Source organism: Mycoplasma procyoni (assembly GCF_017052595.1).
Taxonomy (GTDB): Bacteria; Bacillota_I; Bacilli_A; order Mycoplasmatales; family Metamycoplasmataceae; genus Mesomycoplasma_A; species Mesomycoplasma_A procyoni.
This window is the reverse complement of record NZ_JAFIDB010000003.1, coordinates 1-112,459: the sequence shown is the minus strand read 5'-3', so window position 1 is coordinate 112,459 and position 112,459 is coordinate 1. Positions and strand designations below refer to the sequence as shown.

The following is a 112,459-nucleotide window of genomic DNA, read 5'->3' as shown; positions in this document are numbered from 1 at the left end:
ACCATCTTTGTCTAAGTCAGATGTGCTAAAATGATCTTTTTTTATTCCGACAAACACTGAAGAACAGTCCAAAATTTCACTTATGCTGCAACACATCGATACAGTCATATCTCTTCGCGAGCGTGAGTTGAAATTTTGCTTACTTTTTACTAAAATCACACATTTTCCCTGTAAAAAGATCATCTTTAAACCGCCTTAGAATCCTTTAGAAGAGAGTTAGTATAAAGTTTTGTTAATTTTAAAAAATACCACTAATTTTGTGGCATTTTAGTATTTATTGATTTCTTTTTTAAATCAATAATTAATATTAAAAATATTAGGAATAAAAGTGAGATAAAAAATGCTGTTCATAATATTGATAAAGAATCGTTGCCTGCTCTTTGTGTGGAAGTTGCTAGAATTGTAATGAAAGCTAATGTGAAAGGAAGTTACTTTAATTTAAATTATTCCGATTCATAATTTGGTGTTTGTTTTAAGTCTTCAATAGGATCAAAAGTATCATCAATCATTTCTTGAGTTGTTATTTCTCTTTTTTCCTTTTCTGCATTTTTTCAACTTTGGTGTTTATGAGAAATTTCTGTAAGACTATAAGGGCGAAATTTAAAACATAAATCAGCAATTTTAGTAAAGTGATCTCATCTTTCTTGATCATTGTTGAATTCCTTTAAAAATTCCTCTTTTAATTCTTCTATTAACTTAATTGAGGATTTCTTATAATAGACATTCATGTTTTGTTGAGGGTCTCAAAATACATAGTTTCATGCATTTTCTTTGGTTGTGTATCAGACTTTATTGTCATTTAGGTATTGAAAATTTAAAATATCAAATTCAATTGGACCAAAGAAATAAGCTAAAAAGCTTGAGTCAAAAAATCTAGTTTTATTTTGTTTTAAAAATGTATAATCACTGAATCATAAAACTTTTTGTTGTCATGTTTTATAAGTTCAATAATTATAATTTTTATCTTTTATTTTTGAGTATAACAATAAATACTTCATAAAATAAAACACATCAATTGGTCTTTTCATTTTACCTCCTCATAAAAATTATACTACTTTTTAATATGGTGGTTATTTCAATGGAAAAATTTAGGAAAAGGATCAGAAATTTTCTCAATTTTTTCCTGTGGAGGCTATTTTTGGCAAAAAAATTCTATTATAGATGGAAATATAGTCGCCAGAAAAGTAAAAAACTAAATAGAATGAGATGAAATATTACAACAATCAATGGATAAAAAATAAGGCTATAATTTCTTTAAGTCATTTTGCAAAACAAATGAAAACCAAGATCATATTTACAAAACTGATTTAGCTTTATTAGTTATTATGGGACTTATGTATTTATTATAAAAATTTAAAAAACTCACAATAATGTGAGTTTCCACTGTCCCGCATATTCGTCATTTAAGTCGAAGATATCCGGAATCGCCGTCCAGAGCGACCATTTTCCGATAACTAAATTCTATCACACTTTTTATTAAATGCAAAGTAATAATTTTCTCTTATTTTAAGACGTTAATTACTATTCTTAAAAAGTAATTTAAAAAGTTCGCCTTTATGAGCGAACTCCCTTTGTTCCGGATATTTACATTTAAGTAAAAGATAGCCAAGAGCCGCTATCAGGAGCGACAGTGCTTAATATAAATACATTATAGCATAAAATTTTTTAGAGATAATTTATAATTAAGTCACAAACAAAAAAACACTTAGAATTAAGTGTTTTTTGTGTTATTTTTATGCTTTGTTGTCTGGTTCTGGAATATCTTTTCCTTTAGCTTCTGCTGGAATTGTGATACTTTGTTTTGCAATAGTTTCAGGTTTTAGATAATCTGCAAGTTTTTTAGAAAATGCTTTATCTGTTGTTGCATCTGCTTTTGTGTATTCTTTTGCAAATTCTGTTAGAACTTTAATGTATTCTTCACCTTCATAAGCTAATTCAATTTCTTTAGATGTAATTGTATTTAGCATTTTGTAATCATCACCACCAGCTAAAATGTAATCATTTGTAACAAGGTAGTAATCTTTGTTTAGTTCAATTGCTTTGTCGTTGATTTTAATTGAAGATTCATCTAATTTTCATAGTCAACCTTCTTTGTTTGTTCTTGGATCTGTTCCTTTTTCAACATTAACATGGTAAGCAACGTTTGAAGATAGTTGAGCAAATCCTCCAGATCTTGCTTTAGTTGATAATCCGTGTTTTAGAGCTTCTAGTAATGTAGAACCTTTTAGTTTAACAGCAGAAATTCTGTTTCCAAATGGACTAATTCCTAAAATATCTCCTTTTGTTACTTCTCCTTCTTTAAGATCTGTCCTTAATCCTCCACCATTCATTAATCCAATAACATTATCAATTGTTCCTGCTTCTCATTTAGAAGTTTCTGTTGATTGGTGTGTTGTTCAAGGACTTTCTTTAACAAATCCTCAAGCAAGCGAATCAGCGGCCATCACTCCAAGAGAAGTAGGTTGAATTCTTCCGATTCAGTAAGGTGTATTTCCGATTGTTTGGCTTTCTGTGTGTTTGAATACTCCAGGAGAACTAAAGGCAACAACTTGATTTTCTTTGTTAAATCCTTCTTCAAGTTTTTTAATTAATAGTTGAGCATTATCGCTTGTTGCTACTGTAATTTGGTTTATATCTCTTAATTGTTGGTGTACTTCTTTGATTTTTCCTGTTTTAGAGTCAAATTCAATTTCAATATCTCCTAAATATTTTGTGTAAGCTTCTGTTTGAGTTACATATGTATCAGGAGCTGCATTTTCAGCTGGTTTTTTAATTTGAACATAAGTGTGGCTGTGTCCATCTAAAATTAAATCAATTTCAGGAACTTTTTCAGCTAGATATTCTGAAGTTCACTCAACTTGACTTCTTCCTGTTCCGAGGTGAGTTGATGCGATGATAAAGTTAACTTCTGGGTGGTCTTTTTTGATTTCAGCAATAGTTTCTTTCGCTGATTCTACAGGTTGTTTAAATTCAACTAGTTTTGAGTTTTTTGGGTGCGATGTATAAGCTGTATCAGGAGTTGTAATTCCCATAATAGCAACTTTAATTCCGTTTTCTAGTTCTTTAATAATGTAAGGTTTAAATACTCTTTTACCTACTTTTGCTTGATCATAACCTTCTGGTTTGTCTGTTTGATCTTTATAGTCTTTATAGAAAATATTTGCTGAAATAAATGGTAATGTTCTTCCGAATTCTTCTTTTTGAAGTTTTGTGTCTAGATCTAAAACGTGTTTTAGACCATAATCAAATTCGTGGTTACCAACTGTAATTGAGTCATAACCTGTATATTTAGCAATTTGAGTGATTGTATCTCCTTTATCTGAATCTGATAAAGGAAGACCTTGAATCATATCTCCTGCTGAAATTAATAAATCGTAGTTTTTATCTCTAATGTATTGACTTGTTCTATCCATTCCTGAATAGTTATTGTATTTGTAAGCATCATATTTAAGTCTTCCGTGTTCGTCGTTTGTGTGGAAGATTTTAATTGTTTTGATATCTGAATCTTTTTCTAATTCTTTTAGTTGTTTAAATAAATAATTTGATTTAGCTAATAAAGGTCTTAAACTAAATTTAGCTTCAAAATTAAGCTTTTCTATTGATTCTCTAGCTGCTTTTTTCTCTTCATCTGTTTTTGCAGAAGATAATTTAGTTGCTAATTCTTTGTATTTTTTAGCAAAGTCATCTAATTTTTGGTTGTATTGCTTGTAAGTTTCCTTGTATTGAACTCTTGCACCTTCTGTTTGTTTATTTTTTAATTCTTTTAATTTTTCTTCAAAACTTTTTTCTTGTTTTATTGGGTCTTTTGTTTCTTGTTGTTTTGAGTTGCAACTTGTTAAAACAGCAGCAACAGGAACAATTGTGCTTAGTGTTAATAAGGGACTAAATTTTAATAAGTTCTTTTTAAATGTTTTCTTCATAAATACTCCTTTAAGTGTGTATTTTAATTATAATATGTTGTTCTTATTTTTTTAAGAAAAATCACTAAAAAAGGACTAATTAATTAATAAAAGTTCAAAAATAAGACCTTTTTTGACTTTTTTTTAGAAAAAACAAAAATCAGCCAAAGGCTGAAAATTGCTTATTTTTTGTCTCCCATGTAACCATTTACAAAAGACTCAAAAAGAACTTGTTGTCTTGTTTTGGTTTTTTGGAATTTGTCTTTTGTATCCAATTGAGATAAATCATAAAGATAGAAAATTGTGTTGTCGTTTTTGAAATTACTTTCGCTAACTCCTCCCCATCCAAAGAAACCTCTTCTATCTTCTCCTCCAAAGTATTCAACATTGAAATTTCAGTTTCTATTAATTCCAATTTTTCCTTTTGTTGTGTCATTGAAGTTAGAATTACTTTTATCTGCACTACTAATTGCACCGTCTTGAATTGCTTTATTAATTCCTCGGTTTATTATCGCTACAACATCATACCCAGCAAATCCTGTTGTCGATGATCAATAAAGTGTTTGTGTTATTTCTTTTTGATGTCTAATTAATCAATGAATCAGTGTAAATAGTCTATATCCTGCTTTGTAAGTTTCAGTATCTTTATAGATTGTTGAATTATTTATTTCTCCTGATTTTACTTTATTTGCAAAGTCTTTATAAATGGGAGTATATAGATAAGAAATCACTTCTCCAAGCTTGTTAGCAAGACTAATTGCATTAACGTCTTTGCTATAGTGAACGTTTCCAAAAAGAACTCCGCTTTCTTGGTTAGAAGTCTTTAAAGCTGCATAAATCCCTGTTTTTTGGTCTATATCAGATGCTTCGAAGAATCTGTTAATTAATTTTACATAATCATTTGGATTGAGTGAGTCAATAATTCTTTTGAATAATGGTAATTTTCCAAAAGCTTTTGAAAATAGAACTTCTAGTTTGTCTTGAGGGTTTGGTTTTTGATTTAATAAATTAAATAATAACCCTTTAGTTAATGATTTTTTAAGAGCATCAAACATTGTAGAGAAGTTTGTGTAACTATTTTCTTGTTTTTCCATTTCTTTGAGTGTTTCATTGAATGCTGTATTAAAATCATCACCTTCTAAAACAACTCCTAAGACAGAATCAAAGACTCTTTTAAAGATTTCTTTGTCTGTTTCTTGGTTGAATTTAAGACCACTTTGGTTCAGTTTTGCAACTGCAAAGTTTGCTAAAACCTGCGTATTTTCTTTAAAAACGGAAACTAGTAAGTTTTTAATTTGAGTTTTAAGAGTTTGTTGATTTTGTGAATTTAGCTCTTTAATTAAGTATTTAGAAATCTTTGTAATAAAGTCTTCTAAAGAAGTAGCATTTTGAAGATTATTGATGTTATCAATATAAAGTTTAGTGATTAGATCAATAAAAATTGAAGAGTTTTCTTGAGCTAATAACTTTTCAATAATTTTAGAAAAATCAAGCTGACTTAATAAAGGATTATTGAGTTCACTAATTTTATTTCTAGCAACTTGTGCTAATTTTTCTTTTAGATTAATTGTAAGAGTTCTTGCGATTGATTTGAACGCGTCTTTGATTTTTGTTTTTTGATCATCATTTTGAGCATTATTTAAGGCATCTTTAAGATCTTTTGAGGCTGCGTTAATAAGACTTAATAATAAATCAGCTGAAAGACTTAAAGAAGAGTTGTTGCTTTGAGCTAAAAATTTAGTTGCTAAAGTATTTAAATCTGCAACTCCCACAGCATCAATTACTCTTTGTGCTAAAGGAAGTTTGTTAAACATTTTAGAAACAACAGCCTTGATAATCTCACTTTGTTGATCTGAATTTGAGTTGCCTAAGAAATAAGACTTAAGCAGATTTAGAAGATCACTAAAGGAATTTAGTGATTGAGAATTTGTTGCAATATGATTAATTATTGCATCAAATTCACTTGAGAAATCATTTGAGTCTGAAATTACTGAAATCACTCTGTCAAGCACGTTTTTGATTAATTGTTTGTCTTCTGTAGCACTAAAATTAAAGCCATATTTTGCTAATTGTTTAATTAATGCATTTGCAATTGCTTGTGTGTTTTCTGTAATAATTTCTTTTAAGATTGCTTTGATTTTGTCTTTTGTTCGTTGGTTTGATTCATTCTTTAAATTCTTAATTGCTTCTTTAAAGAATCTGATTCCAAATTCTTCAATTGTATTAAGATTTTGGAATTGATCAATTTGTTCAAAGACAATATCACTAAATAAATCGATAAATAATTCGCTATTTTCTTGTTTTAAGAATTTTTCTAAAACAGTTGCAAAATTAATATCTTCAATTGCAAGGCTATTAAGTTTATTAATTGCAAAATTAGAAATTCTCTCTTTGTATCTTGAAACAAAAGTATTTAAAATTTCTTTAAAGCTTTGTTTTAGAGCAGTTTTTTGCTCTTCTGTTTTGTTTTCAAAAGCAATTTTAATTCCTTTTGTAACTATGTTTAGACCCTTAATTAATAAATCATTTGAAAGTAGTTGTTGTGTATTTTGTGAGTTACTAAAGGCTAATAATTTATCAATTACTACATTAAGATCTTCTTGATTGATTGAGTTAATAATTGTGTTTAATAAAGGAAGATTTGAAAAGGCTTTTGAAACAAAAATAGCGATTATTTCTGTATTTTCGACATTTTCAGAAGCTAATTTATCTGATATTGCAGCTACAAAAGAAGTTTTTAGAGCTACTAATAATTGCTCGAAGTTTTCATAAGAATCTTTTTTGTTTTCAAGTTGTGCTAAAACATTGTTAAATGATTCTGAAAACTCTCGAGAATCAAGGACTGTATTGATAATTGAACTTAAAACATTATTAAATGCAGAACTTTGTTGTTCTGTTTCAAAAGAAATTTGAACTTCAGCAAGCTTTGTTTTGGCAAAATCAGCTAAAACAGAAATATTTTGTTTGATTGATTGTTTAACAAGATTAATAAGTTTTGCTTTTAGTTCACTATTTTCTTGTTTATTAATAGTTTTGATTGCGTTTTTAATTAAGTTAGTAGCAAATTGTTCTAGAGAAGTTTGATTTTGATAATCATCAATGTTATCAAAATAGCTTGCTGAAACTAAAGAAAGTGCTGTTTGTGTATTTTGTTGTTCTAAAAGATTATTGATCAGTTGTGTTGTATTAATTTGTTTTAGAATTTCAATATTTAAACTTTGGATTTTAGTTGATGCAAATTGTGAAATTTTTGTTTTAAATTTCTCTATAAAGGGAATAACTAAAGAGCTAAAGGCTTCTTTGATTTCTGTTTTTTGCTCTTGTGTTGAGTTGTCTAAAGTTGTTTTAATTGCTTTAGAAATTAAGTTTAAATATTTTAAAATTGCTGAATTATCAACAGAAATTGAAGAAAGATTTGCATCAAATAATGCTAATGTTTTATCAACTAAAGCAGAAAGATCTTCTTGTCCAATTGCTTCAATTATTGTTTTAAATAAAGGAAGTTTTGAAAAAGCTTTTGAAATAATAGATTCTAATAAATCACTATTTTGATTGTTTGTTAAATTGCCTAAAATGGATTCTTTTAAAATGGCTAATAGATCATTTAGAGAATTAATTCTGTCTTTATTTTGAGCTAAAGTATTAATAATTGAATCAAATTCTTGATCAAAGTCTTTAGAGTCCACTAAAGCAATTGTTGCTTTAGAAACAACTCTTTTAAGTAGTTCGCTATCTTCTTGTGAAGATAAAGGGATCTGAAGTTCTTTTGATTTAGATAAAACTAATAAAGAAATGGTGTTTGCATTTTGCTTAATTGTTTCTTTTATAAAGGATTTTAGGGTATTTTTGGTTTCTGAATGCTCATTAATTTCTTTTAGAGCAACCTTAATAAATCTAAACACAAAATCCTCAAGTGAACTTATGTTTTGTAGTGAATCAATGTTTTCTACATAACTTTTAGTAACTAAATTAATGATAAAATCGGCGTTTTGATCAGCGACTAAATTATCTATAATTTGAGAAATATTAATACTATTAATAATTTCATTATCTAAATTATTTACTTTAGACTCAACATATTCTTTAATTTTATCTTTGTAGTTTGAAACTAAAGTTTTTGCAAGTGAGCTAAAAGTATCTTTGATTTGAGCAACTAGTTGCGCTTTTGATTCTGGTGTTGTTTCTTGTTCTAAAACATCTTTGATTGTTTTAGATAAAATGTTTAATACAGAAACAATAGTTTGTTTTGTAACTAATTCTTCTTTTAGTTTTTTGTAGATATTTTCAAAAGTTAGCTCGTTATTTTGCTCAAGCTCGCTTAATAAAACTTCTAAATTAGAATAAGTTCTATAAACTAAATCTGATTTAACTAAATTAAACTGTAGTCTCTTTACAAATTCAGAATTATTGTGTTGTAATAATGCTTTAAGTTTTCCAGAAGGATCAATTACTTCCAGAAATTCATTAGAGAAAATTCCATTAATTACATTATCAACAATTCCTTCGTTCATGTTTGTAAGACCAATAATTCTTTTACCATAGTTATCTTTGGTTCTGATTTGGTCTTTTTGAGTTTCGAAGGCACTTTTGTTATCTAAATAACTTTGAGTTGAGTCACCTAAAACAGCTTCAATGTTTGAAACTTCAATTTGGTATTTATAGTTGTTTACATCTGTGGTTGCATAATTTTGATCAAAGTCATATTTGTTGTATGAATCATCAAAATCAGCATATTTATTTGTTAATTTTAAATAAATATCCATTGCCATCTTTTTATAAGCACTTGTGTTTGGGTGAATATCTAAAAACAGTGAAATCAGCTCTTTTTTGTGTGAAATTCAATAAGGCTCATTAAAGGCTTGAATGTAATTTACATCAAGTCCTTGAGTTTGATTTTTGATTGCATTATTAATTGTAGATAAAACAAAATCACTGAATTTTGTTTGAGCTACAAAAGGTAAATTAAGATATTGAGGAACTAGTTGATCGATTAAATCTCTAACTTTTAATAAAGGCATTGGATAAGAAATAAAGTTTATATTTGCCTTTGGAGCAAGCTTTTTAAGATTTGTAATAAATAACTTAATTCTCTCATTGATTCTTTGTTGAGCTGTAACTAAAATCTTACTAAAAGCTTCCGAAACTTCCAGTGACGCAGCACTTTTAGGATTTTTGAAAGCTTCTAATAAAGAAGAAACTTTTAGCTCTTTTAGAGACTCAAAGACTGTGTGGAAAAAGTCATTAGCTCCTAAAGTTACAGTTACTAAATTTGCTTCTTTTAGTCTTTGTTTGATCTCGTTTGCAACTTCTTTGAAATTAGTTCCAAAGAATGTTTCTAAGTGTCTTTTTTCTTTTTGAACTTCTTGTTCATCTAAGAAACCTAATAAAAGGTTAAAGTCTAATATAGTAGCACCAGAAACAGCATAGTTTTTAAAGTTATCTACTCTGTTATTTTGATCTAGAATTCTTGCAAGAAAAGAAGGAAAAGAAAGACCATCAATTCCGTTTTGATCTTTTTGTCCTTGGTAATCTTGATCTAAAGTACCATCAAAACCAGCACTAATTGAATCACCTAAAGCAACATAGTTAATGTGTTGATCTAGAGCGATAAAGTTGCTTGATTTTTGCTTTAGTTCTCTTGTTTGAGTGTTGTTTGTGTTTTGATCTTGTTTATTTTCTGTTTGAGAATCGTGAGCAGGGTTTTGATCTTCTTTTGTTTCTGGTGGTGTTTGTGGTTCTAAAACATCCTCTTTTGGTTTTGTTGTATCTTCGGGTGGTGTTTGTTGTTTTTCAGGTTGTGAAACTAAATCTGGGTTTTTAGTTTCATTTCCTGGTTGGTTACACGCAACAAATGTTGCAATAGGTAAGCTACCTAATAATGAAAGTAGGAGCAATTTTGCTCTGTTAGTCTTTTTCATTGTATCTCCTTACTTAAGCACACACTTCTGTATATACTTATTAAAAATGTTTGACTTATTATACACATTTTTTGATTAACAAAGAAATTTTTTTGTTTTTTCAAAGGGATTTTGAAATAGTTTTGGAGTTTATTATCAAAAATATTTCAAAAACGCTATTTTCAAGCTTTTTTATCTTTATAAAGTCGATTTTTGTATTTTATAAGGTTAGTTTTGGTAAAATAATAATGTATGATAAATGATAAAAGGAGATGAAAATGGATAAAAAACAAGTTAGAAAACACGAATTTCTTGATTTTGTAGTTTACAAGATTTTCAGTTCGGAATATAATGAAAACTTCGTTTTAGAAGGTTCTGAAGGGATATTTATTAAGTCTTTAAATAGAAGGTTAATATATTATAAATTGCCGAAGGATTTGGACTTAAATATAATTAGTTTAAAGGGAACTGCGGAAAAAATTGAAAAAACATTAAAAGGGATTTTTCAGGAAGAAAAAGATATTGAAATTAAATTAGATCAAAAACTCTATGAGGAAAGAGAAAGAATTCGTTTTAAAATAAAACAGATAAATAACGAAGGGGATAGCGTTTCAAATTTAGGTGTAGACGTCGTTTTAGAAAACCAAAATTTTACTATAGAATGAGAAGAATTTAATTTTAATGAACACAAAATCAATATTCAAACATATAATATTGAAAAGTACATTGCAAACAAAATTATTAGCTTGAGAAAAGTTCATAACAAAAATCGAAATTATTTAAGTGGAAAAATTGATTTAAATAAATTTATTTCAAAAAATGAATTTCAAAACATAACAGAAATTTGCTGACTATTTAATAATTACAGTTCCGAACTAAAAGAGATATTAAGAAATCTAAAATTAATGTATGATCCAAAAATATTTAATGTTTCTTTACTGGAATACATAGAATATTTAGCTAAATATTTCAGAAACAGCATAACTAATGATGACATAATTGCTTTTATACATTATAAAAAATGAAGCCTAGAGTATTTTGATTTTATGGCTTATTTACGTTCTAACTTTGATAATCTAGTTAGATTACTTAAAAGAGAGGTAAATGATGAAAATAGAACCGATAATTTATAAACAAAGAAACTATAAACCTAATTACGAAAATGTAACGCCAAGAAAAAACATTCATGTCAAATTAGGAGAAAAAGATATTTTATATTTTGTGCCTAACGAAGACGAAGACAGGGTTATTTATATTACAAACAACCCAAATAAACACAGACTTGTAGATCAATGAAATTACCCTGAAGATATTATTTTTGTTCCTGGACTAAAAGAAAATCTAAAGAGATTAGATATTATTGATAAAACTTATATCCATGCTTATTTATTAAGATTTTATGCTTTTAATGATAACCAAAGTGCGTTTGATTGATATGAAAGCATTTGCTTCATTTTTGAGCAAAACTCAAGCCCAGATTGACCAAGAATACTGAGAATTCTTAAAAAAAGATACAAGGATTTTGCACCTGAATTTACAAAACAAAATGTTTTAGAGTGAATTTCTTGAATTTCGGGATATGATTGAAAAGCACCTAATAATCACTCTGTTTGATAGAATTTTCTAAATTATTTCAAAAACGCTATTTTTAAACTTTTTTATCTTTATAAAGTCGATTTTTGTATTTTATAAGCTTAGTTTTGGTAAAATAATAATGTATGATAAATGATAAAAGGAGATAAAAATGGATAAAAAACAAGTTAGAAAACACAAATTTCTTGATTTTGTAGTTTACAAGATTTTCAGTTCAGAATATAATGAAAACTTCGTTTTGGAAGGGTCTGAATCTATATTTATTAAATCTCTAAATAGAAGATTGATATATTATAAACTTCCAAAGGATTTGGACTTAAATATAATAAGTTTAAAAGGAACTTCAGAAAAAATTAAAAAAACATTAAAAGAGATCTTTCAAGAAGAAAAAGATATTGTAATTAAATTAGATGAAAGACTTTTAAATACAAGTGGAAGAATTCAGTTTAAAATAAAACATATAAATGATGAAGAAAATAATGTCTCAAACTTAAGTGTTGATATTGTTATAGAGAATCAAAACTTTAACATTGAATTGGAAGAATTTAATTTTGATAATAAAAAAATCAATATTCAAACTTACAATATAGAAAAATACATTGCAAATAAAATTGTTGCAATGAGAAAAATTAACAAGGAGAATGAGCATTTTCTAAGTCAAAAAAATAATTTAGACAATTTTATTTCTAAAGACGAATATAAAAATATAACAGAAATTTGCTGATTGTTTAAATATTATGACTTTGAAGTAAATGAATTAATAAGAAACATAAAATTGATGTATAAACCTGAAATATTCGGCATTTCTTTATTTGAATATATTAAATATTTAACAAACTATTTTACAAAAAATGTAAACAATAAAAAAATAGAACTTTTCATAAATAATCAAAACTGAAAACTAGAACACTTTAATTTCATAACCTATTTATTATATAACTTCGAAAATCTACGAGACATACTGGAAAGGGAAGAAAGAAATGAAAATAGAACCAATAATTTATAAACAAAGAAACTATAGACCAAACTATGAAAACGTAACGCCAAGAAGAAATATTCATGTCAAATTAGGAGAAAAAGATATTTTATATTTTGTTCCTAATGAAGATGAAAATAGAGTTATTTACATTACAAACAACCCAAATAAACACAGACTTGTAAATCAGTGAAATTATTCAGAAGATATTATTTTTGTTCCTGGATTAAAAGAAAATTTAAAGAGATTAGATATTATTGATAAAACTTACATACATGCATATTTACTAAAATTTTATGCTTTTACTAAAAATCAAAGCAATTTTGATTGATATGAAAGTCTTTGCTTCATTTTTGAGCAAAACTCAAGTCCAGATTGACCAAGAAGACTAAGAATTCTCAAAAAAAGATACAAAGCTTTTGCACCTGAATTTACAAAACAAAATGTTTTAGAATGAATTTCTTGAATTTCAGGCGAAGATTGAGACGCACCCGATAATCACTCAGTTTGATAAAAATTTATTTTTAATTAAAACAAAAATAAAGGATTTTAAGGAGTGATATATGAAAATAGAGCCAATAATTTATAAACAAAGAAACTATAAACCAAACTATAAAAAAGTAACTAAAAGAAAAAACATTCATGTTAAACTGGGTGATACAGATATTTTATACTTTGCACATAATAGAGCAGAAAATAGAGCTATTTACATCACTAACAATGAAAAAAATCATAGACTTGTAGATCAATGAAATTACTCTGAAGACATCATCTTCGTGCCTAATTTAAAAAAGAATCTCAAAAGACTTGATATCATTGATAAAATATACATTCACGCTTATTTATTAAGATTTTATGCTCTTAATAAAAATCAAAGTGATTTTGATTGAAGAAACAGCTATTTCTTTATTGAAGATTATAATTCCGGACCTGATTGAGAAAGAAAGTGAAGAATTTTTCAAAAAAGATTTAAAGATTTTGCCCCTGAATTTAACGCTGATAATTTAGCCGATTGAGCCTGCTGAATAAATGAATAATAATTTGTTTATCAAAGTAAACATCGCCAGAAAACTGGCGATTTTGTTTTTTAATGAAAAAGTTGTAAAATTATTATATTTAATTAAGGAGTTAATAATGTCAGAAAAATACAAAAATATACTCAAATATACAGGAATATTCATGATTCCTGTAGCAATTGGAGCTACAGTCGCAATAACTTATGCTGTAGTAAAAAACAGAAATTCAAACAACGATTCAGTTCTATTACCGCAAACACAAAAGTCATCATTTTCTGTTTCTAAAAACGAAAATGAATGAGCATTTAAAATCCAAATTGCAAAAAGCAATCTTAAAACTACTCAATTAAGCTTTAAAAATGCTTCTAATGAGCAATTTAGCATCGATGCTACTATTTCTAAAGAAGACGAAAAATACTTTATTAATGCTTTGGCAAATGAATCAAAATTCAAAAATTCAAAATACACAATCAACCTCGATTCTTCACTAAAAGCAACTTCAGATAAACTTGAGTTTAATTGACCACTTTATGAATTTAAAAATTCTCAAAACAACACTTTTGAATTAAGTATCGATCCAATATTTAAACAAGAAAGCTTTAGTTTAGTCTTCTTAAATCAACAAAAACAAGAAACAACTATTGCAGCTAAAGTTCAAAACAACAAATTAGTTATTTCAGAAGAAAATATCAAAACATTTGCAAAAGGAACATATAGCTTACAAGCCATTAAAACAAATGCAAATACATTCTTAATTAACAAAGAATACTTTGATCAAAATCCTGTTGTTTTCTCAAACAAAAACATTGGAAAAATTGAAAACAATGTAATTATTTTAGATAAAAACAACTTTGAAGATTTAGATGTAAGCAAATTAAAAATGATTTTTGGTGATAAAAACAATAATATCAAAATGTTTAATTCAGAAATTGAGAATAACAATGTTAAATTCTCAATTTCAAGCATTGATAAAACAAAAGATTGAACACTACAAAGTGTTTCTTTAGATCAAAACGGAATTTTAATTCCTGTTTTAGAAACAAATGAAATAAATAGCTCAATTAAAGAAATTAAAGCTGATAAATTAGTTAATAAAGCAATTGATTACAGAATCGAAGACTCCAAAAACATTGTTGTTATTTTTGAAAACAATGAATTTGGTTCAAAAAACATCTCTGACCTTAAAATGGTAATTGGTGATAAAGAATCTACTTCAACAAACTTATTTGAAAATGAAAAAACAATGCTTAAATTTAGTTTTAGTTCTGATTTAGATTTAGCAAGCTTAACAAACAAAAAACCTTCATTTAAATCATCAAACAGCAAATTAGAAATTACTTTTGAAAAATCTTTAGATACAATCAATAGCGACACAAACAGAAAAATAACTTTTGATATCAAAGATCAAACAATCACATTTGAACTAAATTCTGATATTACTAAAGCAGACTCTGATGAACTTAAAATCTTCTACTACCAAATTACAAATGGTGTATTTGAGCAAAAAGAAATTGCCTTCACAGATACAACAGATAACCAAGATGGATCAAAACAATTTGCCAAATCATTTAGCAAATCATTCAATGATTTATCTATAAATCCAAATAGTTATTATGTATTAGCTAAAGCAGTGCTAGTTCAAGGTGCTAAAAAAGATGAAATAAGCCTTGTAAACAAACAACAAGGACAAGGAATTCTCCAAAGTCCTAAAACATCAATTACAGAACTTCAAAACGCTGTTTTTGAAGGTGATTCAATTACAGAACACTCTCTGAAAACAACTATTTCTCTAAATTCTTTGGCTGCTAAAGAAATAGCTCAATATGAAATTGAGATTCAATCAGGACAAGAAACATTTAAAACTAAAGCGTATGCAATTAATGGTGATTTAGGACTTGAGTTATTAAACCTTAAATCAAAAACACAATACACAATTAACTCCATTAAAGAAATTAACTCTAATCCATACCAAAACCCTCAAGAATACAGTCTTAAAAATAAAACCTTTACAACAAAATAGAATCAAAATTAACTCCCAAAACAAGGAGTTAATTTTATTTTCTTTAGCGTCTAAATGGAATCATTAAGTGATTATATCACTTCTTGAAATCTTCAAAATTTAGAGAATCATCATTGAATCTCTTTTTGAGAACTTCAACATCTTCTTCTTTAAAGAAGTCATCGAAGACAACAAACTCAAGATCGGAAGGATCAAAAACAAAATCAACTAGTTTATCCATTTCTTTAAGCATATAATAGAAAATATATTTTTTATCATAAATATCTAAATTATCATATGTTGTAATATTAGGAACATAGATTACATTATGAGGTTCAACTTTATAATATCAATCCTTGTGGATTGTTTTGAGTTTTTGAAGTTTAGATTTATTAGTAATGTAGTATTTCTTGTATTCATTTTGATAAAAAAGAAAGCCATCTTCTTTATCGATTGAATATGGTTTAATTCTTTCTCTTCACAAGAAAGCTCTCATTCTTTCTCTGTTTTCTTTTGTCATTCTATTCCTTTAGTAATCTTTTAGTTATTAAAATCTCAATAGTTTATCTTTTTGAGATAGTTCTAAAACTATATTTTCTGGGTTTTCTTTGATTTCTTCTGGTAATTTATCTTTTAGGATTGAAAATACTAACTGAATTTGATTATTATTTAAATAATCATTTATTGCTAATGAGTGCAATTGATTAGAGTGCATTAGTTCTTTTTTATCATTTAAAATGAAGTTTAAATGATTGATTTTTTGTTCTTTTGCAAATAGAATGTATGCAAGATCAAAAGAAAGGATTTCGCCTTGTTTTTTACCACTGCTTGAAATGTGTTGGAAAGTATAGAAAACATAGTTTAAAAGATCTGTTTTTGTATTGTTTTTCTTTTTGTATGTTAAACCGTATTTTTCTCCATATAGCATTGAAGAAACATAAGAAAAGTGACTATTTAATTTATTGATTTTTAATTGCAATTCATTTTCAAATTCTTCTTGATAAATATAATTAAATTGTTGCATTTGCTTTTTATATTCTTCAATCTTTTGTTCTGAGTTAGTGATTAGTTCTAAAAGAGTAGAATATTTAGTTCTAGATTCATTTAGTTTTGTTATTTCTTCCAATATTTCTTGAAGTGCATCAACATATTCTTCTTCACCTAATCTTAATTTTTGCATTTGTTCTTGTTTGTATAGTTCAGAAAGCTGATTTTGTTTCTTTGCTATTTTGTTTTTGATATTAGGTAAATCACTTGAAATAAAATCAATTTTGTTTTCAAGCATATTATTGTTAAAACTAATTAAATCTTGAAATGTTTTTTGTAATTGAGGAACAAATTGTTTTGTTTGTTTATAAACATACTCAAGAGTTTGATAATCAAAACTCTGATGATCGCCTTTAAGTTCAAGAAGTGATTCCTCAATTGTATTTTTCTTGATATCTAAAGACATAATATCAATTGTTAAATCATTTATTTCTTTTCTGATTTTTAATAATTCATTTAAATCTAGTTCAATATCACGATCAATTTTTAAAAAATCCTTTTTAGAATTAAGAGCTTCAAGCGAGTTATTAAGATCATCTAAAATAACTTTTAGTTCATTTTTATCTTTATTTTCTTTTTGGAGTTTTTGAAGATAAGCTTTTTCTTTTTCCGTTTCATTTTGAATTTTAATTTTTAGTTCTAGATCTTGTGGTTTAAAACCTAAAAGATAAAGATATAGTATTTCATAATCTAATGCTTTTGTACCATAAGGAAGAGTTAGAAGAGCATTATTAATTCTATAATCTTCATATCTGATGTTGTGAGAAATTATTTGTCTAAAAGAAGGTTTAAATTTATCTTGATTATCAAAAATTAAAAAGTTTAATTGATTAATAAAATCTTCTTCTTTTTCAAAGTTAATATCATTAATAGATAAAACTTTATTTTTAGAAGAAAAGTTTCTTCTAATTAATATTTGATCGCTTTGAGAATTAAAATCTTTAGCTAAAAGCAATTCAATTAAAAACTCTTTTTCAAAGAAAATGTTTTTCATAACTTTATCTTCTTCTTTTGATTCATTTGATTTAAAAAAGATGTTTTGTTTAGCTCCTAAACAAAAATCAATTAATTTTAAAACAGTTGTTTTACCAACATTGTTTCCTGTTTCTGTTTTTTTAGAAGAGTCAACATTGTCTACTATTAAATTAAGACCAATTTTAAAATTGATTTCTCTTATCAAATTGTTATGAGAAAAAATCTTTAGACTTTTTAAAAACATTTTTTGATCACTCCTTTCTTGAAGTCTATGTCTATAATTGACATTAAATAAAGTCAATTAAGGCATAAGCAATAAAAGTTAAAAGACATATTTTCTTTTATTGCTGTATCAATATATAAATCAATCCACTTGATTTCATAATCTATTTTTAATAATTCCTCTATTATTTTAGAGGATTGGTAATAAATTGTGTCTTTTCCTTTAATTCCATCTGGTAAAAGCATTATTTAACCTCCTCTTCTGGTTTTTTAAAGATGTTGCACTTTATAAAGGAGTGGGTTATTATTGCTCTTAAACAAAATTCAAACATTTCATCATCAATAAAAGAAATTTCTTTTTTGTTTAAAAGGTAATTTTTTAATTTTTCAAATATTTTTGAATAGACCTCATCAGAGCTGAGGTTTTGATTTGAATACACTCTATACGAATTTACTATTTTAGAAATTGCTGCAATTTGTGAACCTGGTTTTTCTTTGTCTTTTTTTGAATATAAGTTTTCTATTGTTTTAAAATATACAGAAAATTCTTTAATTTGGTCTTTGTATTTTTGAAGTTGATTGAAATCAATTTTTTGTTCAATTTTAAATTTCTTTAAATCAAAAGGCTCTGGATCATTGATTTTTCCAGAAGAAAGAGAAAAAATTAATTGAGCTAAAATAGACTTTTTTTGTAAAGGTTCTAGGATGGTTATTTCTCATTCTAATAAGAAACAAACTTTTTGAATTGTCTCTATTTTTGTTTCTTTGAGAGATAATAGCTTTTCAATTAAAGTAGCAAAGTTTCAAATATTTTTTGAATCAAAAATTATTCCTTCTGGAACTTCATTGCTAAAATCCTTTTTAATTTTGTTTGAATCGCTTGTTAAAAATAGGAATATAAATTTATATCCTTGATAATTCTTTAATATACTTTTTTCAAGAGAGTTTTTTATTTTATCAGTCTTTATTTTAGAAGAAACTTGAATTAATATTTTATTTTGGTCATCTATCAAATCAAAAGAGGAGTTATTTTTTGTTATTTCGTTTGCATTTATTAATTTTCAATCAAAAATTTGATTAAGAATATCTCTAAAGAGATTTTCACATCTTTTGTTTAAATCAAAAAATGAATTTTGATTATTTATCTTTATTAAACTATCTAATATTGAAAAACTTAAATTAAGTTCTTTTAATAACTCTTCCATATATTTCTCCTCAAAATTCTCTATATTTAAATTATACTAAAATTCAATAATAAAATTAACCCCAAAAGGAGTTAATTTTGAATCTATATTAGTTGTAGTTGTATCTAAATTGATAGTTTTGTTTTGATTTATTAATTGTAGAGTGAACTTTACTATATGCATCCAGAAATTGGTTTGCTGTTTGTTCACTGTAAACATTTCCTAAATCTCTTAAGATGTTAAATCTTTCTTCTCTTGAAATATTAGCTAATTCACCTTCTGGTTGTAGAACACGAGAAAGAATTGAATCTGTGATTTCAGGTTGGTATAGAGCATTTCATCATGAAAGTCTATCACTAGAGAATATTCCTAAAAATCCTTCTCTTAGTCTTTCTGGTTGCATTTGCTCAATTTCATCCATTGTTGCTACTTTTCCTAAATCATATAATCCATCGTAAAGAACCAAGAATGTTTGAACTCTCTTTTTCTCTGGATTTGATAAGTTTCTATCTTCTGCTTGAAGTTTTGCCTTAATTTTTGGATAAATTGATCTGAATTTTCTAATTCCAAATGTAACTTTTTCTAATCAAACTCTTTCCGCTAATTTAAGACCATCTTTATTATTTAAATGGAATGGTTCTGCAGGTTGTTTGTATGTTCCATCTAGGAATGTGTTGAATAATGATTCATTTAGTCAATCTCTTTTTAGTGCTTCATTTCATTTTGTTTTATCAATCAATAAATCATCACGCATGTTACCTGCTAATTGTGTTCTGTCATATGTAGCAGTTTGTAATCATTCTGAATATTTAGAGAAATCTCTAAGTAGTTTTGTGTATTTTTCTTTTTGTGATGTTTTATTGCTATCACTCATTGAAATAGCATCAATTTTGGAAGATTCGTTTATTAACGCTCCTGCTGTTTCTTCGTTTCCTGCATCTTTTATTCTTAATTTTTCTCTAAAGTATAGGTATAACTTGTGTTTTAGTTGTGAAGGATTATCAGCAATACCATTGTTTCCACTCTTTAAGAAAGGCTTTTTAAGATCTTCGAATTCTGCAAGCGCTTGCTCATCGATTTTACTTAAAATTTCTTTGTAAGCATCTTGATCAGTTTTTACTGAACTCTTTGGACCTTGTCAGAATTTAGATTTTAGATTATCTAATGAAAGTGTAACTTGACTATTTGGATCGTCGTAGTTTATCGCGTTTCCACCTTCTATTACAAGATTTCTTTTAAAATCAGCAGTCGGAACAAAACCATCGAAAGGAATAAGTATTAATTTTTCAAGTTTTGCTTGGTAAAGTAATCTGTTAGCATAATCTAATTCTCTTACATAATCTGCACGTTTGATAATACTATCTCTGATAAATTTATCATTAATTCCTGCTGCTTCTTCTTTAATTTTAGTAACAATTGCTGGAATTTGTTCTAATTCGGTTTTATCTTTTTCCATTTGTGCTATAAATCCTTCAAGATCAGATTGACTTTGAAGTGCATTAGCAATAAGGAAATCTGCATTTTCTTTTTTCTTGTGATCTTCAGCGTTTGAATAAATAGTTTCAGCTAATTGTTTGGCTTTGTTTTGTGTGTCAACAAGTTTTCTTAATTCTTCTAGTTTAGAATTTAGTGCTTCTAGTTTTTCATAAGTATCAGCTTTGTTTATTTCAGCTATTAAACTTGTTTTTTGTGATGCTGAAGTTCCTGAAGTTGCATTTAGTTGTTCTACTTCTCTTACTTTTTCTTGTTTTTTAGCATCTAAAGTATTAGTAATAGTTCTATCTAAACTTTCTAATTCAGCTAAAGTATTAGCTTTTTCAATTTTAGCTTTAAGAGCTTCATATCCGTTTGTTGCATCAGTGTAACCTTTAAGAATTTCAACTTTGTTTTTCACTTCTTGTTTTTTATCTAATAATTCTTGGTTTGATTGATTTTCTGCTTCAGATTTAATTGCTCTTAATTTTTCGATATTATCTCTGTCTGAAGATTGTGATTCAGCATTAAGTTTATTATTAAGTTCTGTGTATTTGTCTGGATGGTTTGTTTTAATTGCATCAACTGCTTTTTGTGCTCGACGTTTTTCATCATCGTATTTACCTTGAACAAGGTTTTTGATAGTATCGTATTGAGCTTCAGTTAATTTTTGAGATGCTTCAGCTTTTTTAGCATCATAATCTTCGTGACCTTTTAGTTTTTCAACTTCTCTTAATGTTGCTTGTTGAATTTCATCAAGAGCAGCTTGTGCTTTAGTTCCTACAGTTTTTGCTTGTTCGTTTGTTGTAGCGTTATCAAGTTCTTGTAGAAGTTGTGTTTTCTTGTCACCATCTTTTAGTTTGTTAATGATTGCTCTAGCTGCATCTTTTTCAGTAATTAAAGCGTTAACTTTTTTGTTAATTTCTCTTAATTTTTCTACTGTATCTGCAGATTGTTTTTGTTGTTTAAATACTTCTTGAGCAGATGTGCTTCCAACAAGAGCAATTCTTGAATCTGTGTGTTCTGATTCTTTTGTAAATTCTTCTTTCGCTCTATCAATAACTCTCTTGTAGTTATCTTCTGTTGTTGCAGAGTTAAATTCTGATTGTAGTTGTGAGTGGTTTGAAATTGGAGTTCTGTCTTGAGAACCGGCTGCTGGTGAAACAAGACCAACTGTTTTGTTTAATCAATTTTGTGCTTCTGTTCTTTTGGCATTAAGAGTATTTTCAGCACTTTGTTTTTCTTGATTAATTCTAGCTTCATCACTTGAGCTTAAAACAGCACTAATTGCATTGTTTTTAGCTGTTCCATCTGATAATTTATCAATAGCAGATAAAGCGCTTTCCATTAAAGGTTTTAGCTTTTGAGCTTGTTCTTTAATTTGGTTTGCTCTTTCTGTTGTAATATTAGCAGAATCTAGTTCTTTTAATAAACGAGATTCTAGTGTTTCTGTTGTTGAACCAGAAACAGCTTTATCAGGAAGTGATCTTACAGCTTCTTTAGCATCAGCAATTGCTTTTTCTTTATTTTTTTGTTGTTTTGCTTGCTGTGCTTGTTCTAAGATAGCTCTTAGTTCTGTAACTGTATCTCTTTCGGTTGATTTATTTACATCTGTAAGTTTAGAATTTAATTCATTGTATTTTTCTGGATTTACACTTCTTAATTCTTCTACAGCAGCTTTTGCTTTATTGAATTCTTCTGTGTATTTTTGAGCAGCTTCATTTTTAACATCAACAAGTTGTTGTTGAGTTTGAGCATTAGATAATTTTGTATCTAATGCTGATTTATCTGCATGTCCATCAAGTTTATTAACTTCTGTTTGAGCTTCAGTTCTTGCTTGAGTTAAGATTGCTTCTGCTTCTGTTTTAATTCTTGTAATTTCATCAGCATTTGTTGAGTTGTTTACTGTAGAAATCTTTGTAGCACGATCATTGTTATCAATTAATTTGTTTAAAACATCTAGTGCTTCTTGTTTCTTATTAGCTAACTCAACTTTTTTCTCTAATTCTTTTAGATCGCCAATTGTTAGAGTTTCGGCAGCATCTTTAGTAGTTAATTCTTTTTTAAGTTCTGCTTTAAATGTGTTTGTATCAGCAAGACCATTAATCAATCCTTCAACTCTTGATTTTTCAGGGTTGAATTTATTATTTACTTCTGTAACAATAGCATTTAGTTCAGCTTCTGTGTAAGGTTTTTTAGCTAACTCTTCTAATTTTGTTTTTAGTTCATTTTGTTTTTGTTGGATTTCTCCATCTGAACCATTTAGTTTTGCAACAGCTTTTTCTGCTGTTGTTTTTGCATTCGAAAGAGTTTCTAATGCTTTATTTTTAACTTCTTCAACAGCTTCTTTTGTAGCTGCGTTTTTTAGTTGAGTTAATAGATCGTTTTTATCATTTAAACGTTCAATAACAGCAAGCGCATCTTTTTTAGCTGCTGCTAACTCTTCAACTGCTCTAATTTCTTCAAGTGTGTCTGTATCAGCAGAAGTTAGTTTTGATTTTAAGTCATCTGCAATAGAACTTACTAATCCAGAAACAGCACTATCTGTAGAACTAATACCTTCGATTTGTTTGAATGCTTCTGCTATTCTGTCTTTTTTGTCTGATAATTCTTTTCTTAATTCAGCTGCTTTTTCTTTAGTATCTAAAGCTTCAACTTTGGCAATAAGATCATTTTTTACGCTTTCTGCCATTGTTGATGGTTGTTTTGAAGAATAGAAATCATTAATTTGTTGTTTTAGTTCATTTTTAATAGTTTCTAGATCTTTATTTTCATCAAGTTTAGCTTGAATTTTAGCAATAACATTTTGAATTTCTTGAGGAGTTTTTGCAGCTTGAATTTCTGTAGCAAATCCTTGTTTTGTTGTTTGATCTGTTATTTTGTTGTTTTCTGCAACAGCTGCATTTTTTCTTTCTTTAAGAACGTCTAAATCTCTTGCTAAAGTATTTAACTCTTCTGTTGTACCTTTTTCTTTTAGAGTTTCTTTAATTGAGTTTTTAGCTTCATCTGAAGTGTTTTCTAAAGCATCGATTTGTGCAGAAATAGCATCTGATAATCTCTTGATTTCAGCAATTTTTTGTTCTAATTTTTGAATTGCATCTGGATTTTGAGAAGAAATTGCTGATGATAATTCATCTTTTAGTTGAGTTTTTACCTCTTCTTTTTTATCTAATGAATTAATTGCATCTTCAAGTGATTTGTATTTTTCAGCTTTGGCTAAAATTGCATCTACTTCTTCTTTTGTTTTTGCATTTTGAAGATCATTTGTAAGGGCTGATTTTTGTGCATCATTTGTAATTTGATCAATTTTCTCTTTTGTTGTTTGTTTTTGATCTTTAATGGCACTTCATTTCTCTTCACGTTTTTTGATTTCGTTAACATCTGTTAAACCATAAATTTCAGATTTTTCTTGTTCAATTACAGAATCTGTTGTATTTCCGTTAGCAGAAACTTTTTGTTCATTTAACAAGTTAATTAATTTCTGATTTTCAGCAACAAATTCATCGAATTTAGTTGCAATTGAGTTTAAATCATTTTCAACGTTAGATGGATCTTTTTCTACTAATGTTGCATCTTTAATTTGATCTAAAAAGTGTTGTTTTTGCGCTGAAGAAATTTTGTTTCCTGTAGCTGCTTCAGTTACTTTAGCATTTAGCTCTGTTTTCTTATCTTCAAGTGCTGTAATTTGATCTTGAACTTCTTTTAGTTTAGCTGAAGATGTAGAGTTTTCAGCTTTAGCAATTAAAATCTTTTTAGCTTCTTCTGAATGTAAATCACTAACTTTAATTTTGTCAACTAAAGCTTTAGTATCTGCATCTAGTGTAGAGTTAGGGTTTTTGATTTTATCAATAATTTTTTCAACTTCAACTACTGTAGCTGCATTATTGATTTCTTTTTGTAACTCTGTTTTTCTTTCTTCACTTAAATCAGCAGCTGTATCAAGTATGTTTTTAGCTTCTTGTTTTTTGTCTTCTAAAGCTTTTAGATCATCTAAGAATTTATTTACTTCTTCTAGGTTTGAAACTTTATCAGAGTTTAAATCATTAATTAAAGTAGATTTAGCATTTTCTTCAAATGTGTCTAATTTAGCTTTTGCTTCATCATATTTTTCTTTATATTGCTCAATTTCTTCTTTTATTTTGTTTAACTCTTCTGGAGTATTTGCTGTAGAAATTCTGTCCTTGTATTCTTGTTTTGCTGAATTGTTTTCTAATTTATCTTTTTCTGCAACTGCTTTTTCTTTTGCTTCTTTGTAGTCTTTGATGTCTTCTTTGATTCTCTCAAAAGTTGTGTTATCTGTTGTTGAATTCAAGCTTTCAATGTCTTTTATTAGCTCATTTAATTTTTCAGAAGTCGAAGGGTTGTTTGTGTCATTTTTGATTTCATTAACTTTGTTTGTTAATTCTTCTTTAGCTTTAGTTGTAACCTCTTCAAGAAGCTCTTTAAGTTGCTCTTCTGTTGTTTTTTCAGAGATTTTGTTGTTTAAGCTTTCATCTTTGAAATCTGTGTTTTCAAGAATTGATGCTTTATCTTTAATGCTATCAACAACTTTTTTGATCTCTTCGATTTTCTTAACATCTTCTTCAACATTGTTTCCATCAAGGATGTCTTTTTTGATTTGATCCTTAATTTCGTTTGAAACACCAGCTAGATCTTGATCAACTTTCTTAATTGCGTCTGCTTTTTCTTTGATTTCGTTTGCTTTATTGATGATTTCTTGGATTTTAGCAATAGATAAATCATCAATGTTAGTAATTTCATTTTCTAATGTGCTAACTTCACCAGGTAAAGGATTTTCACCAGTAATGTTTAATCCTTCAATTGCTTTTTTAGCTTCCTCTACAGATTTTTTGGCTTCTTCAGTTTTCTTTTTGAATTCTTCATTTGCTTTAGTTTCAATGTCATTGAAGTGTTTTTCTGTAAATGAATTATCTTTCATTTGCTCTAATGAGCTAATGATTCTGTTTAATTCTTCATCACCTGAATCTCTTAATCTACTGATTGCATCTTCTGCTTTTTTAGCAGCATCAGCAATAACTTGAGCAGCTTCTTTTTGAATCTCTTCAAGTTTTTCTATTTTTTGAGCTTCTGTTAGACTTTGATCATTTTTAAGATCTACGATTTTTTTATCTAATTCTGTCTTTTTGTCAGAATCGTTTAGTTTATTAACTTCATCTTGAGCATCTTTTAGTGCATCATTGAACTTGATTGTGTTATCGATTTTTGTGTCGATATTTTTGATTTCATCTGTTGTATCAGCATTTTTAAGTTCTTCATTCAGAGAATCTTTAGTTGCTTGCTCTAAATTAGAATTATTGATTTTTTCAGCCAAAGCTTCTTTTTTAGCATCATTGATTTCTTTTTCTGAAAGACCTTGCTCTTTTAGTTTTTCTGTAATTTGATCAACTATTTTTGAGATCTCTTCAGCTGTTTTAGCTTCTTCGATTTGTTTTGCAAAGTCTTCTTTAGTTTTTTGATCGCTAATTTTTTCGTTTAGTTTATTAGCTTCTGCTTTTTCAGGATTTAGTTTTTGATTTTCGATCTCTTTTTCAATTTGAGCTCTAATTTCATCAACTTGTTTTTGATCAACAGCAGCATCAAGTTGTTTTTTGAACTCTTCTGCTTTTGTTTTGTCTTCGATGAAATCAGTTCTTTCTTTAGCTTTTTCTCTAGAATCAGCTAAAACTTCGTTTTCTCTGTCTAGTTGTTTAATAACATCAGCTAATACTTTTTGTAGATCTTCTACTGATTTTGTAGCTTCTGCACTATAAGAGTCTACTAAAGATTTTTTAGCATCCTCTGTATTAACTTTAGCTAAAGCTTCCTCGATTTGTTTAGCTACTTCAACTTTTTTAGACAGATCTTCTAAATCAGCTAAAGATTTAAGATCATTTAGCTCTTTTTGTAGTTGCTCTTTTTTAGCAAAATTAGAATCAAGAGCATTGATTTTTTTTGTTAGTTCGTTTTTAGCTTCATTTTCTTTAGCAAGATTTTGGTTAATTTTGCTAATTAAATCAGCTAATTTAGCAGCATTTTGCTCAGAGTAGTCTTTTAGTTTCTCTAATTCTTTTAGTAGTTCTTGTTTTGTTTGTGAATCTAAAGAAGAATCAAGAGTTTCCTGAGCTTCTTTCCTCAGTTTTTCATAGTCACCAGCAGGATTTTTAGAGTTTTGTAACAGGATGATAATTGCTGTTACAACTGAAACTCCAAAAACTCCAGCTGCAAGACCTAATAATAATTTTTTAGACATTTAAACTCCTTATAAACCGTATTTTACAGCTAGAACGATTACTAGGATTAATAGAATTAATCACGCCCCACCATAAAGAACGATTGTTCAGAATGTTGTTCATCAAGAAGATTGAGTCGCTTCTTGTTTTACAACTTCTACATTTTTTTGTGAATCAAATACTAAGAAATATGATTTATTTCTTGTTTTATTGTCATAGATAGCAAATGGATAGTTGTTTTTGTCACCAAATACAACGTGTTTGTTGTCGTAAGAAACAAATGATAATACTTCAGCTAATCTAACAAATTTTTGTTGTTTGTTTTGGTAGTAAACAACTGTTTTATCACTGTATTCTACTTCTGAAGAAATAATAAATTTGTTTTGTAGTTCTTGTTTTGATTTTTCAAGAGATTCTTTAGCTCTTTGAACTAAGTATCTTGAAGATTCTTCTAAGTCTTTGTTTTCAAGTAGTTTATTTGTTGCAATTTGTGCTCTTGAAAGTTCTTGTGAGATTTCATCAAAGTCTTGTTTTGATGTGTGTCTTGGTTCTGCTTCTGAGAATTGTTTTAGAACTTTTTCTGCTTTGTTTGAATAAACTAATAAAGCTTCTGTTTGTTTTCTTAAAGGTAGTTCAGAAATGCTTTCAAGTGAAACAGCTTCTTCATTTGAGTTTATGAATACTTCTTTTACAACTTCCACTTCTTTGATTACTTCTACTGGAACTTCTTTAATAACTTCCACTTCTTTTACAATTTCAACTGGAACTTCTTTAATAACTTCCACTTCTTTGATTACTTCTACTTCTTTAACAACTTCAACTGGTACTTCTTTTAGAACTTCTACTTGTTTGATTACTTCAACTTCTTCAACAACTTTTTGCGGTTCTTTTGAAATTGTTTCTTCAAAAATTCTTTTCTTAAGAGCTTCAACTTCTCTCATTAATGCTTCTTTGTCAGCATTTGAGTCTTTAAGTTTTTCCATTAGCTCTTGGATTTCTTTTTCATATTTACCATTTGAGTCTTTTAGTAATAGATCTAATTCATTTAACTCATTTGTAAGTTTTTCAATTTGTAATTCTTTTGTTGATTTTCTTCTTTCAGGAATAAAATCGTCATCCACAGGGAAATATGTGTTGTGATCTCTGATTATTTTGTAATCAGTAATTGTTTTGTTAAAAGCTTTTGCTGCATTTTCATCTCTGAATAGAGTATTTTTAGAAACAAAGATTTCTTCAAATACATCAGCTGCTTTTAGTCCTCCATCATATTTGTCTGTTTGAACATCATGCTCCATAACTCCGTCAGCATTTTTAAGAGATGCAATATCTCCACCAAAAACTTTCTTATCTGTTTTGAAGTATGTGTAGCATTCATAACCTAATGATAAGAATCAGTTTAGAGCTTCCTTTCTTGTTTTGAATAGTGCTAAAGGTGAATTTACCTTTGGGTGTTTTAAAACTCATGGTAAATTTTTATCTACCAATGGTTTGTATTCGCATAATAGACGTTTCATTTTGTCTCCTTTTAATTTTCATTCGCAATATTATACACAAAAAAAAAAAAAAATAACCAAAAATACAAATAATTGAACTTCGTTATCAAAATTTCGTGTTTTTTGAACTTTTTAGAAATGGTTGATATTAATAATTTTTGATTGCTCTTGCAAAATTAATTTTTTAATTTTCAATTTTTTGATAATTTAATATAATTTAAATACTATGAAAAATAAAAAGAAAATGATAATTTTAGCAGCTTCAATAGGTGCTGTTGCGATCGCCGGAATCACAACAGGAGTTGTTGTTGCTTTAAGCAAAAACAAAGCAAATCAAAGTAATTCTGGAAATAACGACAACAAACCAGAACCAAAACCAGATCCAATCACAAAAACAGAAATCAAATCATTAACAATTAAAGATGTAGAAACAAAATATGCCACTGTTGTGGTTGTTTTAAACAGAATTTTAGAGCAAAAAACAAAAACATACTCAATTACTGTAAATAAAGTAACTCACTCTGATTTTACAAAAAACAAAGAAACAAACACTCTTACATTTAGATTAGGAATTCTAGAACCTAACACAGACTACAATATCGAAAGTTTTAATGAAGGTTCTGATTCAATTGATATTCCTCAAGGAACACAAACAAACTTCAAAACTTTAGAAGAAGAATCTCAAATTAGTGAACCAAGAATTTCTTCTATTAACTTCTCTGATCTTACAAAAAATTCAGTCAAAATTTCTGTTGCAACACAAAATACACAAGCAGATCAAACATTTGCTTTAATCATCAACTCACAAGTATATAAAAATTACAAAAAAGAGGGAGACAGTGTTATTTTTGAACTAAATAACCTTCAAGCTAACACAGAATATAAATTAAAATCTTTTGAAATAAACGATCAAAAAAATAACAAAAAAATAATTGAAATTAAAGACAAAAAATTTACAACACAACAAGACCAATTATCAGCTACATTAGCTTCTATTACTAAAAATAACAACGGAACAGATTCACTAGAACTTACTTTTAAATTTTCAATTTGAAATTTAGTAAACGAAAATTCTAAAATTAAGTTTAATCTAAACAATGAACAAAAAGAGTTTAGTGGTTTTGATCTAAACAACAAAAAAATCGATCTAACAATCAGTTCTTTAAGCCCAAATACAACATATACAATTAGTGATCTGCAAATTGATGATGTAGCAATTGCGATTCCTGACGGAGTTGAAAAAAGCTTCACTACAGCAAATGCAGAAACTCCTTTAGCATTAAACTCATTAGAAACTTCTAACATCAAATATAACACAGCTGATCTTTCTTTTGTTTTCAACAAAGATCTGCCTACACAAAACAACAATTTTAGTTTAGTTTTAAGCTACACAGAAAACTCACAACCACAAACAAAAGAGTTTAGCAATGATAGTTTTGCTTTAGAAAACAATAAATTAATTCTTCAAGCAACAGGACTAAAACAAAACACACAATATACAATAACATCTCTAAAAAATAATGATCAAAATTTTAGTTTAGATCCAATCCAAAACAAAACATTCACAACTCAACAAAAAGTTGATAGTGATAATTTTACAATTACAGATTTAGCCTTTAGCGAAATCACAAAAGACAGTGCAAAAGTAACTTTAACTTTTGGACAACACCAACTTAGAGATATAGATCAAAAAGACTTTGAGATTTTCTTTAACACAAAGCAAATCAGTGTTTTTACAACAAAATATGACCCTTCCAGTGATAAATTAGAAGTAGTTCTTAGAAACTTAGATTTTGAAGAAAACTACCTATTAGATTCTGTATTTTTAAACAACAAAGAAATTGCTTTACCTTCAGAAAAAACAGATGAGCAAAAATCATTCAGAACACTTACATACAATCTAGATATGAAAATAGAGGAAGTTGTTGCAGAAACTAAATCCGAAGGTTCTCAAGATTATGTTTATTTAGATTTAGATATTACAAATCCATTCCAATTAACGAAACCGCAATATGAAATATTATTAGTTGCAGAAGATCTGACAGAAAATAATCAAGAAGAAAGATACTTTTTAGGTTCAATTGAAAAAGATAAAAATGAAAATTTCAAAAAAATATCTCTAGAATTAAGTGATAGTTACAGCGAAGATTTTGACGCAACTTCAGAAGATACAGCTTCTTATTCATTATTAAAATCTCATAATTACAAAATCAAAAAAATAAAATTAAGACCTCAATCAGCAACAAGTTGATACTCCTTCGAAATCACTCCAAAAGACAGCTATAACCCTACATTTACAACAACTGTAAACACTCTTAAATTCAATAATGTGCAAATCCAAAAAACAGCAGAAAACAACATTGAAACAAATTTAGGATTTGCAAACTTAACAGACCAAACAAAAACAGTAAATCTCTGAATTAACACAGATTTTGGAGCTAAATGAAAACTACAAGCAACAAAAAGAGATAGCGATAATAAATACACTGCAACAATCCAAAATTCAGAACTACAAAACGGAAAATACTTCTTAGAACGTGTTTATGTGGGTGATGATTACATTTTTGGAGATAATGTTAGCGAAGACCAAAAAACATTAGATTATAAAAAACAAACTTCTGAAAACTATACTTTTGAATCAACAAGAGAAACAATTAAAAATGGTTTAGGTTCTAAAATCACTATTAATCTAAACAGCTATCCAGATAACTTTGGTCCTTTAATGTACCAAAAACCTGACTTAGAACTTACAGAATCCGGAACAAACAAACAATTTGTAATCAAACTCAAATCAAAAGATGTTAATGCTAAAACTTTAGTTTATGAAACATTTGATTTAGATGAATCTAAAAATTATGAAATCAATAAGATTCTCTGACATGATCACCAAACATCACTAACTCCTTTATTAAAAGCGACATCAGCTTCAACACAAACAAAAACAGCACTTACAAAAGAACAAATGGACTCAATTATAAATTCTATTTCTTCAATTAGTCTTAACAAAAGATGATGAGCAACAGGAATCAAATCAAAACTAAAAACAATTAAAGACTTTGTTGCTCTAACCAACTTAACTTTTGATAATTTAGATCTTAAAACAACAGATTTAGAAGTTGCAATAACAGAAAATGATTTTAGTGATCTAAACGAATTAAACGGAACTTTAGCTCTTAATCTAAAATTAAGAAGCAACAATGTTGAATCTGTTTCTAAAAAAGTTTTCTTTAACAACCTTTATTCAAGAAGTTGAATCCAGTCAAATAAAGGTGATCTAAAACACTTCTATGACTTAATTTCTATTTCAAAAACAGGAATTACAAAATCAACAAAAGACTTTGATACAGCCTTCCCAGAAGAAAACAACTCAGATGACTTAGATTCATCATTAGGTGGAAAACCTTCTGTAACTATCGATATTTTTGATCCAAAACTCAAAGACTTTGTTGATGTTGATGAAAGCTTAAGTCTCTTTGATCACTCAAAAATGAAAGTTCTATTTACAAAATACAGAGATGAAGAATCTGGATTTGGAAACTCCAAAACTTCTCAATATGCAATGTTAGGTTATGCTCAATACAAAATTCTTTATTGATTTGATCTGAATCAACCAGAAGCTAAATTTACAAACCAAGTTACTCCAATGTGATTAGGCGGATTTAATAACTACAGCGAAAAAGCATCTAAAGACCTTTACAACGTTATTAAAAATAACCTTGAAAATTCTCTTAAAAAATATGAATTATTTAACTCTGAATATGGTATTTTAGACTCAAATACAAAATCAAACGATGTGTTATTAAGCGAGCTAAACGCTTTAGACTCAAAACAAAAATGAGCTAAAATAATGGAAATAACTAAACTTCAAAGATATTTCAATCAACAAATTAATATTCTTAAATCAGCATTTAATCCAAACATTACAAAAAACAGTGAACTCAATTATGAAGTTATCAAACTTCAAACAGAAACAAAGGGAATTAATAAGTTTTTAGTGGTTGATTTTATTATCAAACCAACCTACACAACAACAGATCCTTCTAAACAAGATCAAGACTCAGTTGTTGGTCAAAACTACTTAAGACTCTACCTTCTAAACAACAAATAACTCAAACGAGCATTGCTCGTTTTTTTGTTTTTCTTTGTGGTAAAATTTAAATATAGAGAATAAAGAAAATTTGAATTAATTTAAGAATAACAAACAAAGATATTTTAATAAAGGAGAAAAATGGACAAAAAAACACTTAAAAAACAGAACTTCTTAGACTTTGTAGTTTACAGAATTTTTAGTTCAAAATATAATAAAGATTTTGTTTTAGAAGGTTCTAAATCAATAGATATCAAAACTAAAAATAAATTAGCAAACAAAGGAGTTATTTATTACAGACTTCCCAAAGATTTAGACTTAAATCTTAAATTTAGAGAATCTAAAATTAAAGATATTGAAAATATATTAAAAGACATTTTTAAAAATGATCTTGATATTAAGGTAGAAACAAGCATTGTTGAAAATATTGAGACAAATAAATTTTTCTTTAAGGTTAAAAGAATTCAAGATGAGCAAACAGCTTCAAATCTTGAAGTTGATATTATTCTTGACACAGATCAATATACAATTGAAGAAGAAAATTTCTTTTATAACAAAGAAGTTATAAAGGTTCAAACATACAATATTGAAAAATATGTAGCTAATAAAATAATAAGTTTAAGAAAGGTTTACAAAGAAAATAAACACTTTCTTCTGCATGAAAAAATAAATTTAGATAATTTTAAAACAAAGGATGAAATAAGCGTTTTCATCGATCTTTTTTGGTTTGTTTCCCACTTTTTGATCGATAAAAAAGAGTTGCTAAGAAATCTAGAACTTATGTATGATGAAACAATTTTTAATATTAAACTCGAGAACTACATAAGTTATTTAAACGATTTACTGAATGACGATGAGTTTGTAATAAATATTTCATTAATAATGGATAATATGAAAATTTTAAGAAGAGAAATGTTTAAAACATTTTTAAGAGGTACTTTCAAAGGAATATTAAAGGAGAAAAATGGCCAAAGCAGTTAATTTATTTATAAAAGAGCGCGGTTTTAGAGAAAACTATGTCAATGTAACAAGACGCAGAAACATTCATGTTAAATTAGGAGATAAAGATATTCTGTTTTTCATTCAAGACAGAGATCAATTCAGAACTTTCTACATTACAACAGACCCAAAGCAACAAAGAATCGTTCAAGATATGTACTATCCTGAAGATATTATTTATGTACCAAATTTATTTCATGACTTAAAGAAATTAGACAAAATAGATAAAGTTTATATTCATGCATTTTTACTAAAATTCTTTGCAGAAAACGAAAATAAAAGCGGATACAATTGGTATGAAAGCAATGATTACATCATGACTCTTTACCAAAGTCCTGATTGACAACGAATCTCAAGAATTCTTAAAAAGAGATATCCTGAATTTTCTGAATTTATAACTCAAGAAAATATTTTAGAGTGATTATTTAAGATTTCAGGAAGAAGATGAAGATGACCAGAACCAACTAATGATTAAAATTTAAACAAGGAGTAAAATGGACAAAAAAACACAGAAAAAACAGTACTTTTTAGACTTTGTCGTTTATAGAATCTTTAGTTCAAAATATCACAAAGATTTTGTTTTAGAAGGTTCTAAATCAATAGATATCAAAGCAAGAAATCAAGGTATTGTTTATTATATATTACCTAAAGATTTAGATCTTAATCTAAAATTTATTGAATCTAAAACAAAAGAAATAGAGCAAATATTACATGATATTTTTGCAAAAGACAAAGAAATATTAATCGAATTAAATGAAGATAATTTTGAAACAGAAAATAAATTCTTTTTCAAAATCAAAAAGTTAAATGATAGAAAAGTGATTTCAAACCTCGAAGTTGATATCATTATTGATTTTGATAAATACAAAATTGAAGATGAAAACTTTGAATTTGAGGGAGAAAACATCAAAATCCAAACATACAATATTGAAAAATACATTGCTAATAAAATATTGAGTTTAAGAAAAGTTACTAAAGTAAACAAACATTTAATAACAGAAAACTCAAATTTAGATCTCTTTAGATCTGATGATGAAATAAAAATATTAATAGATATCATCTGATTTACAAAAACCTTTCAATATAACGATAAAGAAGTCTTAAGAAATTTAGAATTAATGTTTGATCAATCGCTTTTTAATAAAAACTTAAAACAGTATTTAAGTTATTTTGTTGAATATTTTTATTCTAAAGATATACACTCAAGCATAGAAAGAAAAATTGAAAAATCGCAATTAAACATAAATTCTTTTGATTATAATAAATATTTATCATCTGTATTTGAAGGCATCTTAAAGGAGCAAAATGAAAAAACCACCTAGCTTATGATTTAAAGAAAGAGGATTTGTTCCTAATTATTGAAATGTAACAAGAAGAAAAAACATTCATGTCAAAATGGGTGATAAAGATATCTTGTTCTTTATTCAAAACAGAGATGAAGATAGAACAGTTTATATCACAAACAATCCCGATCAACACTATTTAGTTGTGCAATGAGACTATCCTGAAGACATCATTTACATTCCTAATCTATTTCATGATTTAAAGAAATTAGACAAAATCGATAAGTTTTATATTCATGGATATTTACTCAAATTCTTTGCAGAAAACGAAAACAAAAGTGGCTATAACTGATCAGAAAGTGGCTGATATATTTATGATCGAAACATGGAAGAAGATTGAGAAAAAACCTTAAGAATCTTCAAAAAAAGATATCCGGAATTTGCCAAGATATATACAAAAGAAAATATGTTAGACTGAATCGAGAAAATCTCTGGTTCAAGAAAAACTTGACCAAAAAATCAAACAGTATGATAATCGAGAAAATTGAGGAGCGAAATGGAATTGATAGAAATAATAGGAGAAACTAATTTTTACGAGAAAAAAGAAAGAGTTGAAAGAAAAAAAGTAGATCATTGACTTAAAACAATTTCCGCATTTGCAAATAAAGGTGGAGGGATTTTAATTTTCGGAATTTCAGACAATGATGAAATCCTCGGTTTATCTAATGCTAAAGAAGATTTGGATTTTATTTCCAGAAGTATTAAAGATTATATTGAACCTCTTGTTGATTATAAACTTGAAATAAAAGAATATAAAGGATTAAAATATATAGTTGTTTCTGTCGAAGAAGGTTCTTCAACTCCTTATTTTCTTGTAAAAGACGGAAAAAGAAAAACCTTTATAAGAACAGGAAATGAAACAATAGAAGCAAAAAATAGTATATATAATTATCTAACCTTAAAAGGAATTAACCAAACTTACGATTCTTTAAAATCTGATGTTAAGATTACAGAAACTACCTTCATAGGCCTTAAACACGCTTTTAAATCAAAGACTTTCACTGAAATTACAGATAAAGATCTAAAATCTTTAGGGTTGGTTTTGAATGATGGCTATTTAACTAATGCAGGATTACTTCTATGTGATGAATCCTTTTTGATGCAAGCAAAAATAATTTGTACACGTTGGAATGGGTTGGATAAAAGTAACGGCCTAATTGAAGCTATAGATGATATTGAACTCGAAGGAAATTTAGTTAAACAACTAAAAGATGCAATTCACTTTATTAAACTAAATACATCTAAAAAGTGACGAATAGGAGAAATATTTAGATTCGAATATCCTGATTATCCAGAAAGAGCAATTCAAGAAGCTATGTTAATGCATTGATACATAGAGATTACTTAATAAAAGGTTCTGAAATATTTGTTTATATCTTTGACAATAGGATTGAAATCGTTTCTCCAGGTGGGATGTTTGATAGATTAAAAATTCAGGATCTAAATATTCAAAACATCCACTCTTCATTAAGAAATCCAATAATAGCAAATGTTTTTTCAGAACTTGACTTAATGAAAAGAAGGGGAATGGATTTTGATAAAATCATAAATTCATACAAAAAAGAAGAAAATTTTAGTGAAGATAAAATGCCTACTTTCTACTCTGATGAGTATTTCTTTAAAACTACACTGTGAAACTTAAATTACCAAAAAAATAATTCCAATAACATAACAATAAATACTGATACCGCACCAAAAAAGACACCAAATTTAAATTTCAATCACAGTTGAAACAAAAAGAAAAAAGACATTTTTTGAATGGGAATCGAGAATTTTTTAAACCAAAAAGAAACCATTACTTCAAAGGAAGCTCAAGAAATTTTAGGAACAAAATCATCAAGAACAAGAGAAGTTCTTGCAAATTTCACAAAAGAGGGATTGTTAATTTCATTTGGTGCTAATAAAAACAGATTTTACAAACTAAACAAAGAAAACAAAAAGCATTAATTTTGACTAATGCTTTTTCTTTATCGCTTTACAAAACAGTAAAAAAACTAACCACGAATGATTAGTTTTGTTTATTAAAGTTCTTCACCTTTATTAGAGCTAATTTCATTGTTAAGTGCTTCTGCTTCAACCCCGATGATTGCTTGGAATGAATTGTCAGAAATTTTTACAACTCCAAAAGCTCCTGCCTTTTTAATGGCTTCTTCATTTACTTTTGAACCATCTTTAACAATGTATCTTAATCTAGTTGAACAGTTATTGTATTCTTCGATGTTATCTCATCCACCAAATCCTTTAACTATTTCTCTAGCTTTTTTAGATAAAGAACCACTTTGTTTTGTTTCTGTAGCTGAAGAATCATCTTCACTAACTTGAATAATTCCCGTTCCTCTTCCTGGTGTATTTAAGTTGAATTTTTTGATCATAAATGTACCAATAAAGAAGTATGATGCAGCTGCGGCTGCTCCAATTGCAAGAATTCATCCTGGATTTGCAAATACTTTTGCAGCACCTTTAAATCCTGATTCATTAATGATAGCTAATGATTTAGGAATACTAATTAAATAGTCCATTAATCCAGCGGAGAATCCAAATCCAATTTGAATTCCAAATGCTCCAGTAATAAATGCAAATACCCCTGTTAGCACAGCGTGGATTACATATAATAGTGGGGAAACATATAGAAAAGCAAATTCAATTGGTTCTGTAATTCCTGATAAGAAACTAACAATAGCAGCTGAACCAAATAAAGCTACAACTCTTGTTCTTTGCACTTTGTTTTCTGCTGTGAAAACAAAAGCTCCTACTAATGCTGGTAAACCAAACATCATCATTGGGAAGAATCCTGCTTGGAATAATCCTCCTGGATTATTTTTAGCAGCACCTTGTAAGAAAATGAAGATGTCTCCGTTTACTGTTTTAGTAGCATCGCTTGCAGAAACATGTTCTCCTAATTGGAATCAGAAGATATTATTTGGAATGTGGTGTAATCCAAAAGGAATTAATAATCTGTTTAGAAAACCATAAACTCCCATAATTGAAGCTCTTGTAAATCTCACCGAAGCTGTTGCTTCTTCTCCTGGTGCAGTTGCATCAGAAAGTGCTTTTGAAAGCTTAAAGATTACAAAAGCCACTCAAGGGAAAATGATTGCATAGAAAATTGAAAAAATTGCCGCAAAGATAATTGCAAGCGCAGGAATTAGTCTTTTTCCAGAGAAAAATCCTAATACTTTAGGTAATTCAACATTGCTTGTTCTATTGTAAATTCAAGCAACAAATGAACCAACAATAATTCCTGTAAGCACGTTTTTACCTAAAACATCTTCGAATTTTCCTCTAAATAAAGCCTCAAATCCAAGAACAACTGTTTTATCTTTGACTCAAGTTTCACCTAAATTAACTCCACCATAAATTGATTTTGCTAAAAAAGGAACTAAATTAGCAACTAAAAGCATTGCTATAAAACCTGCAAAGGCTGCTTCACCCCTTCTTTCTTTGGTGAAACCAAATGCTAAAGCCACAGCAAATAGCATATATAAATTTGAAAAGACTAAATCACCAAGTGTGATTGTTATTTTTTGTACAACTGAAGAAAAAGTTGTATCTGTAGGTATTTCTGCTCCAATTCTTAAAAGGATCGCAGCAAGTGGTAGAATGGCGATCGGGAACATTAAAGTAGAACCAATTTTACCGAGTTTTTGCATTGTTGATTTAAAGAAACTTTGCTTTGGAGAACTTTTTGTTAAAGACATTATTTATTACCTCCTGTTTGTTTAGCTTTTGCTTTCTTTAAAACAAAACCGTGAATAACTGTTGTAGAAATAATTGCACCAAACAACACAATTACAAATACTAAAGCAATACCAGCAACTAAATTAGCTTTAAATTCTTTTGCTTGTTTTAACATTTCCCGTTGTAGTGTTTCATCAACTCTATAAAGAGTGGATAAAAGAACTATAATTAGAAGAAAAATTAAAAATAATGCTCATAAAACAATGTAAATATATTGACTTGGGTGTAATTTTGACAAATTAAACTTACTATTTTTAAACATTTTAACCTTTCACTCTGAGCAGAACTTGTGCTCAACTAAATTTTCTATTAAAATAAAAACATTTTTTAAAAATGAATAAAATATGCACCGAGACTCAAAAACAGATTATTTAAGGATCAAAAAAGCCCTTGTTTTTGGTTTTATTTGCATAATTTATTCATATTTAATTCTTATTAATTGAATATTTTAAAATTTATTTGCTTATTTCTAATTGGAGAAAAAATGAGAGATTTAGATAAACTTAGTACACAAAAATTAATTGAACTATTTAATGAAACTACAAATGAAATTCACAAAGAAATCAAGAATAAAAAAAGCACTATTTATAAGATTTGTAGTTTAGCAATTAAAGTAATAAAAAGAGCTAATACAGTTTTTTATGTAGGAGCTGGAACAAGTGGGAGAATTGGATTGGTTGATGCACTTGATTTTTGACCTACATTTAATGAAAAAAACTGATTTAAATACTCAATTGCGGGCGGTGATGAAGCAGTTTTGAGTTCTTTAGAACAAAATGAAGATAACTTTGAATTAGGAATTTCTGATGTTTTCAGAAACGAAGTTAAAGAAGGTGATTTGATTATTGGACTTTCTGCTTCAGCAAACACAAAATATGTAAATGGTTTTCTTTCTCAAGCAAAAAGACAAGGTTGCCACACTGTTTTAATTACTAACAAAGCTAAAGGTGATTGTTATGAAAACAGTGATATTGTGTTATTTTTGGATTTAGGAGATGAATTAATTGAGGGTTCAACAAGACTTAAAGCAGCTACAGCACAGAAAATTGTTTTAAACACAATTTCTTCTATTACAGCAATTAAACACAACAAAGTTTATGAAAACATGATGGTTGAAGTTAATCCAATCAATGAAAAACTTGTTAAAAGAAGTATTGAAATTATCAAAAAAATTACAGCTTGTGAAGAAGAAGTTGCTAAAAAAACTTACTTTGAATCTGAAAAAAATATCAAACTTTCTTGTATCATTATTAAAAAAGAAGTTGATTTAGAAACAGCTAAAAAAATACTTAGAAAAAATGAAAATAATTTAAGAAAGGCACTTGAAGATGATAATTAAAAATGTCACAATAATCAACCCAGAAAGAACTATTAATAATGCTGATATTTTTGTCGAAAATAACACAATAATGGACATAAAAGAAAAAGAAGGACAAGGTGATTTCTATTTAGTTCCAGGCTTTATAGACACACACATTCACGGAATTTATAATATGGATGTAATGGATGGAACAGCAGAATTATCAAAAATTTCTAAAAAACTTGCTAAACTTGGAACTACATCTTTTATGCCTACGGCAATGACAAATGACTGAGAAATACTAAAAAATTCTCTTTCTAAAATGGCTAAAAATAAAAAATGATACTCAAGAAATTTAGGTTTTCACCTTGAAGGGCCTTTTATTTCAACAGAGAAAAAAGGCGCTCACAAAACTGAATTTCTAAAGCAAGCTAACAAAACAAACTTAAATCAATTAATTAAAGCTTCAGAAAGCAATCTTAAAAAACTTTCTTTTGATCCTAAAATGGTTTCTTTAAAGATGCTAAAAGAAATTCAAGATAAAGAGATAATTGCTTCAATTGGACACAGTGCTGTTGATCTCAAAACTGCACAAAAATACTTTGCAAATGGTTGTTATTCTATTTGTCATTTATGAAATGCAATGTCTGGAATAGACTCAAGAAATCCGGGGCTTCTTCAAGCTGCATTAATGGATCAAAACTCCTATGTAGAAATGATTTTTGATTTAGTTCATATTTCAGAACAAACAATTAAATTTACAACACAAATTAAAGATATTAATAAAATTATTGCTGTTTCAGATGCTATAAAACCTGCCTATTACAAAGATGGAGATAGCGTTTCTGGTGGTTTAGAAATTACTAAAAAAGCTAAGTTAATTACTCTAAAAAACACCAAAACAATTGCTGGTTCTGGAATTGTAATTCACGATGCTTTTATTAATTTAGTAAAAATCGGTTATAGTCTCAACGATGCTATAAAAATCTGTTCCACAAACTCTGCTAAGTATTTAAAACTTGATAATTTAGGCCAAATTGAAAAAGGATTTTTAGCTGATTTTGTTATTTTAGATAAAAATAATTTAAAAATAAAAGAAGTTTATATAGATGGAAAGAAAGTGAAATAATGAATATAAAAATTACCAAAAATACAGATGAACAAGCACTTTTAGCTGCAAATATCATCAAAGAACAAATTAAAAATAAAGCAGATTCTGTTATCTGTTTTGCAACAGGAAGCTCACCTATAAAAACATACAAACAACTAATTAAAATGTATGAAAATAAAGAAATATCCTTTTCTAAAGTTACATCTTTTAACTTAGATGAATACATAGGAATTTCTAAAGAAAACGAGTGTTCTTATTACTATTTTATGCATGATACTCTCTTTAATCACATAGATATCAAAAAAGAAAATATAAATCTTCCAAACGGAAATGGTGATATAGAAAAAAATGCACTAGAATATGAAAATTTAATTAAACAAAAAGGTGGAATTGATCTAATGATTCTTGGAATCGGTGTTAATGGACACATCGCCTTCAATGAACCGGGTTCAAAAGACAGTGATCGCACAAGAGAAGTAGAACTCACCCAAGAAACAATTGAATCAAATAAAATTTATTTTGAATCAGAAGATCAAATGCCAAAAACAGCTATTTCAATGGGAATCGGAACGATTCTTGAAGCTAAAAAAATCATTTTAATTGCTTCAGGAAAATCTAAATCAAAAGCAATTTATCAAACAATAAAACAAAAAATAACACCAGATGTTCCAGCTAGCTTCCTCCAAAAACACAAAGATGTTACAATAATTTTAGACCAAGAAGCAGCAGAATTATTAGACTAAAAACAACAACCAAAAATAGGTTGTTGTTTATTTTTTGATTAAATTATTTCACTCTTGGATTGGTTTTTCAATGTCTTTGAAAATGATTTTCTCTTTATCAATTTTGTTTGTTAAATAAGAAAAAGCAATATCAGCAACTAAAAAGAAAGAAATTTTAGATCCCATTGCTGAAATTCTGTAATTTTGCTCAATACTCTCAATTAAAATCTTGTTTTTGGCTTTTGTATTTTTAAAATTTTCATTTTTAGTTCAGATTGAATAAGCAACTTCATTTTGTTCTAAATATCTTAAAATTGCTTTAATTTCTAAAGTATCCATTGTTTTAGAAATTAAAGTTACATGCATTTTTGTTTTGAGCAAGTTGCTAAAAGAGAAAAAAGTATGGATTTCATTGATAAAAATAGCATTAAATCCTAATTTTCTGATATTGTTTGCAAAGTAGTTTGCAACCAAAGCAGATTCTCCGATTCCAAAAATAATGTTTAGTCCTCTGTATTCAAAAAGCGTGCTAATGTAGTTATTCAGTTCTTCTTGGGAATTTAGTTTTTCAATTGTTTTTTCAATCGCACTAACATAGTGACTCTTAATGTTATTCATTGTCGCTTTGAGAGACATTTTTTTAGTTTCTTTAATTTCAAAAGTTTTATCTTTTAGATATTGTATTCTTTTTGAAACATAAATTTGCAGCTGTGTAAAGTTGTTAAAATGAAAGTTTTTAGCAAATCTGGAGATTGTAGATTGTGAGATATTCAACACTTTTGCAAGTTCGGTTGTTGTCATATTTATAAAGGTTTCAGGGTTGTTTTCAATTTCTCAAAATATTTTTCGATGTGAGCTAGAAAGATCGTAAAAATCGAGATTTTCCAGTAGTTTTGGTTCAAAAATTTTAGACTCTATTTTCATAATTTAATTATAAAACAGAAATTATCTAAAGTAAAAAAAAGAAAAACAAATTTTTTGATTTTTAAAAAAAGGCACAAAAAAAGCAACTAAATAAAGGGTTTTTCCTTTATGTTAGTTTGCCTCTTTTTCTAAATTTTCTTAAAGAACCTACAAATTCTTGCTGTATTTCTTTGTTTATTTTTGTTTTATTGGTTTTCTTGAGGGATTCTTGATTTCTGGTTTTATTTGCTTTGTTGTTTTAGTTAAAGTATAGAAAACTAAAATTAATGAAGCAAGATCTAATCAAAATCCAACATATGGAATAAAGTCTAAAATTATTGCAACAAAAACTAAAACAACTGATAAAAATCAAATGGTTTTTAGTTTTGCAAATGATTCACTTTGTTTAAAATATGGATCATTTAGTTTTAAGCCTTTATATTTTTTGTAAGCAACTATTGTTGTTGAAATAACACCAAAAGCACTTAATAATAATAAAATAATTAGAGCGATGGAAATTCAGAAAATCCCGCTTGATAATTTGTCTGTAATGTTAAATAAATTTTGTGCTGGTCATTTTACTATTTTTATAACTCATAAAGCAAAAGAGATTGCTAATTGAATTAGAAGTAAAGTAAATAATGAACGCATTTTTGAATTTACTCTTTTTAAATCTTTTTTGTAATACATTTTGTCTCCTTTATATTAATTTGTTTCTTTTTCTAAATTTTCTTGAACTACTTTATAAATTAAACTAGCACACTCAAGGCGATTTAGATGTGTTTTTACGTCTTTGTAAATTACAAGATCGCCAAATATTTCTTCGTTTATCTCTGTTTGATTTTGCTCAATTAAGTTTTTGTAATTAGTAATAATATCTTTGATTTGATCAAAAGTTTTATTTTTGATTATGTTGCTAAAAATATCGCAAGAAGATAAGAAAACAGCACATCCTACAGCACTAAATTTTACATCTTCTACTTTATTATCGCTTTTTTTGATAGCAATTGTAATTTCATCAACACAGTTTGAACTGTGTAAATAACTTTGTGATCAATCTGGTAAATCAGCAACGCTTGCAACTTTATTATCAGGAGTTGAGTAGTGCTTCATGATAATAGCACGCTTTTGATTATTGTCGTATTTGTTAGATGAATCCAAGGAAATCACCTCCTTCTTTAAGTGCTTCAATTAGTTTATCAATATCTTCTTTATTATTATAAAAAGCGATTGAAACACGCACAAAATCACTTTCTTTTTCCACAAAAGGAGTTAATTTAGAACAGAAATTTCCACTTCTAACATAAATATCTTTATGTCCTAAATAAGAAGCAACATCCTGAGGAGCGTAGTTTTTGATTCTAAATAAAGTAATGAAATCTCCTCTTTTTGAGTGAATGTACATTCCTTCAATTTCTTGTAGTCGATCGTATAAATACACAGAAATTTCTGTATTTTGTGCTTGGATTTTTTCAATTGTTATTTCATTAATTAGATCTAAAGTTTTTTCAAATTGTCAAATGGCTGCAATGTTGGGAGTTCCTGGTTCGAAAGCTGAAATACCTTTTTTTGAAATTCATTGCATATCATCGGTCATTTTCTCAATTGAACCTCCTCCAAAAACAACGGGTTTAAGAGTGTCTAAAATTTCTTTTTTAATTGCTAGAACTCCAAGTCCTGTAGGTCCAAATAATTTGTTTGTACTAAAAGCAATAACATCAGAGTTTGCAAAAGAAACTTTTTCATGAGAAATAGCTTGAGCAGCATCATTTACAACAATTGCTCCAACTTCTTTAGCTTTTTTATAAATTAAATCATTATCATAGTTTTGATTTAAGTTGTTTGTTACTTGTGAATAAGCAACTATTTTAGTTTTTGAATTAATATCAGAAACTAAATCTAAAGAATAAACAACTTCAACACCTATTTCTTTAGCAATTTCAATTCAAGGAACAACATTAGATGAGTGATTGTGGTAAGCTATTATAATTTGATCACCTTGTTTCAAAAATTGCTTTGCCATTTTTGAAAACAAATTAAGTGAATCAGTTGTTCCTGCACTAAAAATAATTTCATTTTTATCAGCACCTAAAAGTCTTGCAGTTTTCTCTCTTACAAGATCAATTTTTTCTAAAACAGCTATTCCAAGCCTGGAATCGGAAGTTCTAGTGCTTATTGCAAAGTCGCTATAAAACTCTTCTCCAGCCTTAATTACTGAAAGTGGTTTTTGTGCTAAGGCTGCATTGTCTAAATAAACAACTTTATTTAGCATTGGGAACATTTGACGATATTTTTCCATTTTAGCTCCTGTATTTGTATAGTGAAATATATTCTACATTTTTAGATTTATTACCTTGGATTGGCGATTCTTGATAATCAATCATTTCAAAATTATATTCATTAGCATACTCTTTTACTCTGTTGATCAAAAAGTCGTGATATTTAAGTTGCACAAAACCGCCTGTTTCAACATATTTGCTGCTTGCTTCAAATTGTGGCTTGATCAACAGCATTATTTGTGTGTTTTGATCTACAACAGAACCCAAAACCTTAAACACTTCTTTTAAACTTATAAAAGAAACATCACAAACAACAACATCCATTTTTACTAAAAAATCTTCATATTTAATATTTTTAAGATTGTATTTTTCTTTAGAAACAATTTTTGGATTGATTCTTAAGTTGTAGTCTAACTGATTTGTTCCAACATCAATTGCGAAAACTTGTTTAGCTCCGTACTCAAGAGCAACTTGACTAAAACCACCTGTAGAAGAACCGATATCTAAAACAACTTTGTCTTTGAAGTCTAAATTGAAAACTTCAATTGCTTTAAGTAATTTATAAGCACCTCTTGAAACTCATTCTTTCTGTTTTTTTTGCTTGATTTCAATTTTATCTGTTTGTAGAACTTTTGAGTGTGGCAGATTATTAACTTGACCATTAACAAGTACTTGTCCCATTCTTATAATGTTTTCAGCATGCTCAATATTCATTTCTAAAACTATATCTAAAAGTTTTCTTTTCATTAAGAAACCACCTTTAAAATTTTGAGAATAAAGAGGTTAAAATCAGGTCTGCAATGTTTTAGTTCAAGAGTAAATTTATTGAAGATTTTTTTGGATTGGTAATCTAAATAAAGGGAATTTTCTTTATTTTCGTTTTTAAGACGCTCGATTTCCAGATATAAAAACTCTGAAAGCATTGAAGCAAATTGTTCTTTGTTGTGGCATAAACCTTGATTTTCAAGTGCTTTTGTTGTTAGTTCTAAAAAGGAGTCTTTGTTGAGTGTTTTGATTAAATTATTCTCAAAGTTTTTAATAAAGGATAAACTTAAGTCTAATTTGAAAATCGAATTGAGCTTTAAAGATAAAAAGTACATTTTTTTGTTTACAAAAATGTACTTATATTTTTCTCAATTATTCTTTTGCTTTAAGAAGTGTTTAATTTTAACTTTGTTTATTAAGTTTTTCATATTCTAAATTGACTTTGTCTAAAATAGCATTTACAAATTTATATTCAACATCTGTGTCTAAAGTATAACTTTTAGTTAGCTCAACCATTTCATTGATTACTATTTGTTGTTTTAAATAACCTAATTCAAAAGCCCCTAATAAAAGAATTGCTCTAATTAAAGGTTTAACAAATTTTCATCCTCTGTTTGAACTAAAGAATTGAGAAATGAATTTTTGGAAAAATTCGTATTTTGATTTAATGAATTCTAAAGTATTAAGTTGTTGTTTATCTAAGTTGTATTGCTCAAAAGCTCACTTAGTATCTATTTCTGTTTCTGTTAGTTCAAAATAATAAAGAACTGCAACTAATTCTTGTCTATATAAAAGTCTGTTTTTATTGTTTGTCATTATTCTTCATCTTCATTAGGAAGAACAGAAAGATCCATGTTGTGGAAAACTTCTTGAACATCCTCGTCATCTTCAAATTTTTCAATGTGTTCTAATAATTTCTTTGTTTTTTCTTCATCAAGTGCAACTTCTTGGTTTGGAATGTAAGTAACTTCAGCTGTTTTGTATTCAAAGTTGTATTGTTTATCAAGTTCTGCTTTAACTTTTAAGAAATCTCCAGGTTCTGTGTAAATTTCGTAGTATTCATTTTCTGAAACAAAGTCACTAGCTCCTGCTTCAAGCGCAAACATCATTAGTTCTTCTTCATTTGCTAAATTCTTTTCAATCTCAAGAACTCCTTTTTGATCAAAAACATAAGGAATTGCACCTTGTTTACCAACTTGGCCTCCAGCTTTTCTAAATAATGCTTGGATGTTTGAAGTCACTCTGTTCATGTTGTCTGAAAGACAGATAACTAAAAATGTTACTCCACCTGCTAAAGTTCCTGAATAAATAATTTCTTTAAAGTCAACACCTTCTCTTGAAGCGCCCGTAGCTTTTGCAATTGCTTTTTCAATGTTTGCTTTTGGCATTGATTTTGCTCTTGCTTTAGAAACAACTAATCTTAATGCTGGGTTTGTTTCAATATCCCCTCCACCTTTAGCTGCTGCTACCATGATTTCTTTCGAAAACTTAGCGAAGATTTTTCCTCTAATTGCGTCTTGAGCTCCTTTTCTGTGTTTAATATTTGCTCATTTTGAATGTCCTGCCATTTTAACCTCTTTCTCTGTAAAATCTTTGCTAATTATACTAAAAAATCCACTTAAAAGCAAGTGTTTTAAAGCATTTAAAGAATAAATTGTAAAATTTTGCATTTTTATTAAGGTTTTATTTTTGTGCTTTGTTTTTAGTTTTTAATAGGAGTATAATTTAATTGATGAAAGAAGGTAAAAATGTATCAATATAAAGCTATTTTAAAATCTACAAAAGAAGTGATTGCTCAAAATCACACATTAGAAGATCTTGAAAAAGATATTAAACACTTTATAAGAGAACAAAAAAGAGGTATTCATACAAACAGTAACGTGCCAATTGAAATTTACCACGTCCAAAGAGATAAAACTAGTGGTGTAGAAAACTCAAAAGAGAAACTAGTTAAAGTATTATAAATAAAACTGAATAGAAAAACACAGGAAATCCCTGTGTTTTAGATTAATCTAAAATTTCTGAAATGGAATCTAAATCATCTTGATCGAGGTTGTCTTTTTCTTTAACCATTTCAATAATTTCATCAATTTTATCAATGTTTTGTTTTAGTTTGTTTTTTCTGTTTGTAATTCCTAAAAAAGCTTGTAAAGATAAAAAGAAAGTGGTTGAAGCAGACATGATGGCAATATCTACAAAGTAGTCCATTGTTTCAACTGGTCTTTCATTTCATCTAATAGCATAAAGGTTTAAAACAACAACTAATGAAGAAATAATAATCGCTAAAACATTCAGTGTTATAAAGATAGTTCTGCTTGAAAAAACTTTTCTTTTAATAACTTTTTGAGTATCTCTAAATTTTTTATTTTCCATTTTGATCACCTGTAAGTTCGTTTTCTCTAAAGAAGCTTGATTTGTATCTATTAATTTCTAAAATTGCTAATCCACGCTTATAAAGTCTAAAATCGTTTTCACTTGAAGACTCATTAGCGTAGTGTCCTTTTTTAGTTTTATAAAGTAAATATTCAAAATCTAAAACATTGCATTTTACTTTATAAAAACGATATTTTGTGTTAATTACAAAGAAAGAAATAAAGCTTGAGATCATACTTGTTAGTGCATTGATGATTGTTGTACTTAAAATGTAGTTTGAGCTATCTGTTCAAAAGTCTATTTTATAAGGATTTATTTGATCTTTTGGATAATATTTATTGTTTCCAGCCAGATAATAAACAGCAATTGCAGCAACGAAAAAAGCAGAAACAAAAGTAGTAATATTTAATAAATAATAAAGAACTGAATAAACATATTTTCTGATTCTAGTTTTGTTTTTTAGTTCTAAAAATCTTTTATGAAAGGCTTCTTTTGTGTATTTACTCATTATTTACCTACTTTGTTTTGATTTGATGTTTTTAGTTCGTTGCTTAAAACTTTTTTAATTACTATTTTTCTTTTTGTTGTTGCTTTTTCTCAAAGTACATCAATGATTTTTGCAAACTCTTCATCACTTAATTTTCTTGCTTCATATTTTTGTTTTATGTAGTTTAGCGTGTTAAGAATCTTTTCATATTCTTCTTTGTTGCTGTTGTATCTGTAAATTGATAAACTAAGCGTTAAAATAAAAGAAGCAATTAATAAAACAACAAATGTAACTAAGAAAATAAAAGAAATACTTGTGTTTGCTGCTTTGTCTTCAGAAAGAATAACACTTAAGTGTACAAGAGCAATAATCGCTGTAATGATTGAGCTGAGGTTTGTTCCGATAATTAAAAAACTGACTATTCCATCCATGATTGAATAGAGCTTCAATTTTCTTCTATCATTGTTTTGTTTTTCCCTTAATTTTTTTACTATAATATGCATAAAAATGATTATATCATTTTTTAGTTAAGTTTTGTGAAAATGGGGAAAAGTCATAAAAAATGAGTTGCAATTTTGCAACTCAAGTATGTTATTTTAAGTCGAATGTAAGGGAATTTTCGTTTGTATTTTCGTCTTGAACAGTTTTAATTATTATGACATTAGAAGCATTATTTGCTTTATTTGTTTGAATTGTAGTTCAGTTTTCGAAAACAAATTGGGCAAGCGGATCTATTAGTTTTGTTTCAAATGTAGAAATAAGACCTCTAGCACCATATTTTGGTTTAAAGTAGTTAATAATTACGTTGTAATACTGTTTTCTATCTTCATCGCTATCAAACTGAATAGAAATTCTTTTTTCTTCTGAAAAATATCTTTGTAAATTAACAAATTTAGAGTCTAAAATTGCAAAGAGAATTTCTTTATCTTCTTTTGTATCTTTTGTTATGAAGTTAAATGGAACTATATTTTTTTCACCAATTCTATTTAGAATTTCAGGTCTTTTTAGTTCTCTTGTAAAGAATTTTCTCACTTCGTCTTTAAATGTTTTTCTTACTAAATCCTTATCTTTAATGTCTTTTAATTCATTAACTTCTGAAACACCGATATTGGAAGTAAAAATAATAAAAGTTTCACTAAAATCAATGATTTCACCTTTTGAAGAAGTTAATCTACCATCTTCAAGAATTTGCAAGAATTTATCTAACACCTTTCCATGTGCTTTTTCTATTTCGTCAAACAACACAATTGAAAAAGGTTTTTCTTTAATTGCATTTGTAAGCTGACCACCAGATTCATGACCTACATATCCAGGAGGAGAACCAATTAATTTTTCATCAGAATGTTCTAAATTATACTCAGACATATCAAATCTTATCATTGAACTTTCATCACCAAATACAAATTCTGTAAGTGCTTTAACGGTTTCTGTTTTTCCTGTTCCTGTTGGTCCTGCAAAAAACATTATTCCTTTTGGTTTTTTACTTAATTTAAAAGAAGAACCTATATCATTTAATCCAATATAACTTCTTATTAATGCTTGGTGAAGTTGATCTATTGCAAAATCTTGACCTTTAATTCTTTGTTTCATAGTTTCTTTGAAAGATTTCATCTTATTAGAATCTATTTTTTCTCACTCAGATTCTTTTTTCTGTCTGAAGACTATTCTGTGTAATTCTTCAAAGTTTTTAAATTTTTGAATCCTTGAAACTTTAGATAATTGAATAATTTCTCTAAAAGAAAAATCATTTAAAATTGAAACCATATTGTTTAAATCACTTGAGTTTTCAATGATTTTTTCTTCAAGATTGGAATTTAGATCTGAAAGAATATTTTCGATTATAAAGTTTTTTCTTTCCTGCGAACTTGGAGTTTTTATAACTAAGTTCGTCATTTCAACATTTTTAGTTCCTAATAATTCTGATACAAGTTCTTTATTGTCACAAAGAAGAATTAGCTTAAATTTAGAATTAAATACTTTATTTCTTGATAAATTACCTAAATCATTAAAAGCAGAAATTAAATTTGCTGCTTGAACTTTAGGAAAGTCTTTGAAAACAAAATCACTCAAATTAATGATAAAAGCGTATGATTTTGGTTTATTTATACTTGTATCATCTAAAGTTTTCTTAAGCTTATTTATAGTTTCAATTAATCGTTGAATAAAGGCATCCGGATGTGAATTATTTGCTGTATTCGAGTCTCCAAAATCATCGTCATCATCGTCATCTTGTTCTTCAAGAAGAAGTTGTTGATCTAGATTTTTTGTTAAATCAAAAGAATTAAAACCAGGAGATAAATAAGTTATATTATCATACTTTTCTGCTTTTAAATAAAGCGATAATAACTGAACTACTGAAATAATATTTCTAGGAGCTACTGTATCTATTTCATCTTTGAAAATATCATTTTCAGTTAAGTAAGGATCTTCTAGATATTTTTTGATATCTTTAATATATAAATAATCATTTATATTACCTGAAATAATTAAAATATTTTTATGATTTATTTTGTATTTAAATTGCTCTATAGAATGATAAAAAGCCACTATCTACTCCTTGAATTCATTGCTTTATATAAAGGTTTGTTTGCATCTATATCTCTTTTGATTCTTATTGAATTTGGATCAATAAAATAACCTTTATTTTTTAGATCTGATAATAATCTATCACTTGTTTCTATGCAAGCATGACCTATGTAATTTCCAAGTTTGTATTTAATATCTAAATTTGAATCGATTTGAATTTTAATTTCATTTCCCTTTTGATTTTTTAAAACATAGATTTTTGATAAATCGAACATTCCACTAATTTCATCTTCGTGTTTTTTAATTGTTGGTTCTTTTGCTAAAGAAAATCCTTCACTTTTATTTAGAGAATCGATGATGTCTTTTGCAAGATTATCAATTCTATCTAAAGAATTTTTTACACCTTTAATAAAACCTGGAAAATCAGATTGTTCTTGTAGATTTTGAATTTTGTTTGCAACATCAAAAAATTCAAATTCAATTTGTTTATCACTTAAATTCAGTGTTGAAATTTGTGTTTTAGCAAATTCAAGAAACTGTTTTTTATCTTCAGTTTTAAGTTTATTTTGTCTTATTTGATCAATTTTTTCAATTAATTCTTCTTCGCTAAAGTTTGTATTTTCAAGCTCTTTTTGTGCTTCAATTACTAAAGAACCATATTTTGATATATAGCTGTAAATATTAAAATTGCTAACTCCTCTAGCTGATTTAGACATATAAATTAAATTACTTAAATTTCTTGATTGTGTTACTAAATTTCTTAAAGCTTCTGTTTTTTGTTCTGTTGTAAAAAAACGAGAATTTAAAAGTTTATCTCTTGTTGTTTCAATTTCTTTTTTAACAAAACGAAATTCATCAATTAATTCTAAATCAGAAGTACCATTTATGCTTTGTGCTAATTCCTGTAATAAGTTATCACAAGTAATGATTGAATCGTCATTGATTGAAACTCTAATTTGTGCTGACATCTTTTCCTTCTTTCTTTTTTCTTGGTTTAAGTGCTTTAACTCAATTAATATCATCAATAAATTGTTTTAGTGTATATTCTACGATTCTTTTCATTTTAACTTCTTCACCACCACTTCTGTGTGCGAAAGTGTTTGATAACTCATTTATTTTAATAATTCTTTTTAATTCTTCATCATTTAAAATATACTTTTGTTTAAAAAAATCTTTAGTTTTTGTTTTTCCCTCTTCCTCTACAAGATTCCTGAATTTTGTAGCTAAACTTTCTGCTTCTTTTAGTTGATCTTCCATACTTAACCTCCATTTAACCTCAAAATCTTTTTCTAAATTTAGAGTATAATCGGGAATAAAAATTTGATTATCTTTTGTTTCTTTTTTTAACTGTTCAAGTTCTCCACGTAAATTTTGTAGTACTTCCATTTCAAAATTTTCTTTAATTTTAATTTCTAAGTCTTTATATTTTCTTTCAAACTCTTTCAATATTCGAGAATTTATAAAAGGATTGCTTTCTACTGAAATTTTTTCTAATCTATAGAGTTTAATTATCTTTGCAATATATTCTCTACTTGTTATCTTCTCTTTAAAAAAATCTAGCAAGCTTTTGTTATTAAAATAAATATCAAATTCCACAACTTTTTCTAAAAGTTTAGAATCTAACAGGTTTTGAGCGTTTTTACCAAAAACCTGCTCTAAGATAAAAAAATTATTATAATCAAGTTCTTTAAGTAATTTGTTAAACCACTCATTTTCTGTATTTTTCAATAAACATTCAAGAGCGTTTCAAAAATTTAATATTTTAATTTCTTTAGATGAATTTAAAAACTCATTGATTAAAAATTTTCTATAATTTTCATTCATTTTATTTAAAATTTCAAAATTATATAGTATATTTTTGAAGTTTATTTTATTAGTAAAACGCGTTTTAAATAAGTTGTTTGTAATTCTGTAGTTAATTGGTTTTGTAATTTCTGAATGAAATATTTTAAAATCTTTATGTTCTGATTTTATTTCAAAAAGTTCATTATTTTCAAGTATTAAAATAGAATCATTTGTCTCTTTTAGAAATTCAAAAAATAACTTGCTTTCGTTAATTTGTTTGCTTATTAAAGAGAAATCTAAATTAATTGCCTCAAGATAATTTTGTACTTTTAAATCATCGTGTTTTATTGAATTAATTTTTAGAATTTCTAAATCTTTAAAAAAACCATCCAAAATATTTTTAATTACTTTTTCTTCAATATTAAGTAAACTCAATGTTTTAATATTTATTTTTTGTTTATCTTCTTCAAATATAATTTGGTTCGTTTGAAAATCTATATTAATAAGGATGTTTTCGTCTTTTATTTTTTGATTTATTTCATTTAATTCAAAATCTTTTAAGAAGTTGCTTTTTCCTAATTTTTCTTCAAGTTCATTTTCCGAAACATCTTTGATATTTAATGTATTAGGAAAATAAAAATTAACAGATGATTTGTTTTCTTTTAAAGTTTTATTTTTGTTTGAATCAATTATGACTTTATTTGTGTAAAGGTTTTTTCAAATATAAAGATTTTTGGTTTTTATTTCTGCATCAATTTCCTTAAATTCGCCCTGTTTAATTTTGTTTCTTAATTTAGGTTCTAATTTAATATTTCCAAAATAAGCTTCTTTTATATTTATTTTTTCATCTTCTTTAAAACTTAATGTTTTTGTTTCCAATAATCTTTTTATTTTCGAAATTACAAAATCATCAAAATCATCTTTTAAATTCAATTTATTTTTTAGTGTCTTAAGCACTGGTTCTGTTAAAAAACCTTCACTTTCATAAAAAATAGCAATTATATAAAAGTCGAATTTTTCTATATCCTTATAAGAACTATATTTACAGTTTAAAACAGAAGTATTGAACGGAATCAAAAAATTAATTGTTTTTTGAATCATTTTATTTTTCCTCCATTTTTATAATATTTGCTTCATTAATATCATTAAATTGTTTTCAAATTTTTCTTAAAAGATTTCCCTTCTCTTGAATAGCTTCTTGGTCATAATATCTAAAACTCCCAATTAAAATCATCGCATTTTGTGCTCTAGAAATTGCGACATTAATCCTATTTTCTTCTTTTAAAAATTCAATATTTCTCTTCCCTTTAGGTTCAGAAATGAAATTTTTGTTAAGCTTATTTTTTGCTCTTATAAAATCTACTATTACTATTTTCTTTTCTCTTCCTTGAAAGTTATCGATTGTATCAACTTTAATTTTCAGAACTTTTAATTTCTTATTTTCATCTAATTCAAGATATTTTTTAAGAACGGTAGCTTGACTTCTTGTTAAACAAATAATCCCTATATCATCTTTATATTCGATTCCATACTCTTCAAAAATAGAATGTAAAATTTCTATAATAATACTAATGTTGTATTCATTATATGTACCTTCCTTCAACGTAATATTCCCATTTTTATTTAATAAAAGATTTTTCTCTCCATTTTGATCAAAACTATTTCCGTTAAAAGGTATATTAATTTTGTATTCTCTAATTAATTTGTCTTTGAATTTATCACTTAAATAAGTGGTATCAACTAAAATAGTTTCTGCAATGTTATAATTTTGACCATCTATTTTTATATTTATTTTTTCTTCGAATTTATGCTTTGAATTCTTTGGAATTTCCAGTTTTTCATCTTTGTCATAATATAAATTTACTAACTCCATTATAGATTTATTAAATCTATGACTCTCCGTTAAGTGTTCATAATTTTTATTCAAAGAATCAACCTCGCTTTGTTTTCTAATCTTGTTAATTTTGCGGTCAAAAAATGAAGTTTTAAATAATTGTTCAATGTGATCCTGGAAATCTTGTCGCTCTTTGAAGGTGTTTTCTTTGTAAAATTTTAAAAATTCTCTTTTATTTTCGAACATCCTTTGCATTTCTGCTTCGGTAAATTCATTCGATGGCGGTAATTGTTTGTAATCTCCAGAAAAAATAACTTTATTTGACAATAAAATTCTTGAGAATATTTCGGGAGTGCTTGATTTAGAAATTTCATCTATAATTACAGTATCAACGTTGTAATCCAAATATAAATCTTTATTTTTAATACAAGGTTTAGCACTTGTTGTAATTCCTATTACATTTATAAGATTTTTATCTAAAACATAATTTAAAAATTCATCTTCATCATCACTTTTAATTTGTTCATTTTTATCTCTGTCTTTATATTTTTCATTGTATTTAGAAATTAAATCACTTAAATTATCTTTATTTTTTGATGACTTTTTAATTTCTTCAAGTTCTTTTTTTAAGTCTTCAATATTATTCGATTTATTTATTACATTAGGAAAACTTTCCTTTATGTTGTTAATTAAAATTTCGAACTTATCTAAGTTTTCTATCTCTTCACTCATAACTTTTTTAAATTCATCAACAATTTTTTCTTTATTGCCCTCTCTTATCATTCTAGGTGATATATAATCTTCAATTATTTTGTATAAATTGCTTTCTTTTTTATCTAAAATAGAATTAATTTTAGTTTCTATATTAACTATATATAAATTTAAAATATTGTTTTTTCCCAATTGCTCGCTTTCTGAAATTAAGTTATCGATTTGTTTTATAAAGCTATTTATCGTTGCATTTGAATCTTTTTGTAATATGGAGTTATCTATTTTATTTAGAAAATTGGAATATAGTTTTTCTTCTCCGAATTGCTCTGTTTTAGAAGAAAAAGCATTTGATCCCTTGTAAATTATTACATTGGGATTATTTTTTGTTACATTATCTACTCTCTCTAAAGCATTAGAAATAGCTTCGTGAGTTGAAGATGTTATTAAAACAACATTATTTTCAAAGATTTCATGTTCAATAATTGCAGAAATTGTTTGTGTTTTACCCGTACCTGGAGGGCCTTGTAAAAAGAAAGTATCCTGTGTTGCAACTGCTTTTTTAAGCGCAAGAGCTTGTCTTTCATTTAAGTTATGTTTTTTGATCACTCCCGATTCTTCTAATGATTTTTCTGCACTTTTTAATGATTGATTAGAAATTTTTCTTTCATTAAATATAGATATTAAAAGATATGGATTTTTATAATAACCATCAACAATATTATCAAGTGCATTTTTATATCTATTAATTTTCATAATTTTTCCAATATCATTTGGAAAAAATCACATCAATTCTTGAATAGTTTTATTTTCTCAGGCATTCAGTCTTTTGAATTTAAAATTTACTTCACTATCTTCATTTTCATTTTTTGTAGTAATTTTTCTTACATTATAAAAATATAAATTTTCAGGAATAGATTCAATAAAATTATTAATTTCTTCTTTTTTATCTTCTTTTTCTTTTATCACTCAATTATTATTTTCTATTTTCTTTCTTTCTTTTGATAATTCATTTTCCTTTTGTGAAAGTTCGTTTTTTAATTGCTGAATTTGATTTGAAATTTCTTTCCTTTTATTTAATCTTTCTTGTCTTAATTCTTTTTCCTCTTTTTCAACTATTCCAGCTTCAACCAATTCAAGATAACTTGCCCCAGCAATATCATCATAAGTTACTTTAGAACGAAGAATGAATGGTTTGTATAATTTTATTTTGCTTTCTTTTTGTGAAATAACAGTATTAATATTTTGAATTTCATAATTTAAATCTCTTATATTTCTCTCTAATTGTTTGTTATTTTCTTTTTTATTTTCTATTTCTTTTTCTATATCGAAAAATTCATTTTCTTTTAATTTTTCTTTTATTTCTTCCATTGATGTAAATTTCGGATTCAAATCAATTTCGAAATTTGTAAATTCAGATTCAGGATTTCCTGGCATACTTAAATATCAGCTTTTATCAATTAATAGTTCTTCATTTGTAGAAAGAATGAAAAGTTTTTCGTTTTTTATTCTTTCTTCTATTTCATCAAAGTTGAGAGTTTCTTCTTTATTATCCAAAGAAAACAGAAATTCAGTTACAACACCTTCTCGTTTTGAATATGTTTTATTATATAAATGAATTAAATTTTTCCATTTAAAGAAATTAATTGTTTCGTCGCCACTTCTTTCTTCTTTAGAAAGTTTGATTCTTCTTTCAAAATTTGTATCAAAATTTGAAAAATATTTTAGATTCAGGTGACTATTATCTGAATTTTGAGCATCATTTATAATAATTTTATAACTTTCATTTTTTTGATCAAACTCCACAGAATGTCTAAAAAATGAAATAGAGTTTAAATCTCTGATTTTTCATAATATTTGCATTCCTTCGTTCATTATTCGTAATTTAAACCCCAGACTCACACCTTTATGATAATTAAATAAAAAATCTTCATTACCGTCTTTTCTTTGAATTATTAAATAAAAGTAACAATCTACTTCGTTTTTCATTCCTGAATACACTTCGCTTATTCAATTAGAGTTCAAACTCATATTTATCGTTTCAAACTCATAATCCTTATTTGTTGTTAATTCAAATAGCGTTTTAATGTAATTGAATGCATCTTCTACGTTTTCTATATTGAGTTTATGAAAAGTTTTTAGTAAATCCAGAAAATTAGGATTTCCTCCAGCGATATTTTGATCTCTTTTTTTGTCTATTTTTTTCTTAATTATTTCTCTTTCAAATGTTATATAAATGCTTTCCATTTTTCTCCTTATCTATAATTTCAATTTTAGTTTTTTTTTTTTTTTTGCAAAGCAAAAAGCCAGAATAATAAAATCTACAGAAAATATTCTGTAGATTAATATATGATCTTTCTGAATGATTTTACTACTAATTTTTTGTTATTTAAATTATTTTTTAACCTTCCCACTTTAAACAAAAAATAACCTAAAAGTACTGTATATCAGGCTTTTTCGGTTATTTTTTAAGTATTAGTTTTAGAAAACAAACTTAAATATTTCACTCACTTTTCTTTTTAATAGGTCCTAAATCACCATTAATTTCTTGGTATCTTTTGGCAATATCTATTAATTCATCTCTCGTGAAATCATTTCAAGTTACAGGTTTCTTTTTCTTTTTGTTATTTTGTTTTCTTTTAGTAGTTCTTTTTGATGATAGTAGTTTTTCCATAGACTAATTATAATACAAAATTATTTATTGTCATCTTTGCTTGTTTTAATTAATCAATATCCGTTTTTTGAACTTCCTATGTATTCAATCCTGTTTTCTTCTCTTAATTGTTTAAGATCTCTTTTTAGAGTGGCGGATGAAATATTGAAAACGTCTTTTATTTCTAAAGATGTTATGTTCTTTTTGTTTGAAATTAGATTAATAATTTCATCTCTTCTTTGTTGAATGCTTAATTTAGATTTTTGACTATCATTTTATTCTGCTTCTACAAAACCTAAATATTTGTCAGCAAAAGAATTAATAATATCATTAATTTCATTTATATTTCGCTTAAAAATTACATCACCAAGCCTTTTAATTTCTTCTAATTTTATTTTATCATCAACTACTAAAACAAGCAAATCAGCTATTTCTTTCATTTCTAATTCTTTGGGTAAGTAAAATTCTATTTTTCTAATAGATGAAACATATTCTTCCTTTTCTTCATACTCATCAAAAGTTTCTAATTTTTGATTAAATTTAAGCCTAAAATTATCAATATATAAATTTGTTAATGAAGTAAATTTAATAAAATCTAAATCATTAAATGAAATATCTATTTTATTTTGTTCTTCTTCATCATAAAAAGAATTGAAAGAATAATCTCTAAACTCACTATTTATATTACCTTTAATTTCATCAAGTATTTTAAAAGTATTTTCATTATTGCTTTTACCAACTAAAATTTTAGCTTTTTCATAAAAATTATCTATTTTTATCTTTTTGGTTGCTAATAATTTTCTTTCTTGCTCTAAAACCCTGCTATTTGTAAATAAAACAGAGTGGTTAAAATTATTAGATTCTTCATTAAAGAATACTTCAATCAATGAAATTTCAGGCGGTTGTTTTTCAAAATTGGCTAAAACTTCTTCAAAAACCATTCTACCGTATTCTCAATTTAAATGACTTACTAAAGGAATTTTTTCATTGTTGTAGATTAAATCAAATTCCTTTTCTTTGATTTTGTATATTCTTGCTGTATCTATATAGAGGTCTTTTACAATTAAAGTTTTTTCTTTCATTGCTGAAGCAGGAATTTCTAATTCATATTTAGTTTTATCTTTTTTTAAACCTTGCTTATCATATGAACTTCTTGTTTTTAAATAATACAAATCTCCATATCAATCTGTAAAAAGAATAATAGGGTTATTATCTATTTTCATTTCAAATTCATTGAATATAATGTTCTTTTCTTGCGTTATTTGTTTTAATCTTTTATCATTTTCTTTTTCCATACATTTCCTTACATTTTCATTTCTATTACTTCTGCTTCAGGTTCTTCTACAATTTAATTGTTTTCAAACTCTACAGAATCTGTATTTTTATCTGTGTATTCTTTTACAACTTGACTAATAATTTCTGGTTTATTATTAATTGCCGCTTCCTTTAATTTAAAAATTTTGTCTTTTTCAACTTTCTCATCGCGTAATAAAACTAATAGATTATTGGCTAAATTTTCGTATTTACCTAATTCTTCAGGGAAGAAAAAATCAATAGTTCTTACAAAGAAAACAAAGTCTTTTATTTCCCCTTTAGTATTAAAATTCTGTAGTCTTTTGTTGAAAGATTCCATTATTTCTTCTTGTTCCAGATTAACAAATCTTTTTATATTTTTAAAATCAAAGTCTTTAAATGAATAACTACCTAATAAATCTTCAGGTTCATTTTCTCTATCATAAAATTGAAACATATAATCTTTGTGTTCAGATTCAATTAAAAGCTTTAATTCTTTCAGACTTTCTGTGATTTCAGGCATTTGACTTTTTTGTAAGATATCAATAGTAATTTTTTCATAATTTTCAGGAGCGTTTTTGTTTAAATATCTTATTTCTTCCTTTAAAACATCTTCTTGAGAGTAAATTGTAAAGGAATCAAATGCATTTTTGTCTTCATTAAAGATGACTTCAATAAAAGAAATAATTGGCGGTTGTTGATTAAAATTTTCTATTACTTTTTCAAACGCTAAATCTCCATACTCTTTGTTTAGTATGCATAATGTTGCATTCTTTTTATTGTTATAAACTAAATCAAACTCTTCTTCTTTAATTTTATAGATTCTTGCAGTATCTAAATAAAAATCTTTTGTTATTGAGGTTTCTTGAGTGATTGCTGAAACAGGAATTTCAATCTCAAATTTTCCTTTTTCTTTCTTAATGCCGAAAATATCATAGGCACTCCTTGTTTTTAAATAGTATAAATCTCCATATCAATCTGTAAATATAATAATAGGGTGATTACTTATTTTCATTTCAAATTCATTGAAAATGATGTTCTTTTCTTGCATTATTTGTTTTAATCTTTTGTCTTGTGTTTTTTTCATAACTTTCCTTACATCTTCATTACCAGCGCTTCTGCTTCTGGTTCTTCTTGTTTATCAGTTTCGTTCTTTTCAATATTATCTCCTATTTCATCATAGTTTCCACTTAAAACTTCCAAAGCCCGCTTGATATCATTTATATCTTCTTTTTTAAGACTTTCTACCATGTATTCTAAATAGTTAAATGCAATTTCTTTATCTGTAAGAACTTGGAAAAATATATTTTTGTACTCTTCTTCTAATTCTTTAGGTAAATTAAGTTCTATTTCCCTTATTTGGAATACATAATTTTTCTTTGTCGTTTCATCTTCTATGTTAAGCAAGATTTGTTCTAAATGACTTCTAAAAATATCTTTTTCAACTGCAAAATAAGTTGAAAAATTTTCAAATTCATTATCTCCAAAATGAGTTTCTAACCACTTTTCTTCATTTTTTCATTTTTGTCTAAATTGAAATAAAGCGTCTTGGTATTCAAAAAATTCTTCATAAGTCCAGTTTTTAACATCTTCTAAAAAGTTTTGAGCGTATGGAGTTTTAGAATTTTCTAAAATTGTTGCTTTTTTAATAACTATTTCTTCATTTCATTTATCTTGTGTTTTCAATTTATTTTCTTCTTGTTTAAGTATTTCTTCGTGAGAATAAATAGTAAAAGAATTAAATTTACCTAATTCATCATTTAAAAACACTTCAATTATTGATATTTTAGGCGGTTGTTTTTCAAAATTCTTTAAAACTTCTTTAAACACAGTTTTTCCATATTCTCAATCTAAATGACTTACTAAAGGAATTCTTTCATTGTTGTAGATTAAATCAAATTCTTGTTCCTTAATTTTATAGATTCTTGCAGTGTCTAAATAAAAATCTTTTACAAGTAAAGTTTCTTTTTTCATTGCAGAAACAGGAATTTCAATTTCAAATTCAGTTTTGTCTTTTTTAAAACCTTGTCCGTCATAAACACTTCTTGTTTTTAAATAGTATAAATCACCAAATCAGTCTGTAAATAGAATAATAGGATGATTGCCGATTTTCATTTCAAACTCGTTGAAAAGAATGTTCTTTTCAGGCATTATTTGTTTCAATCTTTTGTCATCCGTTCTTTTCATATTATTCCTTTTTTAAAAAATAAGTTTGGTATTTTAATGCTAAACTATGTATATAAATTATACTACAATTACTTCACTTTTTTTAGGCTTAAATCTTCTATAAAACTTCATAGCTAAAAAACTAAAAGCAGGAATTTCTTAAAGAACCAGAACGAAAGAATTAGAAATAGAGAAAAACAAAACAGAAAATGTAATTATTAAAATAAGATTTTTGCAAAGAAAAAACAAGGTAGTTAAACCTTGATATTTTTATAAAATTCACTTAATGCTACATATATACATTATTTTATATTTTTTGATATAAAATTTGTTTTATTTTTTGAGTCTTTATTGTGTCTTTCGCGTTCTTTCTTATTTTTAAATCAATTTATTGAAAATAACAATAATATTGTAAAAACTGTTATAAAGAGAAAAACAAAAGAAATGATTGTAATAATTTGTCAAGTGAAAGGTCAGTAATCTTGAACTCCTCAATTACTGCTATCGCTATTTTTCTGTGTTATTAATAAATTTGAGCTTCAAATTAAAGTAATGAAACCAAGAACAACAGGGACACTAAAACCAATAAATCAATATAATTGACTGAATTTTTTTTCATTTTGTACCTTATGATCTTCTAATTCGTTTTTATATTCTTTTATGGAATTTAGTTCTTGAACTCTTTTTTCTAAAATTATTAAACTAAACTCATTTTGCAAGTCGATTCAAATATCGTTTTTAACAAATTTTGCATCAACTAACTTTCTATCATTAAATACTTTCTCATCTAAAATGTAATTATTGTAGTTTTCATCTATAATTTTTAGTTTTCACTTAAAATCTACATTCTCTGTTTCTTGTATATTTTCAATAATCATTTCCAATCTATTGTTAAAAATAAAATCTATATTATTTTTCAATCATTTTTTAAATTCTTCCAATATTTCGATTTTTATTTCTAATCAAGTTGAGAAGTTAATAGTTTCTAATAAATCTTTGAACTCTTTTTCTTGTTCTATTTTTTTATTTTTAATCATTATTTACTTTTAGAAGATTCAAAGGATCTGTCTCTTCCTTAATTATATCTTCTTGAGAAATTCTTCTCTCTTCTATGCTTAAGTCTATTTTGCTTTCTCATAAAAATTGAGTATGAGATAAAAAAACTAATTTATTTGGATTTTTTTCTTTGCACTCATTAAATATTTTCTTAAATAAATCTCATTTACTTCTATCTTCAAACTCTTTAATAAACTTTTCTTCAATTTCTATCTCATCTTTATATCTTAATAATGGAGTTTTATCTTCGGTTTTTTCTTCACTAACAATTTCTCAAGCTTTTTCACAACTCTCATAAAGAAAAAGATTTTCATTATTTTGATACTGCAAATCTAATATAGTTCTACTAACTGGACCATAATTAAAAGCATAAAAATCTTCTGTAAATAATTGTTCTTTATTTTCTTTTGTATAGTAAAAATTAAGGAATCACAAGAATTTTTGCTGTCAAGTTTTGTATTTTGCATTTTTAATTCGATTAACTTCTGCATATGAAATTAAATATTTCATTATGTTATAAATTTTAATTTTTTTCATTTTACAATACGCAAAATTAGAAATTAAATTCCAATTTGCACCTTTCCTTATTTTTCTTCTCTTCTTTTGAACTACTCTTTAAAATTATATCATCTTTGTAGTTATAAATAAAAAACCTAACACCAAAATGTTAAGTTTCCCTATTGTTTTTAATCTTTTTTAAGAATTTCAATTTCATTTAAAACTTTTTCTTGTATAGAAATCTGTATCTATTTTATCTATTAAATAAAGTCAATTTAAAGAAAGACAAAATAGTTTAATTCCTGTATCTAACTCTTCTTTCATCGACTTATAAACTTTAAGTCAATTTCTTTCTTCGTTTTCTTTTAAAAACTTCATAATCATTGCTGCAGTTCAATAAACGGTCTCTTTAGCACCTATACCATCGGGAAAAAGCATTATCTACCACTCTCTATTTTTTGTATTTTCAATGGTAAAATGCCGCTTTTTTCTTGAACTCATCAATAGCTTTATTGACTTCGCTCTCACTAAATTGAATCTTGATTCTTAAACCTTTAGTTAAAACATTATCATAGAAGTAGTCTTGTATTATTTCATGGACAGCACCAGGGGAAATTTGACTCATATCTTCACCTAAAAACTTAATTGAAATAGGAGCAACTTCATTGTTATAAAGGTTAATAATGAACTCATAAACTTCTCTGTCAGGATTCTTATTTCACTCATTTCAAATATTAGTTCTTTTTGAACTTAAGAAGTTATTAGGACTTAAGAATAAATTAGCAGCTTTTGATAATCTTTCGATAATGAATTTTAATTCTTCATTGTTTGTTAAATGTTCTTCAATAGTTTTTGATTTGTCTTTGATTTTAGTAAATAGGAATTTTTGGTATTCCATATAAGCTTTCATAAAATCCGTAAGCTTTAAGTTATTTGTAATAAATAGACCTGTTAATAAAGGAATTTGTACAGAAGAATAGTATCTTGCAGCATTTTTTAAATCAGGAATTGATTCTATTTCTTTTTGACTTTTTTCAAGAATAAATAGTCTTGCAGGGTTATTTACTCATATCTCTGTCTGTAATCTTAATTTTTCGTTTGATTCACCGTGGCGCGGCATAATTCTGTCATACAAGAATTTAATTGTATCTTCTTTATATTTTTGCTTGTATTCTTGCGGGTTCAAATTGTCGCTTCAATTAGTATAATCACCGATATAAGAATCAACAGTTTCATAAAGCTCTTTTACTTTTTCTGTATATAAATCATCATTAGTTGCTAAATTTTGACCCTGATTCTTTCTTTTGACAATATCAGGTATTTGTAAAATATAGTCTCAAACTTCTTTTAGTCCATAACCATCTATTCCTGAAGCATCAAATTTTGGCATTGGAAAATCATCATATTGTTTTTGCTCTTTTGTTCCGCTTTCATCACCAGTTCCAGAATCACTTGTGCCTGAACCAGGTTGAGAAGTATTGTTTCCTGTTCCATCTTGATTTCCGTCTTTTTTATCATCATCTTTTTCAATTCTAGAGTCCATATAATCTCTATCTTTAAAAGTGTCACAACTAATTACAGTTGCTAAAGGTAAAACGCTTAAAATAGCTCCTGTTGATGTTAATAAAATCTTTCTTTTTGTTTTCATATTTTCCTTTCTACATTTTCATTACCATTGCTTCTTCTTCTGGTTCTTCTTTGTCTTCTTCTGTTTGTTGGTCTTTTTGAGTTTGTTGTTGTTCTTCTTCTTCTTTTGTTTTTTCTTCTATAGCTTTTCTTATTTGAAAATCGTTAATTATATTCTTTACTAAATTGGTTTTTTCAACTTTTAAATTAATAATTAAATTATTAATTTCATCAAAAGTAGCTTTTTCATCAACTACTAATTGAAGAATATCATATGCTAATACATTGTTTTTAAATTTAGAAATTAAATTATTATCAATGTCTTTTATTAAGGAAAGATATTGTCTTTTTTCTTTATAGTCTTTGAAAGTATTAATTCTTTGGTTAAAGACATCAATTAATAGATTTTCTTCAATTTCTGTTGTGTTGGCTATTTTTGATAAATCGCCATCTTTAAATTCTCATTTTTTTAATGAATCAATTTTTTCTTGTTGTTCTCTTTCTTTTTCTCTTATTTCAGGGACTAAAACAGAAGATCTAAAATTAAAGGAATCTTCATAAACTCCAACCCTTAATTCATATAGTTGAGATAAATATTTATCGTTGTTTTCTAAAACTTTTTTAGAAAACTCATCTACTTCTTCAAACAAAACAGTTTTGTTTTTTAAAAGGAAAAAATCACCATTATTAATTTTTCTTTCTTCTTCTTTTAAGATATTCTCGTGGCAATATAAAGTTTTTGCTTCTAATTCTTTATTTTCATTCTCAAAAACTTCAATTAAAGCTACTGTTGGCGGAATATCAAATAAGTTTTTTAATATTGAACCATATAAAGAATCTATTTCTTGATTATCAATTTCTAAATTTTCTAAATATTGTTTTTCATCAATATATTTTTCAAATAATTCTTTTTTCATTTTGTGAATAAAGGTTGCATTTAATCAACTATCGACATCAAAAAGTGAATTAGGTTTGCTTGAAGCTTTTACTAATCTTTCATATTTTGTTGGTTTTCTTTTTTCGCTTGCAGTCCTTGATTTTATATAGTAGTAATATTTTTCATCTTCATCATAAAAAATAATTACAGGTCTTGCCTTTAAAAGGTTTTCGTAAGGGGTAAAAGTTATAGAATTTTCATAACCGGTTCCTTTTACTTTTTCAGGTTTTGCTTGTACTCGTTTTTTAAAATTTAAAATGTCTTTTAAACTCATTTTTCTCTCCTTTTTTAACTTAATTTCTACATCTTCATTATCATCGCTTCAGCTTCTGGTTCTTCTGTAGATTCTTAAACAGTTTCAGCGAGTTCTTCTGTTTTTAAACTTTTATTTTCTTGATTCACTTCTTTAGATTTGAATTTTTCATTATACATATCTATAAGTTTTTGGTCTTGTTGTATTTTGGAAATAGCTCTTATTTTATCATCAAGAAAACTTTCTTTTATTGAAGTATTTTTTAAACTTTTTTCATACATTAAGTCTATTGTTTCTTTTACTCAATCAATCTTTTCAAGCGTTAATGCCAAAGAAATAGTTTCTAAATCTCTAAAACCTGTCTTTTCATCTATTAATGTTTTAACTAATTTAAGAGAGAAAACTATATCTTTTTCAAAATCATCATCTAAATTTTTAGAAATATCTTTAATTAGTTTTATATATTCTTTTTTTGATTTGTAATTTTCAAAATTCTCAAGTTTTTCATTAAAAATGTTCTTTACTATTTTTTCCTTTTCTTTTATGAAATTAGATATTTTTGATAAATCGCCATCTTTAAACTCTCACTTCATAGAAGATTCTTTTTCTTCTTGAGCTTTAGCTTCTTTTGAGTATTTTGCTCTTTTTTCAAATTCTCAACGTTCTTCGTCTATAACTCTTTCTAACATTTTTACTTCTTCAAGATTTTCTTTGTTTCTATTTTTTAAAATTTCATTAACAAAGATTTTTTTCTCTTTTTTTCCTACTCACTCTTTATTTATTAAATAATTATCATCACTATTTTTTCATTCTTCTCTTTTTAAAATATCTTTGTGTGAATAAAGAGTAGTTGCATATAATTCTTCTTTTTCGTTTTCAAAAACTTCAATTAAAGCTACTCTTGGCGGATTCTCTTTTATATTTTCAATTATTTTGAAGTATATTGACTTAATTTCGTCATCACTTATAGGTAGAGAGTTTAAATATTGAACGTCATCAATATATTTGTCAAAAGTTTCTCTATCCATTTTGTAAATTAATTCTGTATTTAATCAACTATCTTTGCTGAAAAGAGCATTTTTTTCTCCTGATTTTGGAATAAATACTTCATTTTCTAACTTAACTCTTTCTGGTTCTACTGACCTTGATTTAAAATAGTAATAACAATCTCATATTTCATCATAAAATATAACAACTGGTCTAGATTTAAATTGATTTTGATAAACACTAAAAGTAAGCGAATTTTTATAAGCACTTTTATCTTGTATAGGAGTCATAGGTACTCATTTTTTAAAATTAAAAACGTCTTTTAAACTCATTTTTTTCTCTCCTTTTTAACTTATTTCCTTTATTAAATTATACTGCTTTTTAAGGTAAAAACAGACCAAAACCTATAGCGACTGCTACTCAAATTAACCAAACTACAGAAAACGTAGTTCATTTTTTGATTCTTTTATTTCTAAAGACGTTATGTCCTTTTTGTTTGAAAATAGATTGATAATTTCATTTCTTCTTTGTTGAATGCTTAATTTAAGTTTTTGGGTATCATTTCGGAAGTTTTGACTATCATTTTCTGGGTTTTGAGTATCATTTAGGTCTTTTTTGAGTATCATTTTGAAAACTTTGAGTATCATTTTAATTTTATAATTTCTATTAACAACGTAACTTATTATCACGTTTTCAGAAATATAATATTCTGATAACTTTTAAAAACCCTGCATAGCCACCAAAAGTTCTCCTTATTCTCGAAGTATAATTTTCTATTTTGTTCTCGTTAATATAAAAACAAAATATCAATTTTAAATTTATTTAAAACACTAAATTAAAGCCTCAAAAAGCAATAATTAATATAATGCCTTTTAAAAACTAAAAATATATCTTTTTTGCTTTTAAAAAAAAGAAAATGATATACAATTTAAGTATTGAATTTACTAATATTCTAAGGAGGAACTATGCCAAGAGAAGGTGTTACATTAAGATGTAGTGATTGCAAAATGGAAAACTACATCACAACAAAAAATAAAAAGACACAAACAGAAAAATTAGAAATGCAAAAACATTGCCACAAATGCAATAAACATACTTCACACAAAGAGAAAAAATAATCTCTTTGTTTTTATTTTCAAAGGAGCGAATATGAATAGAAAATATTTAGATAAAATTTTTAGTGATAAAAAATTAGATGCAATTATTTCTTTTGCACCACAAACAAGATTATGACTAACAACTATTCAATCAACAGATGGAATTGTTGTTATTGAAAAAGAAAAATCCTTTGTTTTTGTCGATGGAAGATACATTGAATACGCACAAAAACAAGTAAAAAATGCTGAACTTATTTTATTAGCAGGTGATGCACTTAAAAACTTTTTCAGTCCTAAAAAAGCACAATACAAAAGAATTGGGGTTGAAAAAGACTACTTAACTCTTTCAGATTTTAACAGAATTAAAGCTTACTTCCCAGAAGCTGAATACATTGAAATCAATGGCCAAGAACTAAGAATTCTAAAAGACGAAGAAGAAGTTAAAAAACTACAAAAAGCAATTGATATTTCTTTAGAAGCTTACAACAAACTACTTCCAGAACTTAAAGAAGGACAAACAGAGCAAGAAATTGATAGAAAACTAAATTTCATTATGAAAGAATTAGGTGCTCAAAAAGAATGCTTCGATTCTATTATTGCATCAGGACCAAACTCAGCAATTCCACACCACCACCCAACTGATAGAAAAATCAAAAAAGGTGAATTACTAAAAATTGACTTTGGTGCAATTTATGATGGTTATGGAGCTGACATTACAAGAACTTTTGTTTTTGGTGAAAAAGCAAATAATCCTAAAGCTGAAGAAATTTTACAAATTGTAAAAGAAGCAGCACAAAAAGGAAGACAAGCTGTAAGACCTGGAATCAAATCTTCTGAAGTAGATAGAGTATGTAGAGAATACATCGAACAAAAAGGTTATGGAAAATACTTTGTTCACTCAACAGGACATGGATTAGGAATTGATGTACACGAACTTCCTAATGTTTCTGGAAGCTGTGATATCATTCTTGAAGAAGGAATGGTAATTACTGTAGAACCAGGAATTTACATTGAAGGTCTTGGAGGAGCAAGAATTGAAGATGATCTTTTAGTTACAAAAGATGGTTCAATTACTTTATCAAGAAAAAACGAAATCAATGGATTTCAAAAATAGATAATCAAAATCATCCTCAAAAAAAGGATGATTTTTTGTTTTTCGATAAATTAAAAATCCCAAAAATGGGATTTTAGATTTATTATTTTCCAAATTTAAATAAACAGATGTCTCCATCTTGCATTTCATAAGTTTTACCTTCAAGTCTTACTTTACCTTGATCTTTGACAGCTTTTTCTCCACCAAGTTCAATATAATCGTTATACGACATTATTTCAGCTTTGATAAATTTCTTTTCAAAGTCACTGTGGATGATTCCGGCACATTGAGGAGCAAGCATTCCTTTTGTAAAGGTTCAAGCTCTAACTTCTTTAACTCCGGCTGTAAAGTAAGTAGCAAGATTTAATAAAGAAAAGGCTTCTCTTGTAAGAATTTCAAGACCTGAATATTCTAAATTATATTCAGCTAAAAACATTTCTTTATCTTCATCATTTAATTGTGATATTTCGTATTCCAGTTGAATAGAAATAGGAATTAAAAGTGAATTTGTTTGATCTGTATATTTTTTGAGGTTTGCAAAATGCACACTATTTAAAGGGTTTTGAGTATCACTTTGAGCAATATTTCCTACATATAAAATTGGCTTAAGACTTAATAGTTGATATCCTCTAATAATTTTTAGTTCTTCTGGGCTTAATTCTACATCTCTTGCTGCAATGTTTTGCTCAAAAGCTTTTTTAAGTTTTAGAGCAACTTCATATTCTGCTTTAATTTCTTTATCTGATGTGTTTAAAGCTTTCTTTTCAACTCTTTTGATTACATTTTCAATAACCTGTAGATCAGCTAATAAAAGCTCTAAATTAATAACTTCAACATCTCTTAAAGGATTAATTTCGTTTGCAACGTGTAAAATATCTTTGTTTTCAAAACAACGAACTACTTGAATAATTGCATCAACTTCTCTGATGTTAGATAAAAATTTATTACCTAAACCTTCTCCTTTTGATGCCCCTTCAACCAATCCAGCAATATCAACAAAAGTGAATGTTGCAGGTAGGATTCTTTCTGGATTTACATATTTAGCAATCTCATCTAGTCTTTTATCTCTTAGTTCAACAATTGAAATATTAGGTTCAATTGTTGTAAAGGCGTAATTAGCTGATTCTGCTTCCATTTTTGTTAGAGCAGAAAAAAGAGTAGATTTTCCAACATTAGGTAATCCAACAATACCGGCTTTTAATGACATTTTTCTCCTTTTATTTAAAAAATCTTTAGAAACATAATCTAAAGATTTTTTAGTGTATTATTATTTTCTAATTCTTTCAGCAACGAAAGGTAGTAATGCAACAATTCTTGCTCTTTTAATTGCTGTAGCTAATAATCTTTGGTGTCTTGCACATGTACCTGTAAGTCTTGAAGGGTGAATTTTCCCGTGTGCACTTGTGAATTTTTCTAAAACTTCTGTGTTTTTGTAATCGATGTATTCGATTGATTCTAAACAAAAGTAGCAAGGTTTTTTCTTAAATTGTTTTTTTGGTTTACGTTTAATCATAATTTTGTCCTTCTTTATTAATCGTTAAAAATATTGTCGTAGTCATCTAAACTAAATTCATCATCAGATTTATTAGTATTAGGTGCTGGCGAAAAAGTAGTTTCTTGAAAGTTATTATTTGTGTTTGGAGTCGAATTGTAATTTGATGCAGGTCTTTGATAACTGCTATTTGATGCAGTATTTGTTCTTCTTAATTCAGATTCTTGTTTTGTTTCAAGCAATTGAACTCTTTCAGAAGATACCTCATTTGAAAAGACATTTTGTCCTTGAGCATTTCTAAATGAGTTTGTTGTAAATGAACCCTCTACTGCAATTCTTGAACCTTTTGAAGCATATTTTGCTAAAAATTCTGCATTTCCTCTTCAAACTACAACAGGCACAAAGTCTGTAATTTCTTTTCCATCTTGTGTTTTGTAGTCACGATCAACAGCAACTGTTAATCTTAAATACGCAATTCCAGATGCAGTAGTTTGTTTTTGTACATCATTTGCAATTCTTCCAATAATAATAACTTTATTCATTTCTCCTACTTTCTATTTTGCTTCAGTTTGTTCTGATTTTTTAACTCTTGGTTTTCTTGTTACTTTTTTTTCTTTGTCTTCACTTGAAGCAACTTTAGCTTCAGCTGAAGAGTTTCTTTGTTCAGAAGTTTGTGAATTAGTTCTTGGTCTTAAAGGAAGTTTTTTTCTTTTTGGTTTTGCCTTACGGTTAAGACCTCTTTCAGAATCAAGATTGATAACAAGTGTTCTTCAAATTGTTTTTTGAATGTTTGTTCTTCTTGTGAATTCGGCGATTGTGTTTTCTTCTGCTTCTACAGAGATAACAACAAATGCACCTGTTTTAGATTTATTAATTTCGTATGCTAATTCTGTTCTTTCAAGTTTTTCAACTTTCTTAACACCTTCTCCGAATACATCTTTAGCAATTTTTTCTGCAAAAGATAATTCTTCTGTAGGTGCTAAAACTAGCATAATTTCGTATTTTGCCATGTTTGGGCTCCTTTCGGTCATCAGGATCTTTAACTAAAGATCAAGGAGTATAAATTAAATACTAAAATACTCTTTTGAATTATACTATAAAAATAAAAATCCATAGCACTTTTGCCATGGATTTTTAATATTAGTCGATTTTATTTGGTTTTAGCAACTTCAGCATTGCTTTTTGCTTTTTGTTCAAAAGCTACTGACATTCCAATTGTTAAAGCAACTGCTGCAGTCATTATTACTCCTCCACCAATTAAAAGTTTTAGTCTTTTTGTCATCTTCTCCCCTTTAATTCATTTTTGTATTTTAATTATACTATTTTTTTATTTATGTTGAAGTATTATTTAAAATTCTTGATTCTCGCAAGCAGCCTGTAGTAATCGTCTTTATTTTGAATACGATTGATTTCATTTGAAATTTCTACATATTCATCGTAATTTCTTGAATAATCAATTTTTCTTTGATTGTTATCCAAGTGAAAATTGTTAAGACCTATTCTAATTTTACTATTTGAACCAAGAGCTAAGTCGTTTTTCTCGGCTTGTTCTTGTTTTTTAATTAAATCTCTTAATTCATTAATTTTGGCTTGGTTATCTTGAGAATTATAGTATGTAGGGGTAATATTTCTAACAGTTGTTAAATAAGCTTGAGGCCCAGTTTCTAATCCTCCGTTCGGTCTACCATACTCGGAAAGAATTAGATTTTCTAATATAGCTTTATCTTGGATTCTTTTTACTTGTTCAACAGTCAGGTTTTGATTATTTAACTCCTGTTGTAATTCCTGTTTTTTCTTTTGGTCTGTTATTTTATTAATTTGATCTTGTGCTGTTTTTCTTTCTTCAGCCGTTAGTGCCTGCTGAGCTTTTCAATTATCCACAGTAGCTTGCATTTCATACAATCTTCTTGCATTTGGTTCTGTTTGAATTTCTTGTAATCATTGCTCTTTATTTAAATGACCATCTGGTAATTGTCTTACTTTTTCTTGAGTTTCTGCTTTAATTCTTTGATATTCTTGTCTTGCTGTATTTTTAAGTTCTTCAACCCTTTGCAGTGTTGTTGCTGAATTTAGGTTTTGAGTCATATTTGAATATGAGTTATTTCCTGTTGTGTGACCATCTAATTTATTAATTACATCTCTTGCATTAACTTTAGCTAAAGAAAGGGCTGCTCGTTCTTTAATTCCTTTAAGTTTAGCAATTGTATCTCTTTGTGAAAGGTTAGAATCTTGTGTTAATAGATTATTTAGTCTTGTGTATTCAGCACCATCTTTAGATTGTAATTTAGCAACTTCTGCTGAAACTTCAGCTTTAAAGTCATTGTATGCTTTGTCAGCTTCAGTAATTGCTTGTCTTAATTGTGATTCTGTTGCTGTGTTTGAAATTTTATCTGAAATTGCTTTTTTCTTAGCAGCATCATAACCATCTAGCATTGCTAATTTAGCTTGCGCTTGTAGCTGTAAGTTGTTTAATAATGCAGCTGCTTCAGTTTCTAATGCTTTAACTTGTTTGTATGTTGTTGCATTTTGAAGTTGAGTTTGTTTATTTGCATCACTCAATCTGCTTACTGTAGATCTTGCTTGATCTTTAGCTTGCTGTAATTTTTGAGTAATTTTTGCTTTAACATCTTCAATTTGTTGTTGATTTTGAGCGTTATTTAGTTCATTTAGTAGAGTTTGAAGATCTGGGTGTTGTTCAAGTTTTGAATTTAGTTCTGCTCTTGCATCTGTTTTTAATTTTTCAAGTTTTGCAGTTGCATCTTGTTTAATAGCTTGCAATTGAGATCAGTTTAAATTGTCATTTATTTGGTTTGTTAAGTTTTGTTTTTCAGGATCTTTTAGTTTATTAATTTCAGCTAAAGTAGCTGCTTTTTGTTGGTTTCAAACAGCGGCTGCATCAGTAGTGATTTGTTCGTATGTTGCTTGATTGACGTTTTGAGCAGCCATTCTTTGATCAAAAGTAGATTTTTGAGCATAACCTTGAAGTTTTGCAACAGCAGCAACAGCAGCATTTTTAGAAGCGTTGTATTTGTCTTCTGCTTGCTTTTTGATTTTTCTAATTTCATCTACATTAGGTGCTGTTTTTAAGCTGTTTAATAAAGCGGTTTGTTCAGATGCTTTTAGTTTTTGAACTTCTGTTGTTGCTTCGGCTTTTTCTCTGTCATATTGTGAAGTTATATCACGTTTAATATCAAGAATTTGTTGTTCTGTTGTTGCTGAATTTAGTCTATTTTGAAGGCTTGTGTGTGAGTGTGTTGAGTTAGTTGGAGTTGTTGTAAGACCAACAGCTTTTGCAAGCTCAACTTCAGCAAGTCTTTTTTGTTCTTTAATGTAATTAATAGCTTCATTTTTCTTAGCATCAACAACTGAAGCTTCTGTTGAATTAACTACAGCATTTGTAAGTTCTGTTTTCTTAGCTGAAGTGTTTAGTTTATTAATTTCAGCTAAAGCTTGATCCATTTTTGGTTTTAGATCTAATGCTTTTTGTTTGATTTCTTGAATTTGTTGTGTTGTTAATTGAGAGTTTTCAAGTTGTGCAAGTAATTTTGCTTTTGCTGTTTCGTTTGAAGAAGCATTGTTTGCAACTGGTAAAGCATTTACGGCGACTTTTGCTTCTTTTAGAGCATTTAGTCTTGTAATATCAGCATTAATTTGAGCATCTAGTTCTTTTAATTTAGCAATATTTACAGATGCTTCTTGTGTTTTTTGTCTGTATGTTTGTGCTAATTGAGGATCTAGTTGTTGTAGTTGATTAATTAATGGGTTTGTGTTTGTATTTAGATAGTTATCAAAAGTTGTTTGAGCTTCTCTTTGGATTGCTTCAAGATCTGCTTGATTTGGTTTAGCTTCTGTTCTTCTTTTTAGCTCTTCATATTTAGTTTGATCCCCAACAACTTTTTCAATTTTGGCTTTAGTTTGATCAAAGATTTCTTTGTATTTGTCTTCAGCAGATTTTTGAAGTTTTTTAAGTTCTGCAACTGTTGGCGCTTTATTAATTGCATCATTTCTTTGTGCAGAATCGCTTAATTTAGCTGCGGCAGCAGTTGCTGAATCTTTTTGAGTATTAAATCTTTGTGTTGCCTCTCTTGTAATTGCTTCATATTCAGCAACTGTAGTTGCAGATGCAAGTCTTTGATCAAAGCTTGCTTTTTGTTCATCACCAGCCAGTTTAGCAACAGCTGCTTGTGCATCTTGGCGTGCTTTGTTTAGTTTTGCTTGAATTTCTTGGCTAATTGCTCTTAATTCAGTTACATTAGCTGCGTTATTTTTTCTTGTGTTAAAGGCAGCTTGTTGATTTTGAGGAAGTTTTGCGATTCAAGTTGCAACTTCGTTTTGCTCTCTATTGAATTCTGCTTGAGCATCATTTTTAATTTGATTAATTGCTTGTTCTGTTATTGCAGCAGTTAATCTTTCTGTTAGTTTTGCATGAGTATTAGGTTGGATATTGTCTTGACCTACAACTTTATTTAAAGCAGCTTGAGCTTCTGCTTTAGTTTTATTAATTTGATCAATTGCTCTCTGTTTATTTTGAGCAATTGAGTTTCCTGATGCATCATTAATGATTGCATCAGTTAGTTGTTGTCTTAATTGAGAGTTAGGATCTAGTTTATAAACTTCTGCTAAAGCATCTTCCATTTTAGCTTTAAGTTCTTGTGCTTTTTGTTTTAGAGCATCGATTTCAGAATCGCTAATATTAGCAGCATTTAGTTGATCTAATAGCTGTTGTTTTGCTGTTTGAGAGATATCTTGTTTGTTTTCTGTTGGTAAGCTTTCAATTACTAATCTAGCTGCTTCTTTTTTGTTTGAAGTTGCTAGAGCTTCTGTAGCTTGCTGTGCAATATCTCTTAATTTTTGCACATTGTCTCTTTGATCAGCTTTATCTTGATCATTTAGTTTTTTGTTTAGTTCACTGTATTTATCTGGATTTGAGTTTTGTAGAGCATTTACAGCAGATTGTGCTTGAGCTTTTTCTTGATCATAGATTTGATCAATTTTTGCTTTGATTTCAGCTAATTTAGCTTCTGTTTGAGCATTTTGAATCTTAGTGTCATAGTCAGCTTTTTCACTGTGTCCAACAAGTTTGTTGTTTGCGTTATTTGCTTCAGTTACTAATTGAGTTCATTTTTGTTCTGCAGCATCTTTAATTGCTTTGATTTCTGCGGCTGTTGTTGCTGAATCTACAGCAGTAACTTGATCATTTGAGTTATTTAGTTTAGCTAAAACATCTTTTGTAGCTTGCTTGTAATCATTTAATTTTTGTTGTAGTTGAGCTTTAAGTTGTTCAACTTGAGCTACTGAAGTTGCTGATTCAATTTGTTGAGCAAACTGAGCAACATCGTGTCCTGGAAGTTGAGTCAGTTTTGTGTTCAGTGCTTTGGCTTCATCTTTTGCTTTTTGGATCTTCATTTGTTCAAGTAGTTCATTGATTTTTTGAACATTACTTCTTGATTCAAGATTTTGAGCTTGTGTTCCTTCTAAAGCAGCAGCAAAATGTGCTTTTTTGTCTTCAGAAACATCACTTGAAGTTTTAAAAGTGTTGTTTAAATAGTCTTTTGCAGCATTTAGCACTTGTTCATAAGCATTATTTGCATCGCTTGTGATATTAATTAGCTCTTGTTCTGTTGTAGCAGCCGCTAATCTTTGTTTTAGTTTGTCATAACTTTGATCACTTGAGTTAGTTGCAACTAATCCTAAAGTTTTTTCTACAGCAGCTTGTGCCATAGTTCTTTTAGCATCTAGAATCTGTTGAGCTTGTGTTTGAGCTGCTGTAATTGCATTAGATTCTAAAGCGTTTGTTATGTCTTTGATTAGCTGTGTTTTTGTTGTTGAGTCATTTAGTTTATCAACAGTTGCAAGCGCTGTTTCCATTAGAGGTTTTAGCTCTTGTGCTTTGTTTTTGATTCTTTCAATTTCTGTAAGATCGCTTGTTTGATCTAGTTGTGCTAGCAGTTTAGCTTTAGCTGTATCAGATTCTGAATAACCAGCAATATTAGGTCTTGTTGGTAATTTTTCAATTTCTTGTCTTGCTTGATCTTTAGCAACTTGAATTCCGTGATTTTCTTTTAGTTCATTTGCTTTTTGAATCACTTCTTGTAGTTTAGTAATGTTTGAAGCATTAGCTAAAGCATCATTAAGTTCTTTTAGTTGCTCTTGTGTAGCAAAATCTTTGATTTCTTCAATTGCATTAAAGGCATCTGTGTGTTTTTTGTTGAAAATTGAATTGATCTCATTGATTGCTTGTTGCAGTTGTTCTTGAGTTGCGTTTTGTCCACTTAGAGCAGCTATTTTTGCTTTTTGTTCTTCTGTTGCACCTTCTAGTTTAGGCAGAACTCTGTTTAGCTCGTCTCTTGTTGAACTATAAGCGTCTTCTGCTTTTTTCTTAATTGCAGCAATTTGTTCTGTTGTTGTTGCAGCATTTAGTTCATCGCTTAGTTTGTGTTTTGTTGCTGAACCATCAACAAGTTTATCAATAGCAGCTTGAGCATCTTTTTTAGCTTTGGCAATTTCAATTCTGTTTTTGATGTCTTTTAGAGTTGCAATTGTTTGTGTTTGGTTTGTATTGTGATCATTAAATTCTTTTTCTAAAGCAGCTTTAAGATCAGCAATATCTAATGTTTGAATTAGGTTTTCTACTTCTTGTTTTAGAGGGTTAAACTCTGCATCTGAACGAGAAACAATTGAATCCATTTGTGCTTGAGTAAACTTAGTTCCTGAAGCATTTAGTTCTTGTTCTAAAGTAGCTTTAAGTCCTGTATCTGAACCTGATAATCTCGCAATCGCTTTTTGTGCTTGTGCATAAGAATTATCCAAAATAGCCTGTGCAGCAGTGTTTTGAGCATTAATTACAGCATTGTCATCTGAAGTTTTGATTGTGTTTAGTTTATCTGTTTTGTCTTGAGAATCATTTAGTCTCTCAACTGTTTCTAGAGCATTTTTCTTGTTTTCAACAACTGCTTTAAAATCATTTAAAGCAGATACAGAATTCATTTGATCGGAAGCTAATTTCTCTTTTAGAGACTGTTTTAGATCTTGTTTGTATTGATCGTTTGAAGATTGTAGTTGATTAATTGTGTCTAAAGTGCTGTTAATTACGTCTTTTCTTGCTAAAAAGTCTTCTCTAATTGGGTTTAGAGCAGCAACTTCTTTAGCTTGTTCAACTTGATCAATTAGTGCTTGTTTTACAGTTTCTGACATTTTTGCAGGATTTTGTGTTTCTGCAGCAAAATCATTAATTTCTTTAATTAAAGCAGCTTGTTGCTTTTTAAGTTCTTTTTGTTTATCTAGTTCTTGTTGAATTCTTTGAATGATTTCTCTTAGCGCTTCTTGAGTTGTTGCGTTTTGAATTTCAGATAAGAATCCGTCTTTTAGTTGTTGATCTTCTAGTTGGTTGTTTTTGTCGATTCCTTCTTGTTTTAGAAGGTTAATTTCATTGATTGAGTCTTTAATTTGATCGATTGGTTCTTTTTGGAATTTAGACTTAATTTCATTGATTAGATTTTCTTTAGCTTGCTCTGAAGAGTTTTGAAGTTGATTGTTAATTGCATCAATTGCTTGTTGTGTTGAGTTTTGTAAATCAACAATTTTAGCTTCAAAGTGTTGTAGATCTGATAAAGAAGATTTAGCTTCAGCGGCTTGTTTTAATAACTCACTTTTAGCTGCTTGATCTTGAGGAAGTGCAGCAATTTTTTCAACAATTTTTGAAGCTAATTCTAGTTGCTCTTTGATTTGAGCTACTTTTTCTTTTGAGTCTGCAGCTAAAAGAAGATCATTAAAGAATGATTTAGTTTCTTCGTTTTGAATATTTGAGTTGATGATTTGTTGTTTTAGTTCTTGTTTTTGTTTATCTAGCTCAATTAGATCAGCTTTAGTTTGATCTAATTGAGACTCATAAATAGAATCTTCAATTTTGTTTAGAAGTTGTTCTCTAAGTTCTTGATTAAAGTTTTGGAGTCCTTGTTCTCCGTTTCCTTTAATAATTTCTTTTAATTCGTTGTATTTATCTTTGTATGAATCAATTAGTTTTTCAATTTCAGAAACTGAATTTTGGTTTTGATCGTTTGTTTTTTCAACAGCGTTTTTAATTAGCTCTTTGAAGTTGTCTTTGGCAGCTGGATTTAAATTTTCTGTTTTAGCAACAGCATTTGTTTTAGCTTGCTCTAGCTCATTGATTTTGTCTTTAAGAGCTTTAAGTTCTTCAAGTGTGCTTACAGCATCAACTTCAGCTTTTAGAGTCTCTTTTGCAAGATCTGAATTAAGCTCAAAAGCATCGATTTGTTCTTTTAGTTGTTGTTTTTTAAGAGCAATTTCTTTTGGTGAACCGTTTAGTTCATCCATGATTTGCTCAAGTTCAGAAAGAGAAGTTGCGTTGTCAATTCTTTGTTTGAATTCCTCTTTTTCTGTTGCACTAAACTCTTTAGCTGTTGTGTTTTGAAGTAGATCGTTTGCTTCTTGTTTAGCTTGAGCAATTTGATCAAGTAGTTTTGAAAATTCTTCAAGTTTTTCAATTGTATTGTTTTGTTCTGTTTTTAGTTGTTCTTTGAGTGTGTCTTTTGCTTGTTGTGAAGTCGAAGAAAGGTTTTCAATTTTTTCAATTAGGTCTGATTGTTTTTGTTTATATTGTTCGATTTGATTGTTTATTTCATTTAGTTTGTCTTTATCTAATGTATTAGCAATTTGGTTATTGAAGTCATCTTTAGCACTTGTGTTGTCTAAAGAATCAGCATTTGAAGATGCATTTTGTTTGTTTTGTGATGTTTGATCTAAATCTGTTTTAAAGTTTTTGAAGTCTTCTAAGGTAGCTAATTGATCTACTTTTGCTTTAGCTTGATCAATTTGATCTTGATCTGTTGCAACAGAATCTTTGGCAAAATTATCAATTTTGTCTTTGTATTCTTGTTTTAGAGAATCTTTGATGTTTTGTTCGATTGTATTTAAATCAGAAGTTGTTGTAATTGCACTAAGTTTATCTTGAAGATTTGAGTCTTTGAATTCTGGGTTTGTAGAAAGATCTGAAAGTTCTTTAATGTCAGCGATTTGTTGTCTGATTGCATCAATTTCATTAGAAAGATTATCAATATCTTCTTCACTTTGAGCTTGTCTTACTTTTGTGTCTAGTTCGTCTTGAATTGCTTGTGGAAGATCTTTTAGTTCTTCTTTAATCTTTTGAATCAGATCAAGTTTTTCTTTGATTCTTGTTTCTTCTTTGATGATTTGTTGAATTTGATTGTAGTCTAAGTTTTTAGCATTTTCTTCGTTGTTTAGTTGAGAATCATAGTCTGCTAATGGTTTTTCATTAGCTAAGTTGTGTTCATTATTGATCAGTGTTGGATGTTGTTGTAGTTCTTTGAGTAATTCTCTTGCTTTTTGAAGTTCAGCAGCTAATAAATCAGCAACTTTTTGTGCTACTTTTTCATAGTGTTCTTGTGTAAATGAGTTGTTTAGTTCATCTTGTAAGAACTTAATTTGATCTTGGTGAGAAGTTGTTGGGTAAGTAGTTGGTAGTTCACCTAGTTTATTAATAGCATTTTGAGCAGCTTCTTTAGCAGCATCTAAAATTGCTTGAGCTTGATTTTTGGCATCTTCATAGCTTGCAATAATCTCTTTTGCACTCTTTGAGTCATCTTGATCAGCATTATTAACAAGTTCTAATAGTTCTTGTTTTTTATCTGAATCTTTTAGACGATTAATAACTTCTAAAGCTTTTTCTTTAGCATCCTTTTTTCATAAAAGATCATCAACTTTTTGCTCAACTTCTTTGAATTGATCAATATTTGTTGCATTTTTGATTTCTTCTTTTAGAGCGTCTTTAGTTTGTTGATCTAGATCAGAATTTTCAACTTTTTTATCTAAAGCTTCTTTTTGGATTGCAAGAATTTCTTCAGGACTTAAAGTTTTTTGTAGTTCTTTTAGAATCTCTTCTTTAATTTGATCGATTTCTTCTTTTGTTTTTGCTTCGTCGATTCTTTTTTCAAATTCTTCTTTTTTAGCTTGATCTTCAACTTTTGAGTTTAGATCTTTAGCTTGCTCTTTTTCAAGATCGATTAGTTTTTGATCTTGTTTTGCAAGAATTTCTTCAATTTCTTGTCTGATTTTGTTTACTTCTTCGATTGTATTAGCTTCTTTGAGTTTGTCAGCTAATTCTTGCTTTTTAGCTTCATCTTTGATCTCGTTTGATCTTTGCTCCGCTTTGTCTTTAGCATCTTCTAGAGCGGATTTTTGTTGCTCTAGGTGTTTTTGAATGTCTTCTAGTAATGTTTGAAGGTTGTTTTTATCTAATGTGTTTTCTGAGTTGTATTCAGAAATAAATTGTTGTTTTTTGTTTTTATCTTCAACATCTTTTAAAAGAGTTTCAATAACTAAAGCAATAGCAACTTTGTCTTCAATTTCTAAAAGTTGATCTCTAGACAAGTTTTCTTGTCTTAGTTCTTCTCTTAGTTGTTCTTTTTTAGAATAAATAGGATCTAAAGCATTGATTGCTTTATTTAGATCTTCAATTAGTTGTTCATCACTTCTTTGACGTGATATTTTATCTAATAATTCTTTAAGCTTAAGTACGTTTTGTTCTGTAGCAATGTTTTCAATTGCATCAAATTCTTTTTGATACAGTTTTTGTCTTGAAGCACTATCAACTTCATTAATTGCTTTTTGTACTTGTTCTCTTAATTTTTGATATTCTTCATCTGTAAGCTGATTTGATTCTTTTGAATCTCTTCACCTTAATCATATTTCTATTGCTGTTATAGTTGAAATACTAAAGGCAGCAATAGATAAACCTAATAATAATTTTTTTGACATTATCCTTTTCTTGACAAAATAAAAGAATATTTGTGGCCAAAGGTTAAAACGACAAGAATCGTTTTAAGTCTATTCAGTTTTTTGAAATAGAAGTCTTCAGCTTTCTATTTATTTTGTCATCCTTTTTACTTTTGTTCATGCGAACTGTATTATTTTACATTATTTTAAAAATAAACAAAGAAAAATTTTAAAAAAATCCCTATTAATAGGCGTTATTTTTGTTTAATATATAAAGAATAATAAAATAAATATTACTAAAACGCTGTTTTAAAGCTGTCACACTAAATTCTCACAGTTTTTTCTAAAACGTGCCTGTGACAGGCGTTTTCGTTTAAATATCAAGTATTTTTCAGATATGGCTATTTTTTAGTAATTTAATAAAATTTTTTCTTATATAATTGAATTATGCTTAAAAATTTAAAGAAAAATTTTATTATTATCGACCTTGAAACAACTGCCGGAAGTATCGAAGAAACTAAGATAATTGAGTTCGGCGCACTAAAAATAGTCAACTGAAAAATAGTTGATGATTTTAATTTTTTAGTTAAGTACCAAGAAAAAGTTGTTAATAAGGGATTTGTGGTTAACAGAATTACAAATCAAGAATTAGATAAAAAAGGTAAATATTTAGATAAAGTGATTGACTATTTTGAAAACTTTAGAGATGGTTTTCAAATAGTAGCTCACGGCGGTAGAGATAATGATTTTAAGATTCTTGAAAAAGTTTATAAAGAACTTGGTTTAGTTTTTAATACTGATGATGCATTGTTAATTGATAGTTTTGATCTTTTTTATGATTTTATAAAAAGCACAACCGATCAAAAAGTTGGTTGTTCTTTAGAAAACATGTGTAAAGTTTTTAAGGTGGAAGAAGAAATTGAACATAGAGCAGTTGCTGATTGTAAATCTTTATTTAGATGCTTATGTGGATTAAGAGATAAAGATTACAATCCTAATATTTTCGAGGAACTAGCAAATGAAATAAGAGCAAGAAAACTCAGAAAGAAAGAAAATGCTTTATGAGCTTTTAGAAGAAGAGTTGCTAAACTTAAAGTAGAATCTAAAAAACTTGAAGATCTAAAATTTTCTTTTTTATTTAGTGAAATAGAGCAAGATGATCAAAACAGCGTCAAAGAAGCTATTTTATTAAACTCGGGTTTAATTGAAGAAGATTGAAAAAAATCTGATGTTGTTTTAGTTGATAAAGATTTAGATCAAGAACAAAAAGAGAATTTTAACAAAGAAAATATTATAGCTTACAATGTAAAAGAGTTTGTTGTTATATGTCTAAACATTAGCCAAGAAACAAAATTTAAAGACATTGTAGAATCCAAAAGAAGAAGAATTTCACAAGACAATCAGAAAGAAGAAAATAAAGAATAAATGAACCAAAACAAAAGAAAAAACGCTTTATTAATAAAAGCGAAAAAGAATAAAAAGGATGAGTTTTATACTCAACTTAAAGACATAGAAAGTGAATTACAATATTACAAACAGCACTTTAAAAATAAAGTTGTTTTGTGTAATTGTGATGATCCTTTAAGCAGTAATTTCTTTAAATTCTTTGTAGATAACTTCAAAGAGTTAGGACTAAAGAAACTAATCGCTTCTTGTTATTTAGAAAATCAAAGAGGTTATTATTTTGAATATAACGGAACAGAAACAGAAACCAAAAACCCTACTTTGGATGATGTTATTTATTTTAAAAATGATGGCGATTTTAGAAACGAAGAAACAATTGAGTTGCTAAAACAAGCTGATATTGTTGTCACAAATCCTCCATTTTCTCTGTTTAGAGAATTTATTTTACAGCTTGTTGAGTTTAATAAAGATTTTTTAGTTATTGCAAATATTAATGCAATAACATACAAAGAAATCTTTAAGTTAATTAAAGAAAATAAAGTATGATTAGGTATTAATTTTGGAAGAGCAATTTCTGGTTTTATTGTTCCTCAAGACTATGAGTTATATGGAACAGAAGCATTTATTGATGCTCAAGGAAATAGAATAGTAGCAACAAACAATTGTCTATGATTAACAACTTTAGATAACTACAAAAGACACCAAAATATTGAACTTAAAATGCAATATTTTGGTAATGAAGTCTATTTTCCTAAATATGATAATTATGATGCTATAAACATCAATAAAACAAATGAAATCCCTTATGACTACAAAGGTCATATGGTAGTTCCGATCACTTTTCTTAATAAATTTAATCCAAAACAATTTGAGATCATTAAATTTAGAAAAGGTAATGATGATAAAGATCTAAGTATTAATGGCAAATGCCCTTATTTTAGAATCTTAATCAAAAACAAACTCATTAATTCTTAAAAAACTCGTTATAGTCTTTTATAACGAGTTTTTTTAATTTTAGATCTTTGTAGTTGACTAATTTGCTTTATTTAATTTTATTACAAAGGAATTTGTTGGGTATTGTCTATCATTTTCAATTACAACATAATTTGTATTTGAGCCATTACTTGATTGTTCTTCTTTTTTGTTATTGATTGAATTTTTAGATTGACTAAAACGATATATTAAACTATGATCTACTGTTTTAAAATCGCTTTCTTTTTTAGGAGTTGCATATGCTTTTAAAACGCCTCTATGCCCTTCTTTTTCATTTATAAAATTAAAATCTTGAGACTGAATTCTAGTTTTTTCTAATTGAGCTAGAGAATAAATTTGTAATAGCGGAATCTCATTAGTATTATTTTTAAAATATTCATTTATTTTTTGAAAATTCGAAACTTCAGACAAATCAAATTCTAAATTAACATAACCCTCTTCTTTTTGGATATCTCTTAAATAAAAAGCCTTATTTAAGATTATTGAAGAAACAGCTTTAGAATCTTTAAAATAATTAATAAAATAAGTATTGATATATTCTTATGTAAAAAGGAAATTATTAAATATTGTTAAAAAAAACATAATTTTAAAAAGATTAGCATCATAAAAGTTTTTGACATTTTATTGACAATTAGTTAATATGCAAAAGGAAAAATTTATGCTATAGTAATCTTTTTTTCCTAAATTTTTCCTAAAGAGGCTATTTTTTGCAAAAAATTTCTATTCTAGAGAGGATAAGTCTCCAGAAAGGATTAAAATGAAACAATTTTTAACATTCCAACAACAACTAAAAAGACTAAAAGAAGTCAAAAATATGAAAACCAAACCAACTCAAGAACAAGAAATAATCAACTATTTAGAGCAAAACAACTATGTGCATTTTTTCACACCTTTTAAACCTGTTTTTGCAGAAATAAAAGACGAAACAGAACTTAATTGAGAAGAAGTTTTCGAAGATTGAAAAGGCAAAAATAAGTATTACAACTTCTTTAAGCAACTTTATAAAACTACTCCAAACAACGATCACATTTACAAAAACTGATTTAGTTTTGAAAAACTCAAATATTTTAATGAGAATAACAAAAAGTTTTCTGACTATCTTTTAATGGGTATTCTAAAATTAGAAAAGAAAATCAAGAGTATATTATCAAACTTTATTGCTAAATGAATTTTTGAAACAGATAATTCTAACTTTAAAGATCAATATGATAAGTGAATTGAATTTCTTGAAACAATTTGAATCAATAAAGAAGGCTTTCAAAAATTCAAATCTAAAATCGACCATAAATCAAATTATGTTTGATTTGATATTGAAAATCTAACTTTAGGTAATTTACAATATTTACTTGAAAATCTATTAAATGATAATAATTTTTTTCTTTCTAACAAAGAAAAAATAGAATTAAAATTTAAAATTTTTGGAAGACACATTAATTATAACAAAATGATTAAACTTCTCTCATTTTCAGTGAGGTTAAGAAATTTTTTAGCACACTCTAAAAATCTTCAGTATTTTTACATTTTAGAAGTAAATGACATCATTAGAAAAGAAATTTCTAAAAAAGATTTTAAAATAGTAATTAAAAAATATAAGCAGAGTAAGTTTATATATTTCTTTTCGAGTAATGAAGGTGTAATTCCTCATTCGTTTGATTTATTAATTGCAAAGCAAAATAAATCAATAAATGAAATGATTCAAGAAGACTTTAAATTCCTAATTCATATTTTAAAAAAGGCGTTTTAAAAAGCCTGCTCTATAAGAGCAAGCTTTTCACTGTTCAACATATTCGTCATTTAAGTCGAAGATACGTTGAGCCGCTAAGGAGCGACCATCTTCCAATAATTAAATACTACCACAAAAAATAAGTTTATGCAAGAAAATAATTTATTTTTTGTTATATAGTTATTTGTTTTACATAAATGATTAAAAGAAAAGGATAATAATGAAACAATTTTTAACATTCCAACAACAACTAAAAAGACTAAAAGAAGTCAAAAATATGAAAACCAAACCAACTCAAGAACAAGAAATAATCAACTATTTAGAGCAAAACAACTATGTGCATTTTTTCACACCTTTTAAACCTGTTTTTGCAGAAATAAAAGACGAAACAGAACTTAATTGAGAAGAAGTTTTCGAAGATTGAAAAGGCAAAAATAAGTATTACAACTTCTTTAAAATCTCTTTATAAAACAAACGAAAACAACGATCATATTTACAAAGTGTGATTTAGTTTTGAGAAACTAAAATATTTTAATGAGAATAACAAAAAGTTCACTGACTTTCTTTTAATCGGTATTCTAAAATTAGAAAAGAAAATCAAGAGTATATTGTCAAACTTGAAAACACAAAATTATCTTATATGATAAGGTGCAATTTTTGGTTAATTTTGATGGTTCTAAAGGAGCTATACCATTTACTTTTGACATATTGCTAAAAGATAAAGATATTTCAATAAATAATTTAATTTTAAACGACTTTAAAATTTCTTATAAATGTATTAAAAAAGAATTTTAAAAACCTGCAATAAGCAGGTTCTCACTGTTCTGGATATTTGCACTTAAGCAACAGATAGCCAAGAGCCGCTAAAGAGCGACCATCCTTCGATAATTAAATACTACCACAAAAAATAAGTTTATGCATGAAAATAATCTATTTTTTGTTATATTGAAATATATTATTTATTCTTTAACTAAAAAGGTTACAAGCTGTAACCTTTTTGCTTATTATTTAATTTTGGATAATTCTTGCTCTATTTCTTCTATTGAAGGTAAGCTATTTTTGTATTCTTCTTTAATGAATTTATTGATTTCATATTTGCTTATTCCGATAGGTTGAGAAATGTTTTCTAAAGAATATTCAGCAACTACATCATCTTTATCTTTGCAGATTAAGATTCCGATTGTTTGATTATCTTGTTCTGTTCTTAGTTGTTTATCAACGGCTGTAACATAGAAGTTGAGCTGTCGTATAAATTCGGGTTTAAATTTTTCTGTCTTAAGTTCTATAACAACATAGCTTCTTAATTTAAGATGATAGAAAAGTAGATTGGTGTAAAACGAACTGTCTCCCACTTTAATGCTATATTGTCTTCCGATGTATGAAAAACCTGTTCCTAATTCTAATAAAAAGTCTGTTATTTGCTTTATTAAAGAATCTTCTAGATCTCTTTCGTTGTATTTTTCTGTTATTGTAAGAAAATCAAAGTTATAAGGATCTTTTAGTGTTTGTTTAGCTAAATCAGACTGAATTGAAGGAAGTTTTGCATCGAAGTTTGTGATAGCTTTTCCATACTTTGCAAAAAGATTAGACTCAATTTGATGTTCTAAAACATTTCTGCTTCAACCGTTTTCAATTGTCTTTTGAATATAGAATAAAGCTTCCTCGATTGTTTTTGATTTATACACAATCTCTTTATTGTGTTCTCAAGGAATGAGTTTGATTTTGTTTAGAATCTCTTTTTGTGTTTTTGTAGTTTTATTATTGTTAGTATAAAATTTATACCAATGTCTAATGTGCTTGAGGTTTTCTATTGAAAATCCCTTTGCAAAAGGAAATCTTCTTTTAAGATCTAAACTTAATGATTTAAGAAAATCTTCTTCTTGACTTGTGATTTCTTTTGAAATGTTTCAATACAATTGCAATAGTTGTGAATTAACTTCAAGGGCTGCATTGTATTGATGGTTTTGGATTTGATTAGTTATGTTATTTAATCATTGTTTATATTCTCTATTTAGCACTTCTTCTCTTTGTTTCATAAATCCTTAAGACTAAAAATCTTCGAATTCTCAGTAGTATTCTTTGTATTCTTCTCTTGCAATCTTTCTCGCTCAAGCTCTTAGATATTTTCTGTGAAAATATGGAGAAAAGTCAGGATATCTTTTCTTGATTTCTTTTAAATTGTTTTCTAGATCATCATAGATATCAGGCATGATTGCATCAATGCCTTCATCTCAGTTATAATACCTATAAACATTTTCATCTGTTGCATAGAAACGCAACAGATAAGCATTGATGTAGTAATAATCAATTTTGTCTAAATTATAAAGATCTTTATTTTCTAAATCAGGGACATAAACAATATCAAAAGCATAATCTTTGTCTTTTACAGTTCTGTGTTTTTGTTTGTTATTAGTTATATAAATTCCTTTTAGATCATATCGATCAACATTGATAAACAGAACATCTTTAATACCAAGCCTAATAAAAACATTGTTTTCTGCTGTTGGATAACGGTGATTAGATTTTCTATAGATTTCATAAAACTGAACTCAAAAAGCTTCTTTATATCTTTTTGTCTCTCTCATTTTAAACCTCTTTTAGCAATTTATTTAATAAACTAATAAGCAATTCTTTTGATATGTTTATATTTAATTCTGCGTTTATTTGATCAAAGATAGTTGAGTTGTTAGCATCATTAACATAAACTATTAAATAACTTAAATATTGTTCTAAAGTAACGCTTTTTTCAAAGCGTTTTAAATAAAACATATTGGATAAAATTTGGATTAGCTTTTTGATATCAACTTCAAATTTTTTTAGCATTCAAATTAAATCTGTTAGATTTTGTAATTCTTTAACATTTCCGTAGTTATCTAAAAAGTTTTCTGTTTGATCACTTTTGATTTTTTCTTTTTTGATTGCAATAATCTTGTTTGATAAATACTTTTCTAAAAGATAAATATTGATTTTAGTTTGTTGATCTCCAAATTCAAAATTTAGAGCTTCAGTTTCATAGTTTTCAGTTTCATAAACTAAATCAAAATTGATTTTAACACTGAATTCTTCTTTTTGCATTTTAAATTGATAAACATTAAAAACATCATCTACATCGTATTTATCATCGTATAAAAAGAGTTTTAAATCTTTTTCATCTTTAAAAATATCAATTAATATCTCTTTTAAAACTTTGAAATTATTTTCAATGTTTTTAAAATTGAAATCCAAGTCTTTTGGCATTCTAAAATAAAAACTGATATTATTGCTATTTAAACCTTTCAAAAACAAAACATTAGAACCTTCAAGAACAAAATGTTGATTATATTTATCATTATCAAAGATTTTATAAATTATAAAATTCATAAATTCTTGTCTATTTGATATTCTATTAAGTTCCTTCATTTTCTTCTCCTATTAAAGATAGTATTTTGTTTTTAACCGGCCAATTCACTTTCGTAGTCATCTACTATTTTGTAACTATATCCTTTTATTTGATTATATAGTTCTGGATTGCTTCTTTTTACTTTAATTTCTGTTGAATCTCTGCCAAACTGTTTAACATATTCTAATAGAACGTTTAAGTTCTGAATTCCCTTAGAACTAAGTTTTGCATTTTGAGAATCAGCTACAATTCTAAGATTTTGAGTTGATCTTTTATTAGAAAATAGAATTTCTGATTTAGGATCTGCAAAAGGATTTGTATCTAAAATGTCTACAAATTGTGCTTCATTTAATTGGGTTGTTGTTAATTCATAAGTTTGAGAATTGTTGAAAAACTCTATTCTTCTTAATTTTCTTAATCCATTAGATTCTTTATAAATATCTTTAAACACTAAACCTTGTAATGTTTTGATTTGCGGTGCATATTTAAAGGAAATTCCTGTTGGATAGCTATTTCCACCTTCGTTGTGATCTGGATCTAATCCTGCACCATATCCACCTTGGAAGAACGGTTCATTGTTTCTAACAAAATAAACCATTCTTAATCCATTATTAATATCAGCTATTGAATCTGTGTCTTTAAATCCTATTGTATTAAATACAATTCTTGTAGGTATTTTTTCACCTTTTGGATAATCAAAACTTACGTTGTAATCACCTGTCGCAACATAAGCAACTTTTTTAAGTGCTAATGGCGGAATAGATCATTCTTCTTTCAGTGAGTTTCCTGAAGTATATAGTCCTAATTCATCAATTTCTTTACCTTCTAGAGCAAATAGTGCTGATGTATTTTCTGTTTCGAAGAATAGTTCTAGTTGTGGTAGTTTTTGTGGTATTTCTTTAATTATTTTATAGAATGCTTGATTGTGGTCTTTAGAACCAATATTAATAATTTTATATGAAGTAATATCTTCATTAGCAGCAACTAATTTTTTAATTAGTTCTAGAGTTTTAGTGTATCCTGCACGATTTGAAGCATCAATTGTGATTCTAATACCTGTATTTCTTTTTAGTGATGGATCTGGTTCAATTTTATCTAATCTTTCGACTTTGATTCCATCTGTATCAGTTTCAATTCCATAATTAATTCATTTTGGATCTTTGGAAATATTAGTGATTTTTCATCCTTCATATTTTCCTTCTAATAGATCTCCGGGAGTTCTACCAAACTCTGATTTATAACCAAAAGCTCTTCTTGTGTAGTTATCATGAATTAGTCTTGTTATAACTGTGTTGATTAGTGGAGTTGCACTATATGATCCAATTCTACCTTCTTCATCAATATAAACGTTGTAATCTTTATCATTGATTACATAACCTTTAGCTAATAATTCATTAGTTCTAGGTTGTATTTCTGTTATTTTTGATGTTTCAATGTAAGGAAGGATTCTTAATGCTCTTTCTGGAATTAGTGGTTTATCTGGTTTAGATTCATCTACTAATTGGTTGTGTAATTCTTGTTCTAAAACTCTTTTTCCTTCATCGCTTAAAAAGTCTTTAAGTCTTGGGATGTTTTTTAGTAATCTGTGATATTTATCAATAATTCTATCAAAATATCTTTTGTTATTTCCTCCTGGAGTATCATAGTGTCTTCTGATGTCTTCTAATGATTGAAACGCTCCTGGTCCACCAACTTTAAAGTCTTTTAATAAATGTTCTGGTGCATCTTTTCTAAAAGTGTCTAATGCTTGTTTTCTAACTTCTCTTTTTAATTCATCTGTTACTTCAACTGAAGTTATTTCTGAAACTAAAGTAGCAAGATATTCAATTCTGTTAGTAATTCCATTTCTAACATCGTTTTGATTTGGGACTCTTGGTACTAATTCTTTTTTACCTGTAACTCTGACGTTTACATCACCGAATTTAATGTAAAACTCATTATCTTTGAGTGGTCTTGGTTTTGGTTTTGTTTCTTCTTTTGGAGTTGGTTCAGGTTCTTTTTGAGTTGGTTCTTCTTTAGGTGGATCTTGTTCTATAACTTCTTCATGGACTGTATTTTTGTCTTCTGTTTCAATAACCTCTGGTTGTTCATCATCTTTAACTACAGGAGGGAGTGGTTCTGGTTGTTTAGGTGTTTCAATGATAATTTCTTTTGCTGGTTCTTCTTTAGGAGGTTCGAGTTGTTTAATCTCTTCTTTTGGTTTTTCTGGTTCTTCTGGTTGTTTAATATCTTGTTTTTCTTCTTTTGGAGGTTCTGGTTGTTTTGGTTTTTCTTTAGGTGGTTCTTCTGTAATTGGTTTTGGTTTTTCTTGATCTACTTTTATTTCTTCTTTTGGTTGTTGTGGTTTAGGTGTTGGTTTTGGTTGTTCTACTGGTGTTGTTTTAATTGGTTTATTGTTTTTGTCTCTAATGGAGTTTTGTCCTTCTTTAAAAGAAACTCTTCTGTTGTTGAGCTGGATTTGAGTATCTTGTAAAAGATACTTTCTGTCATAAGCATTTTTTGAACTGCTGCTTGCAAAATAAACAGTAGTAGGAACTACTGTTACTGCAATAGAAGGTAAACCAAATATTACTAGTGTTTTAGCTGTTTTAGAAAGTTTCATCATATATCCTTTATTATAGAATTATTATTTATTATTATCTTATTAATTTAATTATATCATTTTGTGTTGAAATGTATATTTCAAAAGGGAATACAATGGATTTTAAAATAAAAAAAACAAGAAAATAAATTCTTGTTTGTTTGTTATTTAAGCTCAAGAGGAATATAAATTTTTTGAGTTCTGCTCTCTCTGTAATATTCGAAAAATGAATTTTTAAAGTCTTCATTACGTACAGCAGCTAGATCTCTAATTAGCAATAATTTAGTATCTATATTTTTTCCATCTTGAAAGTAAGTGTTGTTGGGACTGAAAATTCAATCAATAACTCTATTCTTAAACGCTTGTAAACCAGATACTTCTAAAATCTTTTCTGGTCTTTTTGTGTCTAAATTATATTGATCAAATGTTTCTAGATATGATTTTGAAACTGTTTTAAATGAAATTTCATCAAATCTTCTTATGTTATATAAAGGAATTGCACTTAAACCAGTACCTCCTCCACCAGTTCCATATTTTCTAAATCATTCATCATTTCTTCGTTTTCCATCTTCAGACATTGTTGAAAATCCGAGTGCGGCACTATTTTGGAATGAATTAATATTTCCAATAAGTCCTTTTATTTGTCTTTGAGGGAATGAAATAGTTTTCATGTATGTATCAACAATTTTCAACACTTCATATTGTGTTCTAGCTTGATCAAATTTATAATCAGAAAGGAAATCATCTAATACAGTTTTTGGAACTCATAAGATACCCTCTGGATTTCCTTTACCTCTATTACCTAATCCAAATTCGGTACTTTGAATATCAGCATCTCTTATGAGTTTATCTTTTATTTCTTTTTTAAATTTTGCTAATGGGCTTTCACTGTTATTTATTGCTTTTTCTAAACGATCTAGTATTTCATAGAATTTTTTCTCAGGATTTTTTTCATTATGAAGATTTTTTATTTCATTTTCTTCGTTTTCAAAAGGTTGTTTATATGAAGATGTATCGAATATGTTAAAGTTGCTTGGATCAGGTTGAGGAGCAGTGTCTCTTGCTTGTTGCAGTTTTATTGCTAAATAACCTTTAAATAAACTTTCGCTTCTTGCGTTATTGGCACTTCAGCTATTTCATTCTGCTCCATAAACATTTGGCAGTTGATCTTTATTTCTTTCTAAATCTTCTCTTTCTATTTTTTCTTGTTTTAATATAGCTTCTTGAACTTGTTGTCTTGTTAGTGTTGCAACTCCTGTTGCTTGTGGATTTCTGATTAATTCATTTATAGCAAAAATATTAATACTGTCTTTTGGATTTAGCGAAATTCCGGAACCTAAACTATTATTTGCAGACACAGGACGAACAATTCTATTTAACATTAATGTTTTAGTAATAATTTCAAATTTTAGATTTTCTGTTTCTTCTGCTGAAATTGAAGGATCATTTAATCTTTCTCTATATGAATTTTTTAATGATTGATTTTCAATTTTATTTAAGTATGTTTCTGCTTCTCTCTTGAATTGTTCTTTTTTACCAGAATCAGCCATGTATTGTTTTATTTTAGCTTTAATAGCTCTTAGTTGTTGAACATTTTGTGCACTATCTTTATCTGAATTAAATCTACTTTTAGCAGATTGATCACTCAATTTATTAATTTCATCTTGAACTTTTCTTTTCTCTGCTTCAAATTCAGTATTAATTTTGTTTTGAACGTCTTTTAGTTGTTGTGCTGTTGTTGCGGAACTTAGTTGATTTTGAAGTTCGGTATAAGTAGATGAAACAACAGTTTCTCCATTGTCTCTTGTAAGACCTACTGCTTTAGGCAGTAATGTATTAACAATTGTATTTTTGAGTGTATTAAATGAATTTTCTGCTTTTGTTTTTTCTGCATTAATTGCATTAACATCATCAGATTTCAATACTTTTTTCAGTGAATCATTTTTAGTATTGTCGTCTGTTTGTTTTTCTTTAATTACTCTAATTGCTTGTTCTAATGGAGCTTTAATTTGCTCTGCTTTATTTTTGATTTCATTTGCTCTTTGAACTGTAATATTAGCATTATTTAGTTCTGTTAATCAAGCACCTTTTTTGGTTTCTCCAGCATTTAAACCATTTACAGTTTCTGAAGGTAATGTATTAACAACATCTTTTGCAACTTTTACAACACCAAATGAAACTGCTTCATTTTTAATTGCATTTAATTTTGCAATTGTATTTCTTTCATTTTCTCTGTTTGCATCATTCAACTTAGAATTGAGTTCTCTGTATTTTTCACCGTTAACAGTATTAACTTCATTAACTCTTCCTTGAGCTTCATTTTTAGCTGTATTGTAGTAACCTTCAGCAAGGTTTTTATTTCTATTTAATTCATCTTCATTTACATTTTGTGCATTAACTGCATTTAATAATGTTTGATATTGTGCATGTCCTTGAGCTTTATGAACAGAAGCAAGAGCTTCTTGTTTTTTGTTATTAAGTTCTGTAATTGCCTCTTGTTTTTTAGCATTAATTGCAGCAGTCGTAGAAGCTTTATTAATAGCATCAAGCAATTGAGCTCTTTTAGTATTGCTATTAGATAATTTATTAATTTCGGTTGTTGCTGATGCTTTAGCAGCTAAAAGATCATTAATGTCTCTTCTCAAATCTCTTAATGATTGAACAGTTGTTCAAGCATTTTTACGTTGGATAAATGGAGCTTTAGCTTCATTTGAACCTAATCTATCGATTTTGTTTTGAGCTAACCCTAATTCTCAATCGGTTTCTTGTTTTGCTAAACGATAGGCTTCTTTTAGTTGATCTTGTGTAGTTGCTCTTGCAAGTTCAGCTTTAAGTTCTTCATGAGTTTTTCCTGGTCTTCTGTTTGGATAATTGTCATCATACGGATCTATATCTAATCCAACAGTTTTATTAACTTCAGATTGAGCTTTTGTTCTTTCAGCATTTAATGTATTAATAGCTGATTGCTTCTCATTTTCTATTGGTTGTATTGTTTGAGCCCCTAAAACAGCAGCAAGAGCATTATTTTTTGGTGTTCCTGCTGAAAGTTTATCAACTTCAACTAAAGCTTCATCCATTTTTGGTTTTAGTTGTTTTGCAAGTGCGGCAATTTCATCAATTCTTGCATTTGTTGGTGAACTTAAGTTTGTTTTTGCTCTATTTAATTCTTCTAATAAACGTTGTCTTGTTGTATTAGAAATTCCCGCTCTTTCTGGTAGTGTTTTAACAGCAACTTCAGCAGCAGCAATTTTTGCATCTCTAATTGCTTTTTCTTTTGCTGCTCTTGCTTGTTGAGCAATCTCTTTTAATTTAGCAACTGTATCTCTTTGGTGAGCTTGATTTGATTGAGTTAGTTTGTTGTTAAGTTCTGTGTATTTTGCATTTGCAGATGGATAATGTGTTAATTCATTAACAGCATTTTTTGCTGCTTGTAATTCTCTGTTGTAAATTGCTTCAGCATCAGATTTTGCTTTTTCTAATTCTGCTTGAGTTGCGTTGGCAGTAATTTTAGCTTTTAGAGTGTTATATTGGCTATCGCCATTAATTTTCTCTACAGCACTATTTGCTGCAGTTTTTGCTGTGTCTAAAACTCTTTGTGCATCATTTTTGATACCATCAACTTCAGAAGCACTATTAGAGTTTCTAACTCTATTCGCTCTATCTTGTTGTTGATCTGCTTTTAGTTTGCTAATTACATTAAGAGCTTCTTGTTTTTTCTTAATTAGTTCTACTTTGTTTTTAAAGTCGTTTAATGAACCAATTGTTTGAGTACCATTTGCATTTTTTGTTTCAAATTCTGTTCTTAGAGCTGATTTGAATTCATTTGGTTCTGGAATTGCATTGATCAATCTTTCAACTTCTTGTTTTTTAGGATCAAATTCAGTATTTGAACGATTAATAATATCGTTCATTTTTGCTTCAGTATAGTTAGAACCAGCATTTTGTAAGTCTGTTCTTAAAGTATTTTGTAATCCAGTTGAAGAACCAGTTAGTCTTTCAATTGCTTTTTGAGCATTAGAGTGAGCATCTTGTAGTGTTTGAGTTGCGGCTTGTTTAACTCTGTTAACTTCATCTACTGTATTAGCTGTTTTTAATTGATTTAATTTATCGTTTTTATTAGCTAAACGATCAATTAAAGTTAATGTATCTTTTTTAGCAAGTGCAAGGGCATTGATTTTTTGAATTTCGCTTATTTCATCAATGTCATCACCTTTTAATTTTTCTTTTAGTGCAGTTTTAATTGCTTCTTTAGCTGCATTATCTGAATATGAAATAGAATCAATTGTTGCTAATGCTTTAAGGATTTCGTTTTTCTTGTTATTGAATTCTGCTCTTAAACCATTATTTCCTGTTATAGCATCATTTGTTGTAGCGGCATCAACTCTTGTTTTAAGAGCGTCTCTAACTCTATCAGACATTGCTGCTGGATTTTTTGAAGAAGCAAATTGATCAATTTCTTGTTTTAGAGCATTTTTTAGATCTTGCAGTGATTTATTAGCATCTAATTGACGTTGAATTCTGTTAATAATATCTTGAACAGTTGCTTGATCTTTTGCATTTTGAATTTCTGTGTTGTAGTTTGTTTTTTGATTCTCATCACTCAATTCATTTTTCTTAGATACAGCTTCTTTTTTAAGTCTATCAATTGCATCAAGTCTTGAACTTAAATCATTAACTTCGGCAGCTGTAGTAAATCCTTTTGCTTGATTTTTTAGTTCTTCTTTTGCTGCATCTGATGTATTTTCTAATGAACTAATTTTGTTTAAAACAGCTTTTGTTGCTTCATCTAAACGACTGATATCAATACCTAATAATTGTATTGCATCGGGGTTAGCTGAACTTCTTGCTTCATTTAGTTTTTGTTTTAGAGCATTTTTTGCAGTTTCATTTTGATCTAGAGAATTGATTTTAGTTTCTAGATCTTTATATATTTGTGCTCTGTTTTTTACACCCGCAACTTCAGTTGTTGATTTTGCTGCTTCAAGTTCGTTTTTATATGTTTCTTTAACACCTTGATCACCAATTGTATCAATAATAGCTTTGGCTTCAGCTTTTCTTGTTTTTAGATTCTCTAAAGTAGTTTTCAAGTTGTTTAGAGCTGTTTCTGTTGAAGCTGCTTCTGCTCTTGCTTTGAATTCATTTAATACAGAATCATTGCTATTTCCAATAAATGTTGGATCGTTTTTATCAAGCATTTTCTTAATTTCATCAAATTTTGTTTTGATTGTTTCTGCTTCTGTTTTAACTGCTGCTAAATCTTTTTCATTAGGTTTAGTTGCATCTGGTTGTTCTAGTGTTGCGTCTAATACTTTGTTTTTTAGAGCATTCTTTTGAGCTTCAGATAGTTTGTTTTCTGTTCTTGCATTGTCTAATTCTGTGTTTAGTTCTGTTTTTTTAGTTTCCAGAGCTTGGATTTTGGCTTTAAGATCTTGTAGCTGTTGTTTGTTTGCAACAACATCTACAAGAGCTTTTAGTTTATTTTTAGCATCTGCAGAGTGTAGATCTGAAGCATCAATTAATCCTTTTTGATCATTTTTTAGTTTAGCTAAAGAATCAACAGGGTTTTGGATTTCTTTTGTGATTTGATCTAATTCTTCTATTGTTGTTGCATCTTTGATTCTATTATCAAAAGCATTTTTGTCTGCTTGTGTAAAATCAACATCACCAGCATTTTCTTTAAGTGCTTGTGTTTGTTGTTTCTTTTGCTCAAGAGCTTCAAGTTTTTTAGCAAAATCTTGTAGCTCTTCTAGTGTGTCATTAGCATCTGAATTAAGTTGTTGTTTTAGTTTTTCTTTGGCGCTGTCTGAATTGTTTTGTGAATTGATTAGATCGCTAACTGCTGCGTATTGTGTATTATAAGCATCAATTTTGTTTTTGATGTTTTTTAATTCTTCTTCTGTGTTTGCTTGTTTGATTTCTTCTTTGAAGTTTGTTTTAGCAACAGGGTTTAAAACGTTTTCTAAAGCAGAAACAGCAGCTTCTTTAGCACTCTTGAAGTTTTCAATTGTTTGTTTTAGATCGTTGATTGTTTGGTTTGGTGTTTGGTTGTTGAAACTATCTACTGTTGTTTTTAGTTCTTCAAGTTTAGCTGAAGAAGAAGGGTTATTAGGATCTTGTTGAAGAGCATTGATTTTTTCTTTGATTTCTTCTTTTGCTTTAGTTACTACTTGATCTAATAGTGCACTAATTTCATCTGGTGTTGTTTTAGATGAAATTAGTGTGTTTAGAGCATCATCTTTAAGTTCAGCAGCATCAACTACTTGTGATTTTTCTTTGATTTTTTCAATTGTTTGAGCAACTTCATCTGCTTTTTGTTTTGTTTGATCAATTGTGTTGTTGTCAATGATTTCTTTTTTAAGAGCATCTTTTAGTTGTTGTGATGTGTTTGGTAATTTTTGATCAATGTAATCAAGAGCTTCTTTTTGTTTTTTGATCTCATTTGCTTTAGTTACTACATCATTGATATCTTTGATGCTTAAAGGTTCTTTTTTAAGTTGTTCTTTAAGTTCATTGATTTTAGACTCAAAAGGATTTTGGGAATCTACTTGGACATCTTTTGTTAATTCAGTTACTTCTGCAAGAGCATCTTGTGCTTTTTTGATTTCTTGATCTAAGATTTCTTTAGCTTTTTTAGCTATTTCTTCAAAGTGTTCTTGGCTGAATGAAAGATTCTTAGATTCTTCTAAGTTATTAACTTTATCATTTATTTCTTTTGAACCAGATTCTTTTAGTTTATCAATTGCTTCTTGAGCTTTTTGTTTAGCTGCATCAACAGTCGCTTTAGCTTCTGCTTCTACTTTTTTGATTTCAGCTACTTTTTCAGCTGTTGTTTTGTCAGATTTTTTGATTTGATCAATTTTATCTTGCAACTCTTTTTGTTTTTGAGGATCAGCAAGCTTTTTGATTTCTGCATTTGCAGAATCAACAGCTTCAGCAAGTCCAAGAGCAATGTTGATTTTATCTGAAGTATTTTTTAGTTGATCGCTATTTTCAGCACCATTGATTTCAGCTATTAAATTAGATCTTTCTGGATCTTGAAGATTTGAAGAAACAACCTTGTCTACTAATGCTTTTTTCTGTGCATCAAGTAACTCTTTGTCAGAAAGAGTTTGTTTTAGATTATCAATAATCTCTTTTTTGATTGCTTCAATTTGATCTTTGGTTTTGGCTTCTTCGATTTTTTTGGCAAATTCTTCTTTTTTAGCTGGATCTTTGATGTTTTTGTTGAGAGATTCGGCTTCTTTTTTGTATGGTGTTAGTTTTTGTTCGTTGATTTGATCTTCAATTTGTTGTCTAACTTGATCAACAGCCATTTTATCAATTGCTGCATCAAGTTTGTCTTTTAGTTCTTGTCTTTTAGCAGGATCACTAATGTATTCTAGTCTTTGGTTCGCTTTGTCTCTTGCTTCTTTTAATAAAGCATCTTCAGAATCAATAGCACCTAGAATTTTTGCATAAAGATCTTTAAGTTGGTCGTAACTATTGGTGTCTGCAGAATTATAAAGAGCTACAAATTCTGCTTTTTTGTCTTCAGTTTTAATGTTTGGTAGTGCTTCTTCAATTAGTTTTGCAACAATTGCTTTTGCTTGAATATCAGAGATTTGATCAATGGTTAATGCGTTGTTAAGTTGGTCTTGAAGTTGTTGTTTTTTGTTGTATTGATCAGATAGTTTGTCAATGTCTTTTTTGGTTTGTTGTTTGTTGAAATCTAAACTTTCAATGTTGTTTAATTCTTTTTCTAGTTCAGCTAGTTTTTTAAGGTTGTCTTCAGAATAATCGCCAATTGCATCAAGTTTAGCTTGGAATTTAGCTTTTTCTTTTTCGTTTGTTTTGGCATTGATTCTGTCTTGGAGACGTTGTTTGTAATTATTGTATTCTTGTGCTGGATTTTTTGAGTTTCTTATTCATAAAATAATGGCGGTAATAGCTGAAGCACTAAAAGCTGCTGCAGCTAAACCTAATAGTAGTTTTTTGGCCATTAGTTACTAAAAGTATCTAACATATAACACAATAACTAAAATTAAAGCAATTAATCAAGCTCCTCCATATAGAACGATTGTTCAAAATGTAGTTCATCAACTTGATTTTTGATCACTCACAACTACTTCGTTTTGTTTTTGGTTATCAAAAACTAAGAAGTATGAAGTATTTTTAGAGTCGCTTTTGTAGATTTCATATGGATATTGGTTTTTAGCAACAAATCCAATGTGGTTGTTGTTGTAGCTTACAAATGATAATACTTCAGCTAATCTCACTGTTTTATTATGTTTATTTTTGTAATAAACATGAGATAAATCAGAGTATTTAACATTATCACTAACTAAAATCTTTTCAGTAATATCTTGTTTAGATTTTGCAAGAGATTCTTTAGCTCTTGTAACTAAGAATTTAGACTCATCATCAAGTTGTGGGTTTTCAAGAAGTTTGTTTGCACTTACTTGTGCTTTTGAAATTTGTTCTAAAATTTCATTTTGATCTTGTTGTGAAGTTTGTTTAGGTTCTGAAACAGAATATTGTTTAAGAACTTTTTGTACTTTGTTTGAATATACTAATAAAGCTTCAGTTTGTGTTCTAAGTGATAGATCGTTTAGGTTGGCATAACTAATAACATCATTTCCGCCAACAATCACTTCTTTGATAACTTCTACTTCTTTAATAACTTCAACTGGTACTTCTTTGATTACTTCAACTTCTTTAATAACTTCAACAGGTACTTCTTTGATTACTTCCACTTCTTTGATTTTTTCAACTTCTTTAATAACTTCAACTGGTACTTCTTTTAAGACTTCAACTTCTTTAACAACTTGAACTTCTTCTACAACTTTTTGAGGTTCTTTTGCAACAGTTTCTTCAAAGATTCTTCTTTTTAAGGCTTCAACTTCTTTCATCAATGCTTCTTTGTCAGCATTTGAGTCTTTAAGTTTTTCCATTAGCTCTCTGATCTCTTTTTCATATTTACCATTTGTATCTTTTAATAGAGAATCTAATTCATTAATTTCAGTAGTCAGCTTCTCAATTAAAACTTCTTTTCTTGATTTTCTTCTTTCAGGAATAAAATCATCATCAACTGGGAAGTATGTATTGTGATCTCTGATTATTTTGAAGTCGCTAATTGTTTTATTAAAAGCTTTAGCTGCATCTTCATCTCTAAATAAAGTATTTTTAGAAACAAAGATTTCTGCAAAAGCATCATCTGCATTAACATTTCCATCGTATTTATCTACTTCGATGTCATGTTCCATGATTCCATCTGCATTTTTTAAAGAAGCAATATCTCCACCAAAAACTCTTTTATCGGTTTTGAAGTATGTATAACATTCATAACCTAATGATAAGAATCAGTTCAGTGCCTCTTTTCTTGTTTTAAAAAGCGCTAAAGGTGATTTAACCTTTGGGTGCTTTAGAGACCAAGGATAGTTTTTATCTACGCTTGGCTTATATTCGCATAATAAACGTTTCATTTTTTTGTCCTTTTCACATTTTTTTATAAAATTATATTACTCTAAAGAATTTTTTTAGTGTTTTTGTGCTTTTTATGAATTTTTTCGCGTTTTTTTCTGTAAAAATGCGTTTTTTTTTTTTTTTAGCAGGAATTTTTAATTGTTTAATTGCTTAATAAAAAGACAAAAATAACACATTGACACTGTAAAAAGGACAAATTTTTATTAGTCTAAACTTATAAAAAAAACGTTTGAAATTTCTTGAATTTTTAGCTTGATTGTGTTATGATTTATATATAGAAATAAATGAATAAAAGAACAAGAAAAAAATAAAAATGGATGAAAAAAAGGTGATAAAGGAATGACACAAAAATCTTCAGAAGATTTTAAAAAACACAAACAAGAATTTATAGATTTTATAATTTATAAAGTTTTTAGTTCTCAATACAGAAAGTTTTTTGTTTTAGAAAATTCTGAATCCATTCTAATAAAAACAAAAAACGATGAAACAATAGAAGAAATTTACTTTAGAATAGCTAACGACGTTGACTTTAATATGAAAAAGATCAATAACAAGTCTTTAACTGTTTTTGAAATTATGAAAGAGATATTTTCAGATGAAGAAAATATAAAAGTATTTATAAACAATAATTCCAATCAGGAACAAAATAAGTTTATTTTAAACATTAAAAATTTTAATCCAAAAGAAAATGAAATCAATGTCAAAATTGATATAACTCATGACAATAAACCTTATACAATAGAAATTGAAACCTTTAAATATAAAAATCAAGAAACAGAAATAAGAACATATAACATAGAAAAATACATAGCAAATAAAATCATTAGTCTTAGAAAAGTTAAAAACCAGAAACTTTTACAAAAAGAACTGAAAAACCCTTTAGATTACTATTATTTTGATAATGAAAATGCAAAAATTTTGGATCTCATGTGATTCTTTGTTAATTTTAAATTTGAATACAAAGAAATAAAAAGAAATTTTGAATTGATGTTTGATTCTACAATTTTTGATTTTCAAATATCGCCAAAAGAATATTTACAATACATAAATAACTATTTCAATTTAGCAGAAACTAAATATAAAATTCAGGATTTTCTTGTAGAAACAAAAATGAATGAGTTTTTTAACGAAAACCATTTTTCAACTCTTATTCATAACACCAGAAAAATTTTGGAGGAATTTTAAAATGATAATTAATCCAAATCCACTTTGATTTAAACAAAAAAGAAGAAAAGAAAATTACATAAACGTTTCTGCTTACAATAATATATACAAAAAAAATAAAATTAAAGACATAAAATTCTTTATTCAAGATAGAGAAGAATACAGAACTTTCTACATTACAAACAACATCAATAAACAACACTATACAAAACAATATAACTTCCCTGAAGATATAATATTCATCCCAGAACTAAAACATGAACTCAATAAACTTGATTTAGTAGATAAAATCTACATTCACTCTTATTTACTTAAATTTTATGCAACAGAAAAAGACGTCTTTGAGTTTTACAATTATAGAGATAGTTTAGATTTTGTTTGTGAGCAAAATCAAAGGGATGATTGAGAAGTTTTATTAAGAAGATTTAAAAAGCGTTTTCCTGTATTTTCAAAAGAATTTAATACAGAAAACCTCTTTAAATGAGCTTCTATAATCTACAGAGAAGACACACTTATTCCAAGTGAATACATAAAAAAATGATAAGGAGATAAAATGGACAAAAGACAACTCAAAAAACAAGAATTTATGGATTTTATTATCTTTAAAATCTTTAGTTCAAAATACAGAGATTACTTTGTTTTAGAAAATTCTGAATCTTTATTTATTAAATCCGAAAATATTCAAAATTCAAGAACAATCGCCTTTAGACTACCTGATGATATCGATTTAAACATTACCATTTTAAAAGAATATTACAATAAAGTAATTGCAATTTTAGAAGAAATATTTAAAAATGAAAAGGATATTTCTATTGAACCAAATCTAAATATTTTTGAGAGAAAGCACAGAATCATTGTAAATATAAAGAAAATAATTGATCACAAAATAATTCACAACGTAAAAATAGATGTAATACATGATAAAAATGATTACAAAATTGAAAGAGAATCTTTTCAATATCAAAAACAAATGATTTTAATTCAGACATACAATATTGAAAAATATATTGCAAATAAAATACTCTCTTTAAGAAAACAAAAGACTTCAAATGAAAATGCTGTTCACTGATTAGATAACTACAAAACAGAAAATGAAGAGGCCAAAATTATTGATCTATGATGAATGATGACACACTTTATTTACAATCCATCAGAACTTAAGAGAAATCTGAAAATCATGTGGCAAAACAAAAGTTTTGCAAAAGATATTTCTCTTTTAGAATACTTAAAATACTTATTAAATCTACTTAAAAACGATCTTTTTTATAAACACATAAAAGATACCATTACACAAAATCAAAACCTTAGAAAACTAAAGGAATTTGATGAAAGAACATGAGAGTGATTCAGAATATCCATTGATACAATTTTGGAGGAATTTAAATAATAATATGAAAAACTACTTCTTTAAACAAATAGGTTTTATAGCCAACTACTGAAATGTCACAAAGAGAAAAAACATTCATAGAAAAATGCAAGAAACAGATGTAGAATACTTTATTCAAACATCGGATTACTTTAAAACCTTTTATATTACAAACAACATCCAAAAGCACTCATTCACAAAAAGAGCAGGATATCCTGAAGATATAATTTACATTCCTGAACTCAAACACGATTTAAGAAAATTAGACAAAATAGACAAGATTTATATTCACTCCTATTTACTCAAATTCTATGCCACAACAGAAGGTGTTCGCAAGAACTACAACTGATGAGAAAGTCTAAATTATGTGTATGAACAAACTAAAAAGGACGATTGATTCATACTATTAAGAAGATTAAGAAAACGTTTTCCAGAATTTTCAAAAGACTTTAACAGAGATAATTTATTTAAGTGGGCTTCCGATATTTATCAAGAAGATAAATTCGGACCTTATGATACTTCAAAAAATTGATAAAAAAACAGACTCCAGTGGTTTTAGGAGTCTGTTTTTTGAATTTAGGTGAGGCAGATATTGTCTTTTTGTTAGATTAATCAAACATCTAATTTACTTAAAATTTATGAATATAAAATGTTTTTTTATCTTTGGAAACGTCATAGTAAAAACTGTTTTTGGAAACTTTTAATTTTTCTAAATCAAAATCCTCTTTTTTAAATGCGAAAAAGAGAGTTGCTCCTTCATCATTTTCTATGTCTAAATTATTGCCATAGGAAATTGCAAAAGCCTCATTATATCTTTTTTCTTGTCAGTTTCAATTTGTTTGAATTAAATATTGACTTGCTAAATCAAATTTAATGTCATCTTTACTTTTATTAATTTTTACAATTTTCTCAATTGATGCTTTATTTTGTTTTACAACATTTAGACTTACTACAAAATTTGAAGTAAAAAATGATGAATCAAATGTTTTAGAAATACTGTTTTTGAATTCAGTAAATTTTTCTTCTAATTTCTGGTTATTCGCTTCGTTTTCGCTTAAAAATCTTTTTTTGTACTGTTCAATATAATCATTTAGTTCGGTTTGATTTTTTATTATATTTGCAGAATCTTCATTTGAATCTGCAATTGTGTTAATTATAAAATTTGGTTTTTCTATTTCTTTGTCCACTGGAAAATCAACTGACTCAAAAGATATTTCTTCAGAGAAATCTAAAGTGGAAAATTTTTTAATTTCTTTAAAATTAATTTTCGCTTGATTATTTCCATCATCTTCTTTGCTTGAGTGTTTATCTACATCTTTGCTTAAGTTAGAACAAGAAAACAAAGATATAGAAGATATTGTCGCTGAACTAATAAATAGAATATGAGAAAGTAGTTTTGATATTTTCATTTTTCTCCTTTGTAAATTATTTTTATCATTCTTTATAATTAAATTTTAGCACTCATGAGTTATTAAAAGAAAAAATTAGATTATTTATTTTTGCTGTTTATAATTTCTTGATTATTACAAATAACTAATGACTGGTTTTAGTGCCATTTGATGTGTGTTTGGCACTAATGAACTTAATTATCAGTGCATTTGATGTGTGTTTGGCACTAATCAGCTAATTATCAGTGCCATTTAGTTTCTTTTTGGCACTAAAAAACAGATTATCAGTGCCATTTGATGTGTGTTTGGCACTAATGAACTTAATTATCAGTGCCAAATTTTACAATATCAACTTTCTCATTAACATAATTTCTATTATAAAGAGTTGAAACAAAATAAGTTTCATCACTTGTGGAAAAATCTGGTTTTAAATAAAAAGATAAATATTCTTGAAATATTTGTTTAATGCCATGATTGTTTTTTTCTATAAATCCTATTTTTTGCAGAAGTTTTAGCAAATTAGGATTTCTACGAGCTTTTTCTCCTTCTTTTATTTTTTCTAGTGATAAATTATTTACACTTCCACCTGGAGAAAAAACAACAACTTTATCTTTAAAAAATTCAAGTTTAATATCTTGAGTATACATCAAAGATCAATCTCTGTGACAAAAAGCGTTGAACACAATCTCCTTTAGTGAATTTGCTGGATAATCTCAACATTCGTTTTGTTCTGAGTAATCAATTGATATTAATTTCCTTTTGTTTACTAAACGCAAATAATCAAAAATTTCATTCAACTGCTTCACTATTGAACCACTAAATTCCTTTTTATCGTTTCAAAAACCAAAACTTTCTTCTTGAAAAACTACAATCTTGGATTCTGTGTTATTTTGATCACTAACTAAAAAAGCTAAATTATTAAACTTGTTTTGTTCTGTTAGCAAATTTAGTTCTTTAAGATCAAAAACCATTTTCTTGTCCTCAAAAACCTGTTTTATGTAGTTAAAAGTCAAATCTTGAGTATGAGATTCGGTTTTTTCAAATTGAGAATTCAATTTTAAATTCATTTTAAATCTTCTCCTTTTTTAGTATTTAATTTTAGGTTTAAATTCTTTTTCTATTATTCTTTACAATTAAATTTTACCACTTATAGACTATCAAAACTAAAAATCAATTCTTATTTTTTGTTATTTTTCATTTCTTGATTATTACCAATAAAAATGGCCTATTTTTGTGTTTCTTGATAAAATTATTAAATAGATAGGAGTTGAAAAATGAACTCAAAATTAAAATCAATATTCAGCTTATTAGCTTCTACAACACTAATCGGAATTGCTTCTTGCAACAGTGCAAAAATACAACAAAATCCAAACCGAGATAAAAAACAAGAACAAGAAATTACTATTAAAAACCTTGAATTAAATCAAGAAAATACAGAAAATCCCTTTTTAAACATAGAAATTGAAAACTTAAAAGAATTAAAAACCAATGTAGTAACTTTGGTGTTTAAGTCTTTTAAAATTGAAGCTAAAATCCTTTCTTTTCAAAACAACATAATTAAAAGCGATTTAAGTTCACTTGAGAAAAACAAAGAATTTGAGCTTCTTAAAATAAAAATTGATGCTAAAGAAATAGTTGTTAAAGAAGGTCTAAACAACAGATTTATTCTCAAAAGCAAAGAACAAAAAATCGAAAATGATGAAAAAGAAAACACTCCAAAACAAGATAAAAATCCAAATAAAATAAAGCCAAACGAAACCGAAAATACAGAAAATACTGATAAAAAAGAAAATCCTAACACAGATCAACAAACTCAACAACAAAAACTTTCTTCTTTAGAATCAATCCAAAATTTCTATAATAACTACAACTTCAAAAATGATCATAATTTTGATTTTGATGATACTGATATTTTCACAAAAGACTCTTCATACAACAACCTTAAAACATACTTTGAAAACTCATTTAATACCATTTTAAATCCAAGTCTTAATAATCAAGATATAAACATAAAATGATATGATCAAGATATTTTTAGCGGTGATGAATACTCGCACATAATGTTTAAAAGATTTAAAGATCGCTATATTAAAATCCCTGATGTTAAAGCAACTTTTAATACAAAAGATCAAAAACTTTTCTTCTATCATAACCTTTTTAGAGAACCAATCAAACACAATGAATTAACCCACAAAAATCAAACAACTAACTTAATTACGCTTTCTAAAGACATTTCTGGATTGGCTGATTTAAATGAGCTTGAATCAACATTAAATATTAATTTTATGTTGGGAGATCAATATAATACAGAATCAAAACAATATAGCTTATTTAACTTAAGATTTAATCTTAATCTAAAAGAACTAAAAGAAAACAAAAACCAACTTAAATCACAATCAAAAAACTGAAAACACAGAAATTTCACTTTATTTTATAAACTCAACTCAAACAATATTTTAAATTTAGAACTGAAAATAGAGGGTGGAAATAACTTAGTTTTTGAAGAATACAACAACAAACAAAATGATGTTTTTGTTTCAAAATATGACACAGTTTTTGATCTTTCTTTAGTTGCTGATCACCAAATTGATCAAATCAAAATAAACAATAATTCCCTTTCTAATGCTAATTTCTATAAAAAAGAATCATTCAAAGGAAAACATTTCATAAATAAAGAGGAAACCGAAATTCCTTGACAACTAAAAGAATTAAGAAAAAGAGTTTTTTCAATTGATTATGGAACTTTTACAATGCTTGCAAAAGTTTTACCAAACAACCCTGAAGATCAAAGATACTATTATGCAACTAATCGTCATGTTCTAAAAGAACTTAAGAAAAATTGAAATAAACCAGGAACTATCAATTACAATCATCACTTCATTATTCCGACAGAACACGATGATAAGCTTTATAATCAAGATCCAAACTACTTTGTTGAAATAGAAGAAAAAAACATTCCTTTTAGAGAATTTGATTGAGTTGCAAAAAATCAGATTCAAAACGATGGAATAAATCATTATCCTAATGAACTAAACAAAAAAGAAGGCATGTCAGGTGCTGATATTGAAATCTCTATCATCGATATCAAAGACTTGCTTGAAAAAACAAAAGACTCAAAACCTCTTGTTTATAACTATTTATCAAACTGAAACAATTTAGCACCTCTTAAACTTTCTCCAAAAGCTAAATTTATAAACGATAATCAAATCATTGATTTTTATCAAACAAGCTTTCCAGGTCAAGCAAATGATAAATTAGGTTATAGAGGTTTAAGATACAGAGAACATACTTTTAATTACATAACTCATATTGATCGCAAGCTTTCTCCAATCGGAATCCAAAGAGCGCTTATAGTCGCTAGAAAACCTGAAGATCAAAGTATTTTTGATCTGCGTTCAGGTGCTAGTGGTTCGCTTTTAGTTGATGAAAATCTGGAAATGATTGGTCTTTATTTTTTAAGAAATACAGACGAATTCTACGGAGTTTCCCTTTTAAATGGATCTGAAATTGACTTTTTAGGATACACAAGCGACAAAAACACAAACTCCTTTAAGGCATATTTACAAAAGAAAATACAAGAGCATCCTGACAAGTTTGAATTGATTAATTTTCTTAATGAAAACAGCAAATATTAAGTCCCTTTTGGGATTTTTTATTATTTATTTTTGCTAAAGATTAATGGTGCTATAATTTTGCTATGACATTTAGAAAAAAACAAGTTGACTTTCAACTTTCAACAGAACAACTTAAATTAAGAAATAAAATGCTATTTTATGCTTTAGGTTGAATGTGTTTAGGGTTATTTATAGTCTTTTTAATGACTTTTTCAATCCTAGCAATTCCGGCAATAGCAAATATTTACTTTACAATTTTTGTAAATACACACATAGGATTTGTTGCTCCATTAGTTATTAGTTTAGTTTCCTTTTTTGTTTATGTAGCAATCATTAGATACATCTCAAGAAATGCTTATTCTAAGAATTTAGGTGGACTTGTAACAGCTTATGTGGCTGCTGTTCTCATAACTTCATTTTGAATTCCCGCACTAATAATTGCTTTTGCAGCTCAAAGCAAAGATGCAGTAGCAAAATTAATGTTAGCTTTAGCTGTTCCAGTATTAGTTTTAGCAATCGCAGGATTTTTAGGATATTTTGGAATTATAAACTTCGCAAGATATACTTGATTAATAACAGCATTATTAATTTCGAGTATTGCAATTGGAATTATTTCATACTTTATATTCAATAGTTTCTTATATGCAGCATTTTCAGTGATTGGAATTATTGTTTCATTCTTAATTATTGGATTTACTTTCCAAATCATTAAAGCAGAAAGCGAACAAATAATCTACACAACACTTGATGAACAAGAAATGAAATCAAAAATGCTTAAAGGTTCTATAATTCATGGACTAAACTTATTTATATCATTTATTAGAATTTTTATTGCTTTATTAGAATTAACCAAAAACTAAATCAATCAGCTCAAAAAAGCTGATTTTTTTAAAAAATTAAGGTATTAAATACTCAATCAAAATGCAAAAACACAAAAAAATGGCATTTTTTCACTCTTTTTTTGTTTTTTTGCTTTTTTTTATAAAAATTGTTTATAATTAGTTTGTTAAAAAAATATTAAGGAGATTCTATGTCAGTTAAAGATGTAACAAAAGCTACATTAGCAGATTCAATCGAAAAAGGAAAAGGAGTACAATTACTAAACTTCCACGCTACTTGATGTGGTCCATGTAAAATGCTTTCTCCAGTTTTAAAACAAATAGCCGAAGAATTAAAAATTGAAGTATTTAAAGTGGATGTAGATCAAGATAGAGAATTTGCAAGAGAAATGGGTGTTTCAGGAACTCCTACAACATTTGTTTACAAAGACGGAAAACTAATTTCACACGTAGTTGGTTATGGTGCTTACGAACAATTTGTAGAAGCTCTAAAACCATTTATGTAGTAAAAAAGCAGAATTAATTTTCTGCTTTTTTGTTTTCTTTTTTGAGAATAAGAATTTGAAATGGTTTGAGAGAATCTAAATCAAAGTTTTCATTTTTGGCATCTAAACTATCTCTTTGTAGTGAGTATTTTTTCTTATTTAAAGGGATTTTTCTGTATTTTGGTGTTGCATTTATTAATAAAACGTATTTTGAACTTGATAAATTAATATCAATTTTGATTAGACCAAAAAGAGAATAAAGTGGTTTTAGTTTTAGTTTTTTAGAGTCATCTTGCTCTAAAGACATCTTTTTAAATTTAAGAATATAAAGCAATCAATTAAAGACTGAATTAGGATCTTCATAGTGTGAAGTGATGTTATTTTTTTGGTAATTGTTGGGTTTTTTAGCAACTAGTTTTGAAGGTGTTTTAGTTTTATTAAAATTACCTTTTTCATCCCACATTAAAGGTGCATTGTTGTTTAAATAACTGAGTGCACTTTTGTTTTTAAAGAAATCTTCAACGGTTAATCCTTTATATTCAAAATCCCTTTTAATAACATTAAATAAAGGATCATTGAGTTCTTCAGGTTTGTGGAATTTGATGTTTTCTTGAGCTATTTCATCTCCTTGAGTAATATACGAGTTGTGATTATTGAGCATCAAAATAGTTAAAAGAACTTTTTGTAGCTCATTATTTTGCTCGCTGTTTTCTGCTAATCTTGAAGCAAGTTTACCTAAATAATTGTTATTTAAAATAAAAGAAAATCCAGAATTTGTCTTTGTAATTTTATTGATTAAAGGAAGCAATAAAAAGTGGTTGTATTTTTTTAAGAATGTTTCATTTTGCTTTTTAGTTAGTCAATAAGGAGAAATAAAATCCAGAATAAAATCATCAAATCTAAAGTTTTTTATGTATTTAAAGTGCTTTTTGTCATAAAAATCAAAGCCAAAAACCCCATAAATTTCTGTATCTTTTTTGAGTGATTTTATTTTATTAACTAAATCATTTGTAACAGTTGCTGAGTTTTCATCAATATTATAAACGTTTGTTTTATTTTCTTTTGTTTTGTTAAGTTCTAAGAAGTTTTTGAAGCAAAATGATTCAACACCTAAATCAATATAAAACTCAACTATTTTCATAAACTCTTCTATTTTTTGAGTTTTGAGTCAAGGTAGATCAATTACATCTGTAATGTTTTTTTCAATAAAGAAAGATTGAGTATCTTGCATGCTTTGTTCAAATTCAATGTCATCATTAATAATTTTTGTATAGTTTTGAAATCACTCTAGATATTTATCAAAAATATTGAAATCAAAAACAACAGAAACTTTGATATTATCCTTTTTAAAGACTTTAATCATATTCTTAAAAGATGCAATTGAGCCGTATTTATAGTCAATTAGTTCTTTTTTTTCAATCTTTTCATAGTTTTCTAAAAGCGAAGGAACAATGATTGAATCAACGCCTAAAAATTGGAAATAATCCTTTTTGTACACAATTCCATCATAGTCTCCAAAACCACTTGAGTTGTAGTCAAAAAAGTATCTTGGATAAGCTTCATAATAGATTTTTTTAATTTTATTGTTCATAATTACTCCTTATAAAAAGTTTAATAAAAAGGTTTCAAAAGCGCTTTTTTCTTCTATTTTTCCTGTTTTAATTTTTAGATCAATATCAGCAAGTTGTTTGATTAGCTGATTATTTTTAGCAAGAGAAACTTTTGATAAAAATTTCTTTGCATTTTTGATTCTGAAAATGTGGATATTTGTATCTTGAGAAATATGATTTAAATCATAACCTTCATAAAAATTAAACAGATTAACAACAGAAAGAAATGAAGAGATTTGAGAAATCATAAAGGTAATTGGCATACCTTGTTCTAATTTCTTTAAATAGAGTTTGTAAATAGTGTTGTAATCTAAATTAGAAATAGCATCAATTAAAGCAAAATCACCATCAATTGAGTTATTTGTAATTAAGTTGTCTATCGCTTGTTCTGTAATGTTTAAATTGAATAATAAAAGCTTTTCAACTTCTTTGTGGATGTATGCAAGATCATCAGGTAAAAGAGAAAGCAACTTAATTAAATCAAATTCAGAGATGCTTCCTCCTTTGTATTCAATAAATTTCTTTACAAAATCCTCTATTTGTCTTGCATTTAGTTTGTTAAATTCTTTTGTTTTTGCATTTGTTAATAAATAATTTATTAAGCTGTTTGTTTTTGGAAAACGGTCTGTTTTGGGCTTAAATAAGCTAAAAATAAAGACTTTATCACTGTTTTTATTTTTGTCTAAAATATTAATAATTTGCTTTGATTTTGTTTTATCTTCTTTTGATAAAAGAAAGAAGTTTTTGCAAATAATTAGCTGTTTAGTTGAAAATAGATTAAAAGAATCCATTTGAGAAAAAATCTCAAATACTTGTTCTTCTTCATCAATATAAACAACTTCATAGTCGCTTAATTGTTTTTTAAATTTGTCAATTTCCTTTTTAATTAAATACTCTTCATCGCCATAAAAAAAATACATATTTAAATTATATAATCTTAAAGAAAAAATGTTTTGTTTTTGCTTTATTTTTGTTAATATTTAATAACATCAAAAACGTTTTTACAAAACTTTGTAATTAGACTTAAAAAAAATGCTTTTTTATTTCATTTTATAAGGGTTTTGTAGTAAAATATAAATACATTTTATGCCAGATGGTGCATAATTTAAAAAATAAAGAATTATAGGGGGAAGAAATGGCGATAGTACCAAAGAGAAAAACTTCTAAACAACGTAAACACAAAAGAAGAACTCATGACGCTTTACCTGTACAAAACTTAGTAAATTGTACAAACTGTTCACAAAAAATTCAACAACACAGAGTATGTCTACACTGTGGTTTCTACAAAGGAAGAAAAGTTGAAGGTTTTACAGCTCTAAACGACAGATAATTCTAGTAAAATAATTAATTAACTTCTCAAAATGAGAAGTTTTTTTATTGCCTTTTGGCACAAAGCGAAAAACAAAAACACCTGTGGTACAGGTGTTTTGGATTATTTTTTTGATTTTTCAATTTCTTCCTGTGTTTCCCAGTTTTTAATACAAATTCCTAATAGTTTAGGAATTTTTTTATACCCTATATTTATTACATAAATATAGGCAAACAAAAACTTTTTTTACTTTTTTCTTGCTTTTTCTTGCCTTA

At 27.4% G+C, this 112,459-nt stretch carries 87 protein-coding genes; 32 read left to right on the top strand and 55 right to left on the bottom strand.

Going from position 1 to position 112,459, the window contains the following annotated elements:
- On the top strand, positions 1-199 hold a 199-nt coding region (locus JV122_RS01900), incomplete at its 5' end, for a restriction endonuclease subunit S domain-containing protein (RefSeq protein ID WP_373422602.1).
- A gap of 244 nt (positions 200-443) precedes the next feature.
- Here the strand turns inward: JV122_RS01900 and JV122_RS01895 are convergent.
- The 3 genes from JV122_RS01895 to JV122_RS01885 form a co-directional block, all read right to left on the bottom strand.
- Entirely contained in the window at positions 444-1,028 is a 585-nt protein-coding gene (locus JV122_RS01895) for a type II toxin-antitoxin system antitoxin SocA domain-containing protein (RefSeq protein WP_205842820.1), read from the bottom strand.
- Between the two features lie 705 nt (positions 1,029-1,733).
- The gene (locus tag JV122_RS01890; RefSeq protein WP_205842819.1) at positions 1,734-3,920 is read right to left on the bottom strand and encodes a 5'-nucleotidase C-terminal domain-containing protein; all 2,187 of its coding nucleotides are present in this window, start codon (positions 3,918-3,920) and stop codon (positions 1,734-1,736) included.
- A gap of 161 nt (positions 3,921-4,081) precedes the next feature.
- Positions 4,082-9,817 carry an SGNH/GDSL hydrolase family protein gene (locus tag JV122_RS01885; RefSeq protein ID WP_205842818.1) on the bottom strand — a complete coding sequence of 1,912 codons (5,736 nt, stop codon included), beginning with the start codon at positions 9,815-9,817 and terminating at the stop codon, positions 4,082-4,084.
- 257 nt (positions 9,818-10,074) lie between these two features.
- Here JV122_RS01885 and JV122_RS01880 point away from each other — a divergent pair, with 257 nt between their 5' ends.
- The 6 genes from JV122_RS01880 (at position 10,075) to JV122_RS01855 (ending at position 15,401) form a co-directional block, all read left to right on the top strand.
- A complete protein-coding gene (locus JV122_RS01880; protein ID WP_205842817.1) occupies positions 10,075-10,929 on the top strand; it encodes a hypothetical protein in 855 nt (284 codons plus the stop codon).
- Complete coding sequence (locus tag JV122_RS01875) at positions 10,901-11,413, top strand: hypothetical protein (protein WP_205842816.1); 513 nt, start codon at positions 10,901-10,903, stop codon at positions 11,411-11,413. The genes JV122_RS01880 and JV122_RS01875 overlap by 29 nt, the downstream gene beginning before the upstream one ends.
- Before the next feature lie 127 nt (positions 11,414-11,540).
- A complete protein-coding gene (locus tag JV122_RS01870) occupies positions 11,541-12,395 on the top strand; it encodes a nucleotidyl transferase AbiEii/AbiGii toxin family protein (protein ID WP_205842815.1) in 855 nt (284 codons plus the stop codon).
- Positions 12,370-12,879 carry a hypothetical protein gene (locus JV122_RS01865; RefSeq protein WP_205842814.1) on the top strand — a complete coding sequence of 170 codons (510 nt, stop codon included), beginning with the start codon at positions 12,370-12,372 and terminating at the stop codon, positions 12,877-12,879. Before JV122_RS01870 ends, JV122_RS01865 begins: the two co-directional genes overlap by 26 nt.
- A gap of 49 nt (positions 12,880-12,928) precedes the next feature.
- The gene (locus JV122_RS01860) at positions 12,929-13,402 is read left to right on the top strand and encodes a hypothetical protein (RefSeq protein ID WP_205842813.1); all 474 of its coding nucleotides are present in this window, start codon (positions 12,929-12,931) and stop codon (positions 13,400-13,402) included.
- A gap of 97 nt (positions 13,403-13,499) precedes the next feature.
- Positions 13,500-15,401, top strand: a complete 1,902-nt coding sequence (locus tag JV122_RS01855; RefSeq protein WP_205842812.1) for a hypothetical protein — start codon at positions 13,500-13,502, stop codon at positions 15,399-15,401.
- A gap of 43 nt (positions 15,402-15,444) precedes the next feature.
- Here the strand turns inward: JV122_RS01855 and JV122_RS01850 are convergent, their stop codons facing one another.
- The 6 genes from JV122_RS01850 to JV122_RS01825 all read right to left on the bottom strand — a co-directional run bounded on the left by JV122_RS01850 (position 15,445) and on the right by JV122_RS01825 (position 28,025).
- Positions 15,445-15,900: a hypothetical protein gene (locus JV122_RS01850; protein WP_205842811.1), complete on the bottom strand. Its 456-nt coding sequence runs from the start codon at positions 15,898-15,900 to the stop codon at positions 15,445-15,447.
- Between the two features lie 27 nt (positions 15,901-15,927).
- Complete coding sequence (locus JV122_RS04485) at positions 15,928-17,646, bottom strand: DUF2326 domain-containing protein (protein WP_240463414.1); 1,719 nt, start codon at positions 17,644-17,646, stop codon at positions 15,928-15,930.
- The gene (locus JV122_RS01840; protein WP_205842810.1) at positions 17,637-17,870 is read right to left on the bottom strand and encodes an ABC-three component system middle component 6; all 234 of its coding nucleotides are present in this window, start codon (positions 17,868-17,870) and stop codon (positions 17,637-17,639) included. The genes JV122_RS04485 and JV122_RS01840 overlap by 10 nt, the downstream gene beginning before the upstream one ends.
- Complete coding sequence (locus JV122_RS01835) at positions 17,870-18,829, bottom strand: ABC-three component system protein (RefSeq protein ID WP_205842809.1); 960 nt, start codon at positions 18,827-18,829, stop codon at positions 17,870-17,872. Before JV122_RS01835 ends, JV122_RS01840 begins: the two co-directional genes overlap by 1 nt.
- Before the next feature lie 88 nt (positions 18,830-18,917).
- Positions 18,918-26,531, bottom strand: a complete 7,614-nt coding sequence (locus JV122_RS04960) for a GA module-containing protein (protein ID WP_205842808.1) — start codon at positions 26,529-26,531, stop codon at positions 18,918-18,920.
- A 9-nt stretch (positions 26,532-26,540) separates the two neighbouring features.
- Positions 26,541-28,025 carry an MAG3090 family protein gene (locus tag JV122_RS01825; protein WP_205842807.1) on the bottom strand — a complete coding sequence of 495 codons (1,485 nt, stop codon included), beginning with the start codon at positions 28,023-28,025 and terminating at the stop codon, positions 26,541-26,543.
- 205 nt (positions 28,026-28,230) lie between these two features.
- On the opposite strand from JV122_RS01825, the gene JV122_RS01820 reads away from it, so the two are divergent.
- From JV122_RS01820 to JV122_RS01790, 7 genes are all read left to right on the top strand, one after another.
- Positions 28,231-32,112, top strand: a complete 3,882-nt coding sequence (locus JV122_RS01820) for a hypothetical protein (RefSeq protein WP_205842806.1) — start codon at positions 28,231-28,233, stop codon at positions 32,110-32,112.
- Between the two features lie 120 nt (positions 32,113-32,232).
- A complete protein-coding gene (locus tag JV122_RS01815; protein ID WP_205842805.1) occupies positions 32,233-33,072 on the top strand; it encodes a nucleotidyl transferase AbiEii/AbiGii toxin family protein in 840 nt (279 codons plus the stop codon).
- The gene (locus JV122_RS01810) at positions 33,056-33,565 is read left to right on the top strand and encodes a hypothetical protein (RefSeq protein ID WP_205842804.1); all 510 of its coding nucleotides are present in this window, start codon (positions 33,056-33,058) and stop codon (positions 33,563-33,565) included. Before JV122_RS01815 ends, JV122_RS01810 begins: the two co-directional genes overlap by 17 nt.
- A gap of 19 nt (positions 33,566-33,584) precedes the next feature.
- Entirely contained in the window at positions 33,585-34,412 is an 828-nt protein-coding gene (locus JV122_RS01805) for a hypothetical protein (RefSeq protein WP_205842803.1), read from the top strand.
- A complete protein-coding gene (locus tag JV122_RS01800) occupies positions 34,396-34,908 on the top strand; it encodes a hypothetical protein (RefSeq protein ID WP_205842802.1) in 513 nt (170 codons plus the stop codon). Before JV122_RS01805 ends, JV122_RS01800 begins: the two co-directional genes overlap by 17 nt.
- A gap of 21 nt (positions 34,909-34,929) precedes the next feature.
- The gene (locus tag JV122_RS01795) at positions 34,930-35,781 is read left to right on the top strand and encodes an AlbA family DNA-binding domain-containing protein (protein ID WP_205842801.1); all 852 of its coding nucleotides are present in this window, start codon (positions 34,930-34,932) and stop codon (positions 35,779-35,781) included.
- Positions 35,760-36,380, top strand: a complete 621-nt coding sequence (locus JV122_RS01790) for an ATP-binding protein (RefSeq protein ID WP_205842800.1) — start codon at positions 35,760-35,762, stop codon at positions 36,378-36,380. Before JV122_RS01795 ends, JV122_RS01790 begins: the two co-directional genes overlap by 22 nt.
- A 74-nt stretch (positions 36,381-36,454) precedes the next feature.
- Here JV122_RS01790 and JV122_RS01785 read toward each other — a convergent pair whose 3' ends face one another.
- On the bottom strand, positions 36,455-38,131 hold the full coding sequence (locus tag JV122_RS01785) for a PTS transporter subunit EIIC (protein ID WP_240463411.1): 1,677 nt from the start codon (positions 38,129-38,131) through the stop codon (positions 36,455-36,457).
- Positions 38,131-38,433: a hypothetical protein gene (locus tag JV122_RS01780; protein ID WP_205842799.1), complete on the bottom strand. Its 303-nt coding sequence runs from the start codon at positions 38,431-38,433 to the stop codon at positions 38,131-38,133. Before JV122_RS01780 ends, JV122_RS01785 begins: the two co-directional genes overlap by 1 nt.
- Positions 38,434-38,655: 222 nt before the next feature.
- On the opposite strand from JV122_RS01780, the gene JV122_RS01775 reads away from it, so the two are divergent.
- Genes JV122_RS01775 through nagB form a run of 3 tightly spaced genes read left to right on the top strand, consistent with a single transcriptional unit; the run spans position 38,656 to position 41,325 of the window.
- A complete protein-coding gene (locus JV122_RS01775; protein ID WP_205842798.1) occupies positions 38,656-39,510 on the top strand; it encodes an N-acetylmuramic acid 6-phosphate etherase in 855 nt (284 codons plus the stop codon).
- On the top strand, positions 39,500-40,600 hold the full coding sequence (gene nagA / locus JV122_RS01770) for an N-acetylglucosamine-6-phosphate deacetylase (protein WP_308699322.1): 1,101 nt from the start codon (positions 39,500-39,502) through the stop codon (positions 40,598-40,600). The genes JV122_RS01775 and nagA overlap by 11 nt, the downstream gene beginning before the upstream one ends.
- Positions 40,600-41,325 carry a glucosamine-6-phosphate deaminase gene (gene nagB, locus JV122_RS01765; protein WP_205842796.1) on the top strand — a complete coding sequence of 242 codons (726 nt, stop codon included), beginning with the start codon at positions 40,600-40,602 and terminating at the stop codon, positions 41,323-41,325. Before nagA ends, nagB begins: the two co-directional genes overlap by 1 nt.
- 27 nt (positions 41,326-41,352) lie before the next feature.
- On the opposite strand, the gene JV122_RS04955 is transcribed toward nagB, so the two are convergent.
- The 8 genes from JV122_RS04955 to JV122_RS01725 form a co-directional block, all read right to left on the bottom strand.
- Positions 41,353-42,228 (bottom strand): MurR/RpiR family transcriptional regulator, encoded by an 876-nt coding sequence (locus JV122_RS04955; RefSeq protein WP_205842795.1) that lies wholly within the window; start codon positions 42,226-42,228, stop codon positions 41,353-41,355.
- 174 nt (positions 42,229-42,402) lie between these two features.
- Positions 42,403-42,897, bottom strand: a complete 495-nt coding sequence (locus JV122_RS01755; protein ID WP_205842794.1) for a hypothetical protein — start codon at positions 42,895-42,897, stop codon at positions 42,403-42,405.
- Between the two features lie 15 nt (positions 42,898-42,912).
- Entirely contained in the window at positions 42,913-43,368 is a 456-nt protein-coding gene (locus JV122_RS01750) for an iron-sulfur cluster assembly scaffold protein (RefSeq protein ID WP_205842793.1), read from the bottom strand.
- Complete coding sequence (locus JV122_RS01745) at positions 43,355-44,506, bottom strand: aminotransferase class V-fold PLP-dependent enzyme (RefSeq protein WP_205842792.1); 1,152 nt, start codon at positions 44,504-44,506, stop codon at positions 43,355-43,357. Before JV122_RS01745 ends, JV122_RS01750 begins: the two co-directional genes overlap by 14 nt.
- A gap of 1 nt (position 44,507) precedes the next feature.
- On the bottom strand, positions 44,508-45,233 hold the full coding sequence (locus JV122_RS01740) for a TlyA family RNA methyltransferase (RefSeq protein WP_205842791.1): 726 nt from the start codon (positions 45,231-45,233) through the stop codon (positions 44,508-44,510).
- Positions 45,233-45,679: a hypothetical protein gene (locus JV122_RS01735; protein ID WP_205842790.1), complete on the bottom strand. Its 447-nt coding sequence runs from the start codon at positions 45,677-45,679 to the stop codon at positions 45,233-45,235. Before JV122_RS01735 ends, JV122_RS01740 begins: the two co-directional genes overlap by 1 nt.
- Entirely contained in the window at positions 45,654-46,067 is a 414-nt protein-coding gene (locus JV122_RS04950; protein WP_205842789.1) for a transcription antitermination factor NusB, read from the bottom strand. Before JV122_RS04950 ends, JV122_RS01735 begins: the two co-directional genes overlap by 26 nt.
- Positions 46,067-46,921: a YebC/PmpR family DNA-binding transcriptional regulator gene (locus JV122_RS01725; RefSeq protein WP_373422601.1), complete on the bottom strand. Its 855-nt coding sequence runs from the start codon at positions 46,919-46,921 to the stop codon at positions 46,067-46,069. Before JV122_RS01725 ends, JV122_RS04950 begins: the two co-directional genes overlap by 1 nt.
- Positions 46,922-46,999: 78 nt before the next feature.
- Between JV122_RS01725 and JV122_RS01720 the strand changes: the two genes are divergently transcribed.
- Positions 47,000-47,215 carry an MAG6790 family protein gene (locus JV122_RS01720; RefSeq protein WP_205842788.1) on the top strand — a complete coding sequence of 72 codons (216 nt, stop codon included), beginning with the start codon at positions 47,000-47,002 and terminating at the stop codon, positions 47,213-47,215.
- Positions 47,216-47,258: 43 nt separating this feature from the next.
- Here JV122_RS01720 and JV122_RS01715 read toward each other — a convergent pair whose 3' ends face one another.
- The 19 genes from JV122_RS01715 to JV122_RS01625 all read right to left on the bottom strand — a co-directional run bounded on the left by JV122_RS01715 (position 47,259) and on the right by JV122_RS01625 (position 67,080).
- A complete protein-coding gene (locus JV122_RS01715) occupies positions 47,259-47,624 on the bottom strand; it encodes a hypothetical protein (RefSeq protein ID WP_205842787.1) in 366 nt (121 codons plus the stop codon).
- Positions 47,614-48,132 (bottom strand): DUF4231 domain-containing protein, encoded by a 519-nt coding sequence (locus JV122_RS01710; protein WP_205842786.1) that lies wholly within the window; start codon positions 48,130-48,132, stop codon positions 47,614-47,616. Before JV122_RS01710 ends, JV122_RS01715 begins: the two co-directional genes overlap by 11 nt.
- Complete coding sequence (locus JV122_RS01705; RefSeq protein ID WP_205842785.1) at positions 48,132-48,614, bottom strand: hypothetical protein; 483 nt, start codon at positions 48,612-48,614, stop codon at positions 48,132-48,134. Before JV122_RS01705 ends, JV122_RS01710 begins: the two co-directional genes overlap by 1 nt.
- 88 nt (positions 48,615-48,702) lie before the next feature.
- Entirely contained in the window at positions 48,703-50,658 is a 1,956-nt protein-coding gene (locus tag JV122_RS04945; protein WP_308699321.1) for an AAA family ATPase, read from the bottom strand.
- Positions 50,658-51,605 carry a hypothetical protein gene (locus tag JV122_RS01695; protein ID WP_205842784.1) on the bottom strand — a complete coding sequence of 316 codons (948 nt, stop codon included), beginning with the start codon at positions 51,603-51,605 and terminating at the stop codon, positions 50,658-50,660. Before JV122_RS01695 ends, JV122_RS04945 begins: the two co-directional genes overlap by 1 nt.
- Complete coding sequence (locus JV122_RS01690; protein ID WP_205842783.1) at positions 51,589-53,523, bottom strand: hypothetical protein; 1,935 nt, start codon at positions 53,521-53,523, stop codon at positions 51,589-51,591. The genes JV122_RS01695 and JV122_RS01690 overlap by 17 nt, the downstream gene beginning before the upstream one ends.
- Position 53,524: 1 nt before the next feature.
- Positions 53,525-57,211: an AAA domain-containing protein gene (locus tag JV122_RS04940; protein WP_205842782.1), complete on the bottom strand. Its 3,687-nt coding sequence runs from the start codon at positions 57,209-57,211 to the stop codon at positions 53,525-53,527.
- Positions 57,212-57,458: 247 nt separating this feature from the next.
- Positions 57,459-57,638: a hypothetical protein gene (locus JV122_RS01680; protein WP_205842781.1), complete on the bottom strand. Its 180-nt coding sequence runs from the start codon at positions 57,636-57,638 to the stop codon at positions 57,459-57,461.
- Positions 57,639-57,658: 20 nt separating this feature from the next.
- Positions 57,659-57,844, bottom strand: coding sequence for an HTH domain-containing protein (locus tag JV122_RS05120; RefSeq protein WP_373422603.1), 186 nt, complete (start codon positions 57,842-57,844; stop codon positions 57,659-57,661).
- Between the two features lie 48 nt (positions 57,845-57,892).
- Positions 57,893-58,912: an Mbov_0400 family ICE element protein gene (locus JV122_RS01670; protein WP_205842780.1), complete on the bottom strand. Its 1,020-nt coding sequence runs from the start codon at positions 58,910-58,912 to the stop codon at positions 57,893-57,895.
- Positions 58,913-58,965: 53 nt separating this feature from the next.
- Positions 58,966-59,997, bottom strand: a complete 1,032-nt coding sequence (locus tag JV122_RS01665) for an Mbov_0400 family ICE element protein (protein ID WP_205842779.1) — start codon at positions 59,995-59,997, stop codon at positions 58,966-58,968.
- Positions 59,998-60,005: 8 nt separating this feature from the next.
- Positions 60,006-61,097: an Mbov_0400 family ICE element protein gene (locus tag JV122_RS01660; RefSeq protein WP_205842778.1), complete on the bottom strand. Its 1,092-nt coding sequence runs from the start codon at positions 61,095-61,097 to the stop codon at positions 60,006-60,008.
- A 281-nt stretch (positions 61,098-61,378) separates the two neighbouring features.
- Positions 61,379-62,113, bottom strand: coding sequence for a hypothetical protein (locus tag JV122_RS01655; RefSeq protein WP_205842777.1), 735 nt, complete (start codon positions 62,111-62,113; stop codon positions 61,379-61,381).
- The gene (locus JV122_RS01650; RefSeq protein WP_205842776.1) at positions 62,106-62,642 is read right to left on the bottom strand and encodes a Panacea domain-containing protein; all 537 of its coding nucleotides are present in this window, start codon (positions 62,640-62,642) and stop codon (positions 62,106-62,108) included. Before JV122_RS01650 ends, JV122_RS01655 begins: the two co-directional genes overlap by 8 nt.
- Before the next feature lie 186 nt (positions 62,643-62,828).
- Positions 62,829-63,068, bottom strand: a complete 240-nt coding sequence (locus JV122_RS01645) for an ABC-three component system middle component 6 (protein ID WP_205842775.1) — start codon at positions 63,066-63,068, stop codon at positions 62,829-62,831.
- Between the two features lie 13 nt (positions 63,069-63,081).
- Positions 63,082-64,278: a hypothetical protein gene (locus JV122_RS01640; protein WP_205842774.1), complete on the bottom strand. Its 1,197-nt coding sequence runs from the start codon at positions 64,276-64,278 to the stop codon at positions 63,082-63,084.
- 10 nt (positions 64,279-64,288) lie between these two features.
- Positions 64,289-65,467 (bottom strand): Mbov_0400 family ICE element protein, encoded by a 1,179-nt coding sequence (locus JV122_RS01635; protein WP_205842773.1) that lies wholly within the window; start codon positions 65,465-65,467, stop codon positions 64,289-64,291.
- A 74-nt stretch (positions 65,468-65,541) separates the two neighbouring features.
- Positions 65,542-66,765: an Mbov_0400 family ICE element protein gene (locus tag JV122_RS01630; protein WP_205842772.1), complete on the bottom strand. Its 1,224-nt coding sequence runs from the start codon at positions 66,763-66,765 to the stop codon at positions 65,542-65,544.
- A gap of 102 nt (positions 66,766-66,867) precedes the next feature.
- The gene (locus JV122_RS01625) at positions 66,868-67,080 is read right to left on the bottom strand and encodes a hypothetical protein (protein ID WP_205842771.1); all 213 of its coding nucleotides are present in this window, start codon (positions 67,078-67,080) and stop codon (positions 66,868-66,870) included.
- 318 nt (positions 67,081-67,398) lie between these two features.
- Here JV122_RS01625 and rpmG point away from each other — a divergent pair, with 318 nt between their 5' ends.
- On the top strand, positions 67,399-67,551 hold the full coding sequence (rpmG, locus tag JV122_RS01620; RefSeq protein WP_205842770.1) for a 50S ribosomal protein L33: 153 nt from the start codon (positions 67,399-67,401) through the stop codon (positions 67,549-67,551).
- 31 nt (positions 67,552-67,582) lie between these two features.
- Complete coding sequence (locus JV122_RS01615) at positions 67,583-68,644, top strand: aminopeptidase P family protein (RefSeq protein WP_205842769.1); 1,062 nt, start codon at positions 67,583-67,585, stop codon at positions 68,642-68,644.
- Positions 68,645-68,726: 82 nt separating this feature from the next.
- Here JV122_RS01615 and ychF read toward each other — a convergent pair whose 3' ends face one another.
- The 6 genes from ychF to JV122_RS01590 form a co-directional block, all read right to left on the bottom strand.
- Positions 68,727-69,830 (bottom strand): redox-regulated ATPase YchF, encoded by a 1,104-nt coding sequence (ychF, locus tag JV122_RS01610; protein WP_205842768.1) that lies wholly within the window; start codon positions 69,828-69,830, stop codon positions 68,727-68,729.
- A 60-nt stretch (positions 69,831-69,890) separates the two neighbouring features.
- A complete protein-coding gene (gene rpsR / locus JV122_RS01605; RefSeq protein ID WP_240463410.1) occupies positions 69,891-70,136 on the bottom strand; it encodes a 30S ribosomal protein S18 in 246 nt (81 codons plus the stop codon).
- Between the two features lie 17 nt (positions 70,137-70,153).
- Positions 70,154-70,657, bottom strand: coding sequence for a single-stranded DNA-binding protein (locus JV122_RS01600; RefSeq protein WP_205842767.1), 504 nt, complete (start codon positions 70,655-70,657; stop codon positions 70,154-70,156).
- Positions 70,658-70,669: 12 nt separating this feature from the next.
- Complete coding sequence (gene rpsF / locus JV122_RS01595; protein ID WP_205842766.1) at positions 70,670-71,125, bottom strand: 30S ribosomal protein S6; 456 nt, start codon at positions 71,123-71,125, stop codon at positions 70,670-70,672.
- Positions 71,126-71,265: 140 nt separating this feature from the next.
- Complete coding sequence (locus tag JV122_RS04765; RefSeq protein ID WP_276207340.1) at positions 71,266-71,397, bottom strand: hypothetical protein; 132 nt, start codon at positions 71,395-71,397, stop codon at positions 71,266-71,268.
- A 62-nt stretch (positions 71,398-71,459) separates the two neighbouring features.
- On the bottom strand, positions 71,460-80,909 hold the full coding sequence (locus JV122_RS01590) for a hypothetical protein (RefSeq protein WP_205842765.1): 9,450 nt from the start codon (positions 80,907-80,909) through the stop codon (positions 71,460-71,462).
- Positions 80,910-81,314: 405 nt separating this feature from the next.
- Here JV122_RS01590 and JV122_RS01585 point away from each other — a divergent pair, with 405 nt between their 5' ends.
- Together JV122_RS01585 and JV122_RS01580 are read left to right on the top strand one after the other, a co-directional pair.
- On the top strand, positions 81,315-82,292 hold the full coding sequence (locus JV122_RS01585) for a 3'-5' exonuclease (RefSeq protein ID WP_205842764.1): 978 nt from the start codon (positions 81,315-81,317) through the stop codon (positions 82,290-82,292).
- Positions 82,293-83,246 carry an adenine-specific methyltransferase EcoRI family protein gene (locus JV122_RS01580; RefSeq protein ID WP_205842763.1) on the top strand — a complete coding sequence of 318 codons (954 nt, stop codon included), beginning with the start codon at positions 82,293-82,295 and terminating at the stop codon, positions 83,244-83,246.
- A 57-nt stretch (positions 83,247-83,303) separates the two neighbouring features.
- Here the strand turns inward: JV122_RS01580 and JV122_RS01575 are convergent, their stop codons facing one another.
- Positions 83,304-83,675, bottom strand: coding sequence for a hypothetical protein (locus tag JV122_RS01575; protein ID WP_205842762.1), 372 nt, complete (start codon positions 83,673-83,675; stop codon positions 83,304-83,306).
- Positions 83,676-84,021: 346 nt separating this feature from the next.
- Here JV122_RS01575 and JV122_RS01570 point away from each other — a divergent pair, with 346 nt between their 5' ends.
- Together JV122_RS01570 and JV122_RS01565 are read left to right on the top strand one after the other, a co-directional pair.
- Complete coding sequence (locus JV122_RS01570; RefSeq protein WP_205842761.1) at positions 84,022-85,008, top strand: Abi family protein; 987 nt, start codon at positions 84,022-84,024, stop codon at positions 85,006-85,008.
- Positions 85,009-85,207: 199 nt separating this feature from the next.
- Positions 85,208-85,456: a hypothetical protein gene (locus JV122_RS01565; RefSeq protein WP_205842760.1), complete on the top strand. Its 249-nt coding sequence runs from the start codon at positions 85,208-85,210 to the stop codon at positions 85,454-85,456.
- Positions 85,457-85,991: 535 nt separating this feature from the next.
- Here JV122_RS01565 and JV122_RS01560 read toward each other — a convergent pair.
- The 6 genes from JV122_RS01560 to JV122_RS01535 form a co-directional block, all read right to left on the bottom strand.
- Positions 85,992-87,023: a PDDEXK nuclease domain-containing protein gene (locus tag JV122_RS01560; RefSeq protein WP_205842759.1), complete on the bottom strand. Its 1,032-nt coding sequence runs from the start codon at positions 87,021-87,023 to the stop codon at positions 85,992-85,994.
- A 12-nt stretch (positions 87,024-87,035) separates the two neighbouring features.
- Complete coding sequence (locus JV122_RS01555) at positions 87,036-87,572, bottom strand: hypothetical protein (RefSeq protein WP_205842758.1); 537 nt, start codon at positions 87,570-87,572, stop codon at positions 87,036-87,038.
- Position 87,573: 1 nt separating this feature from the next.
- A complete protein-coding gene (locus JV122_RS01550) occupies positions 87,574-88,386 on the bottom strand; it encodes a nucleotidyl transferase AbiEii/AbiGii toxin family protein (protein WP_205842757.1) in 813 nt (270 codons plus the stop codon).
- A gap of 32 nt (positions 88,387-88,418) precedes the next feature.
- A complete protein-coding gene (locus JV122_RS01545) occupies positions 88,419-90,968 on the bottom strand; it encodes a putative immunoglobulin-blocking virulence protein (protein WP_205842756.1) in 2,550 nt (849 codons plus the stop codon).
- Positions 90,969-91,111: 143 nt separating this feature from the next.
- Positions 91,112-98,926 (bottom strand): hypothetical protein, encoded by a 7,815-nt coding sequence (locus tag JV122_RS01540; protein ID WP_205842755.1) that lies wholly within the window; start codon positions 98,924-98,926, stop codon positions 91,112-91,114.
- A 6-nt stretch (positions 98,927-98,932) separates the two neighbouring features.
- Entirely contained in the window at positions 98,933-100,408 is a 1,476-nt protein-coding gene (locus JV122_RS01535; RefSeq protein ID WP_205842754.1) for an MAG3090 family protein, read from the bottom strand.
- 340 nt (positions 100,409-100,748) lie between these two features.
- On the opposite strand from JV122_RS01535, the gene JV122_RS01530 reads away from it, so the two are divergent.
- Genes JV122_RS01530 through JV122_RS01515 form a run of 4 tightly spaced genes read left to right on the top strand, consistent with a single transcriptional unit; the run spans position 100,749 to position 103,474 of the window.
- Positions 100,749-101,594, top strand: coding sequence for a hypothetical protein (locus JV122_RS01530; RefSeq protein WP_205842753.1), 846 nt, complete (start codon positions 100,749-100,751; stop codon positions 101,592-101,594).
- Between the two features lies 1 nt (position 101,595).
- Positions 101,596-102,117 carry a hypothetical protein gene (locus JV122_RS01525; RefSeq protein ID WP_205842752.1) on the top strand — a complete coding sequence of 174 codons (522 nt, stop codon included), beginning with the start codon at positions 101,596-101,598 and terminating at the stop codon, positions 102,115-102,117.
- Between the two features lie 9 nt (positions 102,118-102,126).
- Positions 102,127-102,960, top strand: a complete 834-nt coding sequence (locus JV122_RS01520; protein WP_205842751.1) for a hypothetical protein — start codon at positions 102,127-102,129, stop codon at positions 102,958-102,960.
- A gap of 4 nt (positions 102,961-102,964) precedes the next feature.
- The gene (locus JV122_RS01515; protein ID WP_205842750.1) at positions 102,965-103,474 is read left to right on the top strand and encodes a hypothetical protein; all 510 of its coding nucleotides are present in this window, start codon (positions 102,965-102,967) and stop codon (positions 103,472-103,474) included.
- A 94-nt stretch (positions 103,475-103,568) separates the two neighbouring features.
- On the opposite strand, the gene JV122_RS01510 is transcribed toward JV122_RS01515, so the two are convergent.
- Both JV122_RS01510 and JV122_RS01505 read right to left on the bottom strand, forming a co-directional pair.
- Positions 103,569-104,348 carry a hypothetical protein gene (locus JV122_RS01510; RefSeq protein ID WP_205842749.1) on the bottom strand — a complete coding sequence of 260 codons (780 nt, stop codon included), beginning with the start codon at positions 104,346-104,348 and terminating at the stop codon, positions 103,569-103,571.
- Positions 104,349-104,647: 299 nt separating this feature from the next.
- Positions 104,648-105,394 (bottom strand): ATP-binding protein, encoded by a 747-nt coding sequence (locus JV122_RS01505; RefSeq protein ID WP_205842748.1) that lies wholly within the window; start codon positions 105,392-105,394, stop codon positions 104,648-104,650.
- A 207-nt stretch (positions 105,395-105,601) separates the two neighbouring features.
- On the opposite strand from JV122_RS01505, the gene JV122_RS01500 reads away from it, so the two are divergent.
- The 3 genes from JV122_RS01500 (at position 105,602) to JV122_RS01490 (ending at position 109,286) form a co-directional block, all read left to right on the top strand.
- Positions 105,602-107,962: a hypothetical protein gene (locus JV122_RS01500; protein ID WP_205842747.1), complete on the top strand. Its 2,361-nt coding sequence runs from the start codon at positions 105,602-105,604 to the stop codon at positions 107,960-107,962.
- 62 nt (positions 107,963-108,024) lie between these two features.
- Positions 108,025-108,801 (top strand): MAG0110 family membrane protein, encoded by a 777-nt coding sequence (locus JV122_RS01495; protein ID WP_205842746.1) that lies wholly within the window; start codon positions 108,025-108,027, stop codon positions 108,799-108,801.
- A 170-nt stretch (positions 108,802-108,971) separates the two neighbouring features.
- Entirely contained in the window at positions 108,972-109,286 is a 315-nt protein-coding gene (locus JV122_RS01490; RefSeq protein ID WP_205842745.1) for a thioredoxin family protein, read from the top strand.
- Positions 109,287-109,299: 13 nt separating this feature from the next.
- Here JV122_RS01490 and JV122_RS01485 read toward each other — a convergent pair whose 3' ends face one another.
- Together JV122_RS01485 and holA are read right to left on the bottom strand one after the other, a co-directional pair.
- Positions 109,300-110,856 carry an alpha-amylase family glycosyl hydrolase gene (locus JV122_RS01485; protein WP_205842744.1) on the bottom strand — a complete coding sequence of 519 codons (1,557 nt, stop codon included), beginning with the start codon at positions 110,854-110,856 and terminating at the stop codon, positions 109,300-109,302.
- 9 nt (positions 110,857-110,865) lie between these two features.
- Positions 110,866-111,795: a DNA polymerase III subunit delta gene (gene holA / locus JV122_RS01480; RefSeq protein WP_205842743.1), complete on the bottom strand. Its 930-nt coding sequence runs from the start codon at positions 111,793-111,795 to the stop codon at positions 110,866-110,868.
- Between the two features lie 215 nt (positions 111,796-112,010).
- Between holA and rpmF the strand changes: the two genes are divergently transcribed.
- Positions 112,011-112,205 (top strand): 50S ribosomal protein L32, encoded by a 195-nt coding sequence (rpmF, locus tag JV122_RS01475; RefSeq protein ID WP_205842742.1) that lies wholly within the window; start codon positions 112,011-112,013, stop codon positions 112,203-112,205.
- Positions 112,206-112,459: the final 254 nt, after the last annotated feature.